Here is a 115,343-nt window from a genome sequence, read left to right on the forward strand (position 1 = left end):
GGGATTGTTCTTCAGAGTGATTTGGGAACACAATACACCAGCGACATCTTTGAAAGATTTCTGGCCAGTAGAAAAATATGTCATTCGTACAGTCGTAAAGGATGCCCATATGATAATGCCTGTATAGAGTCATTTCATGCTTTAATTAAAAAAGAGGAAATCTACAGGCATGTTTACAAAGATTCAAAAGAAGCTTATGATAGCATCTTTGAATATATTGAGTCCTGGTACAATCGCAAGCGGACTCATAGTAGCTTAGGCTACAAGACACCAGCTGCAGTTCATGCAGAATGTGCGGCGTAAAGTCGCACTTTCGGTGTCCACTTTATTGACATAAGACCAATGATTCCATTATGTTCTCGTTGAGCCAAAATTATACCGCCATTTTGTTTCATATATTCTTTCAGGAGAACACTATCGCTCAAAAACATTTCAAGGTCAAATTGAGGATTATAGTAATATTTTTCCTTTATTTTTTTGCATAACACATTTAAGTCTTCATTTTCTATTGAACGATTATAAAAGAATTCTCTCCGAGCAAATACCCATTCAGCCAAGTTGTTATACCTAAATCTTATGGAAAAAGATAGGATTAATAAACATAGCGTAATGAAATAAACAACTATCGAAGTAAAATTTAATGCAGTAAATATTTCCATATCATCATCCTCCATGTACAAGATATTTTGCAATATCACATTGCCTAACTATTCGTCAATTATTGGCCTTTATCCTGCTTTATATAAAATGCTATGCCACTAAAGTTACAATTGACATTTCATTCTCCATGTAATACACTTGTAATACAAGGAGGCGATTTATATGGCAACCATTAGTTTACGGGTACCAGATCGGGAATTAAATATCTTCAAAGACTATGCAAAAATCAATAACAGCAGTTTGTCTGAAATTATACGCCGTACCATGATTGAACGAATCGAAGATGAATATGATATGAGCGTTTTTGATGAATACGAAAAAGACAAGGCTGCCGGAACTGTAAAGATCTACTCACATGAAGACGCCTGGAAAGAACTGGATTTATGAAATATACAGTAGAATATACAGATAAAGCTATAAAATCCCTCAAAAAACTGGATAAATCCGTTCTTAAAATGATAAAATCATGGATAGAAAAGAATCTAGTGGGTACCGAAAATCCCAGACAGCACGGTAAAGGCCTAACATTCAACAAGAGTGGCCAATGGCGTTACCGTGTTGGCGATTATAGAATCTTAGCTGACATACAGGACGAAAAGCTTGTCATAATCCTTATTGGGATTGGCCACAGAAGCCAAATTTATCAATAGAATATATAGGCACTGAATGCAGAAAAACCGTGGACTTTATTGCACCTTACTTGCAGTAAAAATCCACGGTTTCCTTTTTTATTCAACTATAAACATTCAGCATTTAATCCATAAATCCAGCCACTTTGCCGTTTTGGAGGTAAATGATGATATTACGGCCTGGGGCGTAGTATACAAACTGCTTTGTTTCAGTGTCTCCCACCACGGCGCGGCCTACATGGTCAGGGGTACCGAAAAGTCTCCGTACCTTTTCTTCAGAGTCGCCTATATATACATTATTGGCCCGTTCTGCTTCCTCTGCCGCTTTTTTTGCAGCCTTGGCAGCCTCCTCCTGACGTTTGGCCTCAGCTTGGCGGGCCTTCATTTTCTCATAATCAGCATTGACCCGTTCACGGTCACGACGGATATCATCAGCCAACTCACCGGAATAGTCAGTGCTGATCTGTTCAAACCAATCATGGGCACTTTCAATACCAGCATTATCAGCCTGACCATTTTTGTATTTGATCATAGCATAGGCATATAGCAAAAATGTATCACAATCTACACAACGATACTCATCCAGGGGTTCTAAGGTGTAGCTGGCATAATCCCATTTTCCTGCCTTAAGATACTCCACAGCAGTACTATGCCCGGATTGATGAACCTCAGCGTGACGCTTTTCTTCCATTTTAGCCTTGTAGCCTTGATAGCCGAAAAAGGCCACTATCACAGCTACAACTACCCCTATTGAAATCAGAAATATTTTCTTTCCATGATCCTGCATTATCTACACTCCTTGTATTTTTTTGCACATAGCTTAGTGTAGCACCTACAAAGTCATCATGCAACTTTTGTACTATAAAAATATATTGTATACATTTTATTATATTTAATCTTACCTCACTGATTTTACGATATACGGTTAGATAGGATTAGGTGTTCTGTCTTTGTATTTAATTTTTCTTTTAAGGATGAAGGAGGAAGATGAACATGGATGTTAAAATGATTTCTTCTTTGTCGCAACAGACAGCATCGGTGAAGGCCAGTATGACAAAAACTACCACCACCAATGAAGCGACAAATGAAACCACCACCACTGAGGCTTTTTCCCTGGATATTTCCACGGAAGTGCAAAAGGCCTCCACTGCAATTGGTAAGCTCACACCTGAACAGGTTGACGCCTTACAGGAGGGTATTGACAGAAGCTATATGTTAATGATTCAGACCCTGACTGAGCAAAACGCCACCTTGCAGGGCTACCTTGACCAGGGTCTTTTCAAATTTGACTTTGACGGTGTAGAAATCGGTCTGGACAAGTTTGTACTGCCGGAAGTGGCAACTACCCCTGAGGAAGCAGCAGAAGCTGTTGCTGAGGGCGGCGAGTATTCCGTTGATGCGGTGGCAACCCGCATCATGGATATGGCAACCTCCATTGCAGGCGATGACCCAGAAAAATTAAAGATGATGCAGGAAGCTGTGGAAGAAGGATTCCGCCAGGCTGGAATCACCTGGAAGGAAGCCATCGGACAGGATGAAATGCCACAGATTACCCAGGATACCCATGATGAAATCACAAAGCGCTTTAACGAGCTATTTGAGAAATTGGGCATCAATGTACAACAGCCTGCCGATACAGAGGAGTAACACAACTAATCAAAAAAGGAGCTTTGATAAACCATCTTCATGGTCTGTCAAAGCTCCTTATCTTTTTGCGTTTATTTATGAGAATTATTTAACTTCCAAAGCTGCGGTTACGAAATCGCGGAACAATGGATGTGGGTTGTTTGGTCTGGACTTAAGCTCTGGATGGAACTGGGAAGCCACGAACCAAGGATGATCCTTAACCTCAACGATTTCAACAAGGCTGTCATCAGGGAGAGTACCAGCAATAACGAGGCCAGCATCCTGAAGCTCCTGACGATATTTATTGTTGAACTCATAACGATGACGATGACGCTCACTGATTTCCAGAGTGCCATAAGCAGCCTCAGTCTTGGTACCAGGCTGAACCTTGCAAGGATATGCACCAAGACGCATAGTGCCGCCCTTGTCCTCCACATCCACCTGGGATTCCATAAGGTCGATTACAGGATGGGTGGTCTCCTGACAGAACTCAGAGCTATGAGCATCATTCATGCCGCAAACGTGACGGGCAAACTCAATAACTGCACACTGCATACCAAGGCACAAGCCCAGGAATGGCAGCTTGTTCTCACGGGCATACTGAATGGCCATAATCTTGCCTTCTACGCCACGATCACCGAAGCCGCCTGGTACAAGGATACCCTTACAGCCAGCAAATACTTCATCCAGATCAGGATCCTTGGTGTTCTCCAAGGTCTCTGCATTTACCCAGTGAATCTTAACATCAGCTTCATTGTAGATGCCTGCATGATGGAGAGCCTCAGTAACGGAAATATATGCATCCGGAAGCTCAACATACTTACCAACAACGGCAATCTTAACACGCTTCTTAGGGTTGTTGATTCTGTGAACCATCTGCTCCCAGCTGTCCATGTTTACAGGAACATAATCCATGTTCAGCTTTTCCATGGCAATGCGGTCAAGACCCTCAGACTGCATCATAAGAGGCACTTCATAAATGGTGGAGGCAGTTCTGTTTTCAATAACAGCTTCCTTGTCCACGTCGCAGAACATGGCCAGCTTTGCCTTCATATCATCAGTGAGAGGCTTCTCAGTGCGGCATACCAGAATGTCTGGCTGGATACCAATGCTGCGGAGCTCCTTAACACTGTGCTGGGTAGGCTTGGTCTTAAGCTCGCCGGCGGCGGAGATATAAGGAACCAAGGTTACATGGATGTAAAGCACATCGTTCTTGCCCACTTCCTTCTTCACCTGGCGGATGGCCTCCATAAATGGAAGGGACTCTATATCGCCCACAGTACCGCCGATTTCAGTGATAACAACGTCAGCATTGCTCTCAGCAGCCACATCATAAACGCGCTGCTTAATTTCGTTAGTGATATGAGGAATAACCTGAACGGTCTTGCCAAGGTAATCACCACGACGCTCCTTGTTAAGAACGTTCCAATAAACCTTACCAGCGGTAATGTTAGAGCCCTTGGTCAGATTAATATCAATAAAACGCTCATAATGACCAAGATCCAGGTCAGTTTCAGCACCATCGTCAGTTACGAATACCTCACCATGCTGATAAGGGCTCATGGTGCCAGGGTCAATATTAATATATGGGTCAAACTTCTGAATGGTAATGTTATAACCGCGGTTCTTCAACAGACGGCCCAGTGAAGCTGCAGTGATACCTTTACCAAGGGAAGAAACAACGCCGCCGGTGACAAAAATGTACTTTGCCATGTCTTAATCCTCCTATACACTAAATAATTACATATTTTCCTGAATGCTTTCGAACTTATGGGTATCGTTGGCCTTTTTCTTTTCAGAAGCAGCAGTTTCCTTGGATACGGTACGAACGCTGCGGGAAGTCTTTTTCTTCTCTACAGGGTACCACTCAGTAAGGCCCCACATACCATCATTTCTATAGGTGAAGCGGCTGTCCATGTTAATCTGGGTGTAAATCTCAGAAATAGCCTCTGGCAGGGACTGAACAGGCTTCTTCTTTCTCTTGATAACCTCAAGAATCAGATCCTTGAAATACATTGGCTCATAAGCGGAGGAATCCACTACATTGCCAAGATCAGCATTGTGCTCTGCAAGAATATAAGCGGCAACTTCTACATCGGTACTCTTTAAATAATCCACGCTAAAGTCTCCTTAATTAGTATTATAGTATAAAAAATTGTTTCATTACATCTTTTCTGGAGCAGAAACTCCTAAAATTCCCAGAGCATGACGAATGGTATGAGCCGTAACGGTTACCAGCGCCAAACGGGCCTCTGCCAGCTTATCATCAACACCCAAGATACGGCACTGATTATAGAAGCTGTGGAACTTGCCTGCTAGCTCATAAGCATAACGGGCAATACGCTGTGGTGCATACTCTGCCGCTGCGCGCTCGATTTCTTCCTCGTACTCCTGGAGCTTGTTAATAATATCAATCTCAGTCTCATCCTTAAGGAGAGAAAGATCAACCCCATCGGTAACCTTAAGGCCGGTCTCCTCCGCCTGACGGAAAATACTGCAAATACGGGCATGGGCATACTGAATATAATAAACAGGATTCTCATTGCTCTTGGATTTTGCCAAATCCAAGTCAAAGTCCAGCTGGCTGTCCATGGAGCGCATAATGAAGAAATAGCGGGCAGCATCGGTGCCAACCTCCTCAATAAGCTCTGCCAGGGTTACAGTCTGGCCAGTACGCTTGCTGAGCTTAACCAGCTCGCCACCACGGAGAAGGCGAACCATCTGGAGAAGCAATACATCCAAATCATCAGCATTATATCCCAGAGCACTCATGGCTGCCTTGACACGGCAAATATAACCATGGTGGTCTGCACCCCAAATATTAATCAGCTTACCGAAGCCACGCTCAAACTTATCCTTGTGATAAGCGATGTCTGCGGCTAAATAAGTAGGAACACCATTATCGCGAATTACGACACGGTCCTTGTCATCGCCATAATCGGTAGACTTCAGCCAGAGAGCACCGCCCTCCTCGTAAATCTTGCCGTTCTTCTGCAATACCTCAACAGCTGCCTTAACCTTGTCCGGATGAAGGGTACGCTCGCTGTACCATACATCAAATTCACAATTGAAGGCCGCCAAATCTTCCTTCAGGGCTGCCAGCTTTTCCTTCAGGGCCAGCTCCTTGAAAATATTAAGGCGCTCCTCCTCGGACATATTAAGATACTTGTCACCATCCTTCTTGATGATGCGCTGAGCAGTATCAATAATATCAGCACCATGGTAGCCATTTTCAGGGAAGGTATCCTCAGTGGCCTTGCCCAAAAGCTCAAGATAGCGGTGATCAACGGAAAGGGCCAGATTGTTAATCTGATTACCCGCATCATTAATGTAATACTCGGAGGTAACAGGATACCCCGCAGCTCTCATTACATTAACCAGAGCACTGCCTGCTGCTGCACCACGACCATGACCAACATGAAGGGGGCCAGTAGGATTGGCACTTACATACTCCACCTGAACTGGCTTCATATCCTTCTTTGGCAGCTGACCGAAGCTCTCGCCACGGTCCATAATAGCCTTGAGGCCATCATAGAGGACATTAGCCTTCAGAAAGAAATTAATAAAGCCTGGGCCGGCTATCTCAACACGCTCCAGCCAATCGCCATTGATACGGCCAGTGACCTCTTCGGCAATCTTTCTTGGATTCATGCGAAATGCCTTGGCAGACTGCATTGCGAAGTTAGTGGCGAAATCGCCCATTTCCTTCTTTGGCGGAACCTCGAGAATAATATTTGGCAGCTGCGCCTCAGGAAAAACTCCATCGGCAATGGCAGCCTTGGCAGCCTCCTCAATAGCGGCCAATAACGTATCCTTAATATCCAAATTCATAGCCTCCCAAACTTTTTAATGTATATACATTTATAACAATATCTATTTCCCAGCATTGCTGATTTTTATATGAAGCTCATACTCCCCCACAGGGGACCCATTAACGGCCAAATCGTAAAAAAGATCAATTTCACCCTGGCCCCTGGCTTCATCCATATTTATTTCCAGCTGGCTGGTATTTATTTCCAGCTCCATAGGCCCATAAGGAGTATGATAGCTGGTACGGGTCATTTCCCCATGCAAAAAAATCATTTCCGTATCAACGGCTCCACGACGGAAAATTGTCAGCTTCCCTCCGTCGGTTTTGATGGTGGTAGCAATAACATTTTCCTTGTCCAGGTCACTGTCATCATATTTTACATAATGCTTGTTATTACGGAAATAATACTGGCCCTCAGCCAAATGGGCAACCTTTTCACGCTTGCCCTTCAGGTCCTTCTGAAAGCCGGAAGTAACCACTTTAACCTTGTACATAATGGTCCTTTTCTTCCCTATTTTTATCGAACATTTATTTGGTTCTGTGTTTAAACAAAACTGTGTATAGTATAACCCAAAAATGGATTATTGCCAACAAAATAATTAATAAAAATTGAAAAGGGACTGCCGAGGCAATCCCTTAAATCACTTTATTTGATGAAGTTACTGCTGAACTGCAATATCAATCTCCACCTGATGACCGCTGACGTCCATAACAACGCAGAGATATTGCTCGTTGCTGATCTTGATCTGGAAGTCGGAGCCCACAGTCAGCGACGGAGTGGAAATATCCACCTCCAGCCCAAGAGCTGTGAGATTGGTGGCGGCATTAGCAGTCAGCATATTGGACATCTCAGAAATAGCACTCTGGGCCATCTCATCAAAGGACTCCACTGGCATCCCCATCATCATGGTGGATGCAATGAACTTTGCGGTGTCTTCACTCATATTATAAACGACGTTTCCCCTTATCTCCTTGGTAAAACCAACGATAACAGCTACGCCCTGACTTACTGCATTTTGATTATTTACAGTCATACCTGTACGCTGTGGTGTTGGAAAGCCCATCTGGGGAAGTACAGTCGTAAATGCATCGATAAACGGATTAACCAGTTTTACATCCATAAGTTATACTCCCCTCGCAAACCCTACATTCATGAATACATTCCCGTAAGAGGTCTTGGCTACAACATTAAAAGAAATTAGCTCAGGATTGGACAGAATTATATCTGAACCAATAACTGTTCCAGGAGGCGTAATACGCATTTCCTTGTCCTTGAACACATCATTGATACGGGAAACAGCACGACCAGTAATAATATTACCTGCCTCCTCTATGGCAGCCTCCGCCTCATCAGCAGACAAATCATCCTGTGGATCCATTCCCAGCATGGCCTTACTGAGACTATACATGGTTTCAGAATCCATATAAAGCGCAACGCGCCCCTTAGGCTCACCAACGATACCAATCACAGCTGCCACGCCGTCAACATGAAGAACAGACTCCTCATTTTGAGAAATCTCAACTTCACTCTGGATACCAAAAATGGACACCAGACTCTGCTGGAGTACCTTGGCAAAGGTAGTCACATAGGACTCCCTATAAACAGCTACTGCACCAACATTTTCATTGCACATAATCATCAGCGTATCAATAAGCTCATTGGTGCTGACAGGCTTCTGCAAGAAGGAGCCAATACCGGCCATACGGCCCTGCATAATCAGCTTGGCATCCTTCATGGCACTAATCATAACAATCTTTGCCTTTGGATCTATCGCATGAATACGACGGGTGCACTCAATACCATCTGCATCCGGCAAATTCATGTCCATGGTTACAACATCCGGTTTAGTCTTAGCATAAAGAGCCACTGCCTCAGCAGAATTCTCAGCCATTGCGCAAACTTCAAAATTAGTCTTGGCCAGCATGGAGCTAACCATCATACGGCTAATTCTCGAATCATCAACCACCATAACCTTGACTTTTTCCACAAACAATCACCTGCGCTTTTCGTGTATTTTTCTCTCACTATAAATATTCGCCAAAAAAGTGAAAATCCTTCTAAAATACGAAAAAACTATATGTGTTTCTTCTAGTATACAAAAATTGGTAGAGCAATTCAAGGAAAAACGTCCCAGGCGCCCTATCCTTCGAAGGGTTACTAACTAATAGAATTCTTTAAAAATGACAAAAATCCTTCTTAAATTTTATTTTTATTTTACGAGATTCAATTTCCCATTTGCCAAAATTCCATCCTTCTTTGTATAATGTTTAAGTATTATGCTTTGATATAGGAGGAATAACATTTGGATAATATATTGATTATTTTGGCCTTTGTTATTTATTTGGGCCTGATGATGTTTATCGGACTGTATTATTATAGGAAGACAAACAACATGGACGATTACATCATTGGCAACAGAAAGCTGGGGGCCTGGGTTACCTCCCTCAGTGCTGAGGCCTCTGATATGAGTGGCTGGATGCTGATGGGACTTCCAGGGGCTGCTTATCTGGCGGGGCTGAACGCTGGCTGGATTGCAGTGGGGCTTGCCTTGGGTACCTATGCCAACTGGAAATTTATTGCGGCAAGACTGAGAAAATTTACGGAAATTGCCAACAATTCCCTTACCCTGCCGGATTTTTTACAGAACCGTTACAATGACAGCAGCAACATTTTGCGAGTTGCTCCGGCAATTTTCATCATTATTTTCTTCGTAATTTATACCTCCTCCGGCTTTGTCAGCGGTGGCAAGCTGTTCAGTACCCTCTTTGGGCTGGACTATACCACAGCTGTTCTTTTGGGAGCCTTCGTGGTAGTATTCTATACCCTTACCGGTGGTTTTATGGCTGTATGCTGGACTGATTTTATTCAGGGTGTCATGATGTTCTTTGCCATTATTATGGTGCCTGCTGTAGCTGTTTATGCCCTTGGCGGTGTTTCCAACACTGTCACTGCTGTGGATATTGTGAATCCTACCTTCTTTAATCCATTCTTAGGGCCTGATGGCTCCACCATTTCCGCCATTGAGTTCATTTCCCTTATGGGCTGGGGCCTAGGCTACTTTGGGCAGCCTCACATTCTGATTCGCTTCATGGCCATCAAATCCTCCAAGGAGCTGAGCCATGCCATGCACATTGCCATGGTATGGGTCGCCATTTCCCTGGCTGCTGCAGTTGCTGTTGGTATTGTGGGCAGCGTTTATCTCACCGAAACTCTTATGGGGCCAAAAGTGGAAACCGTATTTTTGGTGATGACAGGAGAGCTGTTCACTCCATTTGTGAGTGGTCTTATAATGTCAGCTGTATTGGCTGCAATAATGAGTACCGCATCAGCCCAGCTGCTGGTGGCTGCTTCTGCTTTCTCCCAGGATTTTTACCACTCTGTTTTCCGCAAAGAGGCAGGACAGAATGAGCTTATATGGGTAAGCCGCACTGCGGTGCTGGTTATTTCCGCCATGGCCATCGGCTTGGCTATGAATCCTAACAGCTTTATTCTTGATATGGTTTCCTACGCCTGGGCCGGCTTTGGTGCTGCCTTTGGTCCTGCCCTTATTATGTCCTTATTCTGGAGAAGGGCCACCAGAAACGGTGCGCTGGCAGGTATTGTGGTGGGAGGTCTTACAGTTCTTATCTGGAAGCAGTTCGCCTTCTTTGGTCTTTATGAAATCATTCCGGGCTTCCTGTTCTCCCTGCTGGCAATTTATGTTGTGAGCCTTTTGGACAAGGAACCAGATAAGGAAATTACAGATATGTTTGATTCAGTAAAGCATTCGGAAATCTAATATGATATGATGGCTGACACTGGGTACTTACCTTCTCGGTCAGCCATTTTTTTACTTCTAAAAAAAATTGAAAATTTTTCTCATTTAGGTATTGAAAATCATTTTCAGTTATGCTATATTATATTCAAGCTTTGAAAAAAGCGTAACTCTCCTAAATATAATACACACACACTAGAAAAGGGATTCCCAGAGGACAGGGAATCCCTTTTCTAGTGCAAATAACAATGTTAAAGCAAAAACTGGGCAGAAACTGTTGCCTTTCGCTCAGTTCTGCACTTTAAGTATAGTTACTGCCTGCTGACCACAAAGTGCCGGGACAACCGTCTGTCACACGTCACACGTCGCTAAAGTTTTTCTTGTCCTAAACAATAGCGAAAAAAATCATAACTCGCGTCGCCTTTACAAGACCATCTTTGCGTCGCTCAAACAAATGATTTTTTCCACTAAAGCAGAAGAACGACAAGAAAAGACTTCTTAACGCTCCGTGGACTATTGTTCCATACAATTATCCCGGCACTTTTTAAATGTAGTATATATCCAATATCAATATAAAGGCAGATACTGATTGGCTTGAGCATTAAGTTATGGGGCGTAAAAAAGCATTTTTTGCTAACCTGCACAGTAAGAAAACATCGTTGTTTGAGCGAAGCGAGTTCGATTTTTCTTGCTGCTAATTACGTAGTAAAAAATGCTTTTAGCACCATAACTGGGCGAAAGCCAACAGTTACTGCCTTTTTATGTGAATTAATCCTGTTCGTCCTTAGGGCGGCCGCGGCCTATGAGATATAGCGGCCTATTTTTAACTTCCTCATAAATGCGGGATATATATTCTCCCATGATACCCAGCACTGTGAGCTGCACACCACCAAAGAACAGTATGCAGGCGGTTATGGTAGCCCAGCCGGCCACTGCATCATTGAACACATATTTAGATACCAGCACATGGAGGAATAACAGGAAGCTCAGGAAGCCACAGCATACACCGATGTATAATCCCATGCGGAGAGGCAAGGTTGAGAAGGCCATTACCCCATCTACTGCCAGGTGAAGCATCTTCCGCGGAGAGAATTTTGAAACTCCTGCGAACCGCTTTGGCGCCACAAACTCAATGTAGGTCTGCTTAAAGCCCATGGAACCTATCATACCGCGAATAAACCGGGCATGTTCACGATACCGACGGAAGGCCTTTACCACCTTCTGATCCATCAGACGGAAATCAGCTCCACCCTCCTGAATATGAACGGTGGACAATGTATTTAAAACCTTATAATAATAGGCTGAAGTGAGCTTCTTAAAGGCCGAAACGCCTTCAGTGTTCTTGCGGATGGTATGAACCACCTCATAGCCTTCCTCCCATTTGGAAATGAGGGTAGGAATCAGCTCCGGTGGATGCTGCATATCCCCGTCCATCATTATTACCGCATCTCCATCTGCATGGTCAAGACCACAGGTGAGAGCCAGCTGATGGCCAGAATTTTTTGCAAGAAAAATAGACTGAACCCGGGAATCCTTTTCCTCCAGTTCCCGCAGTATTTCACGGCTGCGGTCCTTGGAGCCGTCATCCACAAAATCCAGCTCAAACTCATAGTCCAGCTTATCAAAAACTTCAACAATGGACTTATAAAAATGCTCTATATTTTCTTCTTCATTGTATACAGGAACAACAACTGATATAATCTTCATGGTTATCTCTTTTCTCAAAATTTTATCCAATGTAAAATACTATAATATTATACGCGTTGGGGAATTTTTTCTCAATACTAAATTCCAAAGGGGAGCATAATGAATTTAATAGAAAAAACTAAACATCACTTCTTAACTAAGGAATTCTTCCTATTTTTAGTTATTGGCTGTATCAACACCTTTAACTGCACCTTTATGGCCTGGCTCTGTTCCTTCTTTATAGCAGATGCCAATCTCACCTTCAACATTGGCTACATTCTGGCAAATCTCTGCGCCTGCTGGATGAACAGCCGCTTTGTATTCCACGATACATTGTCTGTGAGCCGCTTTATAAAATTCTTTGTATCATATATTCCAAACTATATCATTCAAAATATTATCGTTATTATATTCTACAACTGGCTGGGGTATCCTCCAATAGTAAGCTACCTGATAGCTGCGATTTTAGGTATTCCGGTAACTTTTCTTTTGGTAAAGCTATTCGCCTTTGGCAAAAAATAAAAACGGGCACAAAAATACGGGACTGCGTTTGCAGTCCCGCTTTTTATGTACCGTTATTTACCTCAGTCTATTGCGTCTCGCCTTGGGCTTGCCTAAAATCTCTGCCCAGATGACAGCCTGGGCCAGACCACTCAAGGGTTTTCTTTTGTGCTCAGTGGTATAGGACGGATCCTGTGGCGGCTCCTCATGCTTTTCCTCATAATCATCCGTATGACGGGTAAGATACTCCTGATAGGGATTATGAACCTGTGCATACTCATCTGGATGATGAGGCCTGTGCTGAGGAGGTGGTGGCTCCTGTGGCCCCCTAATATCCGGCGGTGTCCAGTCCTTTGGAATAGGCTGAGCTGGTGGCTTCTTTTTGTCCAGCACATTGCCCAGTATCACCATCAAAGCAAATACCACTATTGGAATAACATAATCCATAGCTTTTCACCTGCCTTACTTAATAGGCGGTGGAGTGAGAGGGCTGTCATCAGCACTGCGGCTGATGCTGTCACGCATATCAGTATCAGCCTTTACATTGTTCAGGTTGTAATAATCCATTACCCCTAAATTACCATTCTTCAGGGCTTCAGCCATAGCATGAGGTACTTCGGCCTGGGCCTCAACTACCTTGGCCTCCATCTCCTGAGTATATGCCTTCATCTCCTGCTCCTTGGCAACGGCCATAGCACGGCGTTCCTCAGCCTTGGCCTGGGCAATACGCTTGTCTGCCTCGGCCTGGTCGGTTAAGAGCTCAGCACCGATGTTTCTGCCCACATCAACGTCAGCAATATCAATGGAGAGGATTTCAAAGGCTGTACCTGCATCCAGTCCCTTGCCCAACACTGTCTTGGAAATGTCATCCGGATTTGCCAGCACATCAGTGTGACTTACAGAGGAACCAACAGTGGTAACAATACCCTCACCTACGCGGGCAATGATGGTTGGCTCACCGGCACCACCCACCAGACGGTCAATGTTGGCACGAACAGTTACTCTGGCCTTAATACGCAGCTCAATACCATTCTTGGCCACAGCGGAAACCACAGGAGTCTCAATAACCTTTGGATTAACGCTCATCTGTACAGCCTCCAGTACATCACGGCCTGCCAAATCAATGGCGGCAGAGCGCTCAAAAGGAAGTGGAATCTGGGCTCTGTGGGCGGCGATAAGGGCATCTACCACCTTATCCACATTACCTCCTGCCAGAAAATGGGCCTCCAGCTGATTAACCTCCACGCTAAGACCAGCCTTGTTTGCCTTAATAAGCGGATATACGATACGGGACGGAATAACCTGGCGCAGGCGCATACCTACCAGAGTAAATATTCCCACCGGCACATTGGCTGCCTTGGCTGCAATCCACAGACGAAGGGGCACAAAGTGCAAAAATACAAAGAGAAATACTATGGCCAAAAATATCCATAGGCCACTGAAATCCATAAAAAACTCTAAAATTTCATCCATCAAATACACCCTTTCAACATTTATTATCTAACAACCACATGGTTGCCATTAACAGCAATAACTTTAACCTCCTGTCCCTTGGGGATGTAATCCCCCTCGGATACCACATCCACAGGCTCACCGTTGATAATGACAGTACCTGCCGGCCTAAGCTCACGGGACACAATGCCCTTACAGCCCACCAGCTCCGGCTTTTCAACGGCACTGACATAGCCCTTTTCAGTTGAGGTCTGGTCCTTCAGCACAAAGCTGTGCCACAAGTCACTCCAAAAGGACATCCTTATCCCTCCTTATCTATCAGGGTGACAAGGGCTGGTGCCTTTCACGCCGTCCCAGTCCCCCTTGCATATTGTAGCAATCACTTCTGATTATTAGCTGAAAGATTGGCACAGATGCCCTCTTCCCTTAGCTTCTTTTTGATTCGGTCCAGAGAATCCTGATCCGGCACCTCAATGGTGTGGAGATGTACCCCCTGGGTCACAATGGAAAGGGGCATTCCGTCACATTCCTTCATGCGGTTGTCAAACACCTCCACATCATGGCGGTTCCTCAGCATCAAATCAGCTCTTATTTCACCATAAAGGGGATGCTCAACAATTACATCCCGGACATAGCCACCATTATCCACGATGATTTCCAGCTCACGGCGCATCATATCCGAACCATGCTTGCAGGCAATTATCCCCACAATACCGTGAATCTCCTCATCCTCCGGCAGCACATAGCCCCTTGGGGTAGCATATACAGTAACACCACCAGCTCTAATTACGCTTATATCCCCAACGATAATCTGGCGGCTTACATTAAACTTTTTTGAAAGATATCCTCCCGTAAGAGGACACTTGGCCCGCTTTAGTGCTTCCAGCAGCAGGGCCCGACGTTCCTGAGTGTCCATAAAAACTCCCCCCTCCTTCCTTCATTGTATTAGAGCTGTAGAAAAAAAGCAAACGAACAAACAAAAAAAGACTACTAAAAACTTAGTAGTCTCAATTTCCAAATGGTGGGCGCTAACGGGATCGAACCGCTGACATTCTGCTTGTAAGGCAGACGCTCTCCCAGCTGAGCTAAGCGCCCGTATAAAAGGGAATTTGTTAATTCCCTATTTTTCTAAATGGTGACGCGTACGGGATTCGAACCCGTGAAGCCGCCGTGAAAGGGCGGTGTCTTAACCACTTGACCAACGCGCCATTGGCTCCTCGAGCAGGACTCGAACCTGCGACATACGGATTAACAGTCCGTCGTTCTACCGGCTGAACTATCGAGGAATCATTTGTGTCGGTGATGTCGACAAGTGATATAATACTGCATTTCAAAATAAAATGCAAGCATTTTTTAAAAATTTTTTAGTAATTTTTATCGAGGCAGCAATTCTTGTACTTTTTACCGCTGCCACAAGGACATGGATCGTTACGGCCAATCTTCTTGCCTACCCGTACCACGGACTGACGAGGCATATTAGCCAGCTCATCCTCAGTATGACCCTTTAATACCCATTTAGGCAGGGTATTGTTGTAGCGTCCAATAAGGCCGTACAGCTCCTGGGTCTCCTCCATCTTAGGTAATACCAGCTTCTGATCCTTCAAGAAGCCAACGATTTCCTTCATGCCATAACCATTCTGAATAATGATATTAATGGAACGGACAGCCTCTGCTGCCTGCAGAACGTCCAGATTACACTTGTTCATCAGGAACTGGGCCAATGCCCTGTAGGCACCAGTTGACTCCACATAGGATTCCTGGCCAGCGTCCCACACCTTATCATATGGCAAATCAGCGTAATCAATGGATGTATTCTTCATCTGCTCTGCCTGAAGGGCATCCACATTCATGAGCTCAGAATACATCAGCTCATGCTTGCCGGCCTGAATATTGTCATACCAGCAGCCACCGTTGAGGATAATGCCGATAAAATCAGCAAATTCCAGTTCATCGTCAATATATTCACTGACCTTGGCATAGAGCTGGTCGTAATCCATTACACCATAATAGAATACCAGACCGGAGGCCAGACGGATAACCTCAGTATTTAGTGCAGTAGCCTGCTGGAAGGCAGCATTGTTAATTTTGCCGTATTCCTTCTGAATTTCCTTTGGCATATACCAAACCAGCTTGCCATCAGAAAGGCCGCAATACATGATACCAATGCCACGGAGATAGTCCAGACGGCCATCATCAAGCTGCAAATCACCAGCCAGACCCTTGTGCTTGCAAGCATAGTCAAAAATATCCTTCTGATCCTCAAAGGCACTGACAAACCAGCGCTGGGCGAATTTAATAACCTCCGGCAACACTGCCTCCACCATTTCGGCCTTCTTGACACGATTAATGTTAGTGGCAACAGGAAGATTCAGATTGTACTGAATATCCTCCAGCTCTGTCTTGGTAAGTGCATTAAGTGCCTCCTCCAAGGTGAGCTTTTCCGGCAGCTTATGACGGCGAAGGCTCTTCATGCGCTCTGCCTTTTGCTCTGCAATTACTTTATTAAACTGTTCATCAGAAAAACTAAATTCCAAATCACTCAACCTCACATATTTTCATATTCAAGATATTGTCAAAATACTATTTTTTCATCAACCAAAGAATTTCTTTATTCCCTTCAAAATACCGGAAGCCGCCTTTTTGATACCAGCCTCAGAATTCAGCAGCCGCTCCTCCTTCTCGTTGGAAATAAAGGCTGTTTCCAAAAGAATTGCCGGCATATTTGTATGTCTGACAACATAGAAATTACAGCTCTTAACGCCTCTATGGCCTGTAGACAGGGCCGATACCACCCCATCAGAAACATACTGGGCCAAACGGACAGAAGCCTTGGTACCCTTTCCGTAGTAATAGCCCGTGGTACCGCTTGGACTGCTGCTGGTGAAGGAATCCATGTGAATAGAAATAAAGATATCCGAATCATTTCTGTTGGCTATATCACAACGGGCCTGAAGCTCCTCAATATCTGTTGCATTGGCCTTCTTTGGAGATACCTCAGTATCCTTGTTGCGGGTCATAATGACCTCAGCCCCTTCAGCAGCCAAAATACGCTGCAGCTCCAAGGCTATACGAAGGGTGACACTTTTCTCTGTAACACCTGTTGGGCCAATGGCACCAACGTCGCTGCCACCATGACCGGCATCAATAGTAATCTTTTTCCCCTTAATGCCAGGAGTAAATTCTGGCTCAACCACTGGGGTAGCCTCTTCCTTCTTATCAGAATCACCCTCAGAAGTGGTGACAGGAGTGCTGGTCTGTTCATCAGTGGATGGCTGTGGCTTTTCAGTATTACCAGAGCTGGAGCCAGTCTTGCCAAAATCTATGGCTGCTCCCCCGGAGCCCTTACCCACATTACCAAAATCCAAAACCAGACGATGACCAGTATTACCACCGGCCAATGTGAAAAAATTACGGTTACTCTCATTCATGGTGCTTTCAATAACTACACGCACCGTATTCGGGTCAAACTGAGCCAGACGCACGGATTTGGCAAACTGGCTGCCTATGTTAATTGTCTTTTTGGCCTCAGGACTTATCCAGGCCCCCTGAATATCCACCACAACCCGTGATGGATTACTTAAAACACTGGTTTTAATTGCAACATCCTTGGTGGTATCCAATACGATACGGGCCTTGTCCTTATCAGAGCTCACCCTTACGGCGGTAACCTCCGCCATATTTGCCATACGTTGGGCAAAGGTGGCTGCCTGAGCCTCCTGGGTGGACCAAAACATAAGAAAACCAGCCAAAAGCAGCATTATACCCGCAAAATGCAAATAAATGGCCTTAGCTTTAAGAAAGTACATATATATATTCCCCCAAAAACGGGCTTTTAAACCCATAGAACTAGCTTAAAAAATTCAATTTCTTCCAAATTATATAAAGAATAAATTTCTAAGTAGAAATTCTATCATATAATTATGAAAATTTAAAGCATGTTCTTGAGGAAGGCCTGGGTTCGCTCTTCCTGTGGATGATCAATAACCTGCTGGGCAGGCCCCTGTTCCACAATAACCCCATCAGCCATAAATACCACCTGATTGGCAGCCTCTCTGGCAAAAGCCATTTCATGGGTAACCACCAGCATGGTCATGTGCTCTGCCGCCAGCTCCCGCATGGTTTTCAATACCTCGCCGGTAAGCTCCGGATCCAAGGCAGATGTTGGCTCATCAAACAGCATAATATCCGGCTTCATACAAAGAGCTCTGGCAATAGCCACCCGCTGTTGCTGACCGCCAGAAAGACGGGAGGGATAATTATCCCTTTTCTCGAAAAGGCCTACTTTGCGCAGCAGCTCCTCTGCCTCGGGGATTACCTCCTCCTTTTTGCGCTTCTGCACCTGAACCGGTGCCTCCAGCAAGTTCTGCATCACAGTCATGTGGGGAAAAAGATTAAACTGCTGAAACACCATACCAGTGCAGGACAAAATATCCCTGGCTTCCTTTTCCGAAACGTATTCTGCCACATTTTCACTATTATTTTGGGCCAAAGCACGCCCCTTTATTTCTATTTTTCCGGAATCGATTATTTCCAAACGATTAATACAACGGAGCAGGGTACTCTTGCCGGAACCGGATGGGCCAATAATTGCTTTGGTCTCACCTTTTTTCAAATCAAGGTCAATGCCCCGCAAAACCTCAAGCTCATCGAATTTTTTATGAATCTGCGTCAAACGCAGCATTACCTGATTATTGGTCATATTTTCCATAATATGCCTCCAGCTTCTTGAAGCCCCATGTAAGTACGGCTGTCATAATTAAGTAGAAAACGGCTGCCACCACAAATGGTGTCATATCAAACTCACGCTGTACGATGGTACGGGCCACTCTCAGCAGGTCATTCATGGCAAGTATATAAATAAGGGAAGTATCCTTTACAAGATTAATAGTCTCATTACTTACCGGTGGCAAAACGTAGCGAATCATCTGAGGTATAATAATGCGGCGCATGGTCTGCTTGTGGGTCATGCCAAGGGTTTTGGCAGCCTCATACTGGCCACGGGAAATTGACTGAATGCCCGCACGGAAAATCTCAGCAAAATATGCAGCATAGTTTAATGTAAATGCCAACAGGGCAGCCACCAGATCAGGCAGCATAATACCCACCATTGGCAGGGCAAAGTAAACGAAGAGCAGCTGCAGCATCAAAGGCGTGCCACGCATAAGCCAGATGTAAAATTCCATGAAACGGCTCACCAGCTTCAAGGAAGACAGGCGGCCAAAGGCAGCCAGCAGACCCAGTGGCAATGAAAAAATCAACGTAATAAAGAATATCTGCAATGTGACCTGGGTGCCTTCCAGCATCAGGACAACTGTATGCAATAAGCTATCCATATAAGTAGTAATCCCCTTCTGTAAACATTTTATTAATTTCCCGCTTTACCGTAGCAAAGCACTAAGCCTATATATTTTACATCAAAAAAAGGACTATTGCAAACGATGCAACAGTCCATAAAGTAACTGAGGTGAGGTGCAGTTAGATTGAGCAATTAGGGCACGGTTCGTTAAGAAACTTTTTGTTGCGTACTTTAATATTAGTGGAAAAAATCATTTGTTTGAGCGAAGCGAGTTATGATTTTTTACACTATATAAATGCAAGAAAAAGTTTTAGAACCGGGACCGTCGCGAAAGCTAACTGCACCTCACCTCATAACTATTTTACTTTTTGAGGGTGATGTCCTTTGCAAACCACTTCTCGGAAATCTTTGCTACAGTGCCATCCTTGATCATTTCATCAAATACCTTCTGTACCTTGTCACGGAGAGCCTGATCATCCTTGCGGAAGGCAAAGCCGAACTGGCTTACATCGCCGATTACAGTGTCAATAGCAGTAATCTTTTCAGGGTGCTTGCTGATGTAGTAACGGCCAATAATCTCATCGCCTACAACTGCATCAATACGGCCATTTTCCAGATCCATAAATGCATTGATGAAATCAGGATAATACTTTACTTCCTTCATGGAAGCCTTCAGATCCTTCTTGCTCTCAAAATATTCCTCAGAGGTGCCACCGCTCTGGGTACCGATTACCTTGCCGGCGAGATCAGCCTCAGAGGAGATTTTCACGCCCTTATTGGAAGCAACAAATACAATCTGACGGTTGTTCATGTAAGGATCAGAGAACAGCATATTTTCCTTACGCTTCTCGGTGATATCCAGACCATTCCAGAGAACGTCTACGCGGCCGCTCTTCAGCTCAGCCTCCTTGGAGTTCCAGTCGATTGCCTTAAACTCCACCTCACAGCCTAAACGCTTGGAGGCCTCCTTGGCCAAATCAATATCAAAGCCTACGATTTCATTCTTTTCATCCTTGAAGCCCATAGGTGGGAAATTGTCATCCAGACCTACCACTATTTTCTGTGCAGTATCCTTCTTCGCTGTATCATTGCCACAGCCAGCCAAAGCCGCCACAGCCAAAACCAGCATCATACAAACAGCCAAAATCTTCTTCATAGAACTATACACTCCTTTTTGAATAAGTTATTGCAATTTCAATACGCATATTATACTTTAGTTCGTTAATGTATTGCAAGAGAAAAATGATAAAATATTAAAATTTACATTTTTCTTATCAGACTTTTGTCCTTTTTCTATATTTTTTTCATATTTTTTTACTTAATGGTAGGATTTTTACAGTATCATATAGAATGTTACAATGGTAAATAGTGAATTGGAGGGGCTATGTATGAAAGAATTAACAATAGATGAGTTAGAACCGGGGATGGAGCTTGCTCGTACAATACTCAACGACGATATGGTGGTGGTACTGTCAGAAAATACCTTGCTGACAAAGGCCCACATCACCAGACTGGAATTCCTTAATGTTCCTTATGTATATGTTAAAGATGAATATGAACTTAGTCCAAACTACCAGAATGTCATGGCCATGTTTAACCGCAGCAATGCGTTTGCGGCCCAATACCGTGAGGTAGTGCACGAGGTAAATGACATTTTTACATCCACTCTGAAGGATGACAAGGTGCCAGCGGAAAAGACAAAGGAACTGGTAAAGGAAGACCTGATGCCCATGTCCAAGCAAAGTGGTGCCATCGATTACCTTTACGAGCTCAACCACATGGCTGACGACGTATATAACCACTCCATACGAGTTTCCATTTTGGCAGGTGTAATTGGCAAATGGCTGCTTATGCCATCAAGACAGGTTACTGATCTTATCACTGCCGGTTTCCTCCATGATATTGGTAAGGTTCATTTCCCTGAACGATTGCAGAATCGTCAGGTGGAGACTTTGAAGGGTGAGGATTTCGAAACATATTTACAGCATACCTATGATGGCTACAAGATTCTGGCCACCAGTCCGGAGCTGTCCGAGGGAATAAAGCTGGCAGCCCTGCAGCATCACGAAGCATTGGACGGCAGTGGTATTCCTGACGGTCTTAGTGGTGACAAGATTCATCAGTTCTCCCGTATTATTGCCATTGCAGATCTTTACGATAACATCACCACAGAGCGTGAGGGCTTTGTGCGTCAGACTCCGTTTGCGGCCATTGCCAAAATTACTGAGCTGATGTACAGCAAGCTGGATCCTGAGATTTGCGTTGTAATCCTCAAGAGAATCAAGGATGCCTTCCTGGGCTCCACTGTAGTTCTCAACAATGGTCTCACCGGTACCATTCTTCGCTATCCTGATGACCTGGCTATTCATCCGCTCATTAAGATTGACCAGGATAATATCATTGACTTGAATGAGCATCGTGGTATTAAGATAGTAGAATACAACGCAAAATAAAGCTTTAATCATGACGTAAAAAACCTGTTGCAGCAACGCAACAGGTTTTTTTGATGTCATCCTTTCCCTCTGGGGAAGGTGATCCTATTTTATTCATAACGTAATGCTTCAATAGGGTCCAGCTTGGCAGCCTTTCTGGCTGGATAAATTCCAAAGAACAGACCAATGCCCACAGAGAAGCTGAAGGACACAAATACCGGCAAAGGCGTGATAACCGTGGTGAAATTACCAAACTTGCCCACCAGCATGGACAAGCCGCAGCCCAGCCCAATGCCTATAATACCGCCAATAACGCCGATAACAACAGACTCTATCAGAAACTGCATCATGATGTTCTGGAAGGTGGCCCCCAGTGCTTTGCGGATACCTATCTCACGGGTACGCTCCGTAACTGACACCATCATTATATTCATAATGCCGATGCCACCTACCACCAAAGATATGCCGGCGATACTTCCCAAAAGTATGGTGAGCATGGTAGTGGTCTGACTCATGGTTTCCATAAGACTGGTCATATTACGAACGTTAAAGTCATCCTCTTTGCCACCGATTATCTTGTGGCGCTGACGCAGCAGAACCTCAATATCCTCCTGAACCTGATCCATCTTATTGGCATCAGATACCTGAATATTAACAGAGGATACATAATCCATGGCCATAAGGCGTTCCATGGCTGTAGTGAGCGGCACAATAACCACATCATCCTGATCCTGTCCCATAGAGGACTGGCCCTTGCTTTCCAGCACGCCAATAACCTTGAAGGGCTGATTATTAACGCGGATGTTCTGCCCCACAGGATTAGTTGTACCAAAAAGATTTGTGGCTACAGTGCTGCCAATTACGGCCACGCGATTTCTCTTATTATTGTCGCTTTCAGTGACAAAGGAGCCTGTGCTAACCTCCAGGGAACGGATGGACATATACTCAGGAGTCACACCCATTACCGAGGAATTCCAGTTCTGATTGCCGTAAACAATCTGGTAAGACCGGGATACAGATGGTGATACGAAATCAATATTCTTTATTTTTTCCTTAATGGCCTTAGCGTCATCGTATTTCAGATTGGTACGGGAGCCAGCTGCTCCACGGACACCGCCCCTGTTGGTGGAGCCAGGAGATACAATTAGCATATTACTTCCCAGGGAAGAAATGCTGTTTACCACATCGCTTTTAACACCCATACCTACAGATACCATGGCAATAACGGCACCAACGCCGATGATTATGCCCAGCATTGTGAGGAGGGACCGCATTTTATTGGCCAAAAGGGCAGTAAAGGCCATGGAAAAGCTTTCCTTAAACAACATCCAAAACCACGCCCTTCCCTTCATCTCTGGTAATAACACCATCACGGACCAGCAGCTGACGGCTGGCACAAACCGCTATATCCGGCTCATGGGTTACCAAAATAATGGTACGCCCCTTTTCGTGCATGGACTGGAATATTTCCATTATTTCCTTGGTGGACTTGGTATCAAGGTTGCCTGTTGGCTCATCCGCCATAATAATCTGGGGATCATTTACCAAGGCCCGGGCAATGGCCACACGCTGCCGCTGACCACCTGAAAGCTCATTGGGCTGATGATCTGCCCTGTCTGCCAGACCCACCTGCTCCAGAAAATACATAGCCCGTTCCTCACGCTCATCAGAGTCTACTCCAGCATAAACCAAGGGCAATGCCACATTTTCCAGAGCAGAAATTCTGGACAAAAGATTAAAGTTCTGAAAAACAAAGCCGATTTTCTGATTTCTGGTTCTGGCCAGCATATCATCGCTAAGGTGAGCCACCTCCTGGCCATCCAGCTTATAGGAACCAATGCTTGGTCGATCAAGGCATCCTAAAATATTCATCAGGGTGGACTTACCAGAGCCAGACGGCCCCATAAGAGCGGCAAATTCCCCCTCTTTAATATCCAGATCTATGCCATTGAGGGCCGCCACCTCCTGATCACCAACCTTGTACAGCTTTTTTATCCCCCTAAGGCTAATAGTAATTTTTTCGATATTACTCATTAATTATCAACCTCCGCTCTTAAATTGGAGGTCCGCCTGGGCCGCCGCCTCTGGTGTTTTTGGAAGTGGTTGCAGTGCTGCTCTTGGCCTTGTAGGTAATGGCTACAGTATCACCATCGGAAAGGCCATCCTCAATTTCCACATATTCATCACTATATATTCCGGTGGATACATAGCGCTTTTCAGTAGTGCCGTCCGGCAGGCTAAGCTGAACATAGGAGCCCTTGGTATCCGTCTTCAAGGCAGAGATTGGAACCACAAGGGCATTTTCCTTTTCAGAGGTAACAATGTCCACACGGGCTGTCATAGCCGGCAGCAACAGATTATCAGGATCATCCACATCCAGCACCACATAATAGTAAATAACACTGGCAGTGGAAGATGAGGAAGCTGAGCTGTTGCTGGAATTAGTGTTCCAGCTATTGGTAACGTCTGTCTGGGAAATCTTGGAAACCCTTGCTGTGAAGGTCTTTCCCGTATAGGTATCAACGGTAAAGGTGGCATTCTGCCCCACCTTAACGCTGCCAATATCGGTTTCATCCACCTTGGCCAGAATCTGCTTTGTACTCATATTAGCAATGGTCATAATAACGGTAGGATTGCTGTTGCCCTGTACCGCCATGGTTCCGGCACTCTTAGGCTCACCCACCACAATGCCATCCATAGGAGCCACAATAACAGTCTCGCTTAAATCAGACTGGGTTTTCTCCAGATTACTGGCAGCTGTATCATAGGTGAGCTGGGCGTCCTCCATTTCCTCCTGGGACTTGGCACCAATAGAATTAAGGTAGGAAACACGATTGTACTTGGACTTGGCATTAATCAGCTTATATTCTGCTTGATCATTGGAGGCCTCATAGTCCTTGCCATCCAAAATAGCCACAGTCTGCCCTGCTGTTACATGGTCATTTTCCTTTACCAGCACCGACTTGATACGGGCTGTAATCTTGGAGCTAACCTCTACGGAATCCACTGGGCGAATTGTTCCCGTGGCAGATACAGTGGATTTTATCTTCATACGCTGAACCTGGGCCATTTCAGTGGAGGCAGCGTTTTTTTCTGCATTGGAGCTGCTGAAATACATGTACCCGCCAAATATTACCACCAAAATTGCGATTAGGATGCCAGCTATAGTGAAAGTTTTTTTCTTTCTCATATCTTTGCCTCTTTTCTCACTTCAGAATAGCCCATCACTTTTCTGATGGCGCATTGGAAACTGTGGAGGTGGAAGGATGAACATCCAGCCCCATATCGCTTTCCACCGCTGCTCTATGTCTTGCATAGTCGTACTGGGCACTTAAGAAATTATGCTGAGCCGTTTCCAGGGCATTCTGGGCATCAATAATATCCAGCATGATACCCTCGCCAGCCTTGTATTTCTCATTGGCAATAAAGTAATCCTCCTGGGCCTCTCTCACGGCTTCCTTGGTGGATTCAAAGCGCTTTTCTGCTTCGCGCATACTGTTATAATCTGTGCGGACATTCATATCCACAGTGCTTTTATCCTTATTAAGGGTCAGCTTTGCCGTCTCCAGCTCCACCTTGGCGGCATTTACCTTTCCCTTGGTAACACCGCTGTCCCAAATGTTCCAGTTTACACCAATGGTTCCCGAAACGCTGTGATTCTCACGGCTTGGTGTCACCTGCTTATTCCAGCCGGTGCTTACACTAAGGTCCACCGTTGGCATATATCCAGCCAAGGCATTTTTCAGTGCCAGCTCCTTTTGCTTCACCTGATATGTATCCACTATTAAATCCTTGCGATTTTCCAAAGCATAGGAGACGCAGGTATTAACATCATCATTGAAGGGTTCGTATACGAAATCATCCGTAAGCTCCACCGGCTCATTCTGATCCATATACAGAAGGTTTTTCAAAATACTTTTACTGTTCTCATAAGCATTTTCCCCCTTAATCAGGCTCTGACGGGCATTAGCCAGCTCCACCTGAGAACGGAGCACATCAATTTTGGCCTTGCTGCCGGCGTTATACAGCTGTTCAACATTAGTCAAATGCAGCTGATACTTGTCAACGGCATCCTGATAAACTGCCGTCTGCTTCTTGGCCTGTAATACGTCATAGTAGGCCTTGATAACTGACAGCTTGGTGGTTTCCCACTTGCGCTGGGTCTGTAGCTTGGCAATATCCACTCCTATTTCCGCACTTTCAATATTTCGGCCAGTTATGTTTCCGTTAAACAATGGCATTGAAGCAGAAATAGTTGTGGCGTTATTATTGTCCCACCCCATGTCATTCTTTTCGGACTTGCCGAAATTAGTGCCAGCCTTTACAGAGATGCTGTTACTTCCCCGGGCCTGGCTCAGCTTGGCCTGGGCAGTATCTTCAGCCAATCTGGTTATATTCACGTCAGGATTATTAACCAGAGCCGTCTGTATAGCTTCCTCCAATGACAGCGATGCACACTGACCAGCCGTGTGCCCTGTCAAAAAGCCACTGGCAGCCAGCAATATGGCTCCTATTAAAAATCTCTTTCTCATAACAAACATCCTTTCAAAGGTCCTGCCCTTCAGCAGGAGGAAATCATCTAAATGCACATAGCTGTGCCTTAATTTCTTGTAACATTGTATGACCTGAATATAAACATTCTATAAACTAATCATTAAAATACCATTAGTTTGGTAGGGTTACTGGATTTTTCCCTTCATTACCTCTATTGCTTTCAAAAGCTGAACGTCCTCAACAGGATTTTCCGGCATAGCTATTTCCACATCGGGCTGAATTCCGATACCGTCAATGCTAGTGCCTGATGGAGTATAATACTTGGCCACAGTAAGCTTTATACCATCTCCACGGAACAACGGCAAAATAGTCTGTACAGAGCCCTTGCCGTAGGATTTCATCCCCACCAGTGTAGCCGCCCCTCTGTCCTTTAATGCTCCCGCCAAAATCTCAGAAGCGCTGGCACTATTGCCGTCTATAAGTACCACAATAGGCATGCTTGCCCCTGTCAGACTGGAAGTAAACACCTGCTTATCACCGGACTTGTCAATGAGAGACACCACTTCTCCCTCCGGCACCACCATATTGGCGATTTCCATACAAGAAGTAACCAGTCCACCTGGATTTGCCCTCAAATCAATGATAAGCCCCTTGGCATTCTGGGACTTTTCCTTTTCCAGGGCATCCTTAAATTCCCTGCCCGTGTTTTCGCTGAAGGAAGCAATGCGGATATAGCCGATTTCAGTATCCGGAATCATTTCTCCCGCTGCTGTAGTCATGGGAATGCTGGAACGGGTAAGGGTATAGTCCTTATCCTCCTCCCCCTGACGGCGAATAGTGATTACCACCTGAGTTCCCTCAACGCCACGGATTTTTCCTACCACTTCCTCTGGCTGAAGCTCAGAAACTGGGGTGCCTTCCACCGCAATTACCTCATCACCATCCTGAAGGCCCGCCTGCTGTCCTGGGGTATTTTCCATTACGGACATAATCTTGCAATGTCCCGGCTCAGCAAAGCTCATAACTACGCCAATGCCACCAAAGGTTCCATTATTTACATTATTAAGCTGGCGAAATTTATCCTCATCAAGATAGATGGAATACTTATCCCCCAAGGACTTCATCATGCCATCAATGGAGCCATTAATAAGTGCTGTCTGATCCACCTCACCGTCAAAGTGATTTTCCACAAAGCGCACCGTGGCAATAAAGCGGATCATATCTCCTGCCTTCGACAAATTTCCACCCATAAGATAAAGGGCGGCACAGCCTGTCACTACCAAAGTAACCAGTACGGTGCTGATTACAAGAAGAATATTTTTCTTAGTCTGACTCATGAACATTCTCCAATCATTTCCAAAATAACCCCAAATCAAATTAGAGCCCTTTCACCTGCCACTACGGGCAGGCAAAAGAGCACGTGTTTAAGCAACTTACAAATAACTATATGGACTTACCGGCTCACCGTTTTCACGAACCTCGAAATGGCAATGAGGACCGGTGGAATTACCAGTAGAACCGCACATGGCAATAGTCTGGCCCTGGGATACGGACTCTCCCTCACCCACCAAAAGCGACTCATTATGGCCATACAGGGTAGTGATTCCGCCACCATGGTCAATAATGACAGTGTAGCCATAACCACTAATCCAGCCGGAGTGAATAACAGTTCCGCTGGCCGCTGCAACAATAGGCAGACCGTAATCACCGCCAATATCAAGGCCGCTATGATAACGCTGGGTGCCAAAAATAGGATGGGTACGCCAACCAAACTCAGAGGTGATAGGACCATTCAATGGCCATATCATGGCACCAGAACCGCCGGCCACATAACTGCCGCCAACCATCTGACTGCGCTGAATCATGCGGGTAATCTCCTCAGATGCCGCCATAATTTCCTCATAGGCCTGCTGGGAAACATCTCTGTCATACTCCGCCTTATCCAAAAGCACCTGCTGGGCCTGCTTCTTATCAAGCATATTTTTCTGCTTGATTTCTGCATCCGCCACAAGAAGCTCCACATCCGCCTTATCCTTTTCCAGCTTGGCCTTGGTGTTCATAACAATCTCACGGTCAGCCTTCACCTTCATAATAAGGTCGTAATCATGCTTGATAATTCGCTTCAGAATGTCCATACGGGTAAGGAAATCCGAGAAATCCTTGGCCCCGAAAAGCACATCCACATAGCTGATCTGACCATTAATGTAAATATCCCTTACACGCTTGGCCAACTTCTTGTTCTTTACCTTCAGCTCCTTCTCTGTTTTATTGAGGAGCTCGGTATTCTCGTATATATCAGACTGAACCTTATCCAATCTGCCCTTTACATCATTGTACTCGGAAGTGGCAGCATCCACCTCTTCCTGCAAAACCCGCAGCTTTTCGGACAAATTCTCCACCCGGGCCTGGGCCTCGTTGGTAATCTCCTGCTGCTGGGCCGCCTTTTCCTGCAAATCCTGAAGCTGTTCCTCAAGGTCATCAGCCAGGGCAGTTCCTGCCACGGAAATGGACATGAGAGCAGCCATTATAAGACTAGCCATCTTGTGCTTGGTAGTAAAAAAACTCATAACAGCACCTCAGACCTTCAGGAAACGCTTGATGGAAACTGTACTGCCAATGGCCCCCATAATCATGCCGCCAATAACCACAATCATTGTAACATAATTAAGGAAAGGCTCCTCCGGAATCAGCGGGAAGAAGGCCAAGGTGTCATAAATCTTGGCAGTAATGCCGGAATAGGTGAGGCGCAGGACAACGGAAGCAATCAGACTTCCCAAAAAGCCCATCACTATACCCTCCAGCACAAATGGCCAGCGAATGAACCAGTCAGTGGCACCAACGTATTTCATAATGGCAATCTCCTTGCGGCGGGCAAACACCGTAAGGCGAATGGTATTGGAAATAATAAAGAGAGTAGCCAAGGCCAGCACCATCATCAAGGCAAAGCCGAAAATACGAATCAGTCGGGTAATATCAAAGAGATGCTCCATAACATCCTGACCGTACTTGGCACTGTTAACACCCTCGAACTTCTCGATGTTTTCAGCGGCGGTTTTAACCATTTCCGGCTGCAGCACCATAACCTCAAAGGAATCCGGCAAAGGATTGGTTTCGTCCAAAGCATCCAGCAGAGTCTTTTGGTCCCCCAAACGCTCCTTGAATTTCTCCATGGCCTCTTCCTTTGGCACGAAGGTAACCTTTTCTACCCCCTGCATTTTCTTCAAATCCACTTCCAGATCACGGGCATCATCACGGGAAAAATCATCCTCCAGATAAACCATGATCTGCACCTGGGATTCCATGGCATCCACCATTTTGTTCATATTCATAACCAGCATAAGGAACATACCGAATATGAACAGAGATACCGCAACAGTACCGATGGAAGCAACGGACATCCAGTTGTTACGCCTTAAGGAGTGAATAACCTCCCGAATAAAATACTCCACAGTATTAATGCTCATAGCCGTAACCTCCTCGTGCCTCGTCACGGACTATTTCGCCATGCTCAATGGCAATAACCCGCTTCTGCATGGCATCCACAATGGTCTTGTCATGGGTTGCCATTACGATAGTGGTGCCGGAAGCATTAATGTTTTTGAAAATATCCATAATCCCCCATGAAGTCTCCGGGTCAAGGTTACCCGTAGGCTCATCAGCAATAACGATGGCAGGATTGTTTACAATAGCCCGGGCAATGGCCACACGCTGCTGCTCACCACCAGAGAGCTGATTTGGGAAGCATTTATACTTGTCACGAAGTCCTACAATATCCAGCACATTATTAACATTGCGCTGCATCATGCGACGGGGTGCCTCGATAACCTGCATAGCAAAGGCAATGTTCTCGTACACTGTCTTGTCCGGCAGCAGGCGGTAATCCTGGAATATAACCCCCAGGGAACGACGCAAATAAGGCACATCCTTATTGGACATGTGGATAATATCACGGCCGTTAACGGTGAGAATGCCAGAGGATGGCAACACCTCACGGAACAGCATCTTAATAAAGGTGGATTTGCCGGCGCCACTAGGGCCTACCAAAAACACAAACTCACCTTTCTTAATATCGACATTGATATGATTGAGGGCAATGGCACCATTGTCATATACCTTCATAACATCATTCATATGAATCATCGAGAAACCTCCATTTCTACACTAAATTTAATTTTATCACAAATGGAGATATTCTAAAAGAAATATGTTATGGCTCATTCCCTCACATTTCACAATTTCATTCCCTTATATTTCATAATTTCATTCCCTCATTTTTCATGTACAAAAATACCCTTAGTACACAACTGAGTGTACCAAGGGTATCTTTACATCAATATTTATTCCAAAATCCTGCCATCACGGGAGATGGTTACCACCTGCCACGGGAGGAATTTGCCGCTGTTTTTCAGGGCTGTTTCTGCGGCTCTTTGGAGGCCACCGCAGCATGGCACCTCCATACGGAGAATAGTTACGCTCTTTATATCATTCTTGCTGATGATTTCCGTCAGCTTCTCACTGTAATCTCCCTCATCCAGCTTTGGACAGCCAATCATGGTTATTTTCCCTTTCATGAAATCCTCATGGACATTGGCATAGGCATAGGCGGTACAATCCGCTGCAATCAGCAGCTTAGCCCCATCATAGAATGGTGCCTGGGTTGGGAGCAGCTTTATCTGGCATGGCCACTGATTAAGCTGGGACACTGGACGGGCAGAAGTCATTGGCTGATTATCCGCCTGTGACTCTGTCACCTCTGACTTTTTTAGCTGCATGGCTCTTGAGCCTGGGCAGCCCATACCCATTGGTGGCATCATGGTCGCAAAAGCCGCCTTCTTGGCACTTTGGGCCGCCTTTACCGCAGCCTCATCATAGGCAGGAGCTTCCCGCTTCTCAAAGGTAATAGCCCCAGTAGGACAGCCCGGCAGGCAGTCACCAAGTCCATCACAGAAATGCTCCCTCATCAGCTTGGCTTTACCATCTACAATATCTATGGCTCCCTCATGGCAAGCCTTGGCACACAGTCCACAGCCGTTACATTTTTCCTCATCAATATGAATAATCTGTCTAAGCATATTTATTGCCTCCTATTGTTCACACACCTTAACTTCATGGCATGATTATATATTAATCATCCTAAATATTATGTTGCAAAAACAACATTTTAGAAGTTTTTCACAGTTTTTCAGGAGAAATATGCCAGATTATCATTATTTTATTGACTTAGCAGCTCCCCAGTCATTTATCTTCTCATAAAGTGGCACTGAAACGCCATATTCCTTGCCTAGACTCACCACTCTGGTTACCAGACCGCTGAATTCTGACTGACGGCCCCGCTGAATATCCCTCTGCATAGACATGGTGGAATCCGGCTTTAGGGCATCCATCATCTTGAGACCCACTTCCACCAGATCCTGCTCAAATTCAACACCCATAGCCTTGCCCAAGGCCACTACTTCCTTTATAAGGCCCGTGAAGGTATCCCGTTCCTCCCCCGAGTGCTGGAAATTTTCACAAGTGACATCAAAATATGACCCTGCTGCTGCCGCCGGGGAGACAAAGGCAAATTTCTGCAGGGCATCACGGATAATGTTATTGCTGAAATGGGCTTTGATTTCTGCATCACGCAAAATCTGCTCCAGCTGCCGTGCCTTGTCTATTAGCTTTTCATCCTGCTTTGGCCGATAGCCAAAAATCACCCGCAAAATTTTATTGGACTGGTATATAACTCCAGGAGCTTCTATTTCACTCATTACATAAATACAGCCATCAAGGCAGGTCAACTCAGTAAGCTTTTCCTGCATCACACCGCCAGTTCCAAAGACATTCAGAATAGGTACAATCAGAGTATCCTGCCCCGCCTTTTCACGGGCAAATGCAATAGCATCCTCAATATTGTAGTATTTCACACAAACAAAGAGCACATCCGGCGTATCCACATACTCGTCTGCCGTAACGGCCTTTATATTGTCCACCGTAATGGTACCACGATGATTGGTATGTAGCACCAGTCCTTTTTCCTGTATTTCCTTTAAATGCTGCCCCCGGGCAATAAGCGTCACATCATTGTTCGCCATAGCCAAATAAGCCGCCAATGTTCCGCCAGTTCCCCCGGCACCAAATACACAAAATTTCATGTGAGGCCCTCCCTCTCTCTACTTTCCTTGATTGTACATGTCACTAGTAACCTTCATTGATTGTTATACTATTATTTTATCTGTTTTGTAGTATTTATACAATTTGACCTTCCATATATCGCTAAGACACGTAAGGCTGGATACCGATGATACACACCATCGGCTCCAGCCTTTTTCACTACAATATATAATATGACTTTTACAAATCCTGTGCCGCCAGGCCCAGTTTTTTCTTCCAATAACCGGAATATACCACCGCCATTGGATTGTTCCCCAGCACCCGATCCTTAACCACCAAGGTAGTAACCGGACCATCACAGGCCTTGGAAAAGAGAGCATCATGTCCCACACATAGCCCAGCAGACACGAAAAGCTCCACACCATGCTCATTAAGGTACTTGGCCTGAGCCTTTGGATTACACATTGGCTCTACTGCACTCTTTGGATTTACCTTCTTTAACTTCAGCACATCCTTGGGAATACTGCAATTCTTACAGCAAACGGAAACGACTTCAAAGCCCTGATCAGCAAAAAACTTGGCAAATAGCTTTGCTTCATCCCGAATACCCATGCAAAACCCGATACCAATGGTCTTATATCCCATTTTTCTGGCAAACTCAGCAGTTTCCTGCAAACGGGTATATTTCATATAAAAGGTGCCTTCCACATAGGCGGCCGCCTTCATTATACGTCTTTCCTCTTTATCGTATAGGGCCAATACCTCGCTCTGCTCCACAGGAACACAGCTTTTCCCCTTCATAAAACACATATGATTAGCATTGCAATTAGCGCAATCTCCCAACATTGTTCACACACTCCCTTCTATATCGTTCATCCTTAGCATAACTTCAGTTCATATACCACTGGCTTGGCCATCTTGCAGCAAGAATGCTGTAAGCAGCCATGGCCCACCAGCTGGACACCCGCCTGATGACGGGCAAAGCACAGGGCCTCACCATAGCACATTCCCTTAGGCACGACGAAAGGACGACATTGACAAAAGCCAGCCCGTTGAAAGGCGGCTGAGGTGGCACTACATACATGAACTGTCACATCGGGTACAGCCACCGTAATCCGCTGCAAGGCCTCACGAATAATATCACCACACAGCGTTGTATAAACTTTCGGAGATACCATATTACAGGAAATCAGCGGATCGGCATAGGAAATCACATCCGCCCCCGCCTCAGCCACATAGGCCGCCTCCAGCACAATATTATCTATAAGTTGCTCGCACAGCCTTCTAAGAAGCTCTGGTTGAGCCCGCATCCCTTTGTAAATTTCCTTGGATGGTACCAATAGACTCAGCAGGGTAAAGGGTCCTTCAATATTAAAGCTGACCCGTTCTCCCTTGTGCTTCAGCAGGCGTATTGCCTGTAAATTCTCCTGCATAAGGCCATAGTCAAAGGAAAAGGTCGGTATTTTCACCTCAATCAGCTTCTCATAGGGCAAGGCTCCTGGCATCGGTTGTGACTTATCTGAGATGAAATTCCACTTAGCTCCCAGCTGTTCGGCCTCAGCCATGGTTGCAAAGGGCAGCTTGCACAGCATATCCCCTTCCAGCTGACAAATAGTATGGGCCATGGCAGCCATGGCCTCACTGTGGCAATATACATCACCGACCTCCACACCAGCCCGCTGACACAATTCAGTGGCAATATGCCGCTCCGGTTCACCACCGCATTGAAAATGTTCCATGAAGCCCTTCGCCATATTGCCACCACCTTTCCCAGTTTACTCTAAAACGATTTAAATATAGTATTCCACTTCCTGCTTACGCACCAGCTGGAAGGCCTGCATGATTTTATCCTCATACAGATGGAAATCCTCACTGGTACGATCCCGCACCAAGCCCTTATTAATATCTAAAATTGAATGAACCGTTCCTGGATGAGCATTCATTACCACCACCCGGTCCCCCAGATAAATTGCTTCACTGATATCATGGGTTACAAATACCACACTTAGCTTGTTTTTGCTGTAAATATCCAGCAACAGCTCCTGCAGCTCCATGCGGGTAAAGTTGTCCAAGGCCCCAAAGGGCTCATCCATGAATAATATTTCCGGCTCCAAGGCCAAGCTCCTGGCAATAGCTGTCCGCTGACGCATACCACCAGACAATTCGTGGATATATGAATTCTCATATTTTTCCAAATGCATGAGCTTCAAGTATTCCTTAGCCTTCTCTACCCGGGTTTTCTTATCATACATACCGTGAACATCCATACCATAAACCACATTTTCCAATACGGTTTTCCAAGGAAACAGGGCATAGTCCTGAAATACAAAGGCGCATTTAGGCTGAGGCTCATTCACCAGCTTGTCATCCAGATATACACCACCGGATTCAGCACTATCCAGGCCAGCCATAATTCTAAGAAGGGTACTTTTACCACAGCCAGATGGTCCTAAAAGGCAAACAAACTCTCTGGCCCCTACTGCCAGATTAAGGTCCGACAGTACCAGCTGGGACTGTCCATCCTTGGAGAAGGACTTACTAACATGTTTCACTTCCAACATAATTGTCCCTCCCTTAATCCGCCGAATACTTGGCCTGCCACCGCAGCAGATGACGCTGTATCCTGTCAAAAACAGCCATTACAGCAGTTACCACCAGACCAATAAACAGAATACCTACGATAACCTTGCCATAATCGCCAAAATCAGAATAATACTTTACATACCAGCCTATACCTGAAGTGGCTCCAATCATCTCAGCCGATGCCAGCAGGATAAAGGAGAAAATCAATCCCACACTGCATCCAGTCAGTACCTGGGGCATAATAGCCGGCAGGATAATCTCAAAGAGCAAGCGCCGTTCCTTGATGCGGAGCATTCGGGCCGAATCAATCAAGGTTTTATCTATCTGCACCGTAGCATTTAGCGTACTCACGAATATTGGCCAAAAGGCCCCCACAAAAATTACCAGAATAGACGCCAACTGAAAGGTTGGTAAAATAGCAATGGCGTAGGGTATATACACAATTGGTGGCACTGCACTCATAATCTTTGAAATGGGATGAACAGCATTAAACAATCTGCGTCGCCAGCCCACAAATAAGCCTAAAGGAATGGCCGTGGCCAGTGCCAGGGTATAGGCCGCTGACAATAATACCAGGGAGCTGCCCAAACCACGGAATATGGTTGGCAGGTCACCGATAAACAGCTCCAGTACCTGCTGAGGAGATGGGAACAAGAATGCATCCAATACCTCCAGCTGCACCGTCAGCACTTCCCACACCACCAGAATCCCCAGAAAAATAGCTGTAACATCCACCACCTGTTGAGTCTTGGCCGACTTAGTAAAATTGAATTTATAAATCATTTTTCTCAAAATCTGCTTTAAGCTGCTTGTAAATGCTATCCTGCGGCTCAGCTTCAAGAAGCTTGTCCAGGGCCTTCTGATAGAGCTGGATATTGATGTGCTCTGCAATGTCAAAGTCCTTTTCAATATAACCCACTTCCTTCATGTACTTATAAAAGTCAATTACGGCATTACGATTTGGATCTGGATTGGATTCCACATATTTACCATAGGTCTCCTCATACAGTGTATCCTTATCAATATTCACATACTTGGATAATATCTCTATGGATTCATCCTTATTTGTCTTGTAGAATCGATACGCCTTAATCATGGCCCGGAGAAACGCCTCATAATTTTCTGGATGCTTCTGGATATTGGCGGTAGAGGCAATTTGACGGCAGCATGGATGATTTTCAAAGCCAGGCACCTCCGGACTGTACTTAACAATCTTTAAGCCCTGTTGTTCTGCCATTTTACGGAATGGAGTCCATACAACAGAAGCATCTGCTGCACCATTCTTCACTGCCTCCATAGCCGCAGAAGCTGATTCCATTTCCTTAAAGGTTACATCCTCGCCGATTTTTAGGCCCTGCTTAATAGCTGCCTCACGGAATACAATATCACCGGTGGCCAAACGAATGGTGGCCACAGTCTTTCCCTTAAGATTCTTTAAATCAGCTAATTCAGCAGCCTTCTCCGGCTTTGCCACCAGAGCATGGCCCATGGACATCTGCCCGGCAAAAATCGTTATCGGGCTTCCCTTGGACATATACACCATTGGTGCCGAGCTGCCAAAAGCTCCCACATCCAGCTTACCATTGGCCACAGCGGTAATGCCCTCACCGGAATTATTGAATAATACCAACTCTGAATTTAACCCTTCTTCAGCAAAATAACCCTTCTCCTGGGCAATAAAATATAAAATATGTCCAGTGGAAGCCAGATAACCAATCTTAAAATCCGTCTTTTTATCTGTTCCTGCGGACTTTTCAGAACCACCGCAGGCTGTTGTAATCATAGCAATTACAATTAATAATGCTGCTAATATCTTCTTCATACCCTATCATCCCTCTTTCATGCCACAATAGAGGTGGCATCCTTAATCGCAAACGGATTGCCGATACGACGTACCGTATTTAACATTTCGTGAATATTTTCAAATGGGGTTTCCGTTGGCAGGCTACACCCAGAGGCTACAATAAAGCCCTTTGGTGAATCGTAAACCTTGCGGACAACTTCCACCGTGGCTTTACGCACATCCTCCACCGTGCCCTCCAGCATTGTTTCCGATGGCCGTACATTGCCCATAAGCATTACCCTGTCCCCTACCAGCTCCTTGGCCTTTAGGATATCCGCATCATTGTCAATACTCAGGCAGTCCGCCCCGGCCTTTACCATATCCTCCCAAATACCATCAGTTTTCCCGCAAATGTGCAGGGTTACCTTCTTACCCTTGTCATGAATATGGTCAATTAGCTTTTTCAAATATGGCAAGGAGAATTTACGGAACAATCTTGGGCTTATAACTGTGCTTGATGACATGGCGTCTGTAAGACTTGGGGTAACTCCCGCATCAATTACTGCATCCACATAACGAAGATTACTCTCCAATGACACCTGACATAGCTTATGAACAGCTTCCGGATTCTTCAAGGTTAAACGCACCAGATTTTCTGCTCCCACCAAAAAAGATGAGTTGGTAAATGGTCCGGTGACTGCACCACCCACGGGGACTTCCTCGCCTACTGCATCCACCACTATCCTCATGGCCTTTAAATGCTCAGGCAAATTGCCGTCCTTATAGGGATCCGCCGGACGCAGCTTATCGATCTCATCCAAATTGGACAATCGTGGATCCAGCTTTATTACCGGCTGACCGAGATATGCTGTTTCATCCTCGGGGTATATTACCTCGGACCCCATGGCCTCAGCTTGGGTATATAGATCGGTAAACACCCGAATATTGTCATAATGAAACAATTTATAGGCCGCAATATGGGCCTTGGCTATCAGCTCTCCATTGCCGCGGAAATCCGATACCTTTACCCCGATTACCCGGGCAGCGGTATTTCCTACAATTGGTACACATGGCAGCCGATCTATGTCTTCGCCCTTAGCGTAGGCTGTCATACGCTCAATGGCCGTCATCTCATCCTTCCATTCCGTCATGAAATTCATCTGCCTTTCTTGCTCAACATTTTCATTGCTTCGTCACATGATGAAACCTTGCTTTGGCGTGGGGAATGGCAATAGCTTCCATAAAATGCTCCTGAAAATCAGGTTCCGCCGCCGTCTCCACAAATTCCACCTTTCTGGCAATTTCATCCGCCTCATGGCGTTTATCGATATTTAATAAGGCAATACGGGCACCATCACCTGCAGCATTGCCCACAGCATGAATATTATCAAGATCGCAATCTGGGAACATGCCCATTACCAAAGCACTGCGCTTATTTATATAGCTGCCGAAGGCCCCAGCCAGAATTACCTCATCCACATGGTCAATGCCATATTTATTCAATAAGTACTCAGCCCCCACATAGATAGCGCCCTTGGCCAGCTGAATGGCCCGAATATCGGCCTGGGTAACTACTATGTCCTGTCCTATTCCTGTTTCCTTGGCATAGGCCAGCACATATTCCCACTTGCCATTTTCATCCCTTCTAATGCGGGGAGTGTCCAATTTATTATTAATGCGGCCACTCTTTCCCACGATTCCCGCCTCATAAAGGGCGGCAAATACATCGATTATCCCTGAACCACAGATGCCTAAGGCTCCAGTAACCTCCAGCTCCGGATACCAGGTATCATTGCCGATAACCTTGTAGGATGGCTCCAGGGTTTCCTTGTCAATTTTCACGCCTTCAATGGCACCAGGAGCAGCCCGCATACCAAATTTTATCTGAGCCCCTTCCAATGCTGGGCCAGTGGCACAGGAGGTACACAGCAGTCTGTCCCGGTTTCCCAGGTCAATCTCCCCGTTGGTACCAATATCGATAATCAGCTTTATCTTATCGCTGTTATATGGTTCCTCGGCTATGACCACCGCCATATTATCTGCCCCTACAAAGCCAGCCTCAATAGGTAATGAATGTACCCAGCCAGCGGGATTTATATTTATGCCCAAATCCCTGGCCTTTATGTCCAAGGCATGTGCCGCCACTGGCGCAAAGGGGGAGCGCCCCACATAACCAGGGTACAGCTTTAGGGCCAAATGATGCATTACAGTATTGTAGACCAGCACCATTTCATCCACATCCTCCGGGGTACCACCAATACCAGCCGTCAGCTCCGTGGCCAGCTCATTGACATCATTTATGATAATGTCATGCAAGGTCTGAAGCCCATCGGGGTTACTGGTGGCATAGGATACTCTTGATAGAATATCCTCACCATAGCCAATCTGGGAATTCATACGGGAGGCCTTTTGAAGCAGCTCCCCTGTATCCAAATCACAGAGATAGGCCGCCAGTGTAGTAGTACCAATATCAATGGCAATACCCAGCTTACGGCTGTAATCACCGCCCCGCACCCTAACGATTTCCTGCTTGTCCTCCCGCACTGTTACGGTAACCTCCCAGTTATTTTCCCTAAGCACCTGGGACAGATTACATAAAACTGTATAGTCAAGGGTTATATCACCTAAGCCCGTTGACTCGTATAAAGCCCGTAATAGTCGTTGCTGATCATCCATAGGGTCCTCTAAGGTTGGTGGCGTAAGTCTTAAAAAATAGGATTTTACCGCTGGCTTTATGGCAATTTGTCTGGAACTGCCTGCCTCCAGTACCACCTGCTTGGCACTTTGGCTCTTCTTAGGAACACTGACCACCAAATCGCCCTTTATGTGGACACAGCAAGCTAAGCGCACACCCTTATGAATTTCTTCAGCAGTCAGAATTTTTTCTTCCACCGTACTTAGAGGAGAAATATGTTCCTTAGTTGAACTTAAATCCAATTTATCGAAATTTCCAAATTCTGGAATAATCTTACATTTCCCACAGACCATGGCCCCGCCGCAGGCCGCTTCAATACCAACCCCCAAGCTTTGTGCAGCTTGTAAAATAGTTGCTCCTTCCTCTACCTCACCGCGCCGGCCAGAGGGCTGAAATACAATCTGATATTTGCTCATTTATACGCCCCCTTACACAGCTTTGGCGGCACCAGTAAAGGTTTGGATATTGCTTAGTGGCGTTGAGGTACTCAACCCACAGGCCGGTGCCAATATATTAATCTCATCCCGGATAAGCTGCTCAGTGCCGCGCTGTATATTTGGTTCTTCCCCAAATTCCAGCAGGAAGGTACTAAGATTTCCCATGGTTGTAAGCTGAGGGTACGCTTCCTTCAGCTTTTTAAGACTTACCAACGCATCCACACTTATGGCATCCGCATGAAGATTGGCTATATGATGCGTCACGGCCTGCATGCGACCACATATATGAACGATAACTGGTACCCCCATTTCATGAATGGCATCCACCAGCTTATTTATATAAACCACTGCATAATCGCCGAACATCCTTGGACCTAATATTTCACCGGTGGCTGTTGGGTCAGCAATGGAAATTACGCTGGCGCCATTATCCACCATGTATCGGGCATAGCCAATCAGCTGATTGGTTACATAATCCACAAATCTGTGGGATTCATCCTTGACCTTACGCAGCTCCTTCAGGAAATTCATTGGATCCACCACCGAAGCGGCGGTACTCAATGGACCAGTTATGCTGCCTATAACCGGTATGTCAGGAGAGTGGCCGGCAGCATTATATATTGCCTGAAAAACTGTACCCGCTCTAGGGCTCTTCACTAGGGCATCATCAGCCTTATAAATTACATCCTTTACCGAAGGAAATATTTCCTTGGCAATCTTTGGTTCACATTTTAGGGTACCAAAGTCGATATCACTGCCCAGCGCTTCAGCCTCCACGGTCATGCAAAAGGGAATACCCACATTTTCAAAGCCCGTATCCGCCTGCACATCCAAGGCCAAGTCTGCCATTATCTTCGAGTCACGATGTCCATCGGGTAATACATTTCCATGGTTTTTCATTACATCAACAATAGCTGAATTCATCATGCCCCCGGGACAAATCACTGGAGCCCTGTCAACTGCTTCGCCCTTTAGAGAACGTAGCAACCGCTCCTTGGGAGATAACACATCCATATACTCACGCTCCTAACGCCAAATCGGTATTCCCCAGCAGCTTTTCCGCCACTTTTACGGCATCAGCAGCATTCCTGGCATATCCGTCAGCACCAATCTTTTTGGCAAAGGCTGGAGAAATTGGGCCGCCACCCACAATAACCTTATATTTATCACGAATACCCTTATTAGCGAGGATGTCTACCACTTCCTTCATCCCCGGCATCGTAGTAGTCATAAGAGTGGCAATACCAATAATATCTGCTCCATATTCCTCTGCTTTACTTACGAATTCAGCTGGGGGAATATCCCGGCCCAAATCCAGCACCTCAAAGCCACCAGTTTCCATCATCAGGCGAACCAGATTTTTACCGATATCATGGGTATCACCCTCAACCACACCAATGACAACCTTGCCCTTCTTGGATACATTTTCACTCTTTAAATGGGGCTTTAATACATCAATCCCCACATTCATAGCGTCAGAACACATCAACAGCTCTGGAACAAAATATTCTTCTTCATCAAATAATTGGCCGGCCCGTTCCATTCCCTTGGCCAGCCCCAAGTCTATAGTTTCATAGGCATCAATACCAGCGGTAAGGGATTGTTGAGCCAGCTCCTCCACAGTATCCTCTTCCATTTCCACTACAGCATCGGCTATTTGTCTTAATAATTCTTCCTTTTCCATAGCTGTCTACCTCCTGCTCACAATTCATCATATTACATCTATAACATACTTGTTTAGTATGTTTATGGTTATGTTGAGATAGATATTACAACATACCATAATGGTATGTCAATAGAAAATTTTATTAATTTTTGATATAGCAAAAAAACACCGGAAAATGATTTACTCATTTTCCAGTGTTTTTAACTGAATAACTGCATTACTGCTTTTCTTTTTTCTTTTTATCAATGAGCTCAATGGCCAGCTCAGCATTGTGCATGGCCAGGCGGCGAAGCTCAGCGAAAAGCTGCTCGTTTTTCTTACTAAAGCCCGCTTTATCATTCCACTTGGCACGAACCTTGCTTACCAGCTCGTCATACTTGACATTTTCCAGGTCCCCCACAGGGCTTTCCCCTACAGACTCCAGAAATCTGTCAATCTTAGGATCATAGGAAACACCAATCATCGGCACTCCCATAACCGCTGCAAAAATCAATGCATGAAGACGAACGCCAATGAGCAGATCCATATTTCCAACTATGGACAGCAGCTCCTTGGTGGTGTATTCCTTATGAAGCACCACCGCATTACAGCTTGTCATGGATGCCACCATTTCAGCACAATGTACATCCTCTGGATATTGCATTGGTAAAAATACAATGCGGGCATCAAATTCCTGGGCTATCTGGTCTGCGGCCCTGGCAATTACTGCCTTGTAATGGGTCCAGTCCTGCCACTCCCGAACGGAAATGCCCACCAATGGCTTGGCACCATAGGCATTGTTTTCCTTCAAAATAGTCCTGCCGATATTTCTGTCCACAGGATGAATGGCGTGAACCGGGTCAGAGGTACACTCAATGGCAGGATGACGAATCTTCATCTGTGCCAATTCCCCTAATGAGCCCTTATCGCGAACCGTAATCTGCTTAATGCCATTACCAACTATGCGCATAATCCAGCGGGCCATGCGCCCCTGAATTGGACCTATACCCTGAGCATACAGCATAACAGGGGTCCGCAGAAGCTCTGCCAGCACAATTATCATGAGATAATAATAAAGGCTGCGACGGGAAGTAACATTCTGCAAAAGACTGCCACCACCACTTATAAGGAGGTCTGCCTTGTACAGGGCACCTATAATACTTCCAATATCCAGCCAACCAATGGAATTCACCTGATGGCGTTCCCTGGTGTCAGCAGGATCAGCGGAAATAACCGTAATATTTAAATTTGGATCCAAATCCGACAATACTTCTACCATAGCTGCCAGCATTGCTTCATCGCCGGCATTTCTGGAACCGTAATACCCGGAAATTACAACATTACTCATGTCTGTTGTCATTCCTTATCTTTACTTATTTTTACAACTCAGCTTTGGGGCAACGAACCTGCTCCAGAGCTGAATGAGAATCATACAGATAGCACCCACGCCGGCACCCAATACAATGCCACCAATACCACGGGCAAAGGACATAAATACAGGAGAGCGCATGTGAGCGAAGGTCTCAACCATGGAGCCCTGACCGATGGTAGCCACCAGCACCAGAGCAAAGAGAACCATAGTCGGCCACTTACGGAACCAGCCCATTACAGCCAACATAAATGCCGGATGACCAATGAGAAGCTCCTTGGAACGAGGACGGGCATACATGGCCTGCTCCAAAAATGCTCTGAACTTAAGCTCAGTGGCAGAAACAGGCATACCCATGGTATGACCGGAACGGGCCACAAAGACCACGCCAGCAACCAAAACCAAAAAGAGAATCAGCAAGGACTTCACCTTCACAGGCATATCCAGCATCTTACGGAACTGGTCCATAAAGCCCTCAGTATCGTCCATTTTGCCATCGAAAACATCAAATCGCTGCAGGAAGGCAATGGCCACCAAAATAATTGGCAATACAAAAGTGAGCTTAATGCCGCGGAAGATATTAACCTCCAGCAGGTACTCCGTATCAGCAAGAGAACCGGAAAGATAGGAAGCCCCCACATATGACATGATACCACAAGTAAAGAGAGCTATCACGCCAGTGGCAATCATTTTTGGCAACGATGCCTTTTCATCGGCACTCTTTGCCCGGAAGCGGTCCATCTGCCAGATTACTGCAATAACTGGGAATACGTTGGCACTTAAGAGAGCAGCCACCACGCGAATTTTGTTACCGTGACCCATGATAACAGGCCCCGCAGCAGCAATAATGCCAATTATCAGCAATCCATAAATGTACTTTTTCTTAAGCCCTGGAATTACCAGGCAAAGATACAATACACAGGCAGCAGCCACACCTATCATTACCAGAGCACGAAGCCAGCTGGCAGGATAGAAATGGTCAAACACACCCGCCTTGCCGATGGTATAGCCCTGGGCCTCCAGCTTATCCCTTACAGCTGAAAAATATGTCATATTAGTTTCCAGCAGGGTCATGCCAGGAGCTGGCTTGTCAAATATCTTCAAGAGATTGTAGCGGATGTTGCGCTCAGCATCTGTATTTGCCCAGCGCTCCACACACTCACCGATTTTCATCTTCTTCTGCTCATCCTTAGGAATGGAATAGAGGCGAGCAGAATGATAATCATTGGCCTTGGCAATATCCAGCATACCATCCTGATGGAAGAACTGAAGCTGGGTTACCCCCTCAATCATACCAAGAGTGAGGTCACGCTCTGCCATTTTTTTGGCAGTATATTCGGAGCAATCCGGAGCTCCCAAGGTCTGGGAACCAGAAAATACAATACCGGAAACCTTGTAGTTATCGATGCGCTTGAAGAAGGCATCCACATCGTCTTCGGTACACTTGTTGTAATTGGTTGGACGGGCCAAAACATAGAAGCCCCCCTTATTTACAGCCTCCATCTCATCAGTAGGCATGCCCAAATCCATCTTCTCAAAGGACTCGAACTGGGCCTTTACTGCCAGCACAGTGGAGCCACCTACATTAAGAGCAGTAACCCGATCCTTGCCCAAGCGGCGCACCAAATCCTCATGGACCTCCTTGAAGGTCTGGTCATGATGCCCGGTAACATAAATCTCAGTGCCCTTAATGGTGCCGTCCTCCACCAGCTTACGCCAGTTAGGATCTGTCATAGCACCAGTATAATAGCTGGTGAGAACATCACTGCCATTAACAGCAGTGGTCTTGCCATTTACATTCAGCTTCTTGAAGGTGGTTTCATAAACCGCCAGAGAAGTGATGCCAGCGTCCTTGGCCTGCTTCATGACCTCTTCCACAGGCACGCCTTCGCATTCAGCCAAGGCCACCAGATCCTCATAGTCCACAATAAGCTCTATGGAATTATTGCGAACCTCCACCTGATGACGCTGAATATTAATAAACAGTGAAGCAAAAAGGCCGATAATTATCAGCACTATTAATAATTTATTATACGCAAACTGCTTCATCGCAATTTAACTCCTTATTTACCAGTTGTCCGACGGCTGGCCTTAATAATAACCCGACCGTCCTGCATCTCCACATCATCCACCTCGGCCCGTACAGGCATTTTCTGCAAATCAAAGAGAAGAATATCCCCAAAGAAATTGCCCACCACGGCCTTTCCAAATACGGCATTTTTGATATCCAAATGGGTCATGTGAAAATAAACACCACCATTTTCCTCGAATACAGTCCCTTCCAGGGTAAGGTCTGCCGTGCGCCCCAGCAGCTTTACGGTGCCGGTGGCAGACAGTTTTTCCTTGTTCATGGTGGCAGTAATATTATCAACCTTTTCCAGCTTGTCCTGCAAAAGCATCTGAAGGGATTCCTGGGAAATAATGCCAGTCATTTCCAGCTTGTCTGCAGACCTTACTGCAGAACCATCCCGGGCATCCAGCTTGGTAAGGTCACCGTTGACATTTTCCCCGTCAAGGGTCAGCTTATCAACGCGGACCTGTCCCACCATGGCATTATCAGCATCAATATGAATACTGTCCATGTGGCCTGCCAAAAGCATGAATCCCGCCATGCTGGAAACCTTCACATTTACATTATCCGCCTTGGTGGCATCCTCAATACTATGGGCAATGGAGCCCTGCACCACAAAGGGCAGAATCAGCTGGCAGAACACCAGCAGTACAACTATTGCCGCTATACCAAACTTTAATGCTTTGCTCACTTAAATCACCCTATTAAAGCTGATGGTTGGCCTTGGCCCGAAGGAAGGCCTCAATGAACATATCGATTTCACCGTCCATAACTGCACCGGTGTTACCAGTTTCAGCATTGGTACGATGATCCTTAACCATGTTGTATGGATGGAATACATAGGAACGAATCTGGCTGCCCCACTCAATCTTCTGCTGATCACCCTCAAGAGCAGCGATTTCCTTTTCCTTCTTTTCCTCCTCCAGCTCAAAAAGCTTGGCACGAAGCATCTTCAGACACTGCTCGCGGTTCTGGAGCTGGGAGCGCTCATTCTGACACTGAACCACAATTCCTGTAGGCTCATGGGTCATACGAACAGCGGAGGAAGTCTTATTGATGTGCTGACCACCGGCACCAGATGCGCGGTAGGTATCAACACGAACCTCATCCATATTAATCTTAACCTCTTCAGTGTCATCCAACTCCGGCATAATATCACAAGCACAGAAGGAGGTATGACGACGGGCTGCAGAATCGAATGGAGAAATACGTACCAGACGATGCACGCCCTTTTCGGACTTCAAAAAGCCATAAGCGTTGTGTCCCTTGATAAAGAGAGTAACAGACTTAACGCCGGCCTCATCACCTGGGAGGAAGTCGGCAGTTTCCACAGTAAAGCCATGACGCTCAGCATAACGGCCATACATTCTAAGGAGCATGCTGGTCCAGTCCTGAGCCTCAGTGCCGCCGGCACCTGCATGAAGGGTAAGAATTGCATTGTTGGCATCATACTTGCCGGAAAGCATAACCTCCAGCTGAAGCTCCTCCAATGCCTTGTCAATCTCAGCCATATCGGCCTTGATATCCTCCTCCACGCTTTCATCCTTGTCATCCATGCCGATTTCCCACATCACCTGCACATCATCGTACTTGGCTACAAGGGCCTTGTATTTATCAACACTGATCTTAACATCGTTAAGCTCCTGGTTGATTTTCTGGGCGCTTTCAGGATCATCCCAAAAAGTAGGCTCACCCATTTTATATTCCAATTCTGCAATTTTTTCTTCTTTATGAGCCACATCCAGAGCCTTTTCCATCTCGTTCAGTCGCTCCTGGAGTGCCGCAATACCTGGCTTCAAATCCTCCAGCATGTTCTCACATCCTATTTAAAATTTATATTAATTAATGGACCTCATCCCCCTCCTATGGAGGGACCTTCCCCAAGGGAGAAGGCTTGTAGCTAGTTGAGCTGCATCAATTGCCTTCCCCGCTGGGGAAGGTGTCAACAAAGTTGACGGATGAGGTTATTTATCACGACCACAGCAATTTTTGTACTTTTTCCCGCTGCCACATGGGCATGGGTCGTTACGGCCAATCTTCTCGCCCTTTACAACAGGCTGCTTTTTGGCTGGCTCCTGGTCCCCTTCCCCTGAGGAATGGGAGCTCTTGGCCTGGGCCAGACGCTGCTTTGCCTGCTCCTCCATGGCACGCTGCTGCTCTGGAGTTATGATATTTACGCGATACATCATGGTGGCAATATCAGTCTGAATGGCGTCAATCATGGACTGGAACATATCATGGCCCTTGATTTTGTACTCAACCAGTGGGTTACGCTGACCATAGGACAGGAGGCCAATACCCTCACGGAGCATATCCATATCATCAAGGTGCTCCATCCAATGATTATCAATAACACGAAGCATAACTATGCGCTCCAGCTCACGCATATTAGTCTCGCCAAACATCTTCTCACGAAGCTCATAGGCCTCAGTAGCCAAGTTCATCAGAGTCTCCTGAACCTCATCGCGGCTCATTTCCTCCAGCTCCTCCAGCTTCAGTCTGCCGGCTGGTGCATAAATCTGCTCTGCATCCTTAATGAGGTCCCCAAGGGTCCACTGCTCAGGATACAGCTTGGCATTGGCATACTGGTCCATTTCGGACTCGATAATCTGGCCAATCATGTGCATGATGTGCTCCTTCAGGTCCTCACCCTTCAGCACCTGCTTGCGCTCCTTGTAGATAACCTCGCGCTGCTGGTTCATAACATCATCATATTCAAGGACATGCTTACGCATATCGAAGTTACGTCCTTCAACCTTCTTCTGGGCATTCTCGATGGATTTGGTAATCATCTTGTGCTCAATAGGGTCATCCTCACCCATGCCAAGACGGTCCATAATAGAGGAAATATTCTTGGCACCGAAAAGACGGAGGAGGTCATCCTCCAAGGACAGATAGAATCTGGAATTACCAGGGTCACCCTGACGGCCGGCACGACCGCGGAGCTGATTATCAATACGGCGAGACTCGTGGCGCTCAGTACCTACGATAAAGAGACCACCAAGCTCTGGTACGCCTTCACCCAGCTTAATATCAGTACCACGACCAGCCATGTTGGTGGCAATGGTAACAGCATTCTTCTGACCAGCGTCAGCGATAATTTCTGCTTCCTTCTCATGGAACTTTGCATTCAGTACGTTATGGGAAATTCCACGCTTTCTCAGTATAGCACTGATTTCCTCAGACTGGGCAATGGATGTGGTACCAATGAGAATTGGCTGACCAGTGGCATGAATCTTCTCCACATCGTTAGCCACAGCCTTCAGCTTGGCACGACGGGTCTTATAAATAACATCCGGGAAATCCACGCGCTTAACTGGCATATTGGTAGGAACAACCACTACAGGAAGGTTATAAATCTTGATAAACTCGTCTTCCTCAGTCTTGGCAGTACCAGTCATGCCACCCAGCTTCTTGTACATACGGAAGTAGTTCTGGAAGGTGATGGAAGCCAGAGTCTGGGACTGACGGCGAACCTCCAGACCTTCCTTGGCCTCAATAGCCTGATGCAAGCCATCGGAATAACGGCGGCCCTCCATAAGACGGCCTGTAAATTCATCAACGATAACGATTTCGTCATCCTTAACCACATAATCACGGTCACGCTTCATAAGAGCCTTGGCACGAAGAGCAGCAGTGAAGCAGTGGGACATTTCAATATTCTCGGAATCGTACATATTATTTACGCCCAGGAACTTCTCCACCTTGGAAACTGCACCCTCAGATGGAGCAACAGTCTTCTGCTTCTCATCCACGGTGTAGTCCTCACCGGCCTTCAGGATTTCAACAGCCTTGGCCATACGGGTATACATATCAGTAGACTTGGTACCGGCACCGGAAATAATCAGTGGGGTTCTGGCCTCATCGATAAGGATACTATCCACCTCATCCACAATGGCAAAGTTCAGCTCACGCTGTACCATCTGATTAATATCTACCACCATGTTATCACGGAGGTAATCAAAGCCATACTCGTTGTTGGTACCAAAGGTAATATCACAGCTATATGCGAATTTACGCTCAGGGAAGTCCATATCATGCTTGATAAGACCTACACTAAGACCCAGGAAGTTATAAAGACGTCCCATCCACTCACTATCGCGCTTTGCCAAATAGTCGTTGACGGTAACCATGTGAACGCCCTTGCCAGTAAGTGCATTAAGATATACTGGCAATGTTGCCACCAGTGTCTTACCTTCACCGGTACGCATCTCTGCAATTTTGCCCTCATGAAGGCAGATACCACCAATCATCTGAACATCAAAATGTCTCATGCCCAGCACACGACGGGAGGCCTCACGAACTACGGCAAATGCCTCAGGAAGAATATCATCCAGGGTCTCACCATTGGCAAGACGCTCCTTAAATTTCTCTGTATGTTTAACAAGGGAGGAGTCGCTAAGCTCGGTCAATTCTTCTTCATAAGAATTAATCTGGTCCACGATTGCTCTCATTCGTTTTATTTCTTTTTCATTATTGTCGCCTAAAAATCTTTTAAAGATGCCTAACAACAAAACTCACTCCTAACAAATTGGATATGTGCGCATAAAAACACCTTTTAACAGTTTATCAAACTATCCTATATAAGTCAAAAGAAAGGATTATATTTTATATATGTAAGAAAACAAATAACAGTAAAAAGGCCGCTGCCCGCACGACCTACGAGCAACGGCCCCTTCTATGATTTACCGATCCTACAACCGGCAAAAATCTTTGTTAAGCTCTTGTCCGCTATTCTCTATCTGTTATCGGACTCGATCAAGCCATACTTACCATCGGAACGACGATAAACTACGTTGACTTCCTCAGTATCAGCGTCACGGAATACAAAGAAGTCATGGTTCAAAAGGTTCATCTGCATAATAGCCTCTTGGACGTCCATAGGCTTTACAATAAACTTCTTGCGCTTAACGATTGGATAATCGTCTTCCTCATCCTCTACACGAGCCTGAGCAGCATTGGCAGCGAATGCTTCATCCAGCAGAGTGCCATCACGGAAGCGGCGCTGCATCTTGGTCTTATGCTTATGTATCTGGCGTTCCAGCTTTTCAATGACCAAGTCAATAGAGGCATACATGTCATGGGAGGCTTCCTCGCCCCGGAGGAGTACGCCCTGGACAGGAACGGTAACCTCAACGAGATGACGGTCCTTTAAGACGCTGAGTAATACAGAAATTTCGCCAACCGAATCGAAGTATCTGGTAATCTTACCGATTCTCTTTTCCACATAATCTCTCAGGGCTGGGGTAATCTCTACATTTTTACCTCTGATAGTGAATGTTGTCATACTAACATCCCCTTTCCATTTTCTATGATTATATTATTCGCCATTGTAAGGAAAAACCCTTTTATTTAATTTCAAAATTCAATTAACTATATTTTTTCCACTTTAAAAGGTGTCCCGGAATCACTTCCAGAACACCTTGTGATTTGCAGTATATAAGAATTAGGCCTGCTTAACAACATTGGCTGCCTGAGGACCACGAGCACCCTCAACGATCTCGAATTCCACAGCCTGACCCTCGTTGAGAGTCTTGAAGCCTTCATCTACAATTGCGGAGAAATGTACGAAGATATCGTCGCCACCCTCGCGCTCGATAAATCCATAACCCTTTTCAGCACTAAACCACTTAACCTTACCTGTCATTTTTGAAACCTCCTAGAAATCCACGGTTAAAAACCGTTAAAACTTACTCTTTCAATATATCACCTATAGTTGGCAGGCGCAACTATTTTAGCAAGAAGAATTTAACCCCCGAATACTCTTTTTGCAAAAAAAAATTAATGGCTAATCAATATTATATAATTAATATAGGCTTAGCCATTAATTTTAAATTTTTTATATGGTTCTGCAAGAATTTTTGTAAAATTCTCACAAAATTTTTGAGAAGAATAATCTGGTTCTTTCTTCCTTTGGATTATCAAAGACTTCCTTTGGAGGTCCCTGCTCAATAATCTGCCCCTCATCCACAAAGAGGAGTCTGTCCCCCACCTCCCGGGCAAAGCCCATCTCATGGGTGACAATAGCCATGGTCATGCCCTTATCTGCCAATGACTTCATAACATCCAGTACCTCTTTTACCATCTCAGGATCAAGGGCTGAGGTTGGCTCATCAAACAGCATTACCTTAGGCTTCATGGCCAAGGCTCTGGCAATGGCCACACGCTGCTGCTGACCGCCGGAAAGCTGTGGTGGATAAGCCCCAGCCTTATCGGCAAGGCCAACCTGGTTTAACAGCTCCATGGCAGTCTTTTCTGCCTCTTCCTTGGAAATCTTGCGAACCTTCATCGGTGCAAGGGTAATATTCTGCAAAACCGTCATGTGGGGAAACAGATTAAAGCGCTGGAAAACCATGCCTATTTCCTCACGGGCCTTGTTAATATTTGCCTCACCATTCAGCTCGATACCGTCCACAACCACCTTGCCGGAGGTTGGCTCCTCCAACATGTTCATGCAACGAAGAAGGGTACTTTTACCGGAGCCTGACGGGCCGATAATAACCACAACTTCCTTTGGATTAATATGCAAATTTATTCCTTTTAATACTTCGTGATCCTCAAAGGATTTCCGCAAATCTTTAATATCTATCATGATGTCTTCAACCTCTTCTCCATATATGCCACCAGACGGGAAATTGCCAGAGTCATTACCAAATAAATAACGGCTACACTAAGCCAGATCTCCAGGGAACCGTAAGTTCTGGCAATAATGAGCTGACCGCGACGGGTGAGCTCCTCAAAGCCGATAACGGAAACCAAGGAGGAATCCTTCAGCAGGGCAATAAACTCATTGCCCAGAGGTGGAACAATATTCTTGAAGGCCTGAGGCACAATAATATAGCGCATGGTCTGAACCCAGGTCATACCCAAGGAACGCCCAGCTTCCATCTGTCCCTTGTCAATGGCCTGAATACCAGCACGGAAGATTTCTGCCACATAAGCGCCAGAGTTAATACCACAGGCAGTTATGGCTGCCACAAATGGGTCCACACGCTGATCCAGCATTAAAGGCAGGGCAAAATAAATCAGGAAAATTTGCACCAAAAGAGGTGTGCCCCGCAAAAAGTCAATATACACTGCTGCCAGCATACGGAGAGGAGTCACATGGGAAATGCGGGCAATACCCACAAACATACCGATAATCATACCCAGTCCCACTGACAGGGCTGTAATCTTAATAGTAATACCCGCACCCAACAAAAGCAGCGGGAAGGATTGTATTACCAAGTCAAAATTAAAACTCATGTTAATTCACCCGACCAATCTAAAAATGTATTTTTGCAAAATCATAAAATAATTATACATTGTTTGTGAATATTTTTCCATACTTGGTCAAAAAATATTTTCACTTAATCATATCAAAGAAAAAGGCTGCCGCATATGATATGCACGCCATACGCAACAGCCTCTGTAAATATTTAATTATTTTTTGTTGCCAAACCACTTAGCGTAAATCTGGTCGTACTTGCCGTTATCCTTCAGCTTCTTCAAAGCCTCGTTAATCTTGGTCTGGAGCTCAGCATTATTCTTGTTGATAGCCATACCATAATCCTCAGAGGTTAAAAGCTCGGAAAGAACCTTTACATTCTCATTCTTGGACTCAACAATATATCTGTCGTTTACAGGGCGGTCATTGATAACTGCATCAACGCCCTTGGCATTCAGCTCAATAAAGGTATCAGCAGAGGAGTTCAGCTCCTTTACCTCAGCACTTCCCAGCTTCTTGGCCTCAGTAGCGGAGGTGGTACCAATCTGAACTGCAATCTTCTTGCCCTTCAAATCCTGGAAGCCCTTGATGGAATCATCACTCTTGGCAACCATAATGGAAAGACCGGATTTATAATAAGGATCGGAGAAAAGAACCTTCTGCTTACGCTCATCGTTGATGGTCATACCAGAAATGATAACATCAATGTTGCCTGCCTCCAGGGATGGAATCAGACCATCGAATGCTACATTGTTAATCTCAACCTTGTAGCCCATTTCCTCACCGATAGCACGGATGAGATCCATATCGAAGCCCTCATAGGCACTAGGATCAGCACCCTGGAACTCAAATGGAGCAAAGTCAGCGTTGGTGCCAACCTTCAGAACCTTCTCACCTTCAGCAGCCTTTTTTTCACCGCCGCAACCTGCTACCATAGCCATAACAGCCATCAAGGCAGCCATGCAAAGCACTAAAATTTTCTTTGACATGTTTAAATTTCCTCCTTGTGAATCAAAGTTAAACATTTTATGTACAAGAGAAGCCCGAAGAAATATATTCCCGGGCTTCTTCGCCATAACAAATTCAGTTAAAAATTAAGCATTCTTTTTTGCCTGGAAGCAGTCACGGCAATATACTGGACGGTCGTTCTTTGGCTCGAATGGAACCTCAGTCTCCTTACCGCACTCAGCGCATACTACAGTGAACATCTGACGCTGCTCTCTGGCGCCCTCGCCATCACGGCTGCGACGTCTCTTGTCGCGGCAATCGCGGCAACGTACAGGCTTGTTCTCAAAGCCCTTCTCTGCATAAAATTCCTGCTCCCCTGCGCTAAAGATGAACTCCTTGCCACAGTCCTTACATGTTAAAGTCTCGTCTACAAAAGCCATTAAAAAAATCCCCCATAATTCTGATTTGACATCCCACTGTACTCTTACTACTTACCTAATTTCAGGTGGTCAAAGAGACATCCTTACCCGTCAAGTATATATGTAAAAAAGAAAAAAAGCAAGCTAAACTTTACAATAGCAATCCCAAATTTGCTTAAATTTATTCTCCATATCCGCCATATACGACTTATTGTCCATTAGAGGCGATATTCGTATCATTTTTGGCAAATCATTGTGCAATTCATTCAATTTGTCCGCCTGCCGCCCCAGCTGCACCGCCTTGCTGACATAAGCCCGCTGTCCATCGCTTATAAGCTCCGGCAACCCGGCTGCCTTAAGAATGGTTTCTCCGTATCTGGAGCCATGGCTGTGTCCCTTAAGGGAAATAACCGGCACTCCCATATACAGGGCATCACAAGTAGTAAGGCCACCACAATATGGCGAAGTATCCAAAGCAATGTCTATATCGCGATACTGGGCGAGATAGTCCGGACTAAAGGGCCGCAACTCCAGCTTTTCCGGATTTCCCCCAATGCGACGGAACCGCTCACGAATAATATTCTGTCCGGATTCCACACTACAGGTCTTGTTCTTGATTACCAGCTTGGAGGGAACACTCTCCAATATATTGCGCCACATCAGCAGTATATCATCGGTAACCTTGGCAAAATTATTGAAACAGCCATAAGTCACATAGCCATTGGTTTTAACTGGGGCATCACAGCCCTCTGCCTTTATGCTCCGCAATATCTCAGGAGCAAAGCACAGGTGACACCCATCCAGCTTCAGCAGCTTTTCCCTAAAATTAAGCTGATCCCCCACATCGGGACAACAGGTGGTATCCGTCAGAAAATAATCTACAGCACTAAGGCCGGTGGTATTAATGTACCCAATGCCGGAAATCTGCACAGGAGCAGGACGATATCCCAAAACAGGCAGGCAATTATTCTGACTGTGACCGGACAAATCTACCAAAATATCAATTCGGTCATCAAAAATCTGCTTTGCCACATGGCGACTACTCTTGCCATGCATATCACGCCAAACATCAGGCATTTTTTTAAACCGCTGTGTAATATGATCAGCCTTGCCGGTGGAATATGCGTATATTTTAAATTCATTGCGGTTGGCATCCCTTAAAAGGGGCGTAAAAAAATATGCCGCCGCATGCTGACGAAAGTCCGGAGAAATATACCCTATCCTCAGAGAATGATTTTTCCGCCGTTTCTCCCGATCATGAGGAAACTTAACTTCCGTTCTCAGAAGATGCTCAAACTGTTTATGCTGCTCAAGCTGCTGCTTGTTTCCACTGTCCCGATAGTTTGTCAAAAACAGGGCCTTACTGTGATACATAGCCTTTTTCTTAATATCTGACACCGTACGGCTGGCATTAAAGGTAGCTGCTGCCGCCTTATCCGCATAGCCCGCCAGCAAACAGGTGTCGGCATAAAAAGCATAGCCTCTTTCAATTATCCTATTGCTGATTTCTCCCCATATTCCCTTGCCTACACTGACATTAAACCGCTTAAAGAGCTGCTCGTAGGCCTCCATGGCCTTGTCCAGAATAAATTGGGCACCATAAAAGGCCGCCGTGGCAAAAAGGCCTCTCAGATTTGCCCTAAGGGCATTTTGCTGAGAATCAAGGTGCCACAGCTGGTTCAGTGCCGCTTCGGCGGTATCAAAGTCCTCCATATAAACTGAAGCCTCTGCTACCAAAGCCCAGCCTTCAGGATTATTCAGATTTGCATCCAAAAGCTCCCGGCCACAGGCCCTCATGTTGGAAAAATTACCTTCCTCCAAAAAATTCTCTGCCTGCCTGGACCAGGAAAAATCCTTTTCATTCATGCCCAAGTTCTACACCATCCAAATAATGCACTAAAACAACATTTTCATAAGAATATTGTCATCAATTTTTTTATTCACTAAAAATATTATTCGCTGAAAACTAATAAAATCCTTTATCATCTTTATCACATTCTTCAAATTTCAGGATTTAACTCTCCACCGTACTCCTTCAAGAATATTTTCTGGTATTTTTTATATGATGGATCCAGAGGCTTCTCCTTTGGACAATGAATACACCAAAAATCATCCTCCTGCTGTGGTACCACCACCCTATAGCCGTGACGCCACATTTCCATGGATTGGGCAATTTCATAAAAATGCCAGCCAGTAAACAAATCCTCCCGCCATGGCAAATCCACCTGGGTGGCAAAGAGCAATCCATCCACAGCATCCACATCCACATAAGCTCCGTCAATATCCCGACAGGTGCTGTCCACCACGCTTTCAGCCTCACAGGCGTGAAGCACTCGTCCCACGGTACGCAGGCCATCCCACCATATACCGCTCTTTGGCAGCTTCCTTGCGCCAATAACCCCCAGGGCCCCAACAGCTTTATCCTTAAATATATTGAGCAAATCACCAATAAAATTCTTGTTGGCAATAAAGGTATCCTGATGGATATAAACCTTGTATTTGGCATCCGTCTGCTTCATCCCCATGTTGTAGCCATGGCACATGGACTCGGCCCCCCGTACAGGTATAAGCTCCACCTTCATTCCTTCAGGCACCTTTAAATTTTTAATATACAGCTGGCACTCATCGTACCAGTCTTCTTTGTTTACACAAGTAATAAAGGCAATCTTTTGTTCAGGAGAAATATCCGCTATAGCGGAAGACTCTGTTATCGGTGCCTTATTCCGTACTGCTGAACACTCAGCTGACTTTTCCGTTGAAGCTCCCACTGACTTTTCCGCTAAGCATTCTTCACCAGGAGGAATATACAGCACCTCCAGTGCTCTTACAAAGGTATCTGCCCATTCCCCATGGCCCATACGCTGAAGCTGAAAAACAAAGTTTTCTGCAAAAGCCGTTCTATGAATAATAGCCTGCTTTACAAAATCTGCCACATATTCCGGGAAAATCATATTTTGCTCAAAGAGCTGCCACAGCCTTTCCGTATTTTCCGCCACATCAATGCCATACTCAATGCGACGAAGGCGATTAGACAGCTCCCGACGTATTTCCTTGGTATAGAGCTTTTTCAGGGCAATAATCTCCCCAATGGATTTAGTGGCCTGTACCAGCCATGTCCGCACCCCTAAATCATTGGAATGATTTTCAAACCCCATATTTTCCAGTCTGCCTATAAAATCCACATCCACCTTAGAGCCGTCATCAGCCGGCAAGAAAGAGGCATCCTTATAAAAGGAAGCCGCCAAGAGGGACAGCATTTCGTCCCTGGTAAATACATGGGTGCATACATGATAAAAATGCCCCCCCATTAAGTCGCGGATATTTTTCCAATAGCGGGCATTGGTAAAGGAGGTCAAAAGACGTCCCGTGTCCTTTAAATAAAGTCCCAGCCCCGAAGCAATATCCTGAGGATTCCAGGCCTCCAAAAACAGCTCCTCACCTAAAATAATATCGAAATATTCTTCCTCCAAAGGCAGCTTCTCACCGAGGTAATTCACCGTAACCCAACGAATTTCCATATCCTGAAATTCTTCATCCTGGGGCAGGTCCTCATCTGCTGCCACCACAAAAAGCTCCGCCCGTGGCATCAGCGAGCGAAGCTTATGAATGTATTCCACATTTTCAATGAGTAGTACCTTCAGAGGTTCCTCCGTCTCATGTATAAAGTTAAGTAAGCAAAGTGCCTTTTCTTCAGTCATTTTTCTACCTATTCCATTAAGCGGTGGTATAACTTCTCCACCTGGGCAGCATATCCCTGTTCATCCATCAAAGGGGAGTTCTTCACCATATCCCGCAGCTGAAAGCGCAAATCGCACAAAATATCAGGATTATTGCCCAAAGCCGCAGCAATTTCCACATATTCCTCGGCATTATCCGCAGCCATATCCCCAAGGCCCACGTTCATCAACATACTATAGCCAAAGCGCTGGCCCCTGCTGGCACCGTATAGGCTTACCACAGGAACCCCCATGTACATGGCTTCAAAGGTGGTCATTCCCCCAGTATAAGGAAAGGTATCCAAAGCTATATCCATATCGCCATATTGGTTAAGATAATCCTGGCTAAAAGGACGAAGCTCCACCCGCTTAGGTGAAATACCACATTTTTCCAGCCGTTTCTCCATATATACACGACCGCTCTCACTATCAAACAGCTTATGCTTTAAGAGAAGTTTGCTATGGGGTACCTTATTTAAAATATTACCCCAAAGCTGAAGCATATCATCAGTAACCTTGCTGAAATTATTAAAGCAGCCAAAGGTTATAAAGCCATTTTTCTTCCACGGACTCTCCACAACCTCCGGCATTTTTTTAAATAAATGGAAGCAGAAATGACTTCCCTTTACAGCCAGAAGTCGTTCCACATAAGCATCCTGCTTTTCAGAGATGCAGCAATACTCATCCCCCAGCACGTAATCCACGGCCTTCATACCGGTACTTCCCACCCAGCCAATGGCTGACAGCTGAATTTTAGCCGGCTTGTAGGCCAGAACCGGCAACATATTATTGGAGGTATGCCCCCCCAAATCCACCAATATGTCTATTTCATCAATATAAATCTGACGGGCGATTTTATCATGGCTCCAGCCATAAACCTGGCGCCACACGTCAGCCTTTTCACGGAAGGCCTTGGTCACTGAATCCTCACCCTTATTTCCGCAGTAGCAGAAAATCTGGAAATCCTTGCCATTGGCCTTATCCACCAAGGGCCACAGCAATGATGACACAGGATGCTGCTGATAATCACTGGAAAGATAGCCTATGCGGATGCGATGATGGTTCCAACGCTTTTCAGAAACGGAGCCCACATCCCCCTCGGACAGCAATGCATCATAGCCGGAGTAAAGGACACGCCAAAACTCCCTGTCAGTATTTGGCAGGGATGCCGCCGCAAATATGGCGTTACTGTATTCCACCAGCCGCTGACGCCAATCTGTTTCCGTCTCCACCGATTGCAGAAAGCTCTCCACAGCCTTATCTGCCCGGCCGACGGTATTATAGGCCTGTCCCAGCAAGCTGTACATCGTACCCTTTAATTCAGGCTCATCCTCACAGCCACTTTTCTCCAGCTGCTCCAATATGGACAGCTCCCCCAGCACATCCTCAAGGGAACGCTTTATATACGCCCCCAAAAGCTGTGCCTTGGAAACCTGGGAGCCCCCTGCATCCAGCAGAGCCCCCATGGCATTATCCGCCTCCTGGAACCGCCCCATTTTCCATAGGTCATGAATCTTGATATAAAGTTTCCAACATTCCTTGCTCATTTCCGCCATAAAATTCACCCATCACAAAATGATTTCAAAACTAAACCGAAGCCACCAGCTTTCCGCAGGCCTCAGCTATCTCCTTCTCCACAACCTCTGCCAATTCCCTGTTATCTGCACTGACACTAAGGTAAATCTTCAGTTTAGGCTCCGTACCGCTAGGACGTACCACAAAGGAAATATTATTTTCCAGCTTAATCTTCAGCACATTGGATTTAGGAAGTCCATTCAGTCCATGGCTGTAATCCTCAACCCTAACCACCTTCCTGCCAGCAAACTCATCGCCTTCACCAATATGCTGACGGGTATAGTCCATAATGGCTTTCATTCTGTCCATGCCCGTTGGCCCCTCAAATTTGTAGCTATGGAGAGTATTCAGGCAATAGCCGTATTTAGCATACAATTCTGCCAGCTTATCCAAAAGGGATATGCCCTGACTCTTGTAGAAGCTGAACATCTCACAAATCATGTAGGCACCGTCCACGCCGTCCTTGTCCCGGACGTAACCACCGGTTAGATAGCCATAGCTTTCCTCAAAGCCAAATACATATCTGTCTTCTTCTCCACGCCCCTCTAAAATTCCTATCTGTTCGCCAATAAATTTAAAACCAGTTAAAACATTTATGGTTTCAAGGCCATAATCCGCTGCAATTCTGTCTGCCATATCAATGGTAACAATGGTCTTTAAAAGTAGTGGTTTTTCAGGCATGGTGCCGTGCTTTTTCCGCTGGGAGCAAATGTAATCCAGCAAAAGCAGCCCTACCTCATTGCCGCTAAGGAGCTGATAATCTCCATTTTTATCCTTCACTGCAATCCCCACACGGTCGCAATCCGGATCCGTAGCCAACATTAGATCCGCCCCCGTCTTCTGGCAATACTCAATGCCTAAAGCCAAGGCCTCCTTGATTTCAGGATTTGGATATGGGCAGGTTGGGAAGCTGCCATCTGGCTTTTTCTGTTCCTCCACCAAGGTAATATTGGTGTAGCCCTCCTCCTTTAAAATGCGGGTCACTGGCTCAAGGCCAGTACCATTTAAAGGAGAATAAACAATGGATACATTTTTGTCTATGGCATCCCCATAAAGAACGGACTGATTCTTCACTTCCTGCAGGAAGCTGTCAAAAACCGCTTCATCTATATAAGTAATTTTTCGTGAATCCAAACCGCTGTCAAATGACTCGTTATGCACTCCGTCAAAAATATCCACCTCTTCAATGGCTTCCAAAATTTCAGCAGCTGCTTTAGTAGTAATCTGACAACCATCATGGCCGTAGACCTTATAGCCATTATACTGAGATGGATTGTGGGATGCAGTTATCATAACCCCTGCACTGGTTCCCAAATACCGCACAGCATAGGAAACAGTAGGCACTGGTAATAGACGGTTCCAGATAAAGACCTTCACCCCGTTGGCAGCAAAAACCCCAGCCGCCACCTTGGCAAAAAGCTCTGAATTTATACGTGAATCATAACCAATAGCCACACTGGCCTCTTTGCCGTACTCTTTACGCAAATAAGCCGCCAATCCCTGACTTGCCTTGGACACAGTATGAATATTCATGCGGTTGGTGCCTGCACCGATTACCCCACGAAGTCCCCCTGTTCCAAAGGCCAGATTCTTGTAAAAGCTGTCCTCAATCTGTGCCTCATCATAGCCCTTCAGCTCACTCTGTAAACTATCGTCAGCCCTCTCCAGCCAACGCTCATATTCTGCTTTGTAATCTTTTTTTGTTGTCATTAAAATCTTCCTTTACACAACTGCCTAAGCAGCACACACAATTCCTTTTCCTCAAATACCACATAATCTGCCACAGCCACAGCAGCCGGAGCCGGACTATGGGTAAGTCCGGAAGCAATCGCCACATCTGCCATGCGCATAGCCTCCACATCATTGTTGCCATCCCCCACAAAAACGACCCTATGGCCCTCTGCTTTGTACCGCTGCACCAAATCTTCCTTCTTTAAAATTTCAACAATCCTTGCAACCTGATTATTTTCCGTTTCTCCCAAGGAACAAAAGCATTCACAGCCAATTTTCTTAGCCAAATCTTCTATCCAGCAGTTCAGATTCCCTGTGGCAATGCTGCACATATCCACATTATTTTGAATAAATCTCACCAGATCACCATATACTTCCACCTGGCTAAGCAACTGATTTATTTTACTTACAGGCAGCTTCCCCAATATATCCACCCGCTGAATAAAGGATTCAATAAAGGGCACCTCACCAGCCACTGTGGCTCGAGTCAATTCTTCTATTTTTTCCTCAACCTTAAAATGCCTTGCTATAAGCGGCAAGGTTTCTTCCTTGGTAATCGTACCATCCAAATCAAAAATGAATTTTGTCATTAATACCTCGACTTAAATTTAGGTTTATTCACTATAAAACAACTGATTAGAACTCTTAGGCTTATCTGGAATAGTCATTTTTATTATTCCTCTGTCCACCAATGGCATTACATGGGTCTGAATTGCATAAGTCACCGAGCTCAACCCCAAAAATTCACATATTTCCCGCCTGGTTCTGGGTGTTTTACAAAACAAAATAAGGTTACTATTACCAAGGTCCCCATCATCTTTAAGTCCCACATTTTGATTGGAATAGGCACTTTTTCCATCCCTATATAATTTTACAACAAAACTGCCTCTTTCATCCAAAAATTCAGGTTGAGGTAATTTATATTGCTGCATTGCCTTTCGAATAGTAGGAATACCAGAATAGCGGTTTTCTGTAATTTTTAATGTTTCCAGTACAGAGGCAATAACCGGATTTCTTGTATCTGGTTGTACTTTTCCCAGTTGGCCAACTTTAATTCTCCCATATAATCCACCAGGATTTTTGATTTCCATTCTATCTGCGTACATTACAATTTGGATGGGCATTCCCTCTGTGTGAAAGCTATAATCTCTGTGTACCAATGCGTTGACAATCGCTTCCCTTACTGCTGTAAGCGGATAATCTGTTTTATCCTCACGCTTTCCAGTTTCAGGATTGATAATCGTTTTTTCCCGCATATTTCTATGCACAAACTGCATAGCACCATCCAACATCTCCGAAATATTCCCCTCTATGCGCTGATTATCAATAAAGCGTTCTCCCTGTTCCCCCACTTCACCCACTTCACCCATTTCTGTACCAGGAACAACAGTGGCAATGATACATAATTGTGGGAAATACGCCTGGGGATATGGACTGAAATTCATCACCGTACTAAATGTTATTTTATCATTTCTCTTTATACTCATTAACTCATATATTTCCTCATCCGGTATTGCCGACAAATGAGGCTTATTTTTTTTCAGCAAATTAATATATTCAGCTACGCGCTCTTGATTTAATGAAGCAAAAGTGGCTCTTTCAATAACTCTAATATCATCCTGATATTTTTTTCGATAGGCTTCATAGCTATAGATTCCATATTCAGTCATTGGCTCGTCACTATCCCCCACCCTGATAAACGAACCTTTTAATCTGCCTTTTCCTTTATAAAACACAGGCCTTTCTGTAATATCTGCTCCCGGTATTTCAGCGGACAGAAATATTTTTTCGTTTTTTTCAACGACTGTAAATAGCGGCCTCACAGCCGGTTCCATCTGCAAGCACTGCTCGTTCACTTTTTTCTGCAAATCCTGTGGGTCGTATATACCAACTTCTTTAAATCCCTGTGTTTCATCAACACCAAAAATAATTATTCCGCCCTCATCCTGATTGGAAAAACTTGACAATGTATCATACAAACGCTTAGGGCATCCACCTGCGGCACTCTTGACTTCCAAATTTGATGTTTCACATTTTATTTTCTGCAACATCTCTAATTTTTCAAATAATTCTTCAGTTGTCATTTTAGTTTCTCCTTTCTCTATTTGCTATTCTATCAATATTTTTAAGTTTAATCAAGAATCTAAAATGACTTTTCAAAAATAAAAAGAGGAACTCAAATGATTTGAGTTCCCTACACTCTTCGTTTTAACCTTTATTGCAGCAAGCTCAATACAGCCTGATAATATTACTTGGTTCTATCCGAGTCGAGTTTGGCCGGGTAAACTAACTCAGTTATACTATTTCTTCCCCAGCTCAGCCTCTGCCGTTTCCAAGGCCTTAGCGATAGTCACATCCATATCGTAATAGGAATATGTACCCAGGCGGCCGCCGAATACTACATTAGTCAGCTTAGCTGCCTCTTCCTTATAACGGGCGTATAATACACTGTTCTTCTCATCATTAACAGGATAATAAGGCTCATCACCCTTTTTCCATTCGGAGGAGTATTCCCTTGAAATAACAGTCTTCGGCAATTCGTTGCCATTTTCATCTTTGCCAAATTCAAACCACTTATGCTCAATTATTCTGGTCCAAGCCGTCTCCCGGTCGGTGTAATTCACTGCCGCATTTCCCTGAAAGCTTGGCTTATTAAGCAGCTCATTTTCAAAGCGAACAGAACGATACTCCAAGGTTCCCAGCTTGTAATCGAAAAATTCATCTATTGGACCTGTGTAAATAATCTTTTCAGCCACCTGCTCATAGTCGGAGCGATGCCTCAGATAATCCACTCCAAGACGCACCTCAATACCATCAAGAAGCTTTTTTATGAGCTTGGTATAGCCACCCATAGGAATCCCCTGATAGAGGGCATTGAAATAATTATTGTCGTAGGTGTAGCGCACTGGAAGTCGCTTAATTATGAAAGCAGGCAAATCCTTGCAATCACGCCCCCACTGCTTTTCCGTATAGCCTTTAATGAGCTTTTCAAAAATATCACGGCCCACCAGGGAAATGGCCTGTTCCTCCAGATTTTTAGGCTCACCCTTTATCTCCTGACGCTGCTCAGCAATTTTTGCCGCCGCTTCCTCAGGAGTCACCACACCCCACATTTTATTGAAGGTGTACATGTTAAACGGCAGAGAATAAATCTCCCCCTTGTAGTTAGCCACCGGAGAATTGGTGAAGCGGTTAAACTCCCCAAATTTTGTTATATACTGCCAAACCTTTTTATCATTGGTGTGAAAAATATGGGCGCCGTACTTATGGACATTAATGCCCTCCACCTTTTCAGTGTATACATTGCCCCCAATATGATCCCGCCGGTCGATAACCAATACCTTTTTCCCTGCTTCCTTGGCCTGCTGGGCAAACACAGCCCCAAAAAGGCCAGAGCCTACTATTAAATAATCGTATTTCATAAGATAATCCCTTCTATTAAGTCAACTCATGTACCATTTTATCCAGTAAGCTTTCCTGATAAAGAACCTTTTTACATATACTCATTTCCTGAACCAAGTGTACCAGTTTAGGATGCACAAGGGAAGGCAGCTTTTTCAGTCTCCCCTCCGGCAAGTCGGTAACTGCTTCTTTGTAATCCTCCACTGACATATGCCACAATTCCACGTTATCATAACGTGACAAAATATGCTGGGCTATACTGATACCTTCCGGATCCAAATCGCCAGCATAAAGGATTTTCGCCCCACTCCTGCCAAGACCATCAAGAATAGCCCAAGAGGCCGCCTTAAGCTGACCATGAAACGCTATCAAGGGACGGACCTTGCCTATAGCTGTCAATGTATCCAGCAAAGCAGAAAATATTCCTGAATTTTCCACAATATAAACAGGTGTATCTATTCCACCTACAGGCTCTATTTTATGGGCCTGAATTATTTCCCGCAAAGGGATGTTTAACGGAGCAAATGATTTGGCACTCTCCCGCCAATAGGTAATTTCTTCCCCGTTTTCCCTATAGGCCACCAAACCGTACACCGTGGCAAAATTTAATATATCGTCCCGAATAACATGATATTGATATAATAAGCTGGTTCGCTCATGAGCTGCCACTGGCAAAGTGGAGCCACTGATAAAGGCCATGGCCTGTAGCAGCAGCCGTCCGGCGGGCTGGTCAAAATCAAAGGCATGGGGATTGCCAGTGGCCCGATTGGCTAATACTGGCAACCGTTCATATACATTGGTAATAAGATCAAGACCAGTTGCCACATCATTCAGCAGCTCAAAATTGTAATATAATACCCCTTGGGACAACCTTAACTGACCATTTTTAAGGGCATATAGCCATTTTGCAGCCAATTCGGAGGAATGGGCGTCCAAAAGCTGGTCAAGAATCAGCTGACGTTTATCATGCTGTTGTCGACGTTCTTCCTGCTTGCTTACAAAATTGTCTGGCAACAACGATAATATAAACTTCTGTAGGTCAATCCCCTCAAAGCGGGTTTTAGCCCAGGCACTGGAAAACTCCCGAAAGGACACTCTGTCCTGCCCCTTAATTTCACGCCGCAGAAAGGCCCCCAAATCCCGCTGTTCCCTGTCTGATAACTGACTTAGGCTGGCAATACCACCGAAATGGCCCAGACTACGATATTTATGAGAAAAGGACCTCACCAGCCTTAGGAGGACCGGATGGCTATTAAAATATTTGATTGCCTCTTCCTGTAAACCATCATCCATTTGCTGTATCCTCCATCATTACCTGCTTGGTATTGCCATCCCAATGGTAGCCCAACACCGAAACGTAATTGGCATTGAGAGGCCGGAGCAATTCATATATATTCAGGCTTGGCACCACATCATAATCCCCCCATATCGCCTGGGAATTCATAATGTAATTAAAGCCCATTTGCTCCACCAATCTAAACATATCCCGCATATTTTGCTCATCTCCCCCGGCAAAGGCCTCATCCAGAGTAATAAGCCGCGGTGCATCCTTCCCGGCATCCAAATACCGGGAATAGGCTGCAGAAAACAGTGGCACATACATAGCCATGGCCTTTTCACCGCCACTAAGCCGGAAAAAGGCCTTATCCGTAAGCTCCCGTCGCTTTATTTGTTCTCCCTTATCATAATACAGACGGAATCTAAACCACTGGCGATAATCCAATTGCTCCTTCACAGAAGCCTGGAAGGCATCGGCATCCTTTTCCATGATTTCCGCCGCCTCCTGGGCCTTTCTGATGCGGTAGGAAAAATGCTGCTCCAATCGCTGCATATCCTCTTCCTTCATCAGCTCCGGATCGCTGTGAAGCAACTCCACAAGCTCTGCCGTATCCAGCTCATCCTCGTCGTCGCCTATTAATGGCTTCCACTCCAGTCTAAACCTTAGGGCACTGGATGTTTCACTCTTATCCATAAGCTTATTCATCTTCTTTATCCAGTCCTCAGCACCATATATTCTTTCGCTGATGGTACGACCAATACTGTTGAGAATAATCTCCTGATAAATTTGCTTATCCTGCTCCGACAACAAATTTTCCTGCTCCAGCAAATGTTTTTTTAGCTGCTCCAGCTGCTCGTAGGGACTTAATCCCTTGCCACCTATATCAGTAACCGCCAGTTGACGAACGGCATGATCCCTTAGGGCTTCCCAAGGAGGTAAAAACTGTTGCTCCTCCTCAGGGGAAAGGGGAATAAATTCTCCCACATCATCCATGGCCTCCCGTAGAGAGAAGCGATATTCAGCAATTTCATCCCTATGCTGCGCATATTGATTTTCCACCCGTTGCGCCAACGAATGAAGACTTTGGGTCGCACGACTTTTCTGACGGTCCTGAATTATTTTCCGCAAATCCTTCTTGTCCCCCGTAAAAAAGCCCCGTTGCAGCTCGGCCTGTAAAAGGTCATTCCACCTTTCCCTCAGCTGTCTATAAACAGTCTGATGCCGGGTCAAAAGATTTAACTCGATGGTAATATTGGTTTTATTCCTTTCGTTTTCCCCCTCCAACCTAGAGGCCGTCATCAGCTCCTGAGGTATTTTGCCCAACCGGGAAATAACCGCACTAATGCGGGCCTCAACAGCAGCTGCATCCATGACCTCCAGCTGTCTGGTCAAGGCCTCGATGGTTTTCTTTAACTGCAAAATAGTAGTTTCCTGATTTTGCAGCTCACCCTTCAATATATCCACTTCACCACTGACATATTCCACATCCTGCTTGTGCTGACTTAGCAGCTCTGCCGTATGGGCATAGTCAGCCTGCAACAGGGTTAGGCTGTTATATGCCTCCCCGTATTCATTCATAATGGCCAATGCTTCCTCATAGGCTTGGGCAGAAAATCCTAATGCCGTTTCTCCCCGCATTTCCGTTATATCCAACCGTTCCCGTCGCAGCTCCAAAGTTAGCTTTTTTTGCTGCTCATCCTTTTCCTGAAGGCGAAGCCGCTGTTGCTCTATTTCATTGGCCTTACCCCTGGACTTATCATAAAGCTGCTGGGCTTCTTGATGGGATGGAAATTCCAGCTTTGCCCGACCTAATTTTTCATTCTTCAGCAGCAGCTCCTGCTCCCGGCACTGTTGCCTGGTTAACTGGTCAGTCAGTCCAGCTATTTCCTGCTCCTTAGTCTCGATTTGCTGGCGACGATACCTTTCCCGGGCCTGCTTGCCGATAAATAACGCCTCTGACCGCTCAGCAGCCCGTCCGGCAATGCTGCCCAGACAATAACCTCCCTTTTCCAGATTCAAGGCAGTGCCACCATGGGAGGGATACAGATTATCATCCACCACAATACTGGACAGAATATCGGCAATACGGGCTGATGACAGACCGCTATCCCCAGGAACAGGCTCCAAATAATTAATCAGAGAATCCGCCAGCATGACCACTTCACCACTAAACAGCACATTGCCCCGCATATTATCCGGCAGTTTATTGGCCATTTCATTGGTTTCCAGAATAATGGCATTTAACAGGCCAGCCTCCAATAAAGCCGATTCCAGGCGTTCACGGACATGAGCCGGAACCTGGGACCGAAATTCCGTAGCCTCATATAAAGGTAGAAAGGCAATATTATTTTCCTTAAGAGAGGCTCTGGCCAGCTTATAAGCCTCACCTAGGTCCGGTTCCGCCTCCTTCTTCTCCCGCAGGAGGCGCAATTCCTCCCTCTCACTGGCTAAATTTTCTTCAAGATGCTGAATATCGGCCCGCACCTGGCCTATGGCACCATCTAACTCCCGCTGATGGTGGCTGACCACATCACTTAAATGCTTTTCCACCTCCAGCCATTGACTGGAGGAATACAGCTCCCGGAGACAGCCCACCAACTGGTTTTCCTGCTCCCCAGTAAAGGAAATAACCTCCTGCCAGCTGGTTTTCCATTCATAAAAAGCCTTAATAATGTTTTCCCGTTCCCGCTCCAGTGCCTCCATTAATTGCTGATATTCGTAGGAATACTGGTCGAGACGCTTATTTTCTTCACCCAGCTCCTGTTCATTTTGCTGAACCCGTTGCTGAATATTTTCGTAGGCCAACAGCCTTTTGTGCAGCTGCTGTAAGGTCTTAATATGATTTTGCCGCTCATTGCGCCACAGCATAAAATGACCAGCGGCATCTTTATCAGTTAGCTTAAAGCCATGACTGATGGCTGCATGGGCCGAAAAATTCGCCTCCTGTGCCAGACCTTCTAAATTATCCAACACCTCAGCCACCTGCTCTTCCACCTCAAATAGCTTATATTCCTCGGCTTTAACCTGTTCCGATAAGGACAGCTCCCGTCGCCGCTTATCCGACAGCATCTGTTCCCGATGACTCCGCTCCCGTTCTTCACGTTCCAGCGTCAGCTGAGTCTCCTTTTTCTTCTCTGCTGCTTTATATGCCTCATTTTCCTGCAAATCAGACTGCTCCTGGCGCAAGGTCCGTTCCTCCACTGCCAGCTCCTGTTGTTTGTTTCTGGCATTTTCCGCCTGCTCTGAAGCCTTTGCCAGTAATTCCCGTTGCTGCTGCTCCTTATGTTCCAGATTGTTCAGTATATCATCGCATCTGTCTACTCCCATGGCCCGTTCAGCCAATACAGCTGTGTTATAGGTGGTATAAGCATTACAAATAGCCTGAAAGGCCCCCTGCTCCCGCTTTAGCTGTTCGATGGCCAGGCGGGTTTTCTCCATATTTTCCAGGGTTTCCGCCAACGGGCGCAAATCATCATCAGAAAGGGTTGGCAAGGAACCATTTAAGATTTCATATATTACACTTGGCTTGAAATCCCGGGACAATTTAGGGCTTCGTAGCTGAATCAGCAGCTTCATAAGCTCCTCATATTTCTGGATATCCTTGTAGCCAAAGATATATTGATTTACCATGGCCATATATTCCCGCTGTTCCGTAGTCACCCGACCATCCTGGCCAATGGCGTTTTCCAATTCCCTTTTCGTCAGGGGTAGCTTTTGCTCCTGGCCATTTTCCGGATTTTTGCTGACGTGATACAGCTGAATATCATGACCTATACGGCGGCCATTTTGCAATATAAAGCCCCAAAAATCCACCTTGGATGAGCCACGGCGGGCATGAAGTCCCATGCCAGTAGTAATATATTGGTCGCTGTTTTCCCGCTTATATTCCAAAAACAGATAGCCGGTACGCTCATCATAATCGCTTATTTCCTTTTCCCCCAACAGATAATCATCCATGGTACGTGACTTGGAGCCAAAGCTATCCAGCCTGTCCGCCCGTTTCACCCCATCCAGCAGAACAGTCACCAGACTTTGCATGGTTACTGATTTACCAGAGCCGTTACTGCCCCGCAGCAGCAGTCGGCCATCGGCAAAATAGAATTCCGCCTCATCGTAATACCAATAATTTAAAATACCCGCTCTATACGCCTGCCATCTATTTTCACTCATTCTTCGTCCCCCGATTTGCTCTTTTACTTTTTGCCAGTATAATCCGCAGGATATACCCCTTCATGGCGAAACAGAGCCGACTGCACAGTAATCAGACCATCTTCATCGACCTTCACCATACCCCAGGAAGTCATTTCCTCCAGCAATCTTTCTGATAGGCGTTTCAAACTCATCTCACGATACTCCTTTGTCCAGCCGGCTTTAGTATTTTTAGATAACTGCTCCAAATGCCCTTGCCATTGATTAATAGTCATGGCCTGTTTCACCTGCTCTGGAGAAAGCTCTCGTAAATAATGGGATAAGTGCAAAATAATATCGTGAATTCCACGAAAACGTACAGGAAATACGTCATTAAACCAAGTGGACTGCTCATGGGATACCGCCATAACCCCATTTTGATACAGCTCCAAATGAAGACCAAACCAATCCTGAATAATCTCCTCAAGCCTGCCCCATCTGTTGCGCAAATAGGCAAAGTCAGCCTCATACTCCCCCTGGCGATAAAACACCGGCTTCAATAACAATTCCCGATAAATCCGATTGCGACGATGACGCAGGGATCGGGCCTCCTCATTAGTGTCCGTGACGTAATCAGCCTCCAGCAAATCCTGCCATGAAACGTAATCCGACAGTTCCTTTGGAAATGACCGCAAAAAATAGCGGGCCAAATTAGTTACCTCATATAACGCCTCACCCGCAATAGCCCCATCGGCATTAAAGCCTTGACTTATAAATCCCGTGCTTTCATCGTCCACAATATTTATAATGCCTTCCTCCGCCAAAAAATTCAGCACTCTTATAAGGGACTTGCGCCAATTATAGGATTCCCAATTCAATCGTGGTGTATGAGCTTCCTGAGGATAGTAGGCCAACAGGGCCTCCGCCAAATCACCTAACAAAAACTGTCCCCCGGATTCATACTCCTCTAAAAAAGCCATCACACAGGCCAACAGAACATAATCCTCTATGCTTTGCATGGCAGCTATCCCCATAAAGCCCCATGGATTGGCAGGGATTTTTTCCAGCTTATAAAAATTCGCCGTTACCAATAGTGGCCAGCCACATTTTTCACGAAAAAATTGCCGTAGTGCTTTCTCATTACGGCGTATCAACAAATATTCATCCGGCATTTCCCGACGGCTAACCCAACGATTTTCCAGCAAAATCTGGGCCCCCCGCCGCAGCTCCTCCTGCTCACTAGCCTCTACCATAAATCACTGCTGTCCTTTCCTAATATAAAACTTCATGGCCGGCATGGAAAAATTCCCATCATCACAGTGAAGCACAATGGAAGCAGGATTTTGTTTATCGTAAGCCAGCTCAACCAAGGTGCCCAGCTCAGTGCGGACAGGATTTCTGTGCAATGCCCTTGCTACCCACCCAAGGAGAATCTGCCTTACCTCCCGACTTAGCACCGGCAAATCAGCAAAATCAATGACTCCATCTGAAGCAAGGTCATTTATGGTTTCCACCAATTTTCTTTGCTCGTCCAAATAGGCCTGTCGCACCGCGCTTTTTGCCTGTCCATGATCCCTGATCGGCACCTGACGCTGACGTTCCCGGTAGGTGCTCACCCTGGGCTTAAGCTCAAGGCGAGTTGGTGGCTCCTCCTCAATATGACTGTTCAGGTCCTCCATTTCCCGACTTTCCACATAAAAATGACGTCCGCCTGCAGGTCCAAAAACAATCGCGCTTAAGCAGTCAGCCTCATTCTTGGTATTAACCTGGGAAAACCAATGGGCCAAATGCAGGTACTCCGCCTTGCGGCTGCGGGAAACCTGCCTTTGCTCCGCTAAGCGTTGGGCGAATTTGGTAATACGGCGAATGGTATCCACCGTCTCCTTGGACAGCACCGACAGCTCACTTTCCCGATAATTGGTGCCCATAAACCATTCCCGCATAACCAAAAAGCTTTCCTGAAAATCATCAAAATATTCTTGGGCACTTTTTTCCTCACCCAAGCGGGGTATGGATAACTGATAATCCGTCAGCCGCTGAAACAGGCTATCTTCCAGCTCTGAATTACTGCCTTTGAATAAATTCTCCATTTTCTGAGCTGAACGCTGCAGCCCGATGACGAAATTCTGCAGATATTGAGTAAAACGGTCCTTGTATACTATAAAGGCCACTGTCTGCATCCGTTCCTCCACCTTGGTGCTTTTTAAATGGGCCAGATAATCAGAGGAGTTTTCCACCAGTGTATGAAAATAATGCTGTAAATCCTTCCAAATCTGATGCAGCTCCTCATCAGTTACCGGATTATCCGGTATCAAAAATTCCCGTAATGCCCGTAGAATGCGATCAAACTGGGTGGTCTCCAGAGAACCGCTAAATTCCTCGCCAATGGATTTAAGCTTTTCCACCATGCGCTCTATCTCTACGGTATATGGCGTACACTGATAGCGATATCGCTTCTTCTTAAAATCCACTATGGTTTTGGCCCTACTGGTCTCCTGATGGGGAATTAGGTTTTTCCAGCCCACCAATGTGGCCAGATCTTGCTCCAGCTGCTCAAAGGAATACTCCCGAAAATTAGGATCTCGCTTTAATTCATGAAATATATCCTCGGGATAAACATAGGTCTGCATGTGCTCATGGCGCTCAAAACAAAAATGCAATATTGAGCGATAACGCCAGGTATTTTCCGTATTAAGATAGCTTATTTCGGAAATTCGCCGATAATCCTGCTCGTCCATTTATTCTCCTATCATAAAAAACTCTTTCATAGCCTTATAGCAGAGAGATAGTGTAACACATAACGATCACATTTTCGTCATTAAAACTACTGAACCACACTCGTACAGCAGTATATTCCTGCACGTATCATTCTTCGTATAGCACAACTCCGTCCCGCTTTATCGACTCCAGTAAGTCCTCATTACATGGCTCATCCAAGTCCACCACATCAAACATCAATAACGTAGGGACTATGTCAGATTCATCAACATCCAGAGTAAAGCGGACTCTATCTCCACCGGATATGGCCAAATCAATATCGCTGCGCTCCCAATTATCACCACGGGCGCGGCTGCCAAATAAAATCACCTTTTTTACTCCACATTTCCTGGCAAGCTCTATTATCTTATCCTTAACCTTTTCAGGCAAATTCATTGCCGGCACCTCACAACCAATTTTCAATCAACTCTTGACGTAGTTTTTCAAACATAACTATAAATTTGCTCTGGGTGTCTTTTATTATGGACAATGCTATTTCATCACTATAGGAATGCACCACATTATTTCGTGCCCTTAACGCCGCGCTCCAAAGCTCTTCATCATCAATCATTTCAGCCTGAAAGGCAAGCTTAATTATGGCATTAGGTGAACCTAATTTCCGTTCTCCATAACCATTAAATTCCAACCGCTCCTTCATAGCCTTCCATGCCTGTTCAAAACAAATCTCAAACAAAGACACCATTCCAGCCTCAGTAATGGTATCATAGGGTGGTGTTTTTCCTTCAATTGTTTTTAAATTATCCAATGCTTTAAGGAAATTACAAACTTTTTTATGAATATCCGGTTGCAAATCAACCATTTGCTTTTCTTCAAACATATATTTTCCCTTTCATCCAGTTCACTATACACTGTATAGCTCCATTATATCTGGATCTTTTTTCAATTATACCGATTTATGGAAATAATATAGCTTACGGCCCATTTTCCCAAAGAAATCAGCAAGTAAAATCTCAAAAATAACTCTATTTTATCCTAATAAAGCGACAAGACTTTTTCAAGGGACTTTTATGATAATATTGCGACTTTTAAAAACGACTTTTATGCCCATAAGGTGATTTTTATAGAATTCTATCATCCTCTGGCGTACTCCTGCAAAAGATCAAAGGCATATTGTCATATACGGCGGTATACAAATTATTCCATCATTAACTACCAAGTTTCTTGGATGAATAACATAGCATTCGCCTATCCGTTTTTGATATTTTTCTCTAAAACGTTTCAAAGAATTCGCCTGATACCTTTTTCCTGACTTTACCTCAATAGGATATATTTTATACTTCATTTTGCTATTATTCGAAATAATGAAATCTATTTCCATATCATTTCTGTGCTTTTCATTAGAATAATGGGTGTAAAAATATAATTTATGACCATTAGCCGTAAGCATTTGCGCTATCGCATTTTCATAAAGCATCCCCGAATTAATCGAAAGCTTGTCATTTAGAATCTGATTATATACCTCATCTTCAAGAAGCTCATTTTCATTAAATGCATGGCTTAGCAAAAGGCCTGTATCTCCCATGTAGCATTTCACATAGGTACGAACCTCATTAATTGCCAACCCAACATTAGGGTCGTTGCATAAAAAACACTCATTGGAAATCATAGAATCAGACAGCCAGAAAAAAGTGTCACTATACTGCTCTGCATAGCTTCCCTCAACTATATTCTTGAATACCACTCGTTTTTCATGCTGCGATAAAAGGCCTGGTATCTGGTCGAAAATCGCCAACACTTTGCTTCGGTATGCAGATTTAATTTTCATAATATCGTTACGGTATAGTTTTAAAATATCTCTTTTTTCAATGTCCGCCGCCGAAAAATCTTTGCCTTGTGACACAAAAAGAACCACTGGCTTTGGCATTCCACCAATCAGAAGATATTGTTTAAATAGAAGCATCGCCTTGTTGTGCATTCCCCTATCCAGTGGCACCCTTTGTTCAAAACAAGTCCTTATGTACTGAATTAATGGTTCCTCACCTAATGCCCAGGCAAATTCCTCCAAATCCAAAGGATACATTTTTATGCTTCTTTCCTCGGACGGAATTACTATATCCTTAACATTTTCCTTTACGGAAATTAATGATCCCGTTTCAATATAATCATATCTGCCATCAGCCACCAAATATTTAATTGCCGCCCTAGCTTGCGGAAACATTTGAACTTCATCAAAAATAAACAATGTATCACGATTATGTAATTTTACTCCAAAATGCGTGGAAAGCATCATAAACAGTGTATCCAAATCGCTCAAATACTTATTAAAATATCCCTCTACCGTTTTATCTTGTTTGGCAAAATCAATAAGCACATAGCTACTATATTCATTTTTGCCAAATTCTTCACATATTGTCGACTTCCCTATTCGCCTGGCACCTTCAATCAGTATTGCCTTTGTGCCTCTGGTCTCTTTCTTCCAAGCAAGCAATTTTTCATATATTTTGCGCTTTAAAACCATGCTCTCCTCCAATTATACGCATATAATTGAATTATCATTTCTTTGATTATACGCAGTTTACCACGTTATTTGATTATACGCAAGTATATAATCCATATAATAACTTATTATACATACGTAAATATCATAGTGCGTCCATGCTGGGCGCACCACGAACAGTGGAGGGCGCAGATGCCCCCCGCTGTTTCAATGAGCCACTGGTTAGACCTTAGCTGGTTATTTACCCAAAAATCTCCCATATTCTTCCCTACAGAAGACATGACGATAACCTGCGGAATAACCGCCTTTTTCACCTTTACCTACAGACAGTTTAAAACCGGATTTGCCTTCAAACAGCATTACACAGTCAGAACCGCCGAATAAGAAATAGCCCAGCTCGTCCCCCTTTTTCACTTTTGTCCCAGGCTTTATGGTTTCAATAAAATTAACACTGGAAACCTGCCCCATCCCCACTGGAATAACGGCCACCATTCCATAGTCTGTCTTTATAAGAACACAGCCTCTTGTTTCCACACTTTGCCATGAAAGGGAATTTGATTCCAAAACATACAACTCTTTATTCTTGTCCCAATAAACAATTCCTCCAACCGCATTGGCATAAGGAATTTTATATACTGCTTCAACGACTCCGGACACAGGGAAATGATATCTGTGATAATCATCATAATTTAGATACGTATGTGTCAATATTCCGTTGTGAAATAATTTCGCGTACTCAGCTCCCGGCTCCCCCAGCAGCTGCTCAACAGACACAAAAGTGGAATCCTTAATTATTACACCGTCTTCCCTTTTAATAGAATCAGCATAGAACCTTCCGGATTCATCGATATTCCACACGCCCTGGGGAAGGGAATCCGCAGGTGAAACAATAACCCTATCGTCGTTAGGTTCGGCAATCGGACGGGAATTTCCATTTGACAGCTTTCTGGAGAAAAATTCGTTGAATGAATGCCAGTTATCCGGTGATTCATACCAACCCTTATCAAGATTCCAGGATGGGTCCCGAATAAGCATATCCAAATACTCCTGTTTCCACGATGCTTCTGAATCCAGGAAATCCCGCCATGTATTGTTGTACTCTGTCAACCACGTGTATATTGGTTCAAGGTATTCTACAGACGGATAGAACAGCTCTTTGTCCTTAAGCTCTTCCAGTGGTTGATCCAAAAGCCAGTACACATAGAGGATGCTTTGATCACATTTTGTGGAAAAGTTTCCGTATCGTTCCTCTGGCATGATATTCCAAGGCATGCAGGTTACTGTATAGTCCAGGAAACCATAGAGCTCATTCAAAGATTGTACTGGATTGGTTTTCCTGTCCGGATTGATAATTGATGCCTGTTTAATAGACTTTTCCACCAATATTCGTATGTCAGGATTGTTAATCATTACCTCCCTAAAGCTTGTGGAAGCTTTTGGCCTCCCTACAGCCGTCGAAATACCTGATGGTGGTTCAGCTTGCGCAGCTATAGCCTCGCTTATCCACAGCGTACTCATTGCCAGCAATAAAGTACAAAACCATATTGCCACAAAGTTTTTCCTTTTCATAATAAAATCCTCCTCATGTAATCTTGCGACATCTCTTTAACACTCCGGTTTTATCAGTTTTTCATAATTATATAATTATCTAATGTCTGCTGAATTATACCTTGTCCTATACAATTCTATTATCCCACAGCGTAATCCTGCAAAAAGAGGATATTTCTTTCCGGCTGCGCCAAATTTCGGGCAAAAGAAAACTGCTGCACTCTTGTACAGCAGAACTAAGACTATTCCTTTAACTATCGACTTATTCTTCCGTTCTAAAATTCAATTTTCGCATATAGTCGCTTGCACCATAAAGGACTCTATCAACAAGTATTTCACTTTTATCTAAGCGGTAAAATGCAATGTAGACCTTATATGTAACAAAATAATACCCCGTAAAGCCATTTTCATAATATAGTGGGGAGCCAGACCTTGAATAATCCGCCTTAGCTTCAATTTTTTCTATAACCTCATCCATATATTTTTGAGTTATCTCAAAATCATTTGATGCGTCAAGCACCTCTCTCCATACACGGTCGAGATCACGGAGCGCAGTTGGTGAATATTTTATAACATGTTTCATGGACGCTTACCACGGAAATATGCTCGTACATCTTCAGAGGAAATATATCCTTCTTCCTCTCCAGAGCATCGTCCTTCATTTAATTCACACATGAGCCTTAGCATGGCCTTGGTTTTTTCGAATTCTTCATCTTCTGCTATATCGCGAATTGTATATCTCCCCCGACCGTTTACGGTCAAATGTACTGGAGAGCCAACAGAGACTTTATCCAATATTGTATTATAATTGCGCAAATCTGAAACTGGACTGATATTAGCCATATACTCACACCCTCTATTTTTTCTTTAATAGTATCATTCATGACTATTTTACGCAATATTTTAAGAAAAATTATTCGACTTAAAGAAAACTGCTGCACATTTATAGATTCCAGCAAGTCCTCATTGCAAGACTCATCCAAGTCCACTACATCAAACATTAACGCTTGCTCTTTACGATTATTTGTACATCCCAATGTTGATTTAATCGCAAATGCAGCTGGTATTGACACCCGCACCTGTAAAAAATGGATTTCCGTGCTGGAAACCTCTGGCATCATATATCTTCTACAACCTTATATGGCAAAAATATCCAAACGAATCATCAAAGCACCAAAAATATACTTCTTGGATACAGGTCTTTGCTCGTAAGGCGTTGCCTCAAATAAACCGAAAAAAAATTTCTCTGTACTAAAAAAATATGACCAGGACATCCAGCCTGGTCTTGTAATTGATACCTGTGACAAAATCCGCCCCATAAATGAGGAAGCATGGACTTATCCAGTCTATATGTTAGGATTGTAAGTTATTGCAACAGACTCAATACATTGCTGCTGTTTTGGTTGGACTGGCTAAGCATGGTCTGGCCAGCCTGGGACAGAATCTGGGCTGTGGCCAGCTCCAAAGAGCTCTTTGCCATATCTGCATCACGGATAACGGACTCGGCTGACATGGTGCTTTCCTGATCTGTTATAATATTTGCTTCCGCAAACTCCATGTGAACTATTTGGGCACCTATAAGGGTATTGGCATCAATAAGATACTGGAGTCCCTTGTCCAAGGTTCCTTCCACTTTTGGCGGGCCATCTGTCCCTAAAAGCTTCTCTCGCTTTTCAGATGTGAGGACGCTGTAGTCCTCCAAGGAATAGGTTCCTACTTTGTAGCCAAATATATGGTCCATGGTGGTCTGTGGAATCCGCACATGGATATTGGCACTGGAGCGATCTGTGTGATGAATAACTAGGTCGTTGACATATACATTACGCTTGGACTGGATTACGTTATCCATTACACCGTCAGCAATCTTGGCACCAAAAGAGTTTGCTGTATACCTAGAAGCATAATTTCCCCCCTTTACATTGAACAGACGATTGTCATAGATAGTCAATGTTCCCTCATCATAGTCTGCAGCAACATGAAAAAAATGTTTGTATGTACTGGTAAGCCAATTCTCCAAGCCTTGTGGATTTCTGTTACCGTCACCTTCATATATAGTTTTCAGCAAAGACTCTACATCAGTAACGTCAGCTACGTCCACCACAAATGTCTTTATATCCAGAGTCTCTGTACCACTGGCTGGACGGTCGTCATCATCAGGACTTATACCATTGACAAACTGTACATTTACCCATTGAGATTTATCTGTGGCACAATAAAATCTTATCCCCTTACCATCAAGGGTAGTAGGAATGTCCTTGCCGGCAAGGGCAGTAGCAAAATCAATAGTATAATCTCTAAGACTTGGCTCCTTGAAAATTATAGCCTGGCTATTTCCTGCTGTTCCAGGTGTTGTTGCTTTAATTTTCACCCCTGTAATTTCATCAGAACCATTTTTTATTACCTCTGACAAAACTGAACCTACCTTTGAAGTTATGAGATTAGCAAAAGCCTCCGCAACGGTTTGACCAGACGCCACACTTTCACGGACAGTATTCAAATCCACCTTGGTCGAGTTTCTAAGCTTGGCTATACTGTCCACAGAAGGAGCTTTCCCCGTATCAATGAACTCATAGTTATAAGAACCATAACTAGCAGGATAGTCATAATTATAATACTCATCCCCATAATTATATGCACTATGAAGAAATGCCTTTCCAACAAGTTTTTCTATGAGTTCATTAGCTTTGCTTACGTCAGACACTTTATAATCCGCTAAATCCCAATCCCAATGAGCTGTTTCACCATTTGTTGCCTCCGTTACCAGCGTAGCATCAGCTAGTGCAGTAGCTGATGAATAGGTAGTGCTACTTTTAGATGAAGCAGAAACTGTTTCTGTGGCACCATAATTATCACCAGAGGTTCCTGCGACTAACGATGTCAATTTCATAGAACCATTAGAAAATTCTACCTTCATGCCACCATAAGAACTATTTCCAAAAGAAAAGCTACCAGCCGGGCAATTTTTACCTACAGTATAGTAATATTGCCCCTTAGTTGAATCCCGTTGAGGGGCACTAGTTCCATCGACAAATACCAAATACGCAGTATAAGAGCCAGCAGTTAAAGTAATCCCTGATCCTGCTGGCACACTACTTATGTCTTTTGTAATAGTTGCATAAGTAGCTGGAGTAACCAGCACAGAGGTCGGAGTCGTCATATCAGTAGTCGGATCATACACGTCTATTGTATCATAAACTGCATTTTTGCCCTGAGTGCCATCACCAAGCTTAAAATTCCCTAATCCCGTTGCTGGTGCTGCGTCCCTATCATAACCAGTCGTGGACGTTCCACCTGTCTTTGTAATGCCGGTTACATTATAATAGTTTGTATTGTTGGTAGCAGTACCGGTATCCTTGGTTGTAAAAGTCACCTTTTCGCCAGAAGCACTGGCAGTATAATAACCGCTCAAATTCGAATTAACTCTGCTGGCTATAGCAGAAGCGATTTGTGATTTATCCATACCAGATATGTTTATTGTTGCAGCACTACTAAACTTTTTGCTTGAATCTGTTGTAAGAACATAATCAGCATAAGTCGAACTACTACTGCTATATTTATATCTTACCCGAAATGCTGTATTATCCAAAGCAGACACATTATAGCTGGACAAATCCAATTCCTTTACATTCGCTGTATTGGCTGTACCTCCATGAAAAGTAGATTGTGAAGTAGTAGTGGTAGCTGCCGTATCATGTCCTGGAATGGTTGTTGCACTAATTCGATTTACATTATATCCATCATAAGCATATTTTTCAGTAGTAGAAGCAGCAGTTCCAAATGTATCAAAAGGTCCTGGCTCTTCATCTAAATCCCCCAAAACATTAGGTATCAAATCCAAGCTGTCACTGTCTTCTACCAACACAGCATAATCAAGTACTTCCCAGCTCTTCACCACTTCCTGGACAGTATTCCCCAGCAATAACAGTTTCTTATTAAAGGTCGTCTCAGCAGCAATATCATTTATCTCATCATAATACTGGCTGATTTCCTTCTGAATAATCATCCTGTCAGTATCCGTATTGGTATCATTATGCGCGTCAATAACCTTCTCTTTTATAGTACGGAGAAGGTTAATCTGGCTCTGTATTGCTCCCTCGGCTGTCCGAAGCATAGAGGCACCATTTTTTACATTGGCTTCGTCCTGCCCCAAAGCACGGATGCGAACCCGCATTTTCTCAGATATAGCAAGACCAGAAGCATCGTCTCCAGCATTGCGTATCTTTTCACCCAAAGCTAACTGGGCGGAGGCCTTATCTTTCTTCTTAGTATTCTTATGTAGTTCTCCCAGAATCATATTAGAAGAAATATTATTGACAATGCTCATTTTAACCACTCCCAAAATAGAAATATCCCAATTCAAAGCATTACATATTCCACTTAGTATATCGTTAAATTAATTTTCTTTCTGAAGTGAAATTAAAAGTTTTTTACTGTTATTAAAAATATTAATTGCAACACTGACATCATCGAAAAAAATAACTGCCACGCTCAATAGCACGACAGTTATTAATCATATTTTTAAACACTATTATTGTAACAAACCAAGTACATCTGAAGAACTATGATTAAATTGACTGAGCATAGCCATGGTAGACTGGCTCAAAATATTGGCAGTTGCATGATCCATAGCACTCTTGGCAATATCGGCATCGCGAATGGTGGACTCTGCCGCCGTGGTATTTTCCTGCTCGGTAATGATATTAGCATCAGCACTTTCCATATGGACAATCTGGGCACCAATTAAAGTATTGGCGTCAATAAGATACTGAATCCCCTTATCCAATGCCCCCTTTATAGGGGTAGGATAATCCTGTCCCAAAAGGAACTCTCTGTTTTCCGAGGTCAACACAGTATAATCATCCAAGGAGCCAGCACCTACCTTGTATCCAAAAACTTGATCTAGTGTAGTCTGAGGAATCCGCACATGAATATTGGCAGAAGATTTATCAGTATGCTGAATAACCAAATCATTAACATAAGTGTTGCGGTAGTCATTTACGACATCATCCATTATACCATTTGCGATTGTATCTCTCTTCTCCGTAGAACCATCATAAAGATCATATTTTCTCGTATCATAAATTGTTATAGTACCACTATCAAAATCCGCTGCTGCACGAAAATTCTGATCTGATTTTCCTAGAAATTGGGACAAGCCTTGTTTATTTTTTTCTCCATCCCCTTTATAAAGAGTCTTAAGTAGAGAATTAACGCTATCCACATCCGATACATCAATTACTAAGGTATCAATATCCATACCACTGCCACCGCTAGCAGGACGTGGATCATCATTTTGATTTACACCATTTACAAATAGAACGTTAACCCACTTATTAGCATCCAAGGCATCATAAACTCTAAAACCTTGACCATCAAGCTTACCAGGGATATCAGCACCAGTTACGCCACCTAACAGTGACTTAAAGTCTATAGTATATTCTTGAAGATTCCCTTCTACAATAGAAATTTTCTGACTATTTCCCTCAGTACCACGAACAGTTGCATTAAAGTTAACACCTGTGACCTGACCAGAACCATTGGTAACAGACGTCACCAATGATGAACCCATTTTAGATATCATAAGATTAGCAAAGGCCTCAGCCACAGTTTTTCCAGAATTAACAGCACTACGAAGATTATTTAAATCAATAATTGTCGAACCATTAATTTTAGAAATACTATCCATTTTAGGTGATGCACTGCTATCAATAAATTCATAGTACTTATCATTACCACTATGATGAATAGCCTTACCAGCATATTCAGAAATAAAATTATCCACTGCACTTGAGCTTGATACATTATAATTGGACAAATCCATAGTCCAAGAAGCCGTTGCACCATTTTTACCACTTTGTGAATTAGTAATCATAGACGATGGCAACGGAGACGTAGCTGTATAACCGTCACCACCAGCCAAGGACACACCAACTACATCATATAAACTTTTATCATTTGTTATATCTCCACCGGCAACAGTGGTCAAAACGATTCTTCTATTCGTTCTATCAGTAGGTGACGGATCATAATCTACATGCAATAAACTGCTGATTTTATTTCTCAATGTATTTATTGCATCACTCAAAGCACTTACATGCTCTATATCGATTACCGTTAAGTTATCACCCCTAAAATGTTGATTTGGGTTTCTAGTAAAAACGAAAGTTTGACTACCGCCAGGATATAGAATATTAAATGACGTGTTGTCTATTGTACTTTCACTTGTATATCTACCAATAGTAATAGAAATAACATTATGTGCATCAGGCGTACCTCCTGACATAGCATTAGAACTTAACTGTTTCACATTATATCCATCAAAAGAATCCGCCGTACCAGAAACAAAACTGAACTTATCGCTACCATCCAGCTTTTCCGCATGGTCCAATCTATACCAGCTCTTTACAGCCTCACTAACCTCAGTGCCAAGCAAAAGATGCTTGCCGTTAAAGGTAGTTTCTGCAGCAATATCATTTATTTCATTATAGTACTCGGTGATTTCCTTTTGGATAATCGCCCTGTCTGTATCAGTATTAGTATCATTATGAGCATCAATAACCTTCTCCTTAACTGTACGAAGAAGATTAATCTGACTCTGAATAGCTCCCTCTGCAACCCGCAGCATAGAAGCACCATTTTGAACATTGGCATCCGACTGGCCCAAGGCACGGATACGCACTCTCATTCTCTCTGAAATGGCATAACCTGAAGCATCGTCTCCCGCATTACGGATTTTCTCCCCTAAAGCCAACTGGCTGGAAGCCTTGTTTTTCTTATTTATATTTTTATTTAAAGTACCCAAGATAAATCCTGCGGTAGCATTGTTCGATATTACCATTTAGTCTCACCACCTAGCATCCTTGCTATTTTGACATCCATGAAAGATATCCTCTCCCTCCCACGGGCGAGGTATTATTGCAGCAGGCTCAACACCGCTGAAGAATTCTGATTTGCTTGACTAAGCATGGACTGAGCCGCCTGAAGCAATACATTATTCTTGGCATACCCAGTCATTTCCTTTGCCATATCACTATCTCTTATTACGCTTTCCGCCGAAGTAACATTCTCCGACGCCGTAATAATATTCGCATCTGTATATTCAAGACGGCTGCTCAATGCACCAATCTTAGTCAACTGATTTAATGCCCGCTCAATAGACTTGTCCAACTGATCAATGGCATTTTCCGCATCCCCCTGGGTTTGGACGCTGAGGTTCTTGCCATCCTTATCCTGAAGGCCCAAAGCCTGAGCATCCACATTTGAGAATACAGCATGTATATTTTGGGCAGCCTTGGTTCCTATCTGGAAGAGCAGGCCACCACGAATATCCATATATTCCATTGGCCATTTAACTTCAAGACCATTTATAAAAGTGGAATCACTGTCCGGGTTAGTCCAGAATTTCACCGAACCGCCCTCTGGCACAACTGACTCAGCTGTCTTGTTTACACGGCTAACACCAGCATCGCGACCAGTAATAGCTCCAGTATCCTTGTTTGGCAGGATAATATTGCAATAATCCTTCAAGAACTTAGTGCCATCTCCAGCCTTTGCCTCATCAGCCGACATCTGAGTTTTCATTGCCTGAAAGCTTTTAAATTTACCCTGAGTTGCAACACTCACTGCCGCATCTATCCGTTCCGTTGTCATGGCTCCCTTGCCACCGGACAGTGATTCCATGAAATTACTTAAAACGTGTTCTGCAGTGAAACCACTCTGAGCCGCCATGTAGCGAAACATTACGTAGCCAGCAGCATAAGTATCGTTACCTTCCGCAGATGTACTTGCGGTAAGCTTCGAAGCGATCTCCTTATTATCCGCCAAATTTTGAATTCTAGTTCTGCGCACATCATCTATACCATGAATGACCTCAGCAGCGCCTTCCTTTATGCAGGCGTATAAACCACCAAAGCCCTCAATATTAGCTGACATGGTCGCATGAGTCATTTCATGAGCAATAGTACGGTCGAGATAACCCGCCCCTGGCGTTGTAGTAGAGCCATTAACGTCTCCATCTACCAGATTTTTATAGTAGCTCATATTAACAGTCATCTCGAGCTTGGTAGTTTTATTCCCTGTAAAATACGAAGTAACCCACGCTAAGGCATTTGCCTGCTCACCACTTGTTACTTCTTCAAATTTTACGTTCATTTCCTTCACACTAGGATCGCCTTTTTCAAAGCTAAGCCCCGTGGACCGAGCAATCAAATCAAGGCTGTTTCCAATCCACTCAGTATTGAGAGCAGCTATAATGGTCTGTTCCTTGCTGTAGGTATGATCAGCAGAGCCGTCGAACAAATACTTGCCGTTGAAAGTAACGAGAGAATTATCATTGAGCTGGTCAATCTGCTGATCCAGCTGCTTTTGGATAATGGCACGGTCACTGTCCGTATTGGTATCATTGGCCGCATCAATAGCCTTTTCTTTCATAGTACGCATAATGGCAACAGAATTAGCCAGCACACCATCAGCCACCTTCAAAAGACTCTGGGCATTTTGGGCATTCCTGCTATCCTGATCCAGGCTACGAATCTGTGCCCGCATCTTTTCCGAAATACTATATTCAGAAGCACCGTCACCAGCACTATTAATCTTCATTCCAGAGCTTAGCTTCTCCAAGCTCTTTCCTAAAGCCTTGCTATTTTTATTTGTTTCCCCCAAAATGGTCATTGCCGCTATGTTATTATTGATAACCATTGCCATAATAATCACCTATATCTTTGCACACAAAACAAGAATAATAGACTTCAATTAGTTAATCGGAAAAATGAGGGGATTTCTAAAGTAGAAGAAGGATTTTTTCTGAAGGCAAGAAAAAAGCGACAAAGGTCTTAGTATCCCCCGCCGCTTTGGTTAGTTTCAAATTCATCAACAGGTCGTTGACGATTTCTTTATTTAACTTTTACTGATTAACAGCCTGCACTTCCTCTATTGCCGCCTTCATTTTTTCTATAAGCATATCATTATCTTCTTTGCTAGTCTGACCTATATGGGCAATGCGCAAAGAATAGTCCGCCATCATGCCACCAGTTGGATTGACAAAAATACCATACTTATCCTTCAGTATTTCAAAGACCTTATAAGCAATTGGCTCTTTAAAAATAATCGGTGTTATGGCATTGGACAACGGAAAATTTGGCAATGACACTGGCAGCGCCTTTATCTTCTCCCTGAAATCCGTCGCCACATCTGCAATATGTTTTAAATGGTTTGCCAAACCGACCCGCTCTATCATCTTTAAGGAAGCAGACAACTCAATACATATTCCCACCGCTGGAGTATATGGTGTCTGCCCCCGCTCAAAGTTCTTAAAGTAATCTTTGAAATCAAAATACAGGGAGCGAATATCACTTTTCATCACCCGTTCTTCGATAATTCGCTTACTAAGCACCACCATGGACAGTCCCGGAGATATGCAAGCCCCCTTCTGAGAGCTGGCAATCATCACATCAACGCAATGACCTGCTATATCAAATTCGTCGCACAAGAAGGAGCTGATGGCATCAACTACCAGATACATGCCTTTTCTCTTGCAAAAATCTGACAACAGCTTTATATCGTAAAGCTGCCCCGTGGAAGTTTCATCAATATTTACCAGGAGGCCTGTATAGGTTGTGTCCTCGTATTGGTTTAGCATCTCACCATCCAAAGTTTCACCATATTCAACCTTTACCACATCATGTGGTATCCTATGAATTTCACAAATATCCACAAAGCGTTTACCAAAGGAACCGCCAGCAATAACCAGCAGCCTGTCCTTCTCAGTGAAGCAATTCATTACTGTAGCTTCCATAGCCGCCGTTCCAGAGGCCGTAAGGTAAACCGTCTTGGCCTCGTCCCCAGCATTGGCAAACTTTCGTAGCAATTCGTCCGTTTCCAGCATCAGCTCAGAAAATTCCTTAGTACGAAAATAAGGCACACTGTCCGCCTGGGCCCGAACAACCTTCACCTCGTCAAACATTTCAACTGGTCCAACCGTAAATAATTTCATTTATTTCATCTCCAATATATTTCATCTCTTTACTTCATATCTTCTGGGAATTTAAGTTTTATTAACGGGAAACCAACTCGATCCTCTTCTGGTGGCAGAGTCATATAATCTCCGTACATACAAGTTAAAAAAGAATCATAATCCTTAAATGTTCTAAAGGTATACCCCTCAAAGTCCCTATCCTCGTATTCATCAAAACACTTCCGTGGCATCCCATACTTTGCCTCTTTGCGTTCTGGATATGTCAAGTTTCTGGCTAATTCATGACGATTTAAATTTGACAGCTTTACCATTATATTTAGCCAACTAATCCAACAGCTACGAGGAATAGTATACAATGCTTTATACCACAATCTCATAAATAGGCTATCAGCGTTATACCGTCCAAAAAATGAATACAATCCTTTTCTTATGCAATAGCATATGAACAGGTGAATGCGTCGCAAAAAGTAATTATCCGGCACACCATCATAAACAAAAATATCAACAAAAATCCCCTTATGCCAGTTGGTCCTTTCCTGACCTGGCATAAGATACACACTATTATTATATCGAAGTTTAGAAAACCCCCAACGGTAATTTTCATCAGTGCGAAATTCTTGTAAAAAGAATTTTTCGGTATTTAAATCTTTTTTGCAGGCCTCAAAAAACTTTTCGTATTCTTCTCGCAGCATATTTACGTCAGCATCATTATCCCAGGGGATAAATCCTCCATGACGCACAGCTCCAATAAGGGTCCCGCTGCACAAAGAATACTTTATGTTGTTCTTCCTGCAAATTCTATCTATTTCCTGAAGCATCTCCAAATTAATCTTACGTAGCTTTTGGAGGACCTCATCTGTCATTTCTACCATTTTTCTTGCCAAAGATTATCCTTTCATCCATGTATATATTCCAAAATACTCTTGAATGAGTGTATCTGCAATGCTACTGTATTTTATAAAATCATCGTATTCGACTAATCCTTTTGCCTCTAAATCATCGGCTATTACATCTTCATAAGCAAAAGGTGTAATCACTATACAATAATTATGGCTTGCAATAATGCTATCATCTGGTTGTTTTATAGAAATCCCTTTTATATCACATCTTTGCGGTTTTCTATCAAAACAGCATTCTATAGTAATACCAGTGTACTCCAACATATCCTTGCATTTAATACCAAAGGTTCCGCCCCCCCAGATAATTACAGGTCTTCGGATTATACGCTTCAGTATATCACCCAAAATTTTATAATTATACCTAACACACCTATCTATAATATATGCACTAAGATATGTCTTTATCATTTTAAGATAGTCATAAAGCATACCTTCTTTTGGCACTACATATCCACATTTATTGATTTGTTCCAAACAATAATCTATACACCCACTTTTATTCCAACCGTGCAATGCAAATGGAATATCCCTTTTTTTAAAACATTTTAAGGCCATCGGTAAATCAGTCGGGAAATCTAAGCAAAACTTTCTAGCAACTGGGATGGCTGGAACTTTAAAATTGAGATTTTCTTTACTGCCACAAAATGAAAAGAAATAATCCTCCACCTTCAAAAACATATTTTCCAAATGATATGTTTTTATAATTTTTTCCTTCTGTTCCAACAACTTTATGGTTGAAGATATCTTTCTCAACGATACTCCACCATTTCCAATTTTTGCCCGTCTACGGCCTATAGTATACCTATGATTCATCGGCCAGGCAGAGCCAATATAATCAAATCCTAACTCACAAAATTCAAATAATCTATCGGAAAACACGAAGCCATCCAATTGATAAATAAGCATATATTCATAATCAGAAAATTTTCGATAAAAATCCACTGATAATAGCAGACTACTATAGGATACAGTCCCTGTAAAGTAGTCCTTATCAAGCTCCACGACATCCCACATTTCACAAAAACTGCCATAGGAAAATTCCAGTCCACGAGGAGCAATAAAAACCTTCGGATAAGCATATAGCACCTTATCTAGCTGTTTTAGAGCTATTAATTCTACATCAGATATTTTTTCACTATATATCGGTATAACTATAACCACTTTATTCATGCTATGCTCCTAGTCATCACATTAACGACTTCTCATCCCAATATATCTTATCCTGTGGCACACCAAGGTCCAACAATGTTTTTTTCATTTCACCAGCTACTGCTCTGTTACAAACTGCCAACAACACAAAATCAATTTCTTTCTCATTAATCTGTTGAGGACTGATGATTTCTTGGGCTGGAGTCGACAATCTTTCATAGTTTCTATCTATCCAAGCAGACAATTTATAGTTATCACTATTCTTTAAATAACCTACATAGTCCCGTCCCACATCACCGGCACCATATACAGCCACCCTGGTATTATCTGGTATAACATCCACTGGAAATACGTACTGATACTCGGTTTCTTTGCAATTATCATTGTATACTGCCTTTAAGAAATGACTGCCTAGAGTTCTGTAATCTATCCCTTTATCATCAAGTGAAATATAATCATAAAAATGTGCCACCATTTTATCATATTTTTCACAATTAACCGCTTTTATTCCTGCCAAAGAAAGCATTTTCCCCAGCATAGCTTTATCATAATGCTTTTTGCAAAATAGTCTAATTGTATAATACTGGATAAATTCTACAGGAATGGTAAAATCAAAAACCCACTCGGTATCGACCACCTTATAGCTATTCTGATCCTTATTCAATAAAATATTCTCTGCCGAACAATCAAGATTAGATAGGTCTGTAGCTGATTCTCCTTCAAGAACAGTACCTGAAGTACCAAAATACTGTTTAAACTGTGCTGAATTATCAAAAGAAACCAGATTAGCATTGCCAACAATAATACTCTTCCACTTTTGAAGCAATAACTCAACTTTGGCCCAATCACCGGAATCAACAGTATTTTTTAATAAATCATCAAAGCTAATTGCATTCTCCAAATACTCATAAAATAAGCTACCATCTTTATATTCACATGAAGCATAACTATCACCGAATACTTTTTTAACCTTCTCGATTATAGAAGCAATACGCGAAATATTAGCTTTACCAACATCATAGGTGTTGGTCTTCACTACTACCTTTTCTCCGTTATCCAACGCAAGCATTTTAGTTGTTATCTGAAAAAAAGGATTTCGATATGGAGTTGTTTTACAAAAGAAACAATACATATACTCACCTGCATATTCTACTTGGTTATACAAATCAAATACGAATTTGCAAACAGCTTAAACTCGTTTTTCATATCTAAACTATTTAAAAATTGAATTTCATCCAGTGACTTGCCTCTCTTTTTATAATAATTACTTGATGGTTCTACGAAATCTCCTACACTAGGCAAAAAATCATCTGAATATATTACTCGCGGAAACTTATAGTCAGGATGAGGATACATAAACCTATATTTTTTTATCCCACATTTTTCCAGTAAATTAATCCATTCGTTATATGAAAATGTTTTGGCATTTTTATACTTTGGGTAGCCGTTAATACCTTCATAGGCGTAGCCCGCATGGTCTTCGATACATCCAGATAAATACTTTGCACCCAGGCGATTTTCAATGGCGATATACAATTGTCCGCCCTCTTTCACTTTACCGAGAACATCCAACAAAAAATCCACATAAGGATTATCTGAATGGAAATAATGCATTGCATATTCGAACACACCTATAAGGGTAACAACATCGTATTGTCTGTCCAGATGCACATCCTGATAACTACCCACATATATTTCCACATTATCACAGGAATGGTTTTTATAAGCATTTATCATGGACCGTCTCTCAGACAACTCCACACAATTAACCACTGCTGCCCGTTTAGCTAATGCCCCTGTAATTGCACCACATCCAGAACCAATTTCCAGCACTGTATCATTCTTGGAAATCATCATTGGTTCCACAATACATTCACGCTCTTTTGACAAATGATAAAAAATCGGAAAGCTGTCCGTCGCTGCTGCAATTGCATCGTATTGTTCATTCTCTTTAACAAATTGCAACAATGTTTCTTCCACATCACCATCAGAGTATGTATCCGATGTGTGGTTATATTCATAATTTAACTTTACTAAAGTTTCTTTCATACAGCTATCATCCTAAACTACAATATCTTCGCTATAATCTGACCGTAATATTTGGGATCATCAATATCCAGAATTTCCTGATCAGCAATTTGGGAAACATACTTATATTTATTGCTCACCTTATACCCCAATCCCGCTTTGTACCAATCATAATCCATATCAATTTGCCCAATATCAACCACTTGATACCCTGCCTTAAATAAATCATAGGCCAAAACCTTACCCGCCGGCCCTAAAACCATCAGTATCAGTTTATCTTTGGGCAAGTTCATAGCTTTATTTTTTATCTCATTATACCTGTCAAAAGCATTCTTGGTAGGAGCCAACACTCGCTCTATTGTTGCAGCGTTATCCAGTAAATCATTTCCGGCCCCAGTACGTGTCTTATCCCCTTCGATAATTACAATGTTTTTATTGTCCCAAATCCGCTTTATATTAGCAATTCGCCTTGGTGTATTTTCCTTGTCCTTGTATGGCATATAAGGTTTAAACATATAGGCGTCATAATATGTCATGGACATATTCAATACTGATAAATGAAACCTCCTAACATCTTCTGTCATGTACTCTCTTATACCATCTGCTATATCTTCAGTATATTTGTCCAATTCACCGTAGTTATCCGCTATACCTAGCAATAAATTTTTTTCATTGACCTGTACAATTTCTCTAAGACGTAACCCCAATTCATCCGAACATCTTTGGAAAGGTGCCCTGTTTTTGCCAGCCATTATTTCGAATTCACCATCACCAAAACGAATAAATGAACAGCCCCCATCAGCCATTTTATTTATTGCCTCACTTGTGTCACCAAGCTTAGGGAATGTCACTGAGTAACCTCTATAAGCATCAAGAACTTCATATTTATTATTGCGTAACCTAAGCTTTATTTTTTTATTTTCCTCTTTAAGTAAAACATTCTCCCACGTATATCTGTCCAATATTCCTATATCTGCGTATTGGGCAAAAGACTCAGAATCGAAGAAACAAATCAATTTATCCGGCACTTTACCCGACTCTCTATATTGGTGAATTACCGCGTAATACTCCCTAATAGAGGCAATAATATAGTCATACTCCAGCACCATCCCCAAACTAAAAATTGGCAAATTATCAACCGTTTGCCCAATTTTATCAGGATTATTATCAATATATCCCTTCAGTTCGCATTTATCGGTGTTCAATGCCTCACGAATCATTATCCTTGCAGCACCTACGCCCCAAATGTACACTTTAATCATACCAAAGCCCTCATTTTAAGCCTTATTTACCAAATACAACCTTTGATATTATATATCGTCCCCAGTCCGTAAAGGAGAACACATCTATCTTATTGTCAATCTCCATACTATTAATCTGAGAAAGTATCTCTCCAGAATACATATAGTTAGCAATCAAGACCATACCATAAGTCAAGCTATTCAATATATTAGGTGATTGAATAGTAATGCCAAAGAAATCTTCACCTTGCCGTTTCGTGCTATTATCGACAACAAGTACCTCGCAATTAGATTTTTTAAGCATACTTACAACTTTTTCACCAATTTCTCCAGCACCAAATACTACTATTCTTTTGTTTTTCTTTATGTAAAAATCACTATTTAATACCTGCGATAGGATGACACTTTTCTTCTCAATAATGTAATCGACTATCTTGAATATTCTTTTATTATGAACCTGTTTTCTAATATCATCATTTAGCTTAACACAATACTTCTTGAGGGTGCTTTTTAGAACCTTCCGATATTCCCTATACCCCAACCACTTTTGAGATGTCGAGACTCCACCATCGCGAAAATAGCTAGCAATGCCTTCACCAATATACTGAAATGAATATCCTTCAAGTATTAAACTCATAATCAACTCATAGTCAGATACCATTTTATTATGAGTATTAAACATCTTTTCTTTTAAAATATTACTTTTTACTAAGGTGGTTGGGTGTGGGATCACCATGCCCGTATAAATATGAGTGAAATCTACATCCTTATACTTAAGTATTTGCTGTATTTTACCATTATTATCCGTAATAGCTAAATCACCATATATTACATCCGCATTTGTACAGGAAAATACCTTTGCATACCTAGCCAAAGTAGTGGTTTCATACCAATCATCACTATTTATAAAGCCAATCAAATCTCCCGTTGCAACCTTTATCCCCTTATTCATGGCATCATAAATACCCTTATCAGGCTCACTAACCCAATAAGAAATATATGGCTCATATTTTTTTATTACATCTAGTGTCCCATCTGTAGAGCCGCCATCAATGATGATATACTCTATATTCTTGTAGCTTTGATTTATAACACTTTTTATAGTCTGTTCAATGGTCTTGGCACTATTGAAACTGACTGTGACGATAGAGATTTTTACCACAAATTTTGTTTCCGCCATGATTACACCACCTGAACACTTATTATTTACTTAAAAAATGCACGGATTATCTTCAAGCAAATAATAATCTTCATTTTGTATTAAATCAAACGATTTTAATACTTTAACAATCTCAGAACACGCAGACAATCCAGATGCTGAAACCAAAATATAATCTACAGATAATAACACATCTGACTTTGGATAAAAAATAGGATAATCTAAATGTTTTCCCTTTCGATGAGAATCAACAAATCCTTTAAAATCCAAATCAAAAAGCTTACATATTGCCAAAGCAACCTCCGAAAGTTCACCCGTTCCCCATATTAAAGTTTTTTGTGATTTTTTTATTTTTTTATTCCAAAAATATAACAACCATAATCTACTGGCAAGATAGTCCATGTTAATGTATTCCTTGCATTCAGTTGTAAAATCACAAAAAACTTTCTTTAAATATTCGTACCCATCTAACTGCTTATGTTTAGGATTAAATCCACTTTGAAAAACTTCTTCATATAACGCCAGTAATTGCTTGCCAACACTCTCAAAAGAATGATTGTTATTATATGTTATTATCCCATTTGTAATGATTGCATTAATTTTACCGCATGTCGTGTAATCTATAAACCGTAAAAATGTTCTATAGATATCCATGGCCCCGTGTCCTTCAATTACAAAACCATTAAATTCATTTTTGACCAGTTCTGTTATTCCACCTGCTGGTGATACTAGCACGGGGATACCGTTTGCCATGGCTTCTACTATAACTCCTGGATAAGATTCGACATGACTCGCATGTATTAAAGCGTCCGCTTTTTGTAAATACGCTTCAACATGAGTGACCTCACCCTGAAAATTAACATAGTCATCTAATTTGTGAGATATTACATACTCTTTACACTTAATGGCATACGCCCCTTGATTATTACCAACTAAGTTTAAATAAACCTCTTCACCCTTTTTTTTACAGAACTCAATAAACTTTATTATTTCTAACTGATTTTTATGTGCAGCTAAAGTACCAATACATATCAGATTGTACTTCGATTTAATAGTGCAATCATTTTCTGTCGAAACAGGAAGTGCATTATAGGCCACTCGAACACATCTAGATATAATATCCAACCCATTTTCCCATTTTTTACAAAAAAACAATGAATCACAGCTATGATACTGCGGGAAAATATCAAACCACTCGTAATCAAAAGAATGCTCTTTTACAGGATATATATTCATAATATGCGGAATTTTGCATTCTCGTGATACCAACTCCACTGTTATATTTAACTGTACACTATGCAAAATATCAGGATTAAAATCCCTTACGCATTGCAGCACATCATCATAACTATCCAAGCAACCTAATATATCAATCCCCTCAATACTTGTTGAAATTGGATACTGCAACGCCATATGCTCCAATTGATTTTCGGTGCATAAAATATCATAAATCTTAGAATGATTGCCATTTACATCATTCTGAATAACAACCTTAATACAATGTCCCATACATTGCATAATAAGGGCTTGATTTAATAAAACTTTTGCGGCTCCACCAATATTATTAGGATGTGCTAAAAAATACAATATTTTCATAGTCTTTTTCTCACAGATTTCTGATTAAATGAATATTATTAATTTTTTCCTTTACCAATTGATAAAAAATATCCTTTGAATAATAATTGTATACTATGTAATCTAAATCTGAATATTTTTCCACAAGTTCATTATAAGACTGAACTACTACTCCATTTATCTCTGTTCCCCATTTGGCTGGATCATTATCTGCAATAGCCCTTACTCTGTTATAAAGCTTTCTTTCCTTAAGATGATATACCAACTTATCGAGCATACTACCTGCACCGCAAATAATAATCCCCGAAGTCTGCCCTAATACATCATCATTATTTATTTTACCAATAAACTTAATGCACACATTATGCCTCCCAAAATTCTTTTATCTTATTTTTAAAAATCTCGATAGGCCAATCTCTTATAATATTCCTGGGAACTTGGTAATTATCCATTCCATCTGTCCAAACGCCTGGATAATTTGCAGCCACCCGCTTAAAATCTAATTGTTTACATATATTAACACTTTCATTAGTATAATCCATTTTTCCACCAAATGGATATGAAAAAGTGGTTACTTCATAACCTAATAATTGCTCTAATTTCTCTTTGGATTTACTTATCTCCTCAAATTGTTCCTCATTATTTAGTGTGGATAACCGTGGATGATGTATAGTATGTGCCCCTATATGAATAATCTTATGATTAACTATCTTCAATTCTTCCGAACTACAAAGCATATTATCTTTCCTACCAGTCTCATCTATCCCATTCCATGTTCGTAGAGCACCAAGCCACTTCTCCCTTTTATCAACAGTGACAAAATCCTTCATCAACCAATGAAGCGATTTGTATGTTTCAAGCCTTTGTGCGTTATCATATGTAGCAAAGTGATAACCAAATACGTCATCTTCCAACACGAATTCTTTAGGACAATTACGTGGTATCAACAAATTCCGTTCTAATTCATCCCACCACAATTCACGATCTGTATCAATATTTCCTGTTGACACAAAAATTGTTGCTGGGGCATTATATCTTTCCAATATAGGTGCAGCATACAAAATATTATCCCTATATCCGTCATCAAAAGTTATACAAACAGCCTCACCATCAATATTATCCCAGTCATCATCAAAACTAACCACATTATAATTCGTTGTTAGCCATTTTATCTGTTCTGAAAAATTATCGACTTTTACTGATAACAGTTGAGGATCGTCATTATAATCTCTAACCCTATGATAAAGCAAAACCAAAACCTTCCCCATAGTTCCCCCTTATGATGTTGCTCCAACATTAATATTTTTAGTAGTATCACGGCCTATCTACAACTTTATCTATTGGTATAATTTTGCACCTAATTTGTTGTGACACCTTAGACTTGATACGTTCCAAATCATACCCCGGTATCACAAGCACCGCATCCAATTCATTGGAAATTGCCTCAGGCACGACTACTGGTATCCCTTTATAATCTTCTGAAATAGGATGTGATTCAATTACTGAAGTAACCTTTATAGAATTACTAAAACTATCAATTAATAAATCACATATTTTTCCTGTACCCCAAATTCCTATTCTCGATATATTTTTTTTACACAACCATTCTTCAATACTGCCATGTTGTAAGGTTACTTCTACCCATTTACTTAAGAAATCACGATAGTATTTTTCTCTTATAACAGGGTCCACCCATGGATAATAGTCAGCAAAAACCTCTTTATAATTTGGAACGACTTCTACTACATCTGGCAACACAAAACTATCCACACTATCAGGTAACAATTCCCTTCCGTCTTTAGCTACTCCACAATGTACTCCTGTTCCATCAAGGCCAATGTTTTTCACTAACGATCTATACGCTTCCAAGCATAATCCACGCTCTTGTATTACTGACAAAGCCCAGAAAGCTGCCCAAGAATCTGTTTTGCCCTGCACATTCCCAATCAATGTTGCTTCCAGATCCTGCCCCCAAATCTGACACCATTCATATAAACTGTCATCTTGTTTTATTCTTGCAACTATGCGATAATCTCGTTTAAAAAATTGCCACCTATCTTTCCAAGTACCCCAACCCCACGACTCAATTCTCCCACCGAAGTAAGCATCACACCCATTGGGTGGAACCATAACTTCTTCAGAAGAAGCACCTATACTAAATACCTGTTTTTTATCCTTATATTTTTCTAGTGCTGCATTCATGTAATCCATAAACAAGTGATGAGTCACGCAATCATCCTCTAACACAATTACAGCATCAAAGTAATTGAAGACATAATTCACACCATCTACAATTGAGTCACTCAATCCTTTATTGTTTTTATTACTTATTATTTCCGTATCACACCACTTCACGTCATGTATTATATTCTCTACCTGATTCCACTTATCGACATCAGTACCATCCTTCATTCCATCGTGAAAAATAAATAATTTTTCTGGCAACTGGTCATTATTTTTTAAAGAATCAAGCACTAATTTAGTGTGCTCAGGCCGATTATATGTAAATAAAATGGTTGCTATCTTCATACCTATCTCCCAAACTTCAATACGTCAATTCAGTATCAACTAAAACACATTTTTTATTAACTATTTTTTTATCTCATAATATAAAATCTTGGTCGTACATATTCCTATATATAATTCATTATGGCACCTTTCTGCATCTGACCAAGTTGTAAACTGCTTAACCTCAACTAATAACAATCCGTCCCATAATTTCTCCCCAAAGGTTCCAAGCACCCAACCGCAACTCACTACAAAATATTTAAAAATGTTTCTAAAGGTAGCATTTTTTCTGTAACAACACCAACTTTACTTTTTTGGTATAATGCCACAAATTCTTCCATTGAAGGTCCATTAATTTTTAACCACTCAGCCTTACCATCTTCTTTATTAATATAAAGCATGTGGCTGGTCGCACACATTGAAAAATATTCAATGCTATCTTCTTCACAGCTAAGATAAAATCTCGATTGTCTCTCATTTTCTTCGTTAAAAGCGAATCCTTCTGGATAATCTAAATATTTCTCAACCCTATTTTTTTTATAATTATAAACTAAAATTTCGTTATATCTACTAGGTAATATCCAGAGATTGACTTTTGTAGCAACAATTCTGGAAAAACCACTTTCAATACTGGAATAATCCAGTATTTTTTTTGCTAGCAGCTCACTTTCTTTCCAGCAATATATCTCATTTTTTTTAGTTAATGCAAAAAAAATGTTATCAAAAATAGTAATATCTAGGCATTCACTCAAATTTGAAGGCAATGAATCATACCGTATTTGTTTATTGGATAAATTAAATGTGTACACTCTCTTTAAGTTCGGTGAATACAGCCTGACTTCTAAATCTTTTTTTAGTGCCTTAATAAACACTACCTCTCCTTTACAATCTAACTTCTCTTGTTCGTTTATTCCAATATCATATTCTAAAACTTCGTTTTTATCTATATCAAAAGCATATATTATCGATTCGTATTTTGGGAACACCCACACATATCCATCAAAAATAAACGCTAATAGATAATTTAAGTCACTGCAATTATAATGCCCCTTCATAAATGCATAGCATTGCGTTGACTCCAGTTTATAATTATATTTTAAAAGTCTTCTACCGGTTAATTCTACCAAAAAAAGAAATTCATCTTTTATTAAAAAAATGTTACTCCCAGCCCATCCCATGACAGAAAATCCTGATGGACCATCTATTAAGTGACTTTCTCCTGTTTCCAGATTAACAGAAGCAAGTGCTTTCTCATTAAACGTACAAATCCATAGTTCAGTACTACTTTTTTTTTGGCAGGCGACAAAGTGAAACAAATCCCCAATCATATTACAGTCCCCACTTTATAATACCATTTAATCATTTTCGTCTAATACTAGTTTCCATTTTTTTGCAATAGTAGCATTAGAATAATATGCCTTAATAATATCCATATTCCTTTTTTTTACATCATCTGGGAGGAATAAAATTTCCTCTATGCTTTCCCGAGATAATTTAATCACATCATAAGTTTTTATCCCTATTCTTTTGAAAAAAGATGCCATCGATGTATTTTGTCTAATGTATACCTTTCTACCAAAATACAACAATGCAATAATATTTCCCAACGCTTGCTGTCTATCATTATTGTAAATACCAACATCACAATTTGCTAAATACTGCAAATATTGACCAAATGGAATGAATTTGCACATTGGATAAAATATATCTCCTAAAATTTCTTTCCCACATTGTATGACTTCCAACCGATAATGTTCTTCCCCATAAGATAACGGCACACAAATTCTAACTTTTTCACGAACTAAGTGCTTTAGCAATGCAAAAGCTTCTCTATGATTATTCTCCTGCGTAGCAGAGTTCCCCAATGTTATTGTTATGTCCCCTTTTTGTTTTTCATATTTGTATTTCTCATCAATAAAGTTATAGTGTGATGGCATTGGTACTTCGTAGAATTTAGTTGTTTCCAATCCTAATATTGCTTTAATTGCCAAAGAGTCTTCATGTATTAGATTTAATACTCCAGCACATGAATCAATGGCAGTACTAAACGTTTTTAATATTTTCCTTTTATTCGCATCATATCTAAAAACATAAAAATCTCCGCCCCAAAATTGCATATATGTTTTTTTTAGTAATTTAGGGGGATACAATAAAATCATGTCCGTATCAAATATACCTGACAATATTATTTTTTTTACAGGCTGTAATAAGTCTAAAACCAACTTATGGTTTAAAAACTCTCTCATGTTAATAATTTCATACACTTGTTTCTTCTTAGCACTTTTCCTAAAAGAATTTCTGTACACAAAAAATATATGGTTATATCCTTGTAAGTCTTTTTGCATAAAATCAATGTAGCCATTCGTGAACTTATCATTGGTCAAAATATGTAAAACTGCCCCATTAAAGTTATTATTTCTAATTTTTTGATATTCATCAAGAACAAGAACTTGTTCTTGGAGTTTATTCTCCTCATATAGGCTTATAATATTTAACCCTAAATTCCCTATTTGCTGTCTGATATTAGCAACATTTTCAGCATCCATATTTGATATATATAAAACATCAAACTCAATATTATTAATTTTGTCACTTTTATATACCTTAACACCCTCAACTGTCTCTTCTGACAAAAAATTATCAAAAAAACACACTACCTCATGCTCATTTTCAAAATGCTCTTTCAATATTTTCCCGTAAAAACCCGCTCCCCATATCGCAATTTTCATATATCCTCCCTATTTATTCTACATATAAAACAGTCTCTGAAGCGTATGTGGTATAATGTCTTATTTTCATTTTACATTCCGGCCAAATACTTATAATATAAGAGCCTATATCATAAATATCCGATTTTTTATGATAAATACAAATGGCCAGCTTAGGTTTATCCCTGATAATTATCTTTTCTGCACCATGTAGTGCTTTTAGCTCCGCCCCCTCTATATCCATTTTTATAAAGGAAACCTTTTCTTTTATAGTATCATCAATGGTGGTACATTTTATAACCATCTGCCCAGTGGAAACGATTGAAGAACCAGCACCAGAAACATTAAAATTCAATTCTTCTATTGAATCCCACAACCCAGCATTTATCACTTCAATATTCTCCAATCCCTCTTTTTCTATCTTTTGTTTTATATTTTCAGCTTGCCTTGGTTCAGGCTCATAACAAATGATTTTGGAATAATTACCTTGACCGACCCAATTCATAAATATCTTGGCAGTTGCTCCATCATAAGCACCACCATCTATCAAAACACCATCAGACGGAGCTGAAAAAACATCAATATACTGTTTTTCCCAGTTTGAGCCTATCACAATTCCATTCCACGGTATATATATTTGCTTCTCTGGTACATTATTAATAATCAATTTTTGAAACATCGATATCCCATACTTTTCAGACCCCACAATAAATAAATGGTTAGGATATTGTTCTATAGCATTTTCAACGCTAATAACCTCCACGCCATCAACTTCGATATTATTTTTGTATGTATCACAAAAACAATCTATACTGTAACCACAACAATCAAGCGCTACTTTAGACAATCGTCCTTCTTCCCCACAACCATATATAATAATCCCTTCACAATCTTTAATTTTGTTAACTAATCTCTCATCAAGTTTAGGCTTATGACAATATTTAGCCAATTCTGGAGTAAATTCCATCTGGTGATCAGACATACTTTTCTTAATCATTAGTGTGAAAAGGTGTTTTGATTCTTCATCCTGTAATCTATTAAATATTTCTATATAATTCTCAAATACCATTATTATCCCCCTTTATTTTTCAAAACCCTTGAAATAATCAACATTTCTTAGTTATAGTATCGAAGATTGTATAAATTATCTAAAGTTAACTTTTTCCTTTAAAGTAGTAAAAAGCCACCACACATTTATTTATGTACAGCAGCCCGCATTATTGCTCTAGTATTATCTTGCATATTGATTCCACAACAACATCATCCAAATCACCGTACATCGGCAATGTCAGCACCTGCTGACTTATACGGTGTGCTATTGGAGTATCCCCTACATACCCTTTACCTACATAGCAATCAAACTCATTGGTCAATGGGTAGAAATATTTTCTGACAAAAATGTCATGCTCCGCTAATTTATCAATCACATCATCTCTGGTAGCACCATATTCATCCGGATTAATAACTATTGGGTAATATGCATAATTAGAGTGGACATTTTCCTTGATTTTGTTAAAGCGTATACCAGGTATACCAGTCAATCCTTGACAATATAGTTCATATATTTTCCTGCGTTTCTCAATCTCGTCATCAACATGACGAAGGTTACACAATCCCATCGCAGCACAAAATTCATTCAACTTGGCATTGGCACCCACGGCTTCCACTGATTCTGGACCATGAATACCAAAATTCTTTAGATTATATAGCTTCTGGCCCAAAACCTGATCCTTGAAACAGGCTGCTCCGCCCTCAATGGTGTTAAAAACTTTTGTAGCATGAAAGCTAAAGCAGGAAACATCACCAAAATTAGCTGTTCCAACGCCCTTATACTTAACTCCAAATGTATGACAAGCATCATAAACCACTTTTAAATTATATTTTTGCGCAATTTTTTCTATAGCCTCCACATCACACACATTGCCATACACATGAACAGGCATTATTGCACATGTTTTATCAGTTATCAGGCTTTCAATTTTATTTACATCAATGGTAAAATCATCAGGATTGATGTCACAAAATACTGGAGTAAGGCCATTGCGTACTATAGCGTGGGTAGTGGACGCAAAGGTAAATGGAGTAGTTATTACCTCTCCTTGTAAATCCAGAGCTTGTAAAGCCATCTCCAGTGCCATATGCCCATTAGTAAAAAGCTCAATATTCTCTGCTTCTAAATATTCCTTCAGTTCTTTTTGTAAAGCTTGATGTTTAACTCCCATATTGGTTAGCCAATGAGATTTCCAAATATCTTTTATCTCATTAGTAAATTCATCAAACTCTGGCAACGTCGCCTTGGTAACCAATATCTTTTCCATAAGATCACCTGCTGTAAATAAATCAAAAATTAAACAATCAAATTTGAACCTGTAATCTTTCCGCCATCAACGCGAACAATCTGCCCAGTTATATAACTTGATAAATCTGAAGCTAAAAATAAAACTGTATTTGCTACTTCTATCGATTTTCCCCAACGTCCCAAAGAAGAACGTTTTATAATAGCTTCTGCATGTTTTACATCTAACCCTTTACCCATATCTGTAGCTATCAAACCTGGTGCAACAATATTAACACGGATATTATTTCTGCCTAGCTCAGCTGCCAATGTTCTCCCCGAACCAACCAAGGCGGCTTTTGCACCGGCATAACCTAACTGGCCCGACACTCCATCAAGAGCTGCTATGGAAGAAATAAAAACTATACTGCCACCAGTGCTGTTTCTCATCATAAGACGAGAAATATACTGTGTAAAATGTATTTGTGCAAAAAAATTTACATCAAATCCTTTTTTTAAATTTTGTATTGAGTCCATTTGAAAAAGCACATTTTCTGACATTACGCCAGCATTGTTGACTAAAATATCTATTGGCATTCTTTTTGCCCTAATTTCCATTACAGCTGTTTTCATTCCCCGCTCATCAAGAAGATCAAAACCAACCGGAAAAATTTTTACAGAATTCTGTTTAGATAATTCTAAAGCATACTGCAAGAAATCGTCATTTACATTTCGTACACAAGCGAATACGTTAGCCCCATTATTGGCGAATACCTTTAATATTTCCTTGCCAATACCTCGATTACAGCCCGTGATTACAGCATTTTTCCCACGCAACAACATTACAATTTACCTCACATCCACAATTCTTGACATTTCACGAATGAAATCATACCCATCCCATAACAAATCCATATCAAGAGCCCTGCCCATTGGCACAATCCTGTCGATTCCCAACCATTGATTATGTAACACCATCTTTACCAACAGCTCCTTATCAACACCGTAATATGTTAAAGTCTGATACTTCTCATTCACTATTAATGAAAGCTCTGCCAGCTCCCTGGAATCGTATTCATAAAACAGCCCAAATTGACCACGCAGTTCATCACAATTAACTGGTAACTTTTCCAACTGTACACGATAAAGATAATTATCAGATGACACAAGCTGTCCAGTTTGTGGATATTTTATTGCATTAACACAAAAATTAAGATACTTACTGGTTGCTTTTATTGCTGGAAAATCATATTGGTCAACCACTAACCTTTTTATTGCATCCCAAAACTTTCTTTTTGCGTATACAATCGCATCTTTTTCACCTTGCCATACAATCAGCTGCGGTGATGAGCAGGCATTCTGATCCATAAGATAAGTATCATTATAAAAATTCTGTGCTAATCGACAAAGTTCATTAGTGCCAACTTCAGCCACTATCTCTGCCGATAAAATTGCCAAGGAATATCTGTCAGGAAAAACTAATTCTATCGCTCTTGGTGGTAACGGACATTGTCGAATTTGAGCAATGGTCTCGTCTCCCCCCCATATTAGCCGGACATGGCATTTTTCCGAAAACTGTTTTGTATAGTCACTTTCTCTCGGATAACGAACAATACATGTCATAGAACGGATTACACTGAATTCGTCCATATTAAGCACTTTATTTAATACATCACAAATAAGTGTAATCTGAGAAAACTCTTTCGAAGTAACCCGCACGATATTAGCATTGCCCGCCAAAAGTCCAAACATATACGAAAAAATAAACTGAACGGGAATATTGGACGGTGTTATATGAAAAGCTACGCCACGTCCTAAACGAAGCTCATTTAAATTTGTGCGTTCCTTCCACTTATTTATATTGCCTTTTCTTGCCCAAAATGCTACAGCTGTAATATCTGGATAGTTTTTACATGACTGGTCATGCAATAATTCAGAAGAAAAAACATCTAAAAAACGGCAGACAACATCGCAAAAAGGGGGCAGTGGTTTAACGTTATGAATCACGTTCCCTGCCAAATATGTCAACTCATTGGCCATAAGTATCACTGCACCCCCTAATTTCTGCCTTTTTTATGCGTCCCTGCAACTCAAAATATTTCCCCTTACGGCCACACGGACAATCATCCTCACCCATAATGCGTCCCCAATCTTCTGTAAGCAACACATGACCTGGATAACTAGAAGGAAGTACAGAAATAAGCTCCACTAAACCTTCTTCCCCTATGCCACAAGCCCGAAAATCCTTTGGATCACGAATAATAACGTCAGAAAAAACAGAACAATGCATATGCCCATTTTCACACTCGACAAATACTGAGCCAAGCTGTTCGGCCATACCATAATAATTATGAATATCTATATCTCCACATACATCCTTAAGAGCTTGATTATAGGTCTGAGCACTTACACTTTCAGCCTGTAATTTTTTCCATCCGCCGATATGAAATAAAGTACCATCCGTTAATCCCATGTTTTTTTTCTTATTTTGCATAGCTTTTACAATATACTGCCATATTATGTAGGTATAACCAAATAAAACAATACGCTCACCAGAATGTCGTTCTATATATTCCTGCAAATCTTTCCAGCGAATTTCCATATTATCGTCAAGAGCAAAAAAAACATCCCTGCCAAACAATGAAAAACCTATAATACCCGCTCCTCTGGCCGAAAACATCCGCGGATCCTTCTTGGCCAATTCTGTATCCAGAATTATCATCGGCAATCGTTTTTTCCCTATAAATGATGCCATTATATTGGATAAGCATCTTGACTGTGCCATAGCAGTTGGCCTATCCAGAAAAACCTTAGAGCGTTTTTGTCCACTGGTTCCAGATGACATCATTGTCTTTACAACTGCCGACTTTGGCACACTCATCAATTCAAATTCTTTAAAAAGCTGCACCGGCAAAAACGGCAAATCTTCCAGTTCCTTCGCACTTGAATCATCATACGCCAATGCCTCTAAAACACGGGCATATTCCGAACAATTATCTCTATGATGTATAATGAGGTCCTGCAAACATTTCCTTAAATATTCCTGTTTTGCCTCCCTGGCCATACCGTATGGATCCTGGGACAAATATTCTAAATGCTTTTCCAGCACGACCTCATCTCCTTACATATATATCCAATGGCAACGAAAAATAGGCGCCTAATGCCACATAAAGATTAAGCACTGACATATTACGACTGGATATACGCCCCCATAGTTTCTGTATTCCTTTTTCACGACAAACCTCTGCCACTCCAGCATACATAGACAGTGCCACTCCTGCCGGTCTATACTTTTCATCCACTGCTGCCAACCTAATCTCCGCACTTGTATTTGGCTTATCCCTATCAGGAACCACTTCCAAAAAACCGGCAATCTCATCTTTAAAACAACATACATAATATGATTGCACTAAATCCACATATGATATTATTTGCTGACAAATATCTTCTACTAAAGGATAACTCTGAGTATAGAAACGTGTATCCCATAAAAACGCTGCTTCAGATATCTCGTAAATCCGTGGTGTAAGCGCATCTTTTTTTTCTACAGGTATACGACAAAATCTATGAAAATCTATGGACTTCTTCAAGGAAATTGTTGCTTGCATAGTCCTATCAATCATAAACCAACCGTGTTGACGTAGATATTCAGCTAATTCCTGTTGTTCCGGCACAATAGCTAAACGCACAGTGTCACGGGGAATTTCCGAATACCTATCAGCATTACGCAAAAAAACTGTATTCTTCCATTGCTTCATAACTTCATATCCTTAAGTTTTTCATAAAGAATTTTGCCTGCATTATTTCTGGGAATCTCACTGACGAATTTCACAGAAAAAGCTGATGAGTGTATATGCGTGTATTCGCTAAGTAGTCCACACACTTCCTTTGCATCTATTTTATCCTCAGAGTAAACTGTCAATTTATCATCCACACCAGCACAAGCACAAGATAAATACCCCTTACTCTTCAGATAATCTTCTACAGAATCAAGGCTGACTCGATTTCCAAATATCTTTAAAAATCTTTTTTTACGGCCTGTAATATAAAAATACCCATCTTCATCTTTAAACGCTATATCACCTGTATGAAGTATACCTTTATTTTCATCGCCCTTTAGTAAATCTTCCCTACACACAGCATACCCCATAGTAACATTGTCACCATAATACACAAGTTCACCATTATCACCAAACGATGTTACGATATTTCCCTCAACATCTTCAAGCTCAAAACGTCCTCCTGGTATTGCAATGCCAATGCTTCCAGCTTTTTCTTCTGCCTTATCGGCTGGCAAATAGCTCATTCTTGCCGTAGCCTCACTAGCACCATACATGGTAATATATGCTATTCCTTTTTGGGCACAAACACGCGCAAAATCAGCTGATATATCAGGAGACAACTTACCACCAGCTTGAGTAATGAACCTTAACGATGGAATTTCCATACGAGAAAACCTCAATCTTTTTAGCATTTCATAAGTATATGGAACACCACCGAAGTTAGTAACTTCATATTTTATTAATAAATCCCAAAATTTACGTTCAAAAATCGATGCCTCTGTTAAGACAATACTGCCACCAGAAACAAGTTGTGTCTGTAAAATTGATAATCCGTAAGTATAATAAAGTGGCAACGTTGTAATTGCCCGATCTTTAGGTGTTAATTTTAAATAATTTATAATTGCAGTAGTATTTGATTCTATATTTTTTACTGATTGCCTTACCAATTTAGGACTGCCAGTAGTACCTGACGTCGATAATAAAACTGCCAAGTTCTCATGAATATCGAAAGGTTGAAATTCTGTTTGCAACAGTTGATATTCATCATTAGAGAATATGATATTTCCAGCCAACTCTACACTGTTTTTCTCCCCCCAAATATATTGCGGTTTGTAAATATCAACCAAATTATTCAGCAATTCTATCTGAATGTCTGCACTCAAAAGTAGTGGCACAACTCCTTTTCTAAGTGCCCCGACATAAGCTGCCACTACTTGAATATGGTTTTTAGAAAGAATAAACATCAACGTTCTTGAATCCATATAGTCTGCAATCTTATCTGATTGATCAACTAAGTCTATAAACGACCATCTCTTTTCAGCACAATCAATTACGGCCGTGTTATCACCAAAACGCTCTAATTGATCAAAAATCATAATTATTCTCCACCAATTACAAATCTACATTATACTTTTTCAATATTTCCTTACCTTTTCCTAATGAACTAAAATCCATTATATCCTCAGTTTCAAACATAATATCGAAAGTGTCTTCCAAAGAAGCCATTAGGCGCATATGCCCCACCGAATCCCATTCTGGAATACTATCAAAAGCCAGTTCGTCTGTAATAATTGAATCATCTATCTCCAATGATTCCTTGAAAGCATTTATATATTTTTCCATGTTAGTCATTAATATCTCTCCTCATTTTAACCAGTTCATCTCGTGATATTTCCCATGAGTTATGAATTATAGTATCAGACAAATCAGTTGCAACCCCTCCCCAAGAAAGGCCTATCCCAAAACCACAAAGGATTGTCTTTTTTAGCTTTTCTGTTGAAAAATTTTCTTTTACATTGGTTAATAACAAAGGAATTGAAGCCGATACTGTATTTCCTGTATATTTCAAAGAAACTGGCATACGTTCTTTGGAAACTTTCAAACGTTTCGCTAAAAACTGAATAATAAGCTGATTCGCCTGATGCATGGCAAACAACCCTACCTGCTCTTTGCTCCACCCCACATCTGCCAGCATTTCTTCTACTAATAGCGGGACCCGACTCAAAGCAAAATTCATTATCTCCATTCCATCCATATATAGGTATTCTGGCCAACGATTATGTCCATAAACATCCTGCACTGGCTTGGCAGTTTCTGTAGATACCGGTAACCTAAAACCACCAGCTTCCATAATTAGATATGAATATCCGCTTCCGTCAGAATGAATCTGGAACATTAACTCATTCTTACCTTGTTCGACTATAGTAACTGAAAAACCATCTCCAAGCACCATACGATTTGCCCTATCCATTGGATGAATAGTGCGGATATTCGTTTCGCCTACACAAACTAATACTTTTTTGCAACTACCAGATGATACCAATAAAGATGCCTGATATAAGCCATAAATATAACCAGAACATCCATAATTAATGTCAAATGTCACAGCACTATTAGGTAATCCTAAACGATGTTGCATTATACAACTAGTTGCAGGAAGAATATAGTCAGGTGTTTGAGTCACCAATACCAAACCATCGAAATCTTTTCCTGAAGAACCACACTCTTTCATCAGACGCTTTGCAATAGCAACTAAATAATCTGATGTACACATATCTTTTTCAGCCATGTGAACACTTTCTACTCCAGTTGACTTTATTATACGCTTGACTTCATCATCGCCAAAATCTATGCCATATTCGAACATCGAAATAGTCCGTTCCGGTAAGCCTGACGATATGTGAGATATGCTTAAATTAGAAAGTCGCCTCTTCATATCGTATAATAACTCACTTTCCAAAAGCTAAATCAAAAAGATTTTGTACTGTCTTTGCCTCCCTCACTTGAGTAGGAGTAACTTTATTTTCAGATAAAGTCGAGCAAAAAGCCAAAAAAGAAACCAAACTCAATGAATCCCAATCCTCAAAATTTGCCAGAACTGAATCCATTCTCACATCATCTTCAGTATCCATTATTTCTACTATTTTCTCAATAAAATCTTGTTCATTCATGTTACTTCATTCCTTTTCTATCGATAATTTTAATCTCTTCCTAAAAGGCATCCTCCATCAACCACGCAATCAGTTCCAGTTATCCATCTGGCTGAGTCACTCAACAAAAACAACACCATACCACTTACATCTTCAGGATGCCCTAAACCTAGGGGATGTGCGTCAACTACACTTTGTGCAATACCACCATTATCTTTCTTAAACTCCTCTGTCATCTCACTTTCTACCCAACCAGGACTTACACTGTTAAATCTGTATGGTATACTAGCAAATTCCTTGGCGAATGTACGTATAACTGTCTTAACAGCTGACTTAGCAGCAGAATAAGCAAATTGACCTTTATTACCAATATAAGCTGCTGTAGATGAAAATAGTACGTACGATGCACCTTTTTCTGTATATTTTTTTTTTGTAGCTATCTTAAGAAAATTTATCATCCCCCAAAAACTTGTATTTAATATTTTTTTTGCCAGTATATCATCAAAAGATCTCAACGGTGTCATACCTGTAATTCCCGCTGTATAGACAGCACCATTAATTTTACCATATTTATTCACAAAAGAACCTAAAATATTACTCCACTCATCAGCTCCTGCTACTAAAACATCCAGACAACCTATGGTAACATTATCAGGATACTCATTGTGCAGTTCATTAAGTCGCTCTTCACTTCGTGCTACAGCGAGCACTCGAGCATCAGACATTGCCAATTCTTTGGCTATCTGTCGACCAATACCAGATGATGCTCCAACAACAATAAAATTCTTATTGACATAATTATATGTTATATCGCTCATAAATAACTCGTCTCCATAACCATCATATCACTAAAATCTATTAACATAGAGGCTACTGCAAGTCCAGCACCAAATCCAGATAGCAACACCTTGTGGTATGGTTTCCATTCACCAAGTCGTTTTAATTCTGTAATACAAACTGGTATTGACGCCATATCCGTATTACCAATCATACCACAACGAAATGGCACTCGTTCTATTGGTAACCCTAATTTGACTGCAAGATTCTCCACTATCATCCGATTTGCCTGATGAAATAACGCAATCTCAACATCGTCTCTCGTTATATTAGCAAACCGAAACAACGAATTAATATCATCTGGCACTTCGTTTAAAGTAAAATCCATCACCCCCATACCATCCATTTTAGAATAGTTTTCCTTTTCCTGTACCATTAATCCATCAATACCATAATTTTTCTTTTTTCTCTCTCCTCCACGCACTTCAATAATTGCCTGATATCGTTCACCATAAGTGTGGAAACTATATAAACACTCGCTACTTGATTTTCTTTTTTCTACAACTGCTACGCCGCCGCCATCACCAATAATTGACATAAATGTTAACTCACCAGGAAACGCTTTCCTTGATGTTGTATCGCCAAAGCATAACAGTACTTTCTTGCCTAGATTCGATAGTAATGAAGCAGCAATATATATTCCATAAACAAATCCCGCACAACTTTGATTTACATCAAATGCCAATAGTGTTTTAGGTAATCCAAGCCGATCCTGTATTATATGGCTAGTTGCTGGAATTGTATAATCAGGTGTCTGTGTAACAAAGATGACTGCCCCAATATCTTCTGGGTGAAGAGCTCCCACTTCCATAAGTTTCTTAGCTGCATGTACACAAAAATCCGAGGCACAAACACCATCTGGTGCAATACTAAAAGCTGCAAATCCTGTGCCATTCGCCAACCTCTTTATTTTTTTCTCTGGCAAAAGATTAACACATCTCTCTTCTACAGGAATACGCTGACGCATAACCGTTGTCGCCAAAGACTCTACATGTATACCAGCTATTTTTCCTTGCAATATTATTCCTCCCTCATATAGGCATTGCCGGATTACCAAACACTTTTTGGCCATCCTTAACCCTTTTAAAAACTATACTACCTGCCCCTATGTAGCAACCGTCTCCAATCTGACTATGAGGAAGTGCAACAGAATAAGTAGCCATAAAGCTATTTTTTCCTATTTTGGCATAACCACACAAACCGGCTCCCCCCATAAAACTGGTATAGCTGCCAACTTGACTATCATGTCCTATACCCGATCTCACATTAAAAATAACGAAATCACCAACAACTGAACGATCATTAATGTTTACAAATGGACAAACAATATTTCCTTCTCCCATCCTTACATTTCCATGAATAATAGCTGACGTACTAATGATATTTATAAAATGTCCCCCTTTTTGGCGAATTTTATCTGTTAGCCTCTTTCTTACTAGTGAATCTGCAATAGCGCAAATAAAAACGTCATCAGGCTGTAACTCATAATCATCAACGTTTCCCAAAAGAGGCAATTCTAATTTTTCATATTCATAATCAGGAAGCACAACATCGCCATCTAAAAAACCCTTTAAAATCCACTCTTCTCCATACCCACGTGACGCCATCGAATATCGAAACACTTCTCTAGCGAAGCCACCTACCCCTATTATAACCAAATGTTTCAAAAAATATCCCTCCACTTATCTCAAATTTGCTCTAAAACTTAACATTCAAATTATTCATAGCTTCCATAAAGGTCATCACACGCATAATCTTATCTTTCCATCTTGTAGTAAATTTAACATCACCAATCGTTATTCCATACATATTCTCAAACTTATGCTGCTGTGCTATAAACAAGAATTTATATAGTTCATCAAATCTTTCCCTTAACGAAACCTTTACCATATCGCCGTTAGAGTCACCAAAACTCTCTCCCTGTGAAAGAAATACATGACAGTACCTGTCCGGTCCTCCATATATAGCAAATTTAATAAAAGGCTCCGAATTTCTACCTTTAATAAAATCTCCATATAAGTTTATATCATACATTTTCAAGCCCATCATAAAAGGTATCAAAACCTCAAAATAAAAACAGAGATCTTGAGCATGTTCCTGATATATATCGGGAATTATTGTCCGTATGGTGTGAATATACCTAGTAATATCTCTCATACTAAACTTATACATATCTATTGCTGTTTTAGCAGCATAATCCCTGAACATTGCATTTGATAAGAACTTTTAGCGAGTTGTAGAACTCATTCATGACCAGTGATGGCTGCGAAATAGAAAAATCAAAAAATCGATTTAAATATTTACTCGCATAAAAATCATTTCCATTGTGCTTTTTGATAGTATGTTGCAACTCTAATGAATCCAGAAACGCTTTTAAATCCAAACCACTACCAGCTTCCACAACCAAGTCAAAAGCCGATTTAAAACTTTTCCACCATTCACTATCTGATACATAGCAGCTAGATAATTAACTTACGCCTGAAAAGCACTTATACCAGTCAACCGAGTTATATCATCATTACTCCAGTACTTATTATACCATCTATAAAAAATATCTTTTCTTTTTTTGAATATTCTAAATGGGTCCTTGGTATTATCATAAATGTGTAATATATCACATATATCCACCAACTTAGGAATCAAATTGAGTGCCTTAATGTACCTCGACCTGATTTTATCCTCAGGTACCCCATGGCCCCCCAGAGCTTCCCTTGCACTTACTCTAGCAACATTAATATTAACATTCGATGTCAAAACATATATACCACGAACAAAGTATCCTTTTTCCTTAGCTTTTCTTAACAACAGTAAGTTACGTTCTGTTGATAAAACAGTTTCAAATGTAAAATTCTTTTGTTCAGCAATCATCTTCTCGCGCAACTCTTCTGCTTTAATTGCTGCCTCCAGATCTGAACACAATGTTGTCCTTTTTATATCATCAGCGTTAATATACTCGCCAACCACCTTAGCCATACGCGTTATTGTTGTTTTGCCACTTCCGTTAGGGCCAGCAAATACTACCACCTCTGGTAATTTTATGGTATTATTCTCCGACATATTCGCGCCTCCCATCAGGATATTCTAAATATGCCCTTTGGGTTTCATCATCATATCTTGCCACAGGAAGGCCTTTTATTTTTCTTACTTCGTCATCTATTCTGATAGACTCTTTAAAGCGATGTGTTAACTCTTCATCAGAAATACCACACATAGAGTCTAATTCATTTGTCACTGTCATAGCTATCACCTTCCACAATATATATTATGTCCAATACTCTTCAATCTCTCCCAAACAAATCCCGTGTATATACCTTATCTGTCACATCACTCAAGCATTTATCAAACCTATTTGCAATGATACAATGACACATATCCTTAAACTCATCAAGATTACCAATTACTTTGCTTCCAAAGAATGTAGTACCAGCCTCCAGGGTTGGTTCATAGATAACCACAGTAGCCCCTTTGGCCTTAATACGCTTCATTATCCCCTGAATTGCCGACTGTCGGAAATTATCTGAGTGGCTTTTCATGGTAAGCCGATAAACACCAATTATGCATTCTTTTTCTGAGGCACTACTATAATCACCATTACTATAATAATCGTAATATCCAGCCCTTTTGAGTACCTGATCGGCAATAAAATCTTTTCTTGTACGATTACTTTCCACGATGGCACTTATCATATTCTGAGGTACATCTGAATAATTCGCCAAAAGCTGCTTAGTATCCTTTGGCAGACAGTAGCCGCCATATCCGAAGGAAGGGTTATTATAGTGAGTACCAATACGCGGATCTAATCCAATCCCCTGAATTATATCCTTTGTAGTTAAACCTTTCATCTCCGCATAAGTATCCAATTCATTAAAATATGAAACCCGCAGTGCCAAATATGTATTGGCGAAAAGTTTTACTGCTTCTGCCTCAGCAAATCCCATAAATAATGTATCTATATTTTCTTTCTCCGCCCCATCTTGCAATAGTCTGGCAAATATTTCTGCCCACACTCTGCTGCTGTCATCGCAGCCCACAATAATACGAGAAGGATAGAGGTTATCATATAATGCCTTGGATTCCCGCAGAAATTCCGGAGAAAAAATGATTCTATCGGTTCCGAACTTTTCCCTTATTCGTGCTGTATAGCCTACAGGAATTGTACTCTTTATCACCATCACCGCGGTGTCACTATTTTTTAAAACCAGTTCAATAACGGCCTCCACTGATGAACAGTCAAAATGCTGGGTTATCGGGTCATAATTTGTTGGTGTTGCAATCACAACAAAATCAGCCTCTTTATACGCACTGGCTCCATCCAATGTAGCTGATAATCTAAGAGGCTTATCCTTCAAATATTTTTCAATATACTCATCCTGAATAGGGGATACCTTACTATTTAGTTTCCTTACTTTATCTTCCACCACATCCACAGCTACCACATCATGATGCTGAGATAATAATACCGCCATGGACAAGCCCACATATCCTGTGCCGGCTACGGCTATTTTCATATTTTCATAATCTCTCATATACTCACCATATATTGTTACCCAAACATCCATCCTACATCTAGTCTATCGAATAATGACTGTATTATCTAAAACATGATGTTCTCCAGCGTATCCATGCACTAATCATTCTTCGTATAGCACAACCCCATCTTGCTTTATTGACTCTAGCAATTCCTCATTACAAGGGCCATCCAAATCCACCACATCAAACATCAAAAGCGTAGGAACTATTTCTATTTCATCCACATCCAGTGTAAATCGTACTCTATCCCCACCAGATATAGCCAAATCAATATCACTACGTTCCCAATTATCCCCTCTGGCGCGGCTGCCAAATAAAATTACCTTTTTTATTCCATATTTCTTGGCAAGCTCTATGATTTTATCCCTAAGCTTTTCAGGCAAATTCATTGCCAGCACCTCACAACCAATTATCAATCAACTCTTGACGCAGTTTTTCAAACATAACAATAAATTTATCTTGGGTATCTTTGATTATGGACAAGGCAATCTCATCACTATAAGAATGCACTACATTATTGCGTGCCTTCAATGCCTCACTCCATATATCCTCATCATCAATCATTTCAGCCTGATAGGCTAGCTTAATTATTGCATTTGGGGAACCCAATTTTCGTTCTCCATAACCATTAAACTCCAGCCGCTCTTTCATAGCCTTCCATGCCTGTTCAAAGCATATCTCAAACAAGGACACCATTCCCGCCTCTGTAATAGCGTCATATGGAGGCATCTTCCCTTTTATGGTCTTTAAATTATCCAATGCTTTAAAGAAGTTACATACCTTCTTATGAACATCAGGCTGTAATCCTTCTACCGAGTATGTGCCTTTTACTTCCATCTTTCTTTCCTTTCAATTCCTTATCTCCACATCCTCCACCATCACTGGCTTATCCGCCCCCTGAAAAAGCTGGATAACGCTACTGTCATCGCCATAATAGGCATCGCAAATGGCTATGGAACGGTTTAAGTCCGTGGCCTCATCAAACATCCCCCAGTCAGCCTTTTTATAGTCGTCCACAATTTTGGCGTAACGGTCAGCCAACTCCGGACGCATTGAATCCAATGTACATAGCTGTTGTTAGCACCGGACTCTATAGCCTTGCTAAAGGCCACCAGTTCATATCTGATACCTTCACTAAATGAATTCTACTATTGAACTTTATACTAAGTTATTATATTAGGGGGCGTAAAAACCGGACTACCATTTTTTATCAACGCATACTTTAAATCCATTTTCTCAACTTTCATTAGCTGTTTGGCAAATTATTACCCATCATAAATAGATGATGAATCTCCATACGCTCCCATCTCCCTTTTTATTATTTTAGACGATAGTTTGCATTATTTTCCCATTAAGCAACTTGTTTACTGACTATTCACATTCAAATTATTCATAGTTTCCATAAAGTTCATCACACGCATAATCATATCTTTCCATCTTGTAGTAAATTTAACATCACCAATCGTTATTCCATACATATTTTCAAACTTTTGTTGCTGTGCTGTAAACAAGTATTTATATAGCTCATCAAATCTTTCCTTTAATGAAACCTTTACCATATCG

At 42.4% G+C, this 115,343-nt stretch carries 110 protein-coding genes and 3 tRNA genes (1 of these 113 running past the window's edge); 8 read left to right on the forward strand and 105 right to left on the reverse strand.

Annotated features, from left to right (window positions below; translation table 11 throughout):
* Nucleotides 1-303, forward strand: a 303-nt coding sequence (locus tag T355_RS15015; RefSeq protein ID WP_155851697.1) for an integrase core domain-containing protein, incomplete at its 5' end; no start/stop codon positions are given.
* On the opposite strand, the gene T355_RS0108265 is transcribed toward T355_RS15015, so the two are convergent.
* Complete coding sequence (locus tag T355_RS0108265) at nt 282-659, reverse strand: hypothetical protein (RefSeq protein ID WP_027397344.1); 378 nt, start codon at nt 657-659, stop codon at nt 282-284. The genes T355_RS15015 and T355_RS0108265 overlap by 22 nt on opposite strands.
* Nucleotides 660-822: 163 nt before the next feature.
* Between T355_RS0108265 and relB the strand changes: the two genes are divergently transcribed.
* On the forward strand, nt 823-1,047 hold the full coding sequence (gene relB, locus T355_RS0108270; protein WP_027397345.1) for a type II toxin-antitoxin system RelB family antitoxin: 225 nt from the start codon (nt 823-825) through the stop codon (nt 1,045-1,047).
* Complete coding sequence (locus T355_RS0108275) at nt 1,044-1,310, forward strand: type II toxin-antitoxin system RelE family toxin (RefSeq protein ID WP_027397346.1); 267 nt, start codon at nt 1,044-1,046, stop codon at nt 1,308-1,310. The genes relB and T355_RS0108275 overlap by 4 nt, the downstream gene beginning before the upstream one ends.
* Before the next feature lie 103 nt (nt 1,311-1,413).
* Here the strand turns inward: T355_RS0108275 and T355_RS0108280 are convergent, their stop codons facing one another.
* The gene (locus tag T355_RS0108280) at nt 1,414-2,076 is read right to left on the reverse strand and encodes a hypothetical protein (RefSeq protein WP_027397347.1); all 663 of its coding nucleotides are present in this window, start codon (nt 2,074-2,076) and stop codon (nt 1,414-1,416) included.
* A gap of 206 nt (nt 2,077-2,282) precedes the next feature.
* Between T355_RS0108280 and T355_RS13990 the strand changes: the two genes are divergently transcribed.
* Nucleotides 2,283-2,936 (forward strand): hypothetical protein, encoded by a 654-nt coding sequence (locus T355_RS13990; RefSeq protein ID WP_051555480.1) that lies wholly within the window; start codon nt 2,283-2,285, stop codon nt 2,934-2,936.
* An 84-nt stretch (nt 2,937-3,020) separates the two neighbouring features.
* Here T355_RS13990 and T355_RS0108290 read toward each other — a convergent pair whose 3' ends face one another.
* The 6 genes from T355_RS0108290 to T355_RS0108315 all read right to left on the reverse strand — a co-directional run bounded on the left by T355_RS0108290 (nt 3,021) and on the right by T355_RS0108315 (nt 8,714).
* Nucleotides 3,021-4,628, reverse strand: a complete 1,608-nt coding sequence (locus tag T355_RS0108290) for a CTP synthase (RefSeq protein WP_027397348.1) — start codon at nt 4,626-4,628, stop codon at nt 3,021-3,023.
* A gap of 27 nt (nt 4,629-4,655) precedes the next feature.
* Complete coding sequence (gene rpoE, locus T355_RS0108295) at nt 4,656-5,033, reverse strand: DNA-directed RNA polymerase subunit delta (RefSeq protein ID WP_027397349.1); 378 nt, start codon at nt 5,031-5,033, stop codon at nt 4,656-4,658.
* Between the two features lie 45 nt (nt 5,034-5,078).
* Complete coding sequence (gene argS / locus T355_RS0108300) at nt 5,079-6,740, reverse strand: arginine--tRNA ligase (protein ID WP_027397350.1); 1,662 nt, start codon at nt 6,738-6,740, stop codon at nt 5,079-5,081.
* 48 nt (nt 6,741-6,788) lie between these two features.
* Nucleotides 6,789-7,220 carry a DUF1934 domain-containing protein gene (locus T355_RS0108305; protein WP_027397351.1) on the reverse strand — a complete coding sequence of 144 codons (432 nt, stop codon included), beginning with the start codon at nt 7,218-7,220 and terminating at the stop codon, nt 6,789-6,791.
* 165 nt (nt 7,221-7,385) lie between these two features.
* On the reverse strand, nt 7,386-7,847 hold the full coding sequence (locus T355_RS0108310; protein ID WP_027397352.1) for a chemotaxis protein CheX: 462 nt from the start codon (nt 7,845-7,847) through the stop codon (nt 7,386-7,388).
* A 3-nt stretch (nt 7,848-7,850) separates the two neighbouring features.
* Nucleotides 7,851-8,714: a response regulator gene (locus tag T355_RS0108315; protein WP_027397353.1), complete on the reverse strand. Its 864-nt coding sequence runs from the start codon at nt 8,712-8,714 to the stop codon at nt 7,851-7,853.
* Nucleotides 8,715-9,077: 363 nt separating this feature from the next.
* On the opposite strand from T355_RS0108315, the gene putP reads away from it, so the two are divergent.
* The gene (gene putP, locus T355_RS0108320; RefSeq protein WP_051555499.1) at nt 9,078-10,505 is read left to right on the forward strand and encodes a sodium/proline symporter PutP; all 1,428 of its coding nucleotides are present in this window, start codon (nt 9,078-9,080) and stop codon (nt 10,503-10,505) included.
* Between the two features lie 744 nt (nt 10,506-11,249).
* Here putP and T355_RS0108325 read toward each other — a convergent pair.
* A complete protein-coding gene (locus T355_RS0108325; protein WP_027397355.1) occupies nt 11,250-12,188 on the reverse strand; it encodes a glycosyltransferase family 2 protein in 939 nt (312 codons plus the stop codon).
* 99 nt (nt 12,189-12,287) lie between these two features.
* Between T355_RS0108325 and T355_RS0108330 the strand changes: the two genes are divergently transcribed.
* The gene (locus T355_RS0108330; protein WP_027397356.1) at nt 12,288-12,689 is read left to right on the forward strand and encodes a GtrA family protein; all 402 of its coding nucleotides are present in this window, start codon (nt 12,288-12,290) and stop codon (nt 12,687-12,689) included.
* A gap of 57 nt (nt 12,690-12,746) precedes the next feature.
* Here the strand turns inward: T355_RS0108330 and T355_RS0108335 are convergent, their stop codons facing one another.
* The 12 genes from T355_RS0108335 to T355_RS0108390 all read right to left on the reverse strand — a co-directional run bounded on the left by T355_RS0108335 (nt 12,747) and on the right by T355_RS0108390 (nt 20,572).
* A complete protein-coding gene (locus T355_RS0108335; protein ID WP_027397357.1) occupies nt 12,747-13,115 on the reverse strand; it encodes a hypothetical protein in 369 nt (122 codons plus the stop codon).
* 15 nt (nt 13,116-13,130) lie between these two features.
* A complete protein-coding gene (gene floA / locus T355_RS0108340; RefSeq protein ID WP_027397358.1) occupies nt 13,131-14,117 on the reverse strand; it encodes a flotillin-like protein FloA in 987 nt (328 codons plus the stop codon).
* Between the two features lie 47 nt (nt 14,118-14,164).
* Nucleotides 14,165-14,419 carry an NfeD family protein gene (locus T355_RS0108345; protein WP_027397359.1) on the reverse strand — a complete coding sequence of 85 codons (255 nt, stop codon included), beginning with the start codon at nt 14,417-14,419 and terminating at the stop codon, nt 14,165-14,167.
* Between the two features lie 80 nt (nt 14,420-14,499).
* A complete protein-coding gene (locus T355_RS0108350; protein ID WP_027397360.1) occupies nt 14,500-15,036 on the reverse strand; it encodes a transcription repressor NadR in 537 nt (178 codons plus the stop codon).
* Nucleotides 15,037-15,139: 103 nt separating this feature from the next.
* Nucleotides 15,140-15,215 (reverse strand) — tRNA-Val (locus tag T355_RS0108355).
* Nucleotides 15,216-15,253: 38 nt separating this feature from the next.
* Nucleotides 15,254-15,328: transfer RNA gene (locus T355_RS0108360), tRNA-Glu, on the reverse strand.
* 2 nt (nt 15,329-15,330) lie between these two features.
* Nucleotides 15,331-15,406 (reverse strand) — tRNA-Asn (locus tag T355_RS0108365).
* A gap of 78 nt (nt 15,407-15,484) precedes the next feature.
* A complete protein-coding gene (locus tag T355_RS15480; protein ID WP_051555481.1) occupies nt 15,485-16,654 on the reverse strand; it encodes an SEC-C metal-binding domain-containing protein in 1,170 nt (389 codons plus the stop codon).
* 57 nt (nt 16,655-16,711) lie between these two features.
* Nucleotides 16,712-17,926 (reverse strand): N-acetylmuramoyl-L-alanine amidase, encoded by a 1,215-nt coding sequence (locus T355_RS0108375; protein WP_037330045.1) that lies wholly within the window; start codon nt 17,924-17,926, stop codon nt 16,712-16,714.
* A 122-nt stretch (nt 17,927-18,048) separates the two neighbouring features.
* Nucleotides 18,049-18,828, reverse strand: a complete 780-nt coding sequence (locus T355_RS0108380) for an amino acid ABC transporter ATP-binding protein (RefSeq protein WP_027397362.1) — start codon at nt 18,826-18,828, stop codon at nt 18,049-18,051.
* On the reverse strand, nt 18,809-19,453 hold the full coding sequence (locus T355_RS0108385) for an amino acid ABC transporter permease (protein WP_027397363.1): 645 nt from the start codon (nt 19,451-19,453) through the stop codon (nt 18,809-18,811). The genes T355_RS0108380 and T355_RS0108385 overlap by 20 nt, the downstream gene beginning before the upstream one ends.
* Before the next feature lie 324 nt (nt 19,454-19,777).
* Nucleotides 19,778-20,572, reverse strand: coding sequence for an amino acid ABC transporter substrate-binding protein (locus tag T355_RS0108390; RefSeq protein WP_051555482.1), 795 nt, complete (start codon nt 20,570-20,572; stop codon nt 19,778-19,780).
* A 232-nt stretch (nt 20,573-20,804) separates the two neighbouring features.
* Here T355_RS0108390 and T355_RS0108395 point away from each other — a divergent pair, with 232 nt between their 5' ends.
* Nucleotides 20,805-21,869, forward strand: a complete 1,065-nt coding sequence (locus T355_RS0108395) for an HD-GYP domain-containing protein (protein ID WP_027397365.1) — start codon at nt 20,805-20,807, stop codon at nt 21,867-21,869.
* Between the two features lie 89 nt (nt 21,870-21,958).
* Here the strand turns inward: T355_RS0108395 and T355_RS0108400 are convergent, their stop codons facing one another.
* From T355_RS0108400 to T355_RS14020, 47 genes are all read right to left on the reverse strand, one after another.
* Nucleotides 21,959-23,176, reverse strand: a complete 1,218-nt coding sequence (locus tag T355_RS0108400; RefSeq protein WP_027397366.1) for an ABC transporter permease — start codon at nt 23,174-23,176, stop codon at nt 21,959-21,961.
* Nucleotides 23,166-23,882, reverse strand: a complete 717-nt coding sequence (locus T355_RS0108405) for an ABC transporter ATP-binding protein (protein ID WP_027397367.1) — start codon at nt 23,880-23,882, stop codon at nt 23,166-23,168. The genes T355_RS0108400 and T355_RS0108405 overlap by 11 nt, the downstream gene beginning before the upstream one ends.
* Nucleotides 23,883-23,901: 19 nt before the next feature.
* Entirely contained in the window at nt 23,902-25,038 is a 1,137-nt protein-coding gene (locus T355_RS0108410; protein ID WP_027397368.1) for an efflux RND transporter periplasmic adaptor subunit, read from the reverse strand.
* A 34-nt stretch (nt 25,039-25,072) separates the two neighbouring features.
* Complete coding sequence (locus T355_RS14000; protein ID WP_051555483.1) at nt 25,073-26,380, reverse strand: TolC family protein; 1,308 nt, start codon at nt 26,378-26,380, stop codon at nt 25,073-25,075.
* A 147-nt stretch (nt 26,381-26,527) separates the two neighbouring features.
* The gene (locus T355_RS0108420) at nt 26,528-27,679 is read right to left on the reverse strand and encodes a S41 family peptidase (protein ID WP_027397369.1); all 1,152 of its coding nucleotides are present in this window, start codon (nt 27,677-27,679) and stop codon (nt 26,528-26,530) included.
* A gap of 96 nt (nt 27,680-27,775) precedes the next feature.
* Entirely contained in the window at nt 27,776-28,909 is a 1,134-nt protein-coding gene (locus T355_RS0108425; RefSeq protein ID WP_231483013.1) for a murein hydrolase activator EnvC family protein, read from the reverse strand.
* A gap of 9 nt (nt 28,910-28,918) precedes the next feature.
* The gene (ftsX, locus tag T355_RS0108430; RefSeq protein ID WP_027397371.1) at nt 28,919-29,806 is read right to left on the reverse strand and encodes a permease-like cell division protein FtsX; all 888 of its coding nucleotides are present in this window, start codon (nt 29,804-29,806) and stop codon (nt 28,919-28,921) included.
* Nucleotides 29,796-30,482, reverse strand: coding sequence for a cell division ATP-binding protein FtsE (ftsE, locus tag T355_RS0108435; RefSeq protein ID WP_027397372.1), 687 nt, complete (start codon nt 30,480-30,482; stop codon nt 29,796-29,798). The genes ftsX and ftsE overlap by 11 nt, the downstream gene beginning before the upstream one ends.
* A 197-nt stretch (nt 30,483-30,679) precedes the next feature.
* Entirely contained in the window at nt 30,680-31,414 is a 735-nt protein-coding gene (locus T355_RS0108440) for an ATP-binding protein (protein WP_027397373.1), read from the reverse strand.
* Nucleotides 31,415-31,549: 135 nt separating this feature from the next.
* A complete protein-coding gene (locus tag T355_RS0108445) occupies nt 31,550-32,476 on the reverse strand; it encodes a ketopantoate reductase family protein (protein WP_027397374.1) in 927 nt (308 codons plus the stop codon).
* A gap of 199 nt (nt 32,477-32,675) precedes the next feature.
* The gene (locus T355_RS0108450; protein ID WP_027397375.1) at nt 32,676-33,281 is read right to left on the reverse strand and encodes a DUF1847 domain-containing protein; all 606 of its coding nucleotides are present in this window, start codon (nt 33,279-33,281) and stop codon (nt 32,676-32,678) included.
* 32 nt (nt 33,282-33,313) lie between these two features.
* A complete protein-coding gene (locus tag T355_RS0108455) occupies nt 33,314-34,189 on the reverse strand; it encodes a uroporphyrinogen decarboxylase family protein (protein ID WP_027397376.1) in 876 nt (291 codons plus the stop codon).
* Between the two features lie 36 nt (nt 34,190-34,225).
* The gene (locus T355_RS0108460) at nt 34,226-34,996 is read right to left on the reverse strand and encodes an ABC transporter ATP-binding protein (protein ID WP_037330046.1); all 771 of its coding nucleotides are present in this window, start codon (nt 34,994-34,996) and stop codon (nt 34,226-34,228) included.
* 13 nt (nt 34,997-35,009) lie between these two features.
* Nucleotides 35,010-35,801 (reverse strand): ABC transporter permease, encoded by a 792-nt coding sequence (locus tag T355_RS14005; protein WP_051555485.1) that lies wholly within the window; start codon nt 35,799-35,801, stop codon nt 35,010-35,012.
* A complete protein-coding gene (locus T355_RS0108470; protein ID WP_027397378.1) occupies nt 35,791-36,840 on the reverse strand; it encodes an ABC transporter substrate-binding protein in 1,050 nt (349 codons plus the stop codon). Before T355_RS0108470 ends, T355_RS14005 begins: the two co-directional genes overlap by 11 nt.
* Nucleotides 36,841-36,857: 17 nt before the next feature.
* Complete coding sequence (locus tag T355_RS0108475) at nt 36,858-37,952, reverse strand: uroporphyrinogen decarboxylase family protein (protein WP_027397379.1); 1,095 nt, start codon at nt 37,950-37,952, stop codon at nt 36,858-36,860.
* Nucleotides 37,953-37,983: 31 nt separating this feature from the next.
* The gene (locus T355_RS0108480; RefSeq protein ID WP_027397380.1) at nt 37,984-39,912 is read right to left on the reverse strand and encodes an ASKHA domain-containing protein; all 1,929 of its coding nucleotides are present in this window, start codon (nt 39,910-39,912) and stop codon (nt 37,984-37,986) included.
* A gap of 12 nt (nt 39,913-39,924) precedes the next feature.
* Nucleotides 39,925-40,947 (reverse strand): methylcobamide--CoM methyltransferase, encoded by a 1,023-nt coding sequence (locus T355_RS0108485; protein WP_027397381.1) that lies wholly within the window; start codon nt 40,945-40,947, stop codon nt 39,925-39,927.
* A 4-nt stretch (nt 40,948-40,951) separates the two neighbouring features.
* Nucleotides 40,952-41,617: a corrinoid protein gene (locus T355_RS0108490; protein WP_027397382.1), complete on the reverse strand. Its 666-nt coding sequence runs from the start codon at nt 41,615-41,617 to the stop codon at nt 40,952-40,954.
* Between the two features lie 199 nt (nt 41,618-41,816).
* Nucleotides 41,817-42,926: a polysaccharide pyruvyl transferase CsaB gene (csaB, locus tag T355_RS0108495; RefSeq protein WP_027397383.1), complete on the reverse strand. Its 1,110-nt coding sequence runs from the start codon at nt 42,924-42,926 to the stop codon at nt 41,817-41,819.
* 21 nt (nt 42,927-42,947) lie between these two features.
* Nucleotides 42,948-44,996: a DUF5693 family protein gene (locus tag T355_RS0108500; RefSeq protein WP_027397384.1), complete on the reverse strand. Its 2,049-nt coding sequence runs from the start codon at nt 44,994-44,996 to the stop codon at nt 42,948-42,950.
* A 14-nt stretch (nt 44,997-45,010) separates the two neighbouring features.
* Nucleotides 45,011-45,709: an LmeA family phospholipid-binding protein gene (locus tag T355_RS0108505; protein ID WP_027397385.1), complete on the reverse strand. Its 699-nt coding sequence runs from the start codon at nt 45,707-45,709 to the stop codon at nt 45,011-45,013.
* 13 nt (nt 45,710-45,722) lie between these two features.
* Nucleotides 45,723-46,829: a peptide chain release factor 2 gene (gene prfB / locus T355_RS0108510; RefSeq protein ID WP_027397386.1), complete on the reverse strand. Its 1,107-nt coding sequence runs from the start codon at nt 46,827-46,829 to the stop codon at nt 45,723-45,725.
* Nucleotides 46,830-46,982: 153 nt separating this feature from the next.
* Entirely contained in the window at nt 46,983-49,529 is a 2,547-nt protein-coding gene (gene secA, locus T355_RS0108515; protein WP_027397387.1) for a preprotein translocase subunit SecA, read from the reverse strand.
* Nucleotides 49,530-49,756: 227 nt separating this feature from the next.
* On the reverse strand, nt 49,757-50,305 hold the full coding sequence (hpf, locus tag T355_RS0108520; RefSeq protein ID WP_027397388.1) for a ribosome hibernation-promoting factor, HPF/YfiA family: 549 nt from the start codon (nt 50,303-50,305) through the stop codon (nt 49,757-49,759).
* Nucleotides 50,306-50,464: 159 nt separating this feature from the next.
* Complete coding sequence (locus tag T355_RS0108525; RefSeq protein WP_027397389.1) at nt 50,465-50,665, reverse strand: cold shock domain-containing protein; 201 nt, start codon at nt 50,663-50,665, stop codon at nt 50,465-50,467.
* 225 nt (nt 50,666-50,890) lie between these two features.
* Nucleotides 50,891-51,610 (reverse strand): amino acid ABC transporter ATP-binding protein, encoded by a 720-nt coding sequence (locus T355_RS0108530; protein WP_027397390.1) that lies wholly within the window; start codon nt 51,608-51,610, stop codon nt 50,891-50,893.
* A complete protein-coding gene (locus T355_RS0108535; protein ID WP_027397391.1) occupies nt 51,607-52,263 on the reverse strand; it encodes an amino acid ABC transporter permease in 657 nt (218 codons plus the stop codon). The genes T355_RS0108530 and T355_RS0108535 overlap by 4 nt, the downstream gene beginning before the upstream one ends.
* 177 nt (nt 52,264-52,440) lie before the next feature.
* Entirely contained in the window at nt 52,441-53,214 is a 774-nt protein-coding gene (locus T355_RS0108540) for a basic amino acid ABC transporter substrate-binding protein (RefSeq protein WP_027397392.1), read from the reverse strand.
* A 105-nt stretch (nt 53,215-53,319) separates the two neighbouring features.
* Nucleotides 53,320-53,613, reverse strand: coding sequence for a zinc-ribbon domain containing protein (locus tag T355_RS0108545; RefSeq protein WP_027397393.1), 294 nt, complete (start codon nt 53,611-53,613; stop codon nt 53,320-53,322).
* A gap of 123 nt (nt 53,614-53,736) precedes the next feature.
* On the reverse strand, nt 53,737-55,458 hold the full coding sequence (locus T355_RS0108550) for a hypothetical protein (protein ID WP_027397394.1): 1,722 nt from the start codon (nt 55,456-55,458) through the stop codon (nt 53,737-53,739).
* A gap of 134 nt (nt 55,459-55,592) precedes the next feature.
* A complete protein-coding gene (locus T355_RS0108560; RefSeq protein ID WP_419670100.1) occupies nt 55,593-56,276 on the reverse strand; it encodes a glycosyltransferase family protein in 684 nt (227 codons plus the stop codon).
* 1,022 nt (nt 56,277-57,298) lie between these two features.
* Nucleotides 57,299-58,864: a hypothetical protein gene (locus T355_RS14010; protein ID WP_051555487.1), complete on the reverse strand. Its 1,566-nt coding sequence runs from the start codon at nt 58,862-58,864 to the stop codon at nt 57,299-57,301.
* A gap of 31 nt (nt 58,865-58,895) precedes the next feature.
* On the reverse strand, nt 58,896-60,593 hold the full coding sequence (locus T355_RS0108570) for a phospho-sugar mutase (RefSeq protein ID WP_037330048.1): 1,698 nt from the start codon (nt 60,591-60,593) through the stop codon (nt 58,896-58,898).
* Nucleotides 60,593-61,204 carry an HAD-IB family phosphatase gene (locus T355_RS0108575; protein WP_027397397.1) on the reverse strand — a complete coding sequence of 204 codons (612 nt, stop codon included), beginning with the start codon at nt 61,202-61,204 and terminating at the stop codon, nt 60,593-60,595. The genes T355_RS0108570 and T355_RS0108575 overlap by 1 nt, the downstream gene beginning before the upstream one ends.
* Nucleotides 61,205-61,228: 24 nt before the next feature.
* Nucleotides 61,229-62,698, reverse strand: a complete 1,470-nt coding sequence (locus tag T355_RS0108580; RefSeq protein WP_027397398.1) for an ATP-binding protein — start codon at nt 62,696-62,698, stop codon at nt 61,229-61,231.
* Nucleotides 62,699-62,914: 216 nt separating this feature from the next.
* Complete coding sequence (glf, locus tag T355_RS0108585) at nt 62,915-64,036, reverse strand: UDP-galactopyranose mutase (protein WP_027397399.1); 1,122 nt, start codon at nt 64,034-64,036, stop codon at nt 62,915-62,917.
* Nucleotides 64,037-64,052: 16 nt separating this feature from the next.
* Nucleotides 64,053-65,309 (reverse strand): TIGR02679 domain-containing protein, encoded by a 1,257-nt coding sequence (locus tag T355_RS0108590; protein WP_027397400.1) that lies wholly within the window; start codon nt 65,307-65,309, stop codon nt 64,053-64,055.
* A complete protein-coding gene (locus tag T355_RS0108595; protein ID WP_027397401.1) occupies nt 65,302-69,465 on the reverse strand; it encodes a TIGR02680 family protein in 4,164 nt (1,387 codons plus the stop codon). Before T355_RS0108595 ends, T355_RS0108590 begins: the two co-directional genes overlap by 8 nt.
* A gap of 23 nt (nt 69,466-69,488) precedes the next feature.
* Nucleotides 69,489-70,676 carry a TIGR02678 family protein gene (locus T355_RS0108600; protein WP_027397402.1) on the reverse strand — a complete coding sequence of 396 codons (1,188 nt, stop codon included), beginning with the start codon at nt 70,674-70,676 and terminating at the stop codon, nt 69,489-69,491.
* 3 nt (nt 70,677-70,679) lie between these two features.
* A complete protein-coding gene (locus T355_RS0108605) occupies nt 70,680-72,161 on the reverse strand; it encodes a TIGR02677 family protein (protein ID WP_027397403.1) in 1,482 nt (493 codons plus the stop codon).
* Between the two features lie 127 nt (nt 72,162-72,288).
* Nucleotides 72,289-72,576: a nucleotidyltransferase family protein gene (locus tag T355_RS0108610; RefSeq protein ID WP_027397404.1), complete on the reverse strand. Its 288-nt coding sequence runs from the start codon at nt 72,574-72,576 to the stop codon at nt 72,289-72,291.
* A 10-nt stretch (nt 72,577-72,586) separates the two neighbouring features.
* The gene (locus T355_RS0108615) at nt 72,587-73,018 is read right to left on the reverse strand and encodes an HI0074 family nucleotidyltransferase substrate-binding subunit (RefSeq protein ID WP_231483015.1); all 432 of its coding nucleotides are present in this window, start codon (nt 73,016-73,018) and stop codon (nt 72,587-72,589) included.
* A gap of 282 nt (nt 73,019-73,300) precedes the next feature.
* Nucleotides 73,301-74,659, reverse strand: coding sequence for an ATP-binding protein (locus T355_RS0108620; protein ID WP_027397406.1), 1,359 nt, complete (start codon nt 74,657-74,659; stop codon nt 73,301-73,303).
* Between the two features lie 216 nt (nt 74,660-74,875).
* On the reverse strand, nt 74,876-76,207 hold the full coding sequence (locus tag T355_RS14015) for a phosphatidylserine decarboxylase (RefSeq protein ID WP_037330049.1): 1,332 nt from the start codon (nt 76,205-76,207) through the stop codon (nt 74,876-74,878).
* Between the two features lie 241 nt (nt 76,208-76,448).
* The gene (locus T355_RS0108630; RefSeq protein ID WP_027397407.1) at nt 76,449-76,769 is read right to left on the reverse strand and encodes a type II toxin-antitoxin system RelE/ParE family toxin; all 321 of its coding nucleotides are present in this window, start codon (nt 76,767-76,769) and stop codon (nt 76,449-76,451) included.
* A complete protein-coding gene (locus tag T355_RS14020; RefSeq protein WP_037330050.1) occupies nt 76,766-77,029 on the reverse strand; it encodes a prevent-host-death protein in 264 nt (87 codons plus the stop codon). The genes T355_RS0108630 and T355_RS14020 overlap by 4 nt, the downstream gene beginning before the upstream one ends.
* A 39-nt stretch (nt 77,030-77,068) precedes the next feature.
* On the opposite strand from T355_RS14020, the gene T355_RS15605 reads away from it, so the two are divergent.
* Nucleotides 77,069-77,398, forward strand: coding sequence for a DUF4143 domain-containing protein (locus T355_RS15605; protein WP_155851698.1), 330 nt, complete (start codon nt 77,069-77,071; stop codon nt 77,396-77,398).
* A 154-nt stretch (nt 77,399-77,552) separates the two neighbouring features.
* Here T355_RS15605 and T355_RS0108640 read toward each other — a convergent pair whose 3' ends face one another.
* From T355_RS0108640 to T355_RS0108825, 37 genes are all read right to left on the reverse strand, one after another.
* A complete protein-coding gene (locus tag T355_RS0108640; RefSeq protein WP_027397409.1) occupies nt 77,553-80,510 on the reverse strand; it encodes a flagellin in 2,958 nt (985 codons plus the stop codon).
* A 204-nt stretch (nt 80,511-80,714) separates the two neighbouring features.
* Entirely contained in the window at nt 80,715-83,024 is a 2,310-nt protein-coding gene (locus T355_RS14780) for a flagellin (protein ID WP_051555488.1), read from the reverse strand.
* A gap of 74 nt (nt 83,025-83,098) precedes the next feature.
* Nucleotides 83,099-84,889: a flagellinolysin gene (locus T355_RS14785; protein WP_027397410.1), complete on the reverse strand. Its 1,791-nt coding sequence runs from the start codon at nt 84,887-84,889 to the stop codon at nt 83,099-83,101.
* A gap of 199 nt (nt 84,890-85,088) precedes the next feature.
* Entirely contained in the window at nt 85,089-86,177 is a 1,089-nt protein-coding gene (locus T355_RS0108660; protein WP_027397411.1) for a pyridoxal-phosphate-dependent aminotransferase family protein, read from the reverse strand.
* Nucleotides 86,178-86,206: 29 nt separating this feature from the next.
* A complete protein-coding gene (locus tag T355_RS0108665; protein ID WP_197019573.1) occupies nt 86,207-86,977 on the reverse strand; it encodes a LicD family protein in 771 nt (256 codons plus the stop codon).
* A 69-nt stretch (nt 86,978-87,046) separates the two neighbouring features.
* Nucleotides 87,047-88,228 (reverse strand): DUF5672 family protein, encoded by a 1,182-nt coding sequence (locus tag T355_RS0108670; RefSeq protein WP_027397413.1) that lies wholly within the window; start codon nt 88,226-88,228, stop codon nt 87,047-87,049.
* Between the two features lie 16 nt (nt 88,229-88,244).
* The gene (locus T355_RS0108675; protein WP_155851699.1) at nt 88,245-89,243 is read right to left on the reverse strand and encodes a hypothetical protein; all 999 of its coding nucleotides are present in this window, start codon (nt 89,241-89,243) and stop codon (nt 88,245-88,247) included.
* Between the two features lie 113 nt (nt 89,244-89,356).
* Nucleotides 89,357-90,256: a class I SAM-dependent methyltransferase gene (locus tag T355_RS0108680; protein ID WP_027397415.1), complete on the reverse strand. Its 900-nt coding sequence runs from the start codon at nt 90,254-90,256 to the stop codon at nt 89,357-89,359.
* A gap of 17 nt (nt 90,257-90,273) precedes the next feature.
* Nucleotides 90,274-91,497, reverse strand: a complete 1,224-nt coding sequence (locus T355_RS0108685) for a GT-D fold domain-containing glycosyltransferase (RefSeq protein ID WP_027397416.1) — start codon at nt 91,495-91,497, stop codon at nt 90,274-90,276.
* 22 nt (nt 91,498-91,519) lie between these two features.
* Entirely contained in the window at nt 91,520-92,656 is a 1,137-nt protein-coding gene (locus T355_RS14790) for a glycosyltransferase family 2 protein (RefSeq protein ID WP_051555489.1), read from the reverse strand.
* Between the two features lie 30 nt (nt 92,657-92,686).
* Nucleotides 92,687-94,231: a glycosyltransferase family 4 protein gene (locus T355_RS0108695; protein WP_027397417.1), complete on the reverse strand. Its 1,545-nt coding sequence runs from the start codon at nt 94,229-94,231 to the stop codon at nt 92,687-92,689.
* A gap of 10 nt (nt 94,232-94,241) precedes the next feature.
* Nucleotides 94,242-94,571 (reverse strand): hypothetical protein, encoded by a 330-nt coding sequence (locus T355_RS0108700; protein ID WP_027397418.1) that lies wholly within the window; start codon nt 94,569-94,571, stop codon nt 94,242-94,244.
* Between the two features lies 1 nt (nt 94,572).
* Nucleotides 94,573-95,478 carry a polysaccharide deacetylase family protein gene (locus T355_RS0108705; RefSeq protein WP_027397419.1) on the reverse strand — a complete coding sequence of 302 codons (906 nt, stop codon included), beginning with the start codon at nt 95,476-95,478 and terminating at the stop codon, nt 94,573-94,575.
* Nucleotides 95,479-95,524: 46 nt separating this feature from the next.
* Nucleotides 95,525-96,739, reverse strand: coding sequence for a glycosyltransferase family 2 protein (locus T355_RS0108710; protein ID WP_027397420.1), 1,215 nt, complete (start codon nt 96,737-96,739; stop codon nt 95,525-95,527).
* A 227-nt stretch (nt 96,740-96,966) separates the two neighbouring features.
* Nucleotides 96,967-98,046 carry a hypothetical protein gene (locus T355_RS0108715; protein ID WP_027397421.1) on the reverse strand — a complete coding sequence of 360 codons (1,080 nt, stop codon included), beginning with the start codon at nt 98,044-98,046 and terminating at the stop codon, nt 96,967-96,969.
* 27 nt (nt 98,047-98,073) lie between these two features.
* Complete coding sequence (locus tag T355_RS0108720) at nt 98,074-99,447, reverse strand: TDP-N-acetylfucosamine:lipid II N-acetylfucosaminyltransferase (RefSeq protein ID WP_027397422.1); 1,374 nt, start codon at nt 99,445-99,447, stop codon at nt 98,074-98,076.
* Nucleotides 99,448-99,460: 13 nt separating this feature from the next.
* Nucleotides 99,461-100,495 carry an FkbM family methyltransferase gene (locus T355_RS14795; RefSeq protein ID WP_051555490.1) on the reverse strand — a complete coding sequence of 345 codons (1,035 nt, stop codon included), beginning with the start codon at nt 100,493-100,495 and terminating at the stop codon, nt 99,461-99,463.
* 148 nt (nt 100,496-100,643) lie between these two features.
* Nucleotides 100,644-101,744 (reverse strand): DegT/DnrJ/EryC1/StrS family aminotransferase, encoded by a 1,101-nt coding sequence (locus tag T355_RS0108730; RefSeq protein ID WP_027397423.1) that lies wholly within the window; start codon nt 101,742-101,744, stop codon nt 100,644-100,646.
* Between the two features lie 29 nt (nt 101,745-101,773).
* Nucleotides 101,774-102,544 (reverse strand): SDR family NAD(P)-dependent oxidoreductase, encoded by a 771-nt coding sequence (locus tag T355_RS0108735; protein WP_027397424.1) that lies wholly within the window; start codon nt 102,542-102,544, stop codon nt 101,774-101,776.
* Nucleotides 102,545-102,550: 6 nt separating this feature from the next.
* Nucleotides 102,551-103,741, reverse strand: coding sequence for an acyl-CoA reductase (locus tag T355_RS14050; RefSeq protein ID WP_051555491.1), 1,191 nt, complete (start codon nt 103,739-103,741; stop codon nt 102,551-102,553).
* Nucleotides 103,731-104,810 (reverse strand): acyl-protein synthetase, encoded by a 1,080-nt coding sequence (locus tag T355_RS0108745; protein WP_231483017.1) that lies wholly within the window; start codon nt 104,808-104,810, stop codon nt 103,731-103,733. Before T355_RS0108745 ends, T355_RS14050 begins: the two co-directional genes overlap by 11 nt.
* Before the next feature lie 4 nt (nt 104,811-104,814).
* Nucleotides 104,815-105,459 carry a GNAT family N-acetyltransferase gene (locus T355_RS0108750; RefSeq protein WP_027397426.1) on the reverse strand — a complete coding sequence of 215 codons (645 nt, stop codon included), beginning with the start codon at nt 105,457-105,459 and terminating at the stop codon, nt 104,815-104,817.
* Complete coding sequence (locus tag T355_RS0108755) at nt 105,456-106,859, reverse strand: AMP-binding protein (RefSeq protein WP_027397427.1); 1,404 nt, start codon at nt 106,857-106,859, stop codon at nt 105,456-105,458. Before T355_RS0108755 ends, T355_RS0108750 begins: the two co-directional genes overlap by 4 nt.
* 16 nt (nt 106,860-106,875) lie before the next feature.
* Nucleotides 106,876-107,115 (reverse strand): acyl carrier protein, encoded by a 240-nt coding sequence (locus T355_RS0108760; protein ID WP_027397428.1) that lies wholly within the window; start codon nt 107,113-107,115, stop codon nt 106,876-106,878.
* Nucleotides 107,108-108,052, reverse strand: coding sequence for a 3-oxoacyl-ACP synthase III family protein (locus T355_RS14055; RefSeq protein WP_197019574.1), 945 nt, complete (start codon nt 108,050-108,052; stop codon nt 107,108-107,110). The genes T355_RS0108760 and T355_RS14055 overlap by 8 nt, the downstream gene beginning before the upstream one ends.
* 160 nt (nt 108,053-108,212) lie before the next feature.
* Nucleotides 108,213-108,434: a hypothetical protein gene (locus tag T355_RS0108770; RefSeq protein ID WP_027397429.1), complete on the reverse strand. Its 222-nt coding sequence runs from the start codon at nt 108,432-108,434 to the stop codon at nt 108,213-108,215.
* Between the two features lie 29 nt (nt 108,435-108,463).
* Nucleotides 108,464-109,231 carry an SDR family NAD(P)-dependent oxidoreductase gene (locus T355_RS0108775; protein ID WP_027397430.1) on the reverse strand — a complete coding sequence of 256 codons (768 nt, stop codon included), beginning with the start codon at nt 109,229-109,231 and terminating at the stop codon, nt 108,464-108,466.
* Nucleotides 109,228-110,268 carry a ketoacyl-ACP synthase III gene (locus tag T355_RS0108780; RefSeq protein WP_027397431.1) on the reverse strand — a complete coding sequence of 347 codons (1,041 nt, stop codon included), beginning with the start codon at nt 110,266-110,268 and terminating at the stop codon, nt 109,228-109,230. Before T355_RS0108780 ends, T355_RS0108775 begins: the two co-directional genes overlap by 4 nt.
* A gap of 13 nt (nt 110,269-110,281) precedes the next feature.
* The gene (locus tag T355_RS0108785; RefSeq protein WP_027397432.1) at nt 110,282-110,917 is read right to left on the reverse strand and encodes a NeuD/PglB/VioB family sugar acetyltransferase; all 636 of its coding nucleotides are present in this window, start codon (nt 110,915-110,917) and stop codon (nt 110,282-110,284) included.
* Nucleotides 110,918-110,948: 31 nt separating this feature from the next.
* On the reverse strand, nt 110,949-111,299 hold the full coding sequence (locus tag T355_RS0108790) for a hypothetical protein (RefSeq protein ID WP_155851700.1): 351 nt from the start codon (nt 111,297-111,299) through the stop codon (nt 110,949-110,951).
* 423 nt (nt 111,300-111,722) lie between these two features.
* Nucleotides 111,723-112,307 carry a zeta toxin family protein gene (locus T355_RS0108795; RefSeq protein ID WP_027397434.1) on the reverse strand — a complete coding sequence of 195 codons (585 nt, stop codon included), beginning with the start codon at nt 112,305-112,307 and terminating at the stop codon, nt 111,723-111,725.
* Complete coding sequence (locus T355_RS0108800) at nt 112,294-112,488, reverse strand: hypothetical protein (protein WP_027397435.1); 195 nt, start codon at nt 112,486-112,488, stop codon at nt 112,294-112,296. The genes T355_RS0108795 and T355_RS0108800 overlap by 14 nt, the downstream gene beginning before the upstream one ends.
* Before the next feature lie 40 nt (nt 112,489-112,528).
* Entirely contained in the window at nt 112,529-113,758 is a 1,230-nt protein-coding gene (locus T355_RS0108805; RefSeq protein WP_027397436.1) for a nucleotide sugar dehydrogenase, read from the reverse strand.
* A gap of 123 nt (nt 113,759-113,881) precedes the next feature.
* On the reverse strand, nt 113,882-114,169 hold the full coding sequence (locus tag T355_RS0108810) for a nucleotidyltransferase family protein (RefSeq protein ID WP_027397437.1): 288 nt from the start codon (nt 114,167-114,169) through the stop codon (nt 113,882-113,884).
* A 10-nt stretch (nt 114,170-114,179) separates the two neighbouring features.
* Nucleotides 114,180-114,617, reverse strand: coding sequence for an HI0074 family nucleotidyltransferase substrate-binding subunit (locus T355_RS0108815; protein WP_051555493.1), 438 nt, complete (start codon nt 114,615-114,617; stop codon nt 114,180-114,182).
* Nucleotides 114,618-114,629: 12 nt separating this feature from the next.
* Complete coding sequence (locus T355_RS0108820; RefSeq protein WP_155851701.1) at nt 114,630-114,842, reverse strand: hypothetical protein; 213 nt, start codon at nt 114,840-114,842, stop codon at nt 114,630-114,632.
* Between the two features lie 302 nt (nt 114,843-115,144).
* Nucleotides 115,145-115,343: the 3' portion of a hypothetical protein gene (locus T355_RS0108825; protein ID WP_027397440.1), read on the reverse strand. 155 nt of this gene lie beyond the right edge of the window; the window shows 199 of its 354 coding nt (coding positions 156-354); its start codon lies off the right edge, out of view — the gene reads right to left on this strand; it ends in the stop codon at nt 115,145-115,147.

The organism is Anaerovibrio lipolyticus LB2005 (assembly GCF_000621545.1).
Lineage (GTDB): Bacteria > Bacillota > Negativicutes > Selenomonadales > Selenomonadaceae > Anaerovibrio > Anaerovibrio lipolyticus_A.

Coding starts and splice junctions, on each gene's coding strand:
- T355_RS0108770 (WP_027397429.1), bottom strand. CDS start 108,434: ATGAATGAACAAGATTTTATTGAGAAAATAGTAGAAATAATGGATACT.
- T355_RS13990 (WP_051555480.1), top strand. CDS start 2,283: ATGGATGTTAAAATGATTTCTTCTTTGTCGCAACAGACAGCATCGGTG.
- T355_RS0108380 (WP_027397362.1), bottom strand. CDS start 18,828: ATGGAAAATATGACCAATAATCAGGTAATGCTGCGTTTGACGCAGATT.
- T355_RS0108795 (WP_027397434.1), bottom strand. CDS start 112,307: ATGTCGGAGAATAATACCATAAAATTACCAGAGGTGGTAGTATTTGCT.
- T355_RS0108265 (WP_027397344.1), bottom strand. CDS start 659: ATGGAAATATTTACTGCATTAAATTTTACTTCGATAGTTGTTTATTTC.
- T355_RS0108425 (WP_231483013.1), bottom strand. CDS start 28,909: ATGAGTTTTTTTACTACCAAGCACAAGATGGCTAGTCTTATAATGGCT.
- T355_RS0108485 (WP_027397381.1), bottom strand. CDS start 40,947: ATGGATGTGTTATCTCCCAAGGAGCGGTTGCTACGTTCTCTAAAGGGC.
- T355_RS0108595 (WP_027397401.1), bottom strand. CDS start 69,465: ATGAGTGAAAATAGATGGCAGGCGTATAGAGCGGGTATTTTAAATTAT.
- T355_RS0108470 (WP_027397378.1), bottom strand. CDS start 36,840: ATGAAGAAGATATTAGCAGCATTATTAATTGTAATTGCTATGATTACA.
- T355_RS0108480 (WP_027397380.1), bottom strand. CDS start 39,912: ATGAGCAAATATCAGATTGTATTTCAGCCCTCTGGCCGGCGCGGTGAG.
- T355_RS14785 (WP_027397410.1), bottom strand. CDS start 84,889: ATGGCAATGGTTATCAATAATAACATAGCGGCAATGACCATTTTGGGG.
- T355_RS0108815 (WP_051555493.1), bottom strand. CDS start 114,617: ATGGAAGTAAAAGGCACATACTCGGTAGAAGGATTACAGCCTGATGTT.
- T355_RS0108590 (WP_027397400.1), bottom strand. CDS start 65,309: ATGGATGATGGTTTACAGGAAGAGGCAATCAAATATTTTAATAGCCAT.
- hpf (WP_027397388.1), bottom strand. CDS start 50,305: ATGACAACATTCACTATCAGAGGTAAAAATGTAGAGATTACCCCAGCC.
- T355_RS0108550 (WP_027397394.1), bottom strand. CDS start 55,458: ATGAATGAAAAGGATTTTTCCTGGTCCAGGCAGGCAGAGAATTTTTTG.
- floA (WP_027397358.1), bottom strand. CDS start 14,117: ATGGATTTCAGTGGCCTATGGATATTTTTGGCCATAGTATTTCTCTTT.
- T355_RS0108715 (WP_027397421.1), bottom strand. CDS start 98,046: ATGATTGGGGATTTGTTTCACTTTGTCGCCTGCCAAAAAAAAAGTAGT.
- T355_RS0108280 (WP_027397347.1), bottom strand. CDS start 2,076: ATGCAGGATCATGGAAAGAAAATATTTCTGATTTCAATAGGGGTAGTT.
- T355_RS14050 (WP_051555491.1), bottom strand. CDS start 103,741: ATGGCCAATGAGTTGACATATTTGGCAGGGAACGTGATTCATAACGTT.
- T355_RS14005 (WP_051555485.1), bottom strand. CDS start 35,801: ATGATTTATAAATTCAATTTTACTAAGTCGGCCAAGACTCAACAGGTG.
- T355_RS0108530 (WP_027397390.1), bottom strand. CDS start 51,610: ATGATAGATATTAAAGATTTGCGGAAATCCTTTGAGGATCACGAAGTA.
- T355_RS14055 (WP_197019574.1), bottom strand. CDS start 108,052: ATGGCTGAAAAAGATATGTGTACATCAGATTATTTAGTTGCTATTGCA.
- T355_RS14015 (WP_037330049.1), bottom strand. CDS start 76,207: ATGAAAAGGAAAAACTTTGTGGCAATATGGTTTTGTACTTTATTGCTG.
- T355_RS0108620 (WP_027397406.1), bottom strand. CDS start 74,659: ATGGTTTTAAAGCGCAAAATATATGAAAAATTGCTTGCTTGGAAGAAA.
- T355_RS0108310 (WP_027397352.1), bottom strand. CDS start 7,847: ATGGATGTAAAACTGGTTAATCCGTTTATCGATGCATTTACGACTGTA.
- T355_RS0108575 (WP_027397397.1), bottom strand. CDS start 61,204: ATGACAAAATTCATTTTTGATTTGGATGGTACGATTACCAAGGAAGAA.
- glf (WP_027397399.1), bottom strand. CDS start 64,036: ATGAAATACGATTATTTAATAGTAGGCTCTGGCCTTTTTGGGGCTGTG.
- T355_RS14020 (WP_037330050.1), bottom strand. CDS start 77,029: ATGGCTAATATCAGTCCAGTTTCAGATTTGCGCAATTATAATACAATA.
- T355_RS0108680 (WP_027397415.1), bottom strand. CDS start 90,256: ATGAAAGAAACTTTAGTAAAGTTAAATTATGAATATAACCACACATCG.
- T355_RS0108760 (WP_027397428.1), bottom strand. CDS start 107,115: ATGACTAACATGGAAAAATATATAAATGCTTTCAAGGAATCATTGGAG.
- T355_RS0108615 (WP_231483015.1), bottom strand. CDS start 73,018: ATGTTTGAAGAAAAGCAAATGGTTGATTTGCAACCGGATATTCATAAA.
- T355_RS15605 (WP_155851698.1), top strand. CDS start 77,069: ATGACTATTTTACGCAATATTTTAAGAAAAATTATTCGACTTAAAGAA.
- T355_RS0108695 (WP_027397417.1), bottom strand. CDS start 94,231: ATGAAAATATTGTATTTTTTAGCACATCCTAATAATATTGGTGGAGCC.
- ftsE (WP_027397372.1), bottom strand. CDS start 30,482: ATGATTCATATGAATGATGTTATGAAGGTATATGACAATGGTGCCATT.
- T355_RS0108610 (WP_027397404.1), bottom strand. CDS start 72,576: ATGAATTTGCCTGAAAAGGTTAAGGATAAGATAATAGAGCTTGCCAGG.
- T355_RS0108525 (WP_027397389.1), bottom strand. CDS start 50,665: ATGACAGGTAAGGTTAAGTGGTTTAGTGCTGAAAAGGGTTATGGATTT.
- T355_RS0108540 (WP_027397392.1), bottom strand. CDS start 53,214: ATGTCAAAGAAAATTTTAGTGCTTTGCATGGCTGCCTTGATGGCTGTT.
- T355_RS0108405 (WP_027397367.1), bottom strand. CDS start 23,882: ATGAGTAATATCGAAAAAATTACTATTAGCCTTAGGGGGATAAAAAAG.
- relB (WP_027397345.1), top strand. CDS start 823: ATGGCAACCATTAGTTTACGGGTACCAGATCGGGAATTAAATATCTTC.
- T355_RS14000 (WP_051555483.1), bottom strand. CDS start 26,380: ATGAGAAAGAGATTTTTAATAGGAGCCATATTGCTGGCTGCCAGTGGC.
- ftsX (WP_027397371.1), bottom strand. CDS start 29,806: ATGAGCATTAATACTGTGGAGTATTTTATTCGGGAGGTTATTCACTCC.
- T355_RS0108775 (WP_027397430.1), bottom strand. CDS start 109,231: ATGAGCGATATAACATATAATTATGTCAATAAGAATTTTATTGTTGTT.
- T355_RS0108670 (WP_027397413.1), bottom strand. CDS start 88,228: ATGAATAAAGTGGTTATAGTTATACCGATATATAGTGAAAAAATATCT.
- T355_RS0108350 (WP_027397360.1), bottom strand. CDS start 15,036: ATGGACACTCAGGAACGTCGGGCCCTGCTGCTGGAAGCACTAAAGCGG.
- T355_RS0108290 (WP_027397348.1), bottom strand. CDS start 4,628: ATGGCAAAGTACATTTTTGTCACCGGCGGCGTTGTTTCTTCCCTTGGT.
- T355_RS0108385 (WP_027397363.1), bottom strand. CDS start 19,453: ATGGATAGCTTATTGCATACAGTTGTCCTGATGCTGGAAGGCACCCAG.
- T355_RS0108535 (WP_027397391.1), bottom strand. CDS start 52,263: ATGAGTTTTAATTTTGACTTGGTAATACAATCCTTCCCGCTGCTTTTG.
- T355_RS0108455 (WP_027397376.1), bottom strand. CDS start 34,189: ATGGCGAAGGGCTTCATGGAACATTTTCAATGCGGTGGTGAACCGGAG.
- T355_RS0108640 (WP_027397409.1), bottom strand. CDS start 80,510: ATGAGCATTGTCAATAATATTTCTTCTAATATGATTCTGGGAGAACTA.
- T355_RS0108440 (WP_027397373.1), bottom strand. CDS start 31,414: ATGCTTAGACAGATTATTCATATTGATGAGGAAAAATGTAACGGCTGT.
- prfB (WP_027397386.1), bottom strand. CDS start 46,829: ATGCTGGAGGATTTGAAGCCAGGTATTGCGGCACTCCAGGAGCGACTG.
- T355_RS0108390 (WP_051555482.1), bottom strand. CDS start 20,572: ATGAAGAAGATTTTGGCTGTTTGTATGATGCTGGTTTTGGCTGTGGCG.
- T355_RS0108790 (WP_155851700.1), bottom strand. CDS start 111,299: ATGATGGGCTTGAAAATGTATGATATAAACTTATATGGAGATTTTATT.
- T355_RS0108395 (WP_027397365.1), top strand. CDS start 20,805: ATGAAAGAATTAACAATAGATGAGTTAGAACCGGGGATGGAGCTTGCT.
- T355_RS0108710 (WP_027397420.1), bottom strand. CDS start 96,739: ATGAAGATAGCAACCATTTTATTTACATATAATCGGCCTGAGCACACT.
- T355_RS0108545 (WP_027397393.1), bottom strand. CDS start 53,613: ATGGCTTTTGTAGACGAGACTTTAACATGTAAGGACTGTGGCAAGGAG.
- T355_RS0108500 (WP_027397384.1), bottom strand. CDS start 44,996: ATGAAGCAGTTTGCGTATAATAAATTATTAATAGTGCTGATAATTATC.
- T355_RS0108660 (WP_027397411.1), bottom strand. CDS start 86,177: ATGAAATTATTTACGGTTGGACCAGTTGAAATGTTTGACGAGGTGAAG.
- T355_RS0108305 (WP_027397351.1), bottom strand. CDS start 7,220: ATGTACAAGGTTAAAGTGGTTACTTCCGGCTTTCAGAAGGACCTGAAG.
- T355_RS14010 (WP_051555487.1), bottom strand. CDS start 58,864: ATGGCGGAAATGAGCAAGGAATGTTGGAAACTTTATATCAAGATTCAT.
- T355_RS0108605 (WP_027397403.1), bottom strand. CDS start 72,161: ATGGACGAGCAGGATTATCGGCGAATTTCCGAAATAAGCTATCTTAAT.
- T355_RS0108665 (WP_197019573.1), bottom strand. CDS start 86,977: ATGCTTCAGGAAATAGATAGAATTTGCAGGAAGAACAACATAAAGTAT.
- T355_RS0108805 (WP_027397436.1), bottom strand. CDS start 113,758: ATGAAAATAGCCGTAGCCGGCACAGGATATGTGGGCTTGTCCATGGCG.
- putP (WP_051555499.1), top strand. CDS start 9,078: ATGATGTTTATCGGACTGTATTATTATAGGAAGACAAACAACATGGAC.
- T355_RS0108735 (WP_027397424.1), bottom strand. CDS start 102,544: ATGTTGTTGCGTGGGAAAAATGCTGTAATCACGGGCTGTAATCGAGGT.
- T355_RS14780 (WP_051555488.1), bottom strand. CDS start 83,024: ATGGTAATATCGAACAATGCTACCGCAGGATTTATCTTGGGTACTTTA.
- T355_RS0108275 (WP_027397346.1), top strand. CDS start 1,044: ATGAAATATACAGTAGAATATACAGATAAAGCTATAAAATCCCTCAAA.
- T355_RS0108345 (WP_027397359.1), bottom strand. CDS start 14,419: ATGTCCTTTTGGAGTGACTTGTGGCACAGCTTTGTGCTGAAGGACCAG.
- T355_RS0108420 (WP_027397369.1), bottom strand. CDS start 27,679: ATGAGTCAGACTAAGAAAAATATTCTTCTTGTAATCAGCACCGTACTG.
- T355_RS0108475 (WP_027397379.1), bottom strand. CDS start 37,952: ATGACGGAATGGAAGGATGAGATGACGGCCATTGAGCGTATGACAGCC.
- T355_RS14790 (WP_051555489.1), bottom strand. CDS start 92,656: ATGGCGGAAACAAAATTTGTGGTAAAAATCTCTATCGTCACAGTCAGT.
- T355_RS0108375 (WP_037330045.1), bottom strand. CDS start 17,926: ATGTACTTTCTTAAAGCTAAGGCCATTTATTTGCATTTTGCGGGTATA.
- T355_RS0108600 (WP_027397402.1), bottom strand. CDS start 70,676: ATGGTAGAGGCTAGTGAGCAGGAGGAGCTGCGGCGGGGGGCCCAGATT.
- T355_RS0108810 (WP_027397437.1), bottom strand. CDS start 114,169: ATGAATTTGCCTGAAAAGCTTAGGGATAAAATCATAGAGCTTGCCAAG.
- T355_RS0108335 (WP_027397357.1), bottom strand. CDS start 13,115: ATGGATTATGTTATTCCAATAGTGGTATTTGCTTTGATGGTGATACTG.
- T355_RS0108325 (WP_027397355.1), bottom strand. CDS start 12,188: ATGAAGATTATATCAGTTGTTGTTCCTGTATACAATGAAGAAGAAAAT.
- T355_RS0108800 (WP_027397435.1), bottom strand. CDS start 112,488: ATGACAGTGACAAATGAATTAGACTCTATGTGTGGTATTTCTGATGAA.
- T355_RS0108400 (WP_027397366.1), bottom strand. CDS start 23,176: ATGTTGTTTAAGGAAAGCTTTTCCATGGCCTTTACTGCCCTTTTGGCC.
- T355_RS0108755 (WP_027397427.1), bottom strand. CDS start 106,859: ATGATTTTTGATCAATTAGAGCGTTTTGGTGATAACACGGCCGTAATT.
- T355_RS0108580 (WP_027397398.1), bottom strand. CDS start 62,698: ATGACAACTGAAGAATTATTTGAAAAATTAGAGATGTTGCAGAAAATA.
- csaB (WP_027397383.1), bottom strand. CDS start 42,926: ATGAGTAATGTTGTAATTTCCGGGTATTACGGTTCCAGAAATGCCGGC.
- T355_RS0108410 (WP_027397368.1), bottom strand. CDS start 25,038: ATGAGAAAGAAAAAAACTTTCACTATAGCTGGCATCCTAATCGCAATT.
- T355_RS0108490 (WP_027397382.1), bottom strand. CDS start 41,617: ATGGAAAAGGAAGAATTATTAAGACAAATAGCCGATGCTGTAGTGGAA.
- T355_RS0108570 (WP_037330048.1), bottom strand. CDS start 60,593: ATGACAACAAAAAAAGATTACAAAGCAGAATATGAGCGTTGGCTGGAG.
- T355_RS0108730 (WP_027397423.1), bottom strand. CDS start 101,744: ATGGAAAAGATATTGGTTACCAAGGCGACGTTGCCAGAGTTTGATGAA.
- T355_RS0108685 (WP_027397416.1), bottom strand. CDS start 91,497: ATGATTAAAGTGTACATTTGGGGCGTAGGTGCTGCAAGGATAATGATT.
- T355_RS0108330 (WP_027397356.1), top strand. CDS start 12,288: ATGAATTTAATAGAAAAAACTAAACATCACTTCTTAACTAAGGAATTC.
- T355_RS0108445 (WP_027397374.1), bottom strand. CDS start 32,476: ATGAAATTTTGTGTATTTGGTGCCGGGGGAACTGGCGGAACATTGGCG.
- T355_RS0108450 (WP_027397375.1), bottom strand. CDS start 33,281: ATGTTGGGAGATTGCGCTAATTGCAATGCTAATCATATGTGTTTTATG.
- T355_RS0108630 (WP_027397407.1), bottom strand. CDS start 76,769: ATGAAACATGTTATAAAATATTCACCAACTGCGCTCCGTGATCTCGAC.
- T355_RS14795 (WP_051555490.1), bottom strand. CDS start 100,495: ATGGTATTTGAGAATTATATAGAAATATTTAATAGATTACAGGATGAA.
- T355_RS0108750 (WP_027397426.1), bottom strand. CDS start 105,459: ATGAAGCAATGGAAGAATACAGTTTTTTTGCGTAATGCTGATAGGTAT.
- T355_RS0108720 (WP_027397422.1), bottom strand. CDS start 99,447: ATGAAAATTGCGATATGGGGAGCGGGTTTTTACGGGAAAATATTGAAA.
- T355_RS0108705 (WP_027397419.1), bottom strand. CDS start 95,478: ATGGGGAAGGTTTTGGTTTTGCTTTATCATAGGGTTAGAGATTATAAT.
- T355_RS0108460 (WP_037330046.1), bottom strand. CDS start 34,996: ATGTTGGAAGTGAAACATGTTAGTAAGTCCTTCTCCAAGGATGGACAG.